This is a genomic window from Streptomyces sp. NPDC005408 (assembly GCF_040606445.1).
Taxonomy (GTDB): domain Bacteria; phylum Actinomycetota; class Actinomycetes; order Streptomycetales; family Streptomycetaceae; genus Streptomyces.
In genome coordinates, this window is the sequence record NZ_JBEXEX010000009.1 from 1 (window position 1) to 114,951 (window position 114,951).

At 69.9% G+C, this 114,951-nt stretch carries 101 protein-coding genes and 4 pseudogenes (1 of these 105 only partly in view); 63 read left to right on the forward strand and 42 right to left on the reverse strand.

What is annotated here, in order from left to right; translation table 11 throughout:
* Window positions 1-98: 98 nt before the first annotated feature.
* A complete protein-coding gene (locus ABZS64_RS11550) occupies window positions 99-380 on the reverse strand; it encodes a hypothetical protein (RefSeq protein WP_355826616.1) in 282 nt (93 codons plus the stop codon).
* A 195-nt stretch (window positions 381-575) separates the two neighbouring features.
* Here ABZS64_RS11550 and ABZS64_RS11555 point away from each other — a divergent pair, with 195 nt between their 5' ends.
* From ABZS64_RS11555 to ABZS64_RS11565, 3 genes are all read left to right on the forward strand, one after another.
* Window positions 576-1,316 (forward strand): carbonic anhydrase, encoded by a 741-nt coding sequence (locus tag ABZS64_RS11555; protein ID WP_355826619.1) that lies wholly within the window; start codon window positions 576-578, stop codon window positions 1,314-1,316.
* Window positions 1,317-1,437: 121 nt separating this feature from the next.
* Window positions 1,438-3,048: a serine/threonine-protein kinase gene (locus ABZS64_RS11560; RefSeq protein WP_355826622.1), complete on the forward strand. Its 1,611-nt coding sequence runs from the start codon at window positions 1,438-1,440 to the stop codon at window positions 3,046-3,048.
* Window positions 3,045-3,842 (forward strand): hypothetical protein, encoded by a 798-nt coding sequence (locus ABZS64_RS11565; protein ID WP_355826624.1) that lies wholly within the window; start codon window positions 3,045-3,047, stop codon window positions 3,840-3,842. Before ABZS64_RS11560 ends, ABZS64_RS11565 begins: the two co-directional genes overlap by 4 nt.
* A 14-nt stretch (window positions 3,843-3,856) precedes the next feature.
* Here ABZS64_RS11565 and ABZS64_RS11570 read toward each other — a convergent pair whose 3' ends face one another.
* Window positions 3,857-5,095: an MFS transporter gene (locus tag ABZS64_RS11570; RefSeq protein ID WP_355826627.1), complete on the reverse strand. Its 1,239-nt coding sequence runs from the start codon at window positions 5,093-5,095 to the stop codon at window positions 3,857-3,859.
* Window positions 5,096-5,267: 172 nt separating this feature from the next.
* Here ABZS64_RS11570 and ABZS64_RS11575 point away from each other — a divergent pair, with 172 nt between their 5' ends.
* From ABZS64_RS11575 to ABZS64_RS11595, 5 genes are all read left to right on the forward strand, one after another.
* Window positions 5,268-5,978, forward strand: coding sequence for a hypothetical protein (locus ABZS64_RS11575; RefSeq protein ID WP_355826630.1), 711 nt, complete (start codon window positions 5,268-5,270; stop codon window positions 5,976-5,978).
* Window positions 5,978-6,712 carry a two-component system response regulator CseB gene (gene cseB, locus ABZS64_RS11580; RefSeq protein WP_355826633.1) on the forward strand — a complete coding sequence of 245 codons (735 nt, stop codon included), beginning with the start codon at window positions 5,978-5,980 and terminating at the stop codon, window positions 6,710-6,712. Before ABZS64_RS11575 ends, cseB begins: the two co-directional genes overlap by 1 nt.
* Window positions 6,713-6,714: 2 nt before the next feature.
* Window positions 6,715-7,950, forward strand: coding sequence for a HAMP domain-containing sensor histidine kinase (locus tag ABZS64_RS11585; RefSeq protein WP_355826636.1), 1,236 nt, complete (start codon window positions 6,715-6,717; stop codon window positions 7,948-7,950).
* A gap of 291 nt (window positions 7,951-8,241) precedes the next feature.
* The gene (locus ABZS64_RS11590; protein WP_355826639.1) at window positions 8,242-9,966 is read left to right on the forward strand and encodes a transglycosylase domain-containing protein; all 1,725 of its coding nucleotides are present in this window, start codon (window positions 8,242-8,244) and stop codon (window positions 9,964-9,966) included.
* A gap of 177 nt (window positions 9,967-10,143) precedes the next feature.
* Window positions 10,144-10,923 (forward strand): hypothetical protein, encoded by a 780-nt coding sequence (locus tag ABZS64_RS11595; protein WP_355826642.1) that lies wholly within the window; start codon window positions 10,144-10,146, stop codon window positions 10,921-10,923.
* Here the strand turns inward: ABZS64_RS11595 and ABZS64_RS11600 are convergent.
* From ABZS64_RS11600 to ABZS64_RS11620, 5 genes are all read right to left on the reverse strand, one after another.
* Window positions 10,899-11,681 carry a TetR/AcrR family transcriptional regulator gene (locus ABZS64_RS11600; RefSeq protein WP_355826645.1) on the reverse strand — a complete coding sequence of 261 codons (783 nt, stop codon included), beginning with the start codon at window positions 11,679-11,681 and terminating at the stop codon, window positions 10,899-10,901. The two genes, ABZS64_RS11595 and ABZS64_RS11600, sit on opposite strands and share 25 nt — an antisense overlap.
* Window positions 11,682-11,711: 30 nt before the next feature.
* Window positions 11,712-12,620 (reverse strand): SDR family NAD(P)-dependent oxidoreductase, encoded by a 909-nt coding sequence (locus ABZS64_RS11605; protein ID WP_355826648.1) that lies wholly within the window; start codon window positions 12,618-12,620, stop codon window positions 11,712-11,714.
* Between the two features lie 76 nt (window positions 12,621-12,696).
* Entirely contained in the window at window positions 12,697-13,443 is a 747-nt protein-coding gene (locus ABZS64_RS11610; RefSeq protein WP_355826651.1) for an SDR family oxidoreductase, read from the reverse strand.
* A 137-nt stretch (window positions 13,444-13,580) separates the two neighbouring features.
* Window positions 13,581-14,009, reverse strand: a complete 429-nt coding sequence (locus tag ABZS64_RS11615; RefSeq protein WP_355826653.1) for a heme-binding protein — start codon at window positions 14,007-14,009, stop codon at window positions 13,581-13,583.
* A gap of 94 nt (window positions 14,010-14,103) precedes the next feature.
* Window positions 14,104-15,318, reverse strand: coding sequence for an MFS transporter (locus ABZS64_RS11620; RefSeq protein ID WP_355826656.1), 1,215 nt, complete (start codon window positions 15,316-15,318; stop codon window positions 14,104-14,106).
* A 247-nt stretch (window positions 15,319-15,565) separates the two neighbouring features.
* Between ABZS64_RS11620 and ABZS64_RS11625 the strand changes: the two genes are divergently transcribed.
* From ABZS64_RS11625 to ABZS64_RS11640, 4 genes are all read left to right on the forward strand, one after another.
* Window positions 15,566-16,825, forward strand: a complete 1,260-nt coding sequence (locus ABZS64_RS11625; RefSeq protein WP_355826659.1) for a family 16 glycosylhydrolase — start codon at window positions 15,566-15,568, stop codon at window positions 16,823-16,825.
* On the forward strand, window positions 16,822-18,210 hold the full coding sequence (locus ABZS64_RS11630) for a ricin-type beta-trefoil lectin domain protein (protein WP_355826661.1): 1,389 nt from the start codon (window positions 16,822-16,824) through the stop codon (window positions 18,208-18,210). Before ABZS64_RS11625 ends, ABZS64_RS11630 begins: the two co-directional genes overlap by 4 nt.
* Before the next feature lie 146 nt (window positions 18,211-18,356).
* On the forward strand, window positions 18,357-20,498 hold the full coding sequence (locus tag ABZS64_RS11635; protein WP_355827073.1) for an RICIN domain-containing protein: 2,142 nt from the start codon (window positions 18,357-18,359) through the stop codon (window positions 20,496-20,498).
* 35 nt (window positions 20,499-20,533) lie between these two features.
* A complete protein-coding gene (locus tag ABZS64_RS11640) occupies window positions 20,534-21,763 on the forward strand; it encodes a ThuA domain-containing protein (RefSeq protein ID WP_355827076.1) in 1,230 nt (409 codons plus the stop codon).
* Window positions 21,764-21,819: 56 nt separating this feature from the next.
* Here ABZS64_RS11640 and ABZS64_RS11645 read toward each other — a convergent pair whose 3' ends face one another.
* Window positions 21,820-21,993: a hypothetical protein gene (locus tag ABZS64_RS11645; RefSeq protein WP_355826663.1), complete on the reverse strand. Its 174-nt coding sequence runs from the start codon at window positions 21,991-21,993 to the stop codon at window positions 21,820-21,822.
* Between the two features lie 96 nt (window positions 21,994-22,089).
* Here ABZS64_RS11645 and ABZS64_RS11650 point away from each other — a divergent pair.
* From ABZS64_RS11650 to ABZS64_RS11665, 4 genes and pseudogenes are all read left to right on the forward strand, one after another.
* A pseudogene (locus tag ABZS64_RS11650) lies at window positions 22,090-22,999 on the forward strand (DMT family transporter).
* 202 nt (window positions 23,000-23,201) lie between these two features.
* The gene (locus ABZS64_RS11655) at window positions 23,202-23,624 is read left to right on the forward strand and encodes a DUF485 domain-containing protein (RefSeq protein ID WP_355826666.1); all 423 of its coding nucleotides are present in this window, start codon (window positions 23,202-23,204) and stop codon (window positions 23,622-23,624) included.
* Window positions 23,621-25,237 carry a cation acetate symporter gene (locus tag ABZS64_RS11660; protein WP_355826669.1) on the forward strand — a complete coding sequence of 539 codons (1,617 nt, stop codon included), beginning with the start codon at window positions 23,621-23,623 and terminating at the stop codon, window positions 25,235-25,237. The genes ABZS64_RS11655 and ABZS64_RS11660 overlap by 4 nt, the downstream gene beginning before the upstream one ends.
* A gap of 46 nt (window positions 25,238-25,283) precedes the next feature.
* The gene (locus tag ABZS64_RS11665) at window positions 25,284-25,793 is read left to right on the forward strand and encodes an SRPBCC family protein (RefSeq protein ID WP_355826672.1); all 510 of its coding nucleotides are present in this window, start codon (window positions 25,284-25,286) and stop codon (window positions 25,791-25,793) included.
* A 15-nt stretch (window positions 25,794-25,808) separates the two neighbouring features.
* Here ABZS64_RS11665 and ABZS64_RS11670 read toward each other — a convergent pair whose 3' ends face one another.
* The 8 genes from ABZS64_RS11670 to ABZS64_RS11705 form a co-directional block, all read right to left on the reverse strand.
* Window positions 25,809-26,723, reverse strand: a complete 915-nt coding sequence (locus tag ABZS64_RS11670) for a LysR substrate-binding domain-containing protein (RefSeq protein WP_355826675.1) — start codon at window positions 26,721-26,723, stop codon at window positions 25,809-25,811.
* A gap of 23 nt (window positions 26,724-26,746) precedes the next feature.
* Window positions 26,747-27,928 carry a glycine C-acetyltransferase gene (locus tag ABZS64_RS11675; RefSeq protein WP_355826678.1) on the reverse strand — a complete coding sequence of 394 codons (1,182 nt, stop codon included), beginning with the start codon at window positions 27,926-27,928 and terminating at the stop codon, window positions 26,747-26,749.
* Window positions 27,929-27,970: 42 nt separating this feature from the next.
* On the reverse strand, window positions 27,971-28,999 hold the full coding sequence (tdh, locus tag ABZS64_RS11680; protein ID WP_355826681.1) for an L-threonine 3-dehydrogenase: 1,029 nt from the start codon (window positions 28,997-28,999) through the stop codon (window positions 27,971-27,973).
* Between the two features lie 286 nt (window positions 29,000-29,285).
* Window positions 29,286-29,807, reverse strand: a complete 522-nt coding sequence (locus ABZS64_RS11685) for a response regulator (RefSeq protein WP_355826684.1) — start codon at window positions 29,805-29,807, stop codon at window positions 29,286-29,288.
* 245 nt (window positions 29,808-30,052) lie between these two features.
* Window positions 30,053-30,547 carry a DinB family protein gene (locus ABZS64_RS11690; RefSeq protein ID WP_355826688.1) on the reverse strand — a complete coding sequence of 165 codons (495 nt, stop codon included), beginning with the start codon at window positions 30,545-30,547 and terminating at the stop codon, window positions 30,053-30,055.
* On the reverse strand, window positions 30,544-31,521 hold the full coding sequence (locus ABZS64_RS11695; RefSeq protein WP_355826691.1) for a DUF6397 family protein: 978 nt from the start codon (window positions 31,519-31,521) through the stop codon (window positions 30,544-30,546). Before ABZS64_RS11695 ends, ABZS64_RS11690 begins: the two co-directional genes overlap by 4 nt.
* Window positions 31,522-31,653: 132 nt before the next feature.
* Entirely contained in the window at window positions 31,654-32,058 is a 405-nt protein-coding gene (locus ABZS64_RS11700) for a roadblock/LC7 domain-containing protein (protein WP_355826694.1), read from the reverse strand.
* Between the two features lie 86 nt (window positions 32,059-32,144).
* Complete coding sequence (locus ABZS64_RS11705) at window positions 32,145-32,750, reverse strand: ATP/GTP-binding protein (RefSeq protein ID WP_355826697.1); 606 nt, start codon at window positions 32,748-32,750, stop codon at window positions 32,145-32,147.
* 64 nt (window positions 32,751-32,814) lie between these two features.
* On the opposite strand from ABZS64_RS11705, the gene ABZS64_RS11710 reads away from it, so the two are divergent.
* Entirely contained in the window at window positions 32,815-33,375 is a 561-nt protein-coding gene (locus tag ABZS64_RS11710) for a GNAT family N-acetyltransferase (protein ID WP_355826700.1), read from the forward strand.
* A 27-nt stretch (window positions 33,376-33,402) separates the two neighbouring features.
* Here ABZS64_RS11710 and ABZS64_RS11715 read toward each other — a convergent pair whose 3' ends face one another.
* The 4 genes from ABZS64_RS11715 to ABZS64_RS11730 all read right to left on the reverse strand — a co-directional run bounded on the left by ABZS64_RS11715 (window position 33,403) and on the right by ABZS64_RS11730 (window position 37,857).
* Entirely contained in the window at window positions 33,403-33,861 is a 459-nt protein-coding gene (locus ABZS64_RS11715) for a DUF742 domain-containing protein (RefSeq protein WP_355827079.1), read from the reverse strand.
* Between the two features lie 5 nt (window positions 33,862-33,866).
* Window positions 33,867-34,289, reverse strand: coding sequence for a roadblock/LC7 domain-containing protein (locus tag ABZS64_RS11720; protein ID WP_355826703.1), 423 nt, complete (start codon window positions 34,287-34,289; stop codon window positions 33,867-33,869).
* Window positions 34,286-36,778 (reverse strand): nitrate- and nitrite sensing domain-containing protein, encoded by a 2,493-nt coding sequence (locus tag ABZS64_RS11725; protein WP_355826706.1) that lies wholly within the window; start codon window positions 36,776-36,778, stop codon window positions 34,286-34,288. Before ABZS64_RS11725 ends, ABZS64_RS11720 begins: the two co-directional genes overlap by 4 nt.
* A 209-nt stretch (window positions 36,779-36,987) precedes the next feature.
* Entirely contained in the window at window positions 36,988-37,857 is an 870-nt protein-coding gene (locus ABZS64_RS11730) for an MHYT domain-containing protein (RefSeq protein ID WP_355826709.1), read from the reverse strand.
* Window positions 37,858-38,007: 150 nt separating this feature from the next.
* Here ABZS64_RS11730 and ABZS64_RS11735 point away from each other — a divergent pair, with 150 nt between their 5' ends.
* Complete coding sequence (locus ABZS64_RS11735) at window positions 38,008-38,619, forward strand: methyltransferase domain-containing protein (protein ID WP_355826713.1); 612 nt, start codon at window positions 38,008-38,010, stop codon at window positions 38,617-38,619.
* Here ABZS64_RS11735 and ABZS64_RS11740 read toward each other — a convergent pair.
* Window positions 38,610-39,395, reverse strand: a complete 786-nt coding sequence (locus ABZS64_RS11740) for an alpha/beta hydrolase (protein ID WP_355826716.1) — start codon at window positions 39,393-39,395, stop codon at window positions 38,610-38,612. The genes ABZS64_RS11735 and ABZS64_RS11740 overlap by 10 nt on opposite strands.
* A gap of 125 nt (window positions 39,396-39,520) precedes the next feature.
* Between ABZS64_RS11740 and ABZS64_RS11745 the strand changes: the two genes are divergently transcribed.
* The 4 genes from ABZS64_RS11745 (at window position 39,521) to ABZS64_RS11760 (ending at window position 41,954) form a co-directional block, all read left to right on the forward strand.
* On the forward strand, window positions 39,521-40,045 hold the full coding sequence (locus tag ABZS64_RS11745; protein ID WP_355826719.1) for a PadR family transcriptional regulator: 525 nt from the start codon (window positions 39,521-39,523) through the stop codon (window positions 40,043-40,045).
* A gap of 154 nt (window positions 40,046-40,199) precedes the next feature.
* A complete protein-coding gene (locus ABZS64_RS11750) occupies window positions 40,200-40,442 on the forward strand; it encodes a hypothetical protein (protein ID WP_355827082.1) in 243 nt (80 codons plus the stop codon).
* A gap of 115 nt (window positions 40,443-40,557) precedes the next feature.
* A complete protein-coding gene (locus ABZS64_RS11755; protein WP_355826722.1) occupies window positions 40,558-41,403 on the forward strand; it encodes a hypothetical protein in 846 nt (281 codons plus the stop codon).
* Between the two features lie 44 nt (window positions 41,404-41,447).
* The gene (locus tag ABZS64_RS11760) at window positions 41,448-41,954 is read left to right on the forward strand and encodes an SAM-dependent methyltransferase (RefSeq protein ID WP_355826725.1); all 507 of its coding nucleotides are present in this window, start codon (window positions 41,448-41,450) and stop codon (window positions 41,952-41,954) included.
* Window positions 41,955-42,208: 254 nt separating this feature from the next.
* Here ABZS64_RS11760 and ABZS64_RS11765 read toward each other — a convergent pair whose 3' ends face one another.
* From ABZS64_RS11765 to ABZS64_RS11775, 3 genes are all read right to left on the reverse strand, one after another.
* Window positions 42,209-42,751: an MOSC domain-containing protein gene (locus ABZS64_RS11765; protein WP_355826728.1), complete on the reverse strand. Its 543-nt coding sequence runs from the start codon at window positions 42,749-42,751 to the stop codon at window positions 42,209-42,211.
* Window positions 42,752-42,823: 72 nt separating this feature from the next.
* The gene (locus ABZS64_RS11770) at window positions 42,824-43,003 is read right to left on the reverse strand and encodes a hypothetical protein (protein WP_355826731.1); all 180 of its coding nucleotides are present in this window, start codon (window positions 43,001-43,003) and stop codon (window positions 42,824-42,826) included.
* Window positions 43,004-43,072: 69 nt separating this feature from the next.
* Window positions 43,073-44,152 (reverse strand): acyl-CoA desaturase, encoded by a 1,080-nt coding sequence (locus ABZS64_RS11775; RefSeq protein WP_355826733.1) that lies wholly within the window; start codon window positions 44,150-44,152, stop codon window positions 43,073-43,075.
* Between the two features lie 293 nt (window positions 44,153-44,445).
* Here ABZS64_RS11775 and ABZS64_RS11780 point away from each other — a divergent pair, with 293 nt between their 5' ends.
* Together ABZS64_RS11780 and ABZS64_RS11785 are read left to right on the forward strand one after the other, a co-directional pair.
* Entirely contained in the window at window positions 44,446-47,352 is a 2,907-nt protein-coding gene (locus ABZS64_RS11780; protein WP_355826736.1) for a DEAD/DEAH box helicase, read from the forward strand.
* Window positions 47,349-48,644 (forward strand): SWF or SNF family helicase, encoded by a 1,296-nt coding sequence (locus tag ABZS64_RS11785; protein ID WP_355826739.1) that lies wholly within the window; start codon window positions 47,349-47,351, stop codon window positions 48,642-48,644. The genes ABZS64_RS11780 and ABZS64_RS11785 overlap by 4 nt, the downstream gene beginning before the upstream one ends.
* Window positions 48,645-48,647: 3 nt before the next feature.
* Here ABZS64_RS11785 and ABZS64_RS11790 read toward each other — a convergent pair whose 3' ends face one another.
* Window positions 48,648-49,280 carry a hypothetical protein gene (locus tag ABZS64_RS11790; RefSeq protein WP_355826742.1) on the reverse strand — a complete coding sequence of 211 codons (633 nt, stop codon included), beginning with the start codon at window positions 49,278-49,280 and terminating at the stop codon, window positions 48,648-48,650.
* Window positions 49,281-49,461: 181 nt separating this feature from the next.
* On the opposite strand from ABZS64_RS11790, the gene ABZS64_RS11795 reads away from it, so the two are divergent.
* From ABZS64_RS11795 to ABZS64_RS11940, 30 genes are all read left to right on the forward strand, one after another.
* The gene (locus tag ABZS64_RS11795; RefSeq protein ID WP_355826745.1) at window positions 49,462-50,838 is read left to right on the forward strand and encodes an esterase-like activity of phytase family protein; all 1,377 of its coding nucleotides are present in this window, start codon (window positions 49,462-49,464) and stop codon (window positions 50,836-50,838) included.
* Window positions 50,839-50,925: 87 nt separating this feature from the next.
* A complete protein-coding gene (locus ABZS64_RS11800) occupies window positions 50,926-52,410 on the forward strand; it encodes an APC family permease (RefSeq protein ID WP_355826748.1) in 1,485 nt (494 codons plus the stop codon).
* Window positions 52,407-53,423, forward strand: a complete 1,017-nt coding sequence (locus ABZS64_RS11805; protein ID WP_355826751.1) for an acetamidase/formamidase family protein — start codon at window positions 52,407-52,409, stop codon at window positions 53,421-53,423. Before ABZS64_RS11800 ends, ABZS64_RS11805 begins: the two co-directional genes overlap by 4 nt.
* A 22-nt stretch (window positions 53,424-53,445) precedes the next feature.
* The gene (locus ABZS64_RS11810; RefSeq protein ID WP_355826754.1) at window positions 53,446-54,027 is read left to right on the forward strand and encodes a peptidoglycan recognition family protein; all 582 of its coding nucleotides are present in this window, start codon (window positions 53,446-53,448) and stop codon (window positions 54,025-54,027) included.
* 57 nt (window positions 54,028-54,084) lie between these two features.
* Entirely contained in the window at window positions 54,085-55,338 is a 1,254-nt protein-coding gene (locus tag ABZS64_RS11815; RefSeq protein ID WP_355826756.1) for a GAF domain-containing protein, read from the forward strand.
* A gap of 194 nt (window positions 55,339-55,532) precedes the next feature.
* Window positions 55,533-57,002: an aldehyde dehydrogenase family protein gene (locus ABZS64_RS11820; protein WP_355826758.1), complete on the forward strand. Its 1,470-nt coding sequence runs from the start codon at window positions 55,533-55,535 to the stop codon at window positions 57,000-57,002.
* On the forward strand, window positions 56,999-58,588 hold the full coding sequence (locus ABZS64_RS11825; protein WP_355826761.1) for an APC family permease: 1,590 nt from the start codon (window positions 56,999-57,001) through the stop codon (window positions 58,586-58,588). Before ABZS64_RS11820 ends, ABZS64_RS11825 begins: the two co-directional genes overlap by 4 nt.
* A gap of 45 nt (window positions 58,589-58,633) precedes the next feature.
* A complete protein-coding gene (locus tag ABZS64_RS11830) occupies window positions 58,634-60,196 on the forward strand; it encodes a GMC family oxidoreductase N-terminal domain-containing protein (protein ID WP_355826764.1) in 1,563 nt (520 codons plus the stop codon).
* Window positions 60,197-60,297: 101 nt separating this feature from the next.
* Window positions 60,298-61,821: an aldehyde dehydrogenase family protein gene (locus ABZS64_RS11835; protein ID WP_355826767.1), complete on the forward strand. Its 1,524-nt coding sequence runs from the start codon at window positions 60,298-60,300 to the stop codon at window positions 61,819-61,821.
* Between the two features lie 713 nt (window positions 61,822-62,534).
* Window positions 62,535-64,013, forward strand: coding sequence for a sugar transferase (locus ABZS64_RS11840; protein WP_355826770.1), 1,479 nt, complete (start codon window positions 62,535-62,537; stop codon window positions 64,011-64,013).
* Window positions 64,014-64,086: 73 nt separating this feature from the next.
* Window positions 64,087-65,403: a nucleotide sugar dehydrogenase gene (locus ABZS64_RS11845; protein WP_355826773.1), complete on the forward strand. Its 1,317-nt coding sequence runs from the start codon at window positions 64,087-64,089 to the stop codon at window positions 65,401-65,403.
* Complete coding sequence (locus ABZS64_RS11850; protein ID WP_355826776.1) at window positions 65,393-66,658, forward strand: glycosyltransferase family 4 protein; 1,266 nt, start codon at window positions 65,393-65,395, stop codon at window positions 66,656-66,658. The genes ABZS64_RS11845 and ABZS64_RS11850 overlap by 11 nt, the downstream gene beginning before the upstream one ends.
* Entirely contained in the window at window positions 66,655-68,025 is a 1,371-nt protein-coding gene (locus ABZS64_RS11855; protein WP_355826779.1) for a Wzz/FepE/Etk N-terminal domain-containing protein, read from the forward strand. The genes ABZS64_RS11850 and ABZS64_RS11855 overlap by 4 nt, the downstream gene beginning before the upstream one ends.
* The gene (locus ABZS64_RS11860; RefSeq protein ID WP_355826782.1) at window positions 68,022-69,542 is read left to right on the forward strand and encodes a Wzz/FepE/Etk N-terminal domain-containing protein; all 1,521 of its coding nucleotides are present in this window, start codon (window positions 68,022-68,024) and stop codon (window positions 69,540-69,542) included. The genes ABZS64_RS11855 and ABZS64_RS11860 overlap by 4 nt, the downstream gene beginning before the upstream one ends.
* Before the next feature lie 2 nt (window positions 69,543-69,544).
* Complete coding sequence (gene asnB / locus ABZS64_RS11865; RefSeq protein WP_355826785.1) at window positions 69,545-71,473, forward strand: asparagine synthase (glutamine-hydrolyzing); 1,929 nt, start codon at window positions 69,545-69,547, stop codon at window positions 71,471-71,473.
* Between the two features lie 25 nt (window positions 71,474-71,498).
* A complete protein-coding gene (locus ABZS64_RS11870; RefSeq protein WP_355826788.1) occupies window positions 71,499-73,688 on the forward strand; it encodes a bi-domain-containing oxidoreductase in 2,190 nt (729 codons plus the stop codon).
* Complete coding sequence (locus ABZS64_RS11875) at window positions 73,685-75,652, forward strand: alginate lyase family protein (RefSeq protein ID WP_355826791.1); 1,968 nt, start codon at window positions 73,685-73,687, stop codon at window positions 75,650-75,652. Before ABZS64_RS11870 ends, ABZS64_RS11875 begins: the two co-directional genes overlap by 4 nt.
* A gap of 13 nt (window positions 75,653-75,665) precedes the next feature.
* The gene (locus tag ABZS64_RS11880; protein WP_355826794.1) at window positions 75,666-77,204 is read left to right on the forward strand and encodes a right-handed parallel beta-helix repeat-containing protein; all 1,539 of its coding nucleotides are present in this window, start codon (window positions 75,666-75,668) and stop codon (window positions 77,202-77,204) included.
* 1 nt (window position 77,205) lies between these two features.
* Window positions 77,206-78,510, forward strand: a complete 1,305-nt coding sequence (locus tag ABZS64_RS11885) for an O-antigen ligase domain-containing protein (RefSeq protein WP_355826797.1) — start codon at window positions 77,206-77,208, stop codon at window positions 78,508-78,510.
* 2 nt (window positions 78,511-78,512) lie between these two features.
* Window positions 78,513-79,784 carry a glycosyltransferase gene (locus tag ABZS64_RS11890; protein ID WP_355826800.1) on the forward strand — a complete coding sequence of 424 codons (1,272 nt, stop codon included), beginning with the start codon at window positions 78,513-78,515 and terminating at the stop codon, window positions 79,782-79,784.
* Window positions 79,785-81,020 carry a class I SAM-dependent methyltransferase gene (locus ABZS64_RS11895; RefSeq protein WP_355826803.1) on the forward strand — a complete coding sequence of 412 codons (1,236 nt, stop codon included), beginning with the start codon at window positions 79,785-79,787 and terminating at the stop codon, window positions 81,018-81,020.
* Entirely contained in the window at window positions 81,017-81,814 is a 798-nt protein-coding gene (locus ABZS64_RS11900; RefSeq protein ID WP_355826805.1) for a glucose-1-phosphate cytidylyltransferase, read from the forward strand. The genes ABZS64_RS11895 and ABZS64_RS11900 overlap by 4 nt, the downstream gene beginning before the upstream one ends.
* Window positions 81,811-82,458 (forward strand): PIG-L deacetylase family protein, encoded by a 648-nt coding sequence (locus ABZS64_RS11905; RefSeq protein ID WP_355826808.1) that lies wholly within the window; start codon window positions 81,811-81,813, stop codon window positions 82,456-82,458. The genes ABZS64_RS11900 and ABZS64_RS11905 overlap by 4 nt, the downstream gene beginning before the upstream one ends.
* A gap of 3 nt (window positions 82,459-82,461) precedes the next feature.
* Complete coding sequence (locus tag ABZS64_RS11910) at window positions 82,462-83,487, forward strand: SDR family oxidoreductase (RefSeq protein WP_355826810.1); 1,026 nt, start codon at window positions 82,462-82,464, stop codon at window positions 83,485-83,487.
* Window positions 83,484-84,758 carry a DUF4910 domain-containing protein gene (locus tag ABZS64_RS11915; protein WP_355826813.1) on the forward strand — a complete coding sequence of 425 codons (1,275 nt, stop codon included), beginning with the start codon at window positions 83,484-83,486 and terminating at the stop codon, window positions 84,756-84,758. The genes ABZS64_RS11910 and ABZS64_RS11915 overlap by 4 nt, the downstream gene beginning before the upstream one ends.
* The gene (locus ABZS64_RS11920; protein ID WP_355826816.1) at window positions 84,755-86,053 is read left to right on the forward strand and encodes a hypothetical protein; all 1,299 of its coding nucleotides are present in this window, start codon (window positions 84,755-84,757) and stop codon (window positions 86,051-86,053) included. Before ABZS64_RS11915 ends, ABZS64_RS11920 begins: the two co-directional genes overlap by 4 nt.
* A complete protein-coding gene (locus ABZS64_RS11925; RefSeq protein ID WP_355826819.1) occupies window positions 86,050-86,997 on the forward strand; it encodes a glycosyltransferase family 2 protein in 948 nt (315 codons plus the stop codon). Before ABZS64_RS11920 ends, ABZS64_RS11925 begins: the two co-directional genes overlap by 4 nt.
* A complete protein-coding gene (locus ABZS64_RS11930) occupies window positions 86,994-88,226 on the forward strand; it encodes a polysaccharide pyruvyl transferase family protein (RefSeq protein ID WP_355826822.1) in 1,233 nt (410 codons plus the stop codon). The genes ABZS64_RS11925 and ABZS64_RS11930 overlap by 4 nt, the downstream gene beginning before the upstream one ends.
* An 11-nt stretch (window positions 88,227-88,237) precedes the next feature.
* Window positions 88,238-88,789, forward strand: a complete 552-nt coding sequence (gene rfbC, locus ABZS64_RS11935; protein WP_355827084.1) for a dTDP-4-dehydrorhamnose 3,5-epimerase — start codon at window positions 88,238-88,240, stop codon at window positions 88,787-88,789.
* A 7-nt stretch (window positions 88,790-88,796) separates the two neighbouring features.
* Window positions 88,797-90,131 (forward strand): glutamate-1-semialdehyde 2,1-aminomutase, encoded by a 1,335-nt coding sequence (locus tag ABZS64_RS11940; RefSeq protein ID WP_355826825.1) that lies wholly within the window; start codon window positions 88,797-88,799, stop codon window positions 90,129-90,131.
* A gap of 12 nt (window positions 90,132-90,143) precedes the next feature.
* Here the strand turns inward: ABZS64_RS11940 and ABZS64_RS11945 are convergent, their stop codons facing one another.
* Entirely contained in the window at window positions 90,144-90,824 is a 681-nt protein-coding gene (locus ABZS64_RS11945; RefSeq protein WP_355826827.1) for a phosphatase PAP2 family protein, read from the reverse strand.
* On the opposite strand from ABZS64_RS11945, the pseudogene ABZS64_RS11950 reads away from it, so the two are divergent.
* A pseudogene (locus ABZS64_RS11950) lies at window positions 90,788-91,369 on the forward strand (transposase); the annotation flags it as partial. The gene ABZS64_RS11945 and the pseudogene ABZS64_RS11950 overlap by 37 nt on opposite strands.
* A 658-nt stretch (window positions 91,370-92,027) precedes the next feature.
* On the opposite strand, the gene xdhC reads toward ABZS64_RS11950, so the two are convergent.
* From xdhC to ABZS64_RS11965, 3 genes are read right to left on the reverse strand one after another with little or no spacing between them, the layout of a single operon-like run.
* Window positions 92,028-92,837, reverse strand: a complete 810-nt coding sequence (gene xdhC, locus ABZS64_RS11955; RefSeq protein WP_355826829.1) for a xanthine dehydrogenase accessory protein XdhC — start codon at window positions 92,835-92,837, stop codon at window positions 92,028-92,030.
* A 1-nt stretch (window position 92,838) separates the two neighbouring features.
* The gene (gene xdhB, locus ABZS64_RS11960; RefSeq protein WP_355826832.1) at window positions 92,839-95,250 is read right to left on the reverse strand and encodes a xanthine dehydrogenase molybdopterin binding subunit; all 2,412 of its coding nucleotides are present in this window, start codon (window positions 95,248-95,250) and stop codon (window positions 92,839-92,841) included.
* Window positions 95,247-96,710, reverse strand: coding sequence for an FAD binding domain-containing protein (locus ABZS64_RS11965; RefSeq protein WP_355827087.1), 1,464 nt, complete (start codon window positions 96,708-96,710; stop codon window positions 95,247-95,249). Before ABZS64_RS11965 ends, xdhB begins: the two co-directional genes overlap by 4 nt.
* Before the next feature lie 1,286 nt (window positions 96,711-97,996).
* On the opposite strand from ABZS64_RS11965, the gene ABZS64_RS11970 reads away from it, so the two are divergent.
* Window positions 97,997-98,932, forward strand: coding sequence for a Ku protein (locus ABZS64_RS11970; RefSeq protein WP_355826835.1), 936 nt, complete (start codon window positions 97,997-97,999; stop codon window positions 98,930-98,932).
* 88 nt (window positions 98,933-99,020) lie between these two features.
* Here the strand turns inward: ABZS64_RS11970 and ABZS64_RS11975 are convergent, their stop codons facing one another.
* Window positions 99,021-100,085, reverse strand: coding sequence for a GlxA family transcriptional regulator (locus ABZS64_RS11975; protein ID WP_355826838.1), 1,065 nt, complete (start codon window positions 100,083-100,085; stop codon window positions 99,021-99,023).
* Between the two features lie 164 nt (window positions 100,086-100,249).
* Here ABZS64_RS11975 and ABZS64_RS11980 point away from each other — a divergent pair, with 164 nt between their 5' ends.
* The 4 genes and pseudogenes from ABZS64_RS11980 (at window position 100,250) to ABZS64_RS11995 (ending at window position 103,764) form a co-directional block, all read left to right on the forward strand.
* Window positions 100,250-100,840 (forward strand): cysteine hydrolase family protein, encoded by a 591-nt coding sequence (locus ABZS64_RS11980; RefSeq protein ID WP_355826841.1) that lies wholly within the window; start codon window positions 100,250-100,252, stop codon window positions 100,838-100,840.
* A gap of 370 nt (window positions 100,841-101,210) precedes the next feature.
* Window positions 101,211-101,743: pseudogene (locus ABZS64_RS11985) on the forward strand (response regulator transcription factor); the annotation flags it as partial.
* A gap of 4 nt (window positions 101,744-101,747) precedes the next feature.
* Entirely contained in the window at window positions 101,748-102,326 is a 579-nt protein-coding gene (locus ABZS64_RS11990) for an ATP-binding protein (RefSeq protein WP_355827090.1), read from the forward strand.
* A 76-nt stretch (window positions 102,327-102,402) separates the two neighbouring features.
* Entirely contained in the window at window positions 102,403-103,764 is a 1,362-nt protein-coding gene (locus ABZS64_RS11995) for a hypothetical protein (RefSeq protein WP_355826844.1), read from the forward strand.
* A gap of 9 nt (window positions 103,765-103,773) precedes the next feature.
* Here the strand turns inward: ABZS64_RS11995 and ABZS64_RS12000 are convergent, their stop codons facing one another.
* On the reverse strand, window positions 103,774-104,220 hold the full coding sequence (locus ABZS64_RS12000; protein WP_355826847.1) for a nitroreductase family deazaflavin-dependent oxidoreductase: 447 nt from the start codon (window positions 104,218-104,220) through the stop codon (window positions 103,774-103,776).
* Between the two features lie 63 nt (window positions 104,221-104,283).
* A complete protein-coding gene (locus ABZS64_RS12005) occupies window positions 104,284-104,850 on the reverse strand; it encodes a dihydrofolate reductase family protein (protein WP_355826850.1) in 567 nt (188 codons plus the stop codon).
* Between the two features lie 149 nt (window positions 104,851-104,999).
* On the opposite strand from ABZS64_RS12005, the gene ABZS64_RS12010 reads away from it, so the two are divergent.
* Window positions 105,000-105,356, forward strand: a complete 357-nt coding sequence (locus ABZS64_RS12010; RefSeq protein WP_355826853.1) for a DUF779 domain-containing protein — start codon at window positions 105,000-105,002, stop codon at window positions 105,354-105,356.
* 4 nt (window positions 105,357-105,360) lie between these two features.
* Here ABZS64_RS12010 and ABZS64_RS12015 read toward each other — a convergent pair.
* A pseudogene (locus tag ABZS64_RS12015) lies at window positions 105,361-105,702 on the reverse strand (hypothetical protein); the annotation flags it as partial.
* Between the two features lie 209 nt (window positions 105,703-105,911).
* Here ABZS64_RS12015 and ABZS64_RS12020 point away from each other — a divergent pair.
* Complete coding sequence (locus ABZS64_RS12020) at window positions 105,912-106,328, forward strand: hypothetical protein (protein WP_355826856.1); 417 nt, start codon at window positions 105,912-105,914, stop codon at window positions 106,326-106,328.
* Here the strand turns inward: ABZS64_RS12020 and ABZS64_RS12025 are convergent.
* From ABZS64_RS12025 to ABZS64_RS12050, 6 genes are all read right to left on the reverse strand, one after another.
* Window positions 106,318-106,512, reverse strand: coding sequence for a hypothetical protein (locus tag ABZS64_RS12025; protein WP_355826859.1), 195 nt, complete (start codon window positions 106,510-106,512; stop codon window positions 106,318-106,320). The genes ABZS64_RS12020 and ABZS64_RS12025 overlap by 11 nt on opposite strands.
* Before the next feature lie 119 nt (window positions 106,513-106,631).
* The gene (locus ABZS64_RS12030) at window positions 106,632-107,498 is read right to left on the reverse strand and encodes a phosphatidylinositol-specific phospholipase C/glycerophosphodiester phosphodiesterase family protein (protein WP_355827093.1); all 867 of its coding nucleotides are present in this window, start codon (window positions 107,496-107,498) and stop codon (window positions 106,632-106,634) included.
* A gap of 210 nt (window positions 107,499-107,708) precedes the next feature.
* Window positions 107,709-108,797, reverse strand: coding sequence for an acyl-CoA dehydrogenase family protein (locus ABZS64_RS12035; RefSeq protein WP_355826862.1), 1,089 nt, complete (start codon window positions 108,795-108,797; stop codon window positions 107,709-107,711).
* Window positions 108,794-109,975 carry an acyl-CoA dehydrogenase family protein gene (locus ABZS64_RS12040; protein WP_355826865.1) on the reverse strand — a complete coding sequence of 394 codons (1,182 nt, stop codon included), beginning with the start codon at window positions 109,973-109,975 and terminating at the stop codon, window positions 108,794-108,796. Before ABZS64_RS12040 ends, ABZS64_RS12035 begins: the two co-directional genes overlap by 4 nt.
* Complete coding sequence (locus tag ABZS64_RS12045) at window positions 109,972-110,940, reverse strand: NADPH:quinone oxidoreductase family protein (RefSeq protein ID WP_355826868.1); 969 nt, start codon at window positions 110,938-110,940, stop codon at window positions 109,972-109,974. Before ABZS64_RS12045 ends, ABZS64_RS12040 begins: the two co-directional genes overlap by 4 nt.
* Window positions 110,941-111,019: 79 nt before the next feature.
* Window positions 111,020-111,604, reverse strand: a complete 585-nt coding sequence (locus tag ABZS64_RS12050; RefSeq protein ID WP_355826871.1) for an XRE family transcriptional regulator — start codon at window positions 111,602-111,604, stop codon at window positions 111,020-111,022.
* Between the two features lie 110 nt (window positions 111,605-111,714).
* On the opposite strand from ABZS64_RS12050, the gene ABZS64_RS12055 reads away from it, so the two are divergent.
* Window positions 111,715-112,614, forward strand: coding sequence for an SDR family oxidoreductase (locus ABZS64_RS12055; RefSeq protein WP_355826874.1), 900 nt, complete (start codon window positions 111,715-111,717; stop codon window positions 112,612-112,614).
* A 16-nt stretch (window positions 112,615-112,630) separates the two neighbouring features.
* On the opposite strand, the gene ABZS64_RS12060 is transcribed toward ABZS64_RS12055, so the two are convergent.
* The 3 genes in view from ABZS64_RS12060 to ABZS64_RS12070 are tightly spaced (at most 52 nt apart) and all read right to left on the reverse strand, a layout consistent with a single transcriptional unit that may run on beyond the window.
* The gene (locus ABZS64_RS12060; protein ID WP_355826877.1) at window positions 112,631-113,464 is read right to left on the reverse strand and encodes an enoyl-CoA hydratase/isomerase family protein; all 834 of its coding nucleotides are present in this window, start codon (window positions 113,462-113,464) and stop codon (window positions 112,631-112,633) included.
* Between the two features lie 52 nt (window positions 113,465-113,516).
* A complete protein-coding gene (locus ABZS64_RS12065; protein ID WP_355826880.1) occupies window positions 113,517-114,263 on the reverse strand; it encodes a PIG-L deacetylase family protein in 747 nt (248 codons plus the stop codon).
* Between the two features lie 28 nt (window positions 114,264-114,291).
* Window positions 114,292-114,951: the 3' portion of an alpha/beta fold hydrolase gene (locus ABZS64_RS12070; RefSeq protein WP_355826883.1), read on the reverse strand. The gene runs 639 nt beyond the window's last position; 660 of the gene's 1,299 nt are visible here — the last part of the coding sequence; the start codon falls outside the window, past its right edge; its stop codon occupies window positions 114,292-114,294.

A 114,951-nucleotide genomic window follows, 5' to 3' on the forward strand; every position in this document is an offset into this window, starting at 1 on the left:
TCGTCAGTCGCCGACGCTCCGCGTCGGCTCCTTCCTCCGCCTTGCGATGCTCCCCCGTAGCCCTTGGCACGGGAGGTGCCCCCATCGCCAGACCCCGCTCACTGATCCGGCCTGATCGACCGGACAGGACCTAGTGACCTGAGGCAGTGCCTGTTCTGAAGTGTCATGCCAGACGGGCGCGGCACACGGGGTGTCCGGGGCGTCGGCGGCCGCGTCGGCGGCTGACCGATGAGCTCGTTTTCCTCTGCGGCCTGCGCTGCCTGGCCGGTCTCACGACGCTCGAGGTCGCGCGGGCCTTTTTGGTTCGGCGAGAACCAGTTCTCCGTCGCCTCGACGACGCCGTCGAGCGTGACGTTCTCCGTGACGATCAGGTCTCTCATCGCGGGTCTCCGGGCTGGGAACTGGTCTCTCAAAGGGGGAGACCGTCCGAGCGCACCGAACTCATCAGCCGCGCCCGCAAAGGGCACCGGCACGGGCCACCGGCCACCGGCCGCCGGCACCGACGGCATCAGTTCAGGCCAAGCGATCCCGAGCCCGATCCGTGGGCCGGGGCCAAGCCGCTACCTTCCCTTCCCGTGATCTTGAATCGATACGCGCATACGCCCACCGACACCGGCCGCCGTACGCTGCTGCGCGCCGCCCTCGGCGGAACCGCAGCCGTCGGTGCAGGCCTCACCATCGGCGCCGCACCTTCCTCGGCCGCACCCCGCACACCCGCCACAGCCACGCGCCCGACCACCCCGGCGGAAGCTCTGCGTGAGTTGTCGGAAGGCAACCGGCGGTGGCGCAGACTCCAGCAGCGGCATCCTCACGAGAGCCTTTCCGTACGCCGGTCGCTCGTCTCGGGCCAGCACCCCTTCGCCGTCATACTCGGCTGCATCGACTCCCGCGTGCCCCCGGAACTGGTCTTCGACCAGGGACTCGGCGATCTGATGACAGTCAGGTCGGCCGGCGAGGTCCTCGACGAAGCCGTCCTGGGCAGCATCGCCTACGGGGTGCTGGAACTGGCCATCCCCCTGATCCTGGTCCTCGGGCACCAGTCTTGCGGCGCTGTCACCGCGGCCGTCCACGCGGACGAGACGGGTGAACAACTTCCCGCGCACATCCAGTACCTGGCCGATCGAATACGCCCCGCCATAGATCACACCCAGCACGGCGCGGCCCGCGTCGACTCGACCATCACCCGCAACATCGACCTGGTCCGCTCGCTCCTCGCTGCCGAGCCCGACCTCGCCGGGAAGGTGGACTCCGGGGATCTCGCCATCGTCGGAGCCCGCTACGAGCTCGACTCACAACGAGTTCACGCCATTCGCTGACCTCCGGCCCGCCGCGCCTCCCGGGAACCAGTCGTGACGAAGATGTGTCTGCCATGGGGAGAGCAGGTGAGCTATTGTGCGGCGGCCGTGCATGAACGGCCGCGGCGCCTAGGGGGACGGTATGAACGCATGGTCGGTCCCCGGGTACACCGAGTCCCGGGAGTTGGGCTCCGGCGGCAGCGGGCGCGTCGTCCTGGCCGTCCATGACGCGACCGGCCTGCCCGTGGCCGTCAAGTACCTCAGCGAGCGGATGCGGGCCGACTCCGCGTTCGTACAGGGTTTCCGGGCGGAGGCACGTCTGCTCGGCGGTCTCGATTCGTCGTACGTCGTGGGGTTGTACGAGTACGTCGAAGCGCCGCAGGGCGCCGCCATCGTGATGGAACTGGTCGACGGCATCGCCCTGCGCGCCCTGCTGCAGCGGGAAGGAGCCACCGGTCCCGAGGCGGCACTGGTGGTGCTGAAGGGCTCACTGCTCGGCCTGGCCGCCGCGCACCGGGCAGGTGTCGTGCACCGCGACTACAAGCCCGAGAACGTCCTGGTCGCGGCCGACGGCTCGTCCAAGCTGGTCGACTTCGGCATCGCGGCGGGGCGCGGCAGCACACCGGGCGTCGCGGGCACGCCCGCGTACATGGCCCCGGAGCAGTGGAACGGGGAGCCCGCCTCACCGGCGGCCGACGTCTACGCGGCGACCGCGACGTTCTACGAGTGCCTGACCGGCCGCAAGCCGTTCTCCGGCGAGAACTTCGCCGAGCTGGCACTGCAGCACATCAGCGCGCCGGTTCCCGATGACGATGCACCGGAGCCGGTACGCCCGCTGATCCGGCGCGGGATGGCGAAGGAGCCGCAGGAGCGTCCCGAGAACGCGGCGGCGTTCGTGACCGAACTCGAAGAGATCGCAGGCGCCGCGTACGGACCGGACTGGGAGGAGCGGGGTCAGCGCAAGCTCGCCGCTCTCGCCGCACTCCTGCCGCTGCTCCTCCCCTCCGCCGCCGGCCAGGCCGCGGGAACCACCGCGTTCGCCACGACTGCTGTGACCAGCGGCTGGGGCCGCATCTGGAGGCCGGGCCTGCGCGGAGTGCTGACGGGTGCGGCCGCGGTACTGCTCGCCATCGCGGTCGCCATTGCCGCGCGGGCCGGCGGAGGCGACCCCGGGCGGACGACCGCTCAGGCCGTGGCCACCACCAGCGCGCTGCCGGACGCGACCACCACGCCGCCCGCCGGCCCGTCCGGCTCCGCGAGTCCGTCGCCGAGCGCGAGCGCCTCCGTCTCCGACTCGCCCTCCCCCAGCACGAGTACGACGCCCAGCACGCCTTCACCCGGGACGTCCACACCTCCCACGGACACGCCGTCTCCGTCGTCCTCCACTCCGTCCACCGAGCCCAGCCCCTCCACTCCCAGCACGCCGCCCGTGGCCGTGAAGTCCGTCTCGGTCACGAGCCTGCGGCAGCTGAGTCCCACAGGTGGCACCGCGTCGATCGACGTCTCCACGGACGGCACCGGCCCGGTGACCGTCGTCATCACGTGGTTCACCGGCGACGTGCAGGACCAGCTGGGCACGCCGGACGGAACGCAGACCTTCGAGCGGAGCGGAGCGACGCAGTACACGATCGCCCTTGACCACACCTTCCAGGGGAAGGGCTGCTACTGGGGTGTACGGGCGACGACGAAACCGGCTGCCGCGAGCGGCAGTTCCTCGAAGCAGACGTTCATCCGGCGGTGCACGATCTCATGAACGATCCACGCGTTCCTTACGAGCCGCAGGACCGAGCACCCGAAGTGGACGATGGGGTCGAGACGGTCCGGGCGTGCCACGCCGTCGAAGCGGTCGAGGTAGTCGAGGCGGTCGAGGCGGTCGAGGCGGTCGAGAGCGACGGGTACAGCGCGACCGCGCTGGGCAGCCACTGGTTCGAACGGCCGGACGCGCAGCCCGAACCGGACACTGCCACCGTGGTCCAGGACGAGGCGCCGACGAGCGTGGCACCCGACCGCGTGGAGGGCGAGGTACTCCGCTTCGGCCCGGGAGTCACCGCCGCCGCCCTCCACCGCAACCGCGGCAACAACACCACCGCCGCGATCTGGCACGGCACGCTGCCCGGCCAGCCCGTCGGCCCGCAACCGCCCCCTGAGCGCCGCCGCTCAGGACTGCGCCGCTACGCCCTGGCGGGCACGGTGCTGCTGGCCGTACTCGCCTTTCTGGCCTGGCAGCGCTATGGGCCCGCCCTGGCCGTGAAGAGCGCGACCGTCCAGGCCACGGCGCAGGCGCTCGGGTGCGGCAGCACGGCCGACATCGTGGGCGTGCTGGCGACCAATGGACGGCCCGGCACGGTGACGTATCGCTGGGAGCGCAGCGACGGCACCACATCCGGCCTGCTCCGGGAGAAGCTGACGCGCGGCCAGAAGCAGGCGCGTCTGCATCTGCTGTGGACCTTCCAAGGGCGGGGCGACTACCTGGCGAGCGCGGAACTGCGGATCGTCTCGCCCACCCGGCACACGGCCACCGAGCGTTTCACCTACCACTGCGCCTGAGCGCCTGGCACTGATCAGGTGCCGGACGGAACCACCACGCTCACGTCGGTCCTGGACTTCTCCGCCCACCGCACCGCCGGTCCCATCGCCAGTCCAGCGGCCAGGAACAGTGCGCCGAGCAGCAGCCAGCCCGGGACGCCCCAGCCGACGATCAGGGTGGTCAGCAGCAGTGGGCCGAGCATTCTGGCCACCGAGACTCCGGTGCCGAAGAAGCCCTGGTACTGACCCTGCCGGCCGGCCGGGGCGAGGTCGAAGCTGATCTGCCACGCGCCGGCGGACTGCATCATCTCTCCGGCGACCTGGAGCACCGCCCCGGCGATCAGCACGGCCACGGCGCTCCAGGCGGGGCTGTCCGTCACCGCGGTGAGGGCGAAGACCGCGCAGGAGGCGAGCATCACGGCTCCGCCGCGCCAGACCGTGCGCGTCGCGCTCGGCAGGTCGGTCACCGCGGCGGCCGTGCGGACCTGGAAGAGCATGACGGCGCCGGTGTTGAGCACGAGCAGGGCGGAGACGGTCCAGCCGGGTGCCGAGGTACGTTCCACGATCCACAGCGGGATGGCCAGGCTGATCAGCGGCATCCGCAGCAGCATGACCATGTTGAGGAACGAGACCAGCGCGTACGGGCGGTCACGGAGCACCGCGAGCTTCGGGCTGTTGGCGGCCTTGGGAGCCGCGGATGTGACGGCGGGCAACCGCAGCAGGATCAGCGCGCACAGAATGAAGGCCGCCGCGTCCATCGCGAAGACGGACAGGTATGCCTCGCGGGTGCCGAAGTGGAGAGCGACACCGCCCGTCGCGGCGCCTACGGCCAGGCCCGCGTTGAGCGTCGACTGCAGATACGCCAGGGTCTCGGTCCGCTCCTCCTTGGCCACCAGACCGGCGAGCAGTGCCTGCCGGGCGGCGGCCAGGCCGCACTGGGCGGTGGCGTAGCAGCAGGCGGACAGCAGGAACGGCACGAAGGAGCGTGCGAAGAGGAAGGACGCGACTGCGGACGCCGTCGCGAGCGCCAGCAATACGGCGGTGGAGCGCGGGCCCCGCCGGTCGGCCAGATGCCCCAGCGGGACACCGGCTATGGAGCCGATCGCCCAGGCGATGGTGAGTCCCAGGCCGATCTGGCCGGGCGAGAGGCCGACGATGCGGGCGAAGTAGAGCGCGGAGCAGACGTAGTACGCGCCGTCGCCGAGGGAGTTGACCAGCTGGGCGACGGCGAGTGTCCGCGGGGACCCGCTCGGCGGCACAATCCGGAGGGACATGAGGCTCCTAGGTGCGGGCGGGCGGCCGCCCACCGGGCCGCTGTGACTTTCACCCTAGGGGCCCAAGTGGCCCAGCATGCAGGACACTTGAGCTCGAATCGACTGGGCCATTCACAGCTCTTGGCAAGACGCCGATCAAGGGTGCCGCGGACGCCGGTAGGCTGATACGCCTATGCCCCACTCCCCCCGCACAGGCCCCCACGACCGCGGGCGGCTCCGCACAGCCGCCGTCGCCGCATGCGCCGCCGCCATGGGCCTGGCCGGCTGTGCCGCGGAGACCGGAGCGCGGGACGCGGGCGTCGCGCCCCGCCTGTCGCCACCGACCAGCGCCTCGCCGCTGTGGCCCAAGTACTCCCCTCCCGTCACGCCGACCAGCGAGCCCACCAGTCCCGACCGCCGTTATCTGAGCATCGACGGCGTCGAGGTGCCCGCGGCCGGGCTGAAGCAGCTCCCGGTCCAGGAACTGCTGGAGAAGGACCCCAACGTGCCCAAGCTCGTACGGGACGCGCTGGAGGCCTGCCCCGGTACGGAGTGCGGTCTGCGCAAACCGGTCTACCGGGATCTGACCGGCGACGAGCAGGACGAACTGGTGGTGGCACTCGACGCGCCCGCGGCCGGGCTGACGCTGGTCCAGGTCTACCGGGCTTTCGGGACAGCGGTGCGCCCCGTGCTGATCAGCTGGGGTCCCCTCGGACTCACCGGTGAGACCTTCGGCCACGATCTCGTTCTCGTCGCGACCGGGACCGACGGCCGCTTCACCACCCGCTACCGCTGGGACGGCAGCGTCCTTTCGGCCGCCGCCCCGCAGGACCAGACCGGCGACTCGGCACAGAAGAACTCCGCGCCGAGTCCGCCACCGACCACCCCGAGCAGGACACAGTGATGACCAGTCCCCCCACCACGCCCGGCAGCGCCACCGAGGCACATCTGCTGCTCGTCGAGGACGACGAGGTCATCCGCAACACGGTCCGCATGCTCCTCGAACGCTATGGCTTCACCGTCTCCACCGCCGCCGACGGACTGTCCGGTCTTGAGATGTTCCGCGAGCGTCGCCCCGACCTGCTGCTGCTCGATGTCATGCTCCCCGAGCTCGACGGCATCGGACTGTGCCGCAGGATCCGCGAACTGAGCCTCGCCCCCATCCTGATGATGTCCGCACGCGGCGATGCGCTCGACGTGGTGTCCGGTCTTGAGGCCGGTGCCGACGACTATGTCGTCAAGCCCTGCGAGAGCGCCGTGCTCGTCGCGCGTATCCGCTCCCTCCTGCGCCGCGCCTCCTTCACCCCCGCCCACTCCCCCGCGGATGCGAACGGCGCCGACGACTCCGGCACGGCCACCATGACGTTCGGCGACCTGACCATCGACACCCGCGGCATGGAAGTGCACCGCGCCGGGGAGCCGCTCGCCCTGACCCCGACCGAACTGCGGATGCTCCTCGAATTCGCCGCGTCCCCGGGTGTCGTACTGGAGCGCCGTACTCTGCTCCGCCGGGTGTGGGACCACGCCTGGCACGGCGACACGCGCGTTGTCGATCTGCATGTGCAGCGGCTGCGGGCGAAGATCGGCCCCGAACGGATCGAAACGGTCCGCGGTTTCGGCTACAAGCTGCGGCGCTGACCGTGCCACTGAGATGGCGCATCGCCGCCCTCGTCGCCGTGGCCATCTGTGCCGTCGCGGCCGCCGTCGGCGTGCTCGTCCACCACGCCTCGCGCGACCGGGAAATGAGCCAGGCCCGTGAGACGGCACGGACCACCCTCGACCGGGCCGCCCTCACGTACACCCTCAGCGGCACCGTCCAGGGCACCGGCGCCGTCCTCGACGCGCGCGGCCTGCCCGCCGGGCTGCGCAGCCTCGCCTCCGAGGGCCACCAGGGGACGGAGTACGACGCCGGACCGGACGGGCCCGCGATGTGGGCGGCGCGCCCGGCGGGCGAGCAAGTGCTCTCCGTACGCGTCGACATGACCACGACCCTCCGTGACATCGGCGCTCTGGACGCGAGCATCGCCTGGGCCGGAGCGCTCACCACCGCGGTCGTGCTGCCGCTCGGTGTGCTCAGCGCCGGGCGAATGAGCCGCCGGCTGCGCAGTGCCGCGGGCACCGCACGACGTATCGCCGAAGGTGACCTCGATGCCCGCATCGAGGCTGGGCCCCGGCCGCGCGACGAGATCGCCGAGATCTCCACGGCCGTCGACACGATGGCCGCGGCCCTGCAGCAACGCCTGCGCGGCGAACAGCGGTTCACCGCCGATGTGGCGCATGAGCTGCGCACTCCGCTCATGGGTCTGGTGACCGCCGCCGAACTTCTCCCCGAGGGGGAGGCAGCGGGATACGTCCGCGACCGGGTGCGTGTCCTGGCCGCGCTCGTCGAGGACCTGCTGGAGATCTCCCGGCTGGACGCGGGCGGGGAACAGGCCGACGTCTCGCCCTGCCCCCTGGGCATTCTGGTCGAGGACATCACGATGCGTACGGGCCTGTCCGTGCGGTTCGTGGTCGAGGACGGAGCGGACGAGGCGACGGTGTGGACCGATCCCCGGCGCCTTGAACGCATACTGACCAACCTCATCGTCAACGCTCACCGGCACGGCAGCACGCCGGTCACCGTCACCGTGGCCGCCGACGGCAGGACCGTGACCGTACGCGACCACGGCGGCGGCTACCCGGACTGCCTGCTCGAGGACGGACCGCAGCGCTTCCGCACGGGTGCCCGCGAGCGCGGCACCGGTACAGGTCTCGGGCTGACCATTGCCCTCGGACAGGCTGACGTCATCGGCGCGGCGCTGGAGTTCACCAACGCGCCCGACGGCGGCGCCCGGGCGGCCCTCCGTCTCCAGCAGCCGGGGCCGATACACGACTGATACACCTCCGAGGCACAGCCGATGTCTCGCTTTGGGTTTACGAAGATCTTCAGCGCTGAAGATGGCGCCATGCGTACCAGGTGGAGTCCGGACCAGAAGGTGAGTTGGCTGACGCCGAGCGGCATCAGCGGCGAGGTCGGTGAGGCTGGTACCCCCAGAGAGCACAGAGGTCCGGGGCGCGGGGGCCGGTTCCGGCGGCGTGGACCGCGCAAGGCCCCCAGGGGCACGCGGAAGGCGAGGAAGACGACCGGTCAGAGGACCGGGGTCCGGCGGTTCGTCACCTGGCGGAAGGTGCTCGCCTTTTTCATCTCTCTCGTCGCCCTGCTGATCGGCGGCTTCACCGCTCTCTACGTCGCCATCGACATCCCCCAGGCCAATGAACTGGCCCAGGCGCAGAGCAACGTCTACCTCTTCAGCGACGGCACACGCCTCGCCCGCACCGGGGAGATCAACCGGGAGACCGTGCCGCTCAGTAAGGTGCCCGAGGACGTGCAGCGCGCGTTCGTCGCTGCGGAGAACAAGGACTTCTACAGCGACTCCGGCGTCTCCCTGTCCGGCACCGCGCGCGGCATCCTCAGCACCCTGACGGGCAAGGGCAAACAGGGCGGCTCGACCATCACCCAGCAGTACGTCAAGAACTACTACCTCAGCCAGGAACAGACCGTCACACGCAAGGTCAAGGAGCTGGTCATCTCCCTCAAGGTCGACCGGCAGAACTCCAAGGACGACATCCTCGCGGGGTATTTGAACAGCAGTTACTACGGACGCCTGGCCTACGGAGTCCAGGCCGCGTCCCGTGCGTACTACCGCACGGAGGTCCAGAACCTCAGTGTCGAACAGGGCGCCTATCTCGCGGCGTTGCTACAGGCGCCAAGCCAGTACGACTGGGCCATCGCCAGCCCCGAGGGCAAGCAACTGGTCACCCAGCGCTGGAATTACGTACTCGACAACATGGTCGATCAGGGCTGGCTGGACAGGGCCAAACGGCAGCAGATGAAGTTCCCCGTGCCCGTCGCTCCCAAGCAGGTTTCCGGTCTCTCGGGCCAGACCGGCTATCTCGTGGACGCCGCGAGGCGTGAGCTGATGGCTTCCGGAGTGAGCGAGCAGGAACTGGCGGGCGGCGGCTGGCGCATCACCCTCAACATCGACCCCGCCAAACAGCGGGCCCTGGAACAGGCGGTCACCACGGGACTCGGGTCCGGGGTGGGAGGGGCAAGCGGCGAGGCGGCCGCGGACGCCGACCGGCAGGCGGGGGCGGTCTCCGTGGACCCGAAGTCCGGCCGCATCGTGGCCCTCTACGGCGGCCGCGACTCCACCCGCCACTACGTCAGCAATGCCACCCGCTCCGACTACCAGGCAGGCCCCACCTTCGAGCCCGTCTCCATGGCGGCCTCCATGGAGGCCAAGACCGACGTCAACGATGTGTCCGGCACCGAGCACATCAAGAAGACTGCCACCGCTTTGGGAATGGCTGTGGAAACACGTGACTTCGCCTCGCCACAGGCGACATCGCTCGGCCTGATGGGAGCAAGTCCGCTCGAACTGGCCGGTGTCTACTCCTCCTTCCGCCACGACGGCAGGAAGGTCACGCCCTCTCTCGTGAAGTCCGCGGAGCGGGACGGCGAACAGTCCGGTCTGCGCGGGGCGATCGGCGGTCAGGCGATCGACCCCCGGACGGCCGACGTGGTCACCTCTTATCTCAAGGGCGACCTGGGTCGCCGCGAGGTCGGCGGCCCCCGCCAGTACGCGGACGACAGCGAGGGGAACGTGACCACGACCGAGGGCCGCACCGACGACAGGAAAGCCGAATGGTTCATCGGCTCCTCCAACGAGCTCGTCACCGCGATCGGCCTCTTCGGCGAGGACGCCAGGACCCAGAAACAGGTCACCCTCAAGAACATCGGCGACGGCGACCCAGCGAACATCTGGTACGGCTACATCAAGCGGGCCCAGTCCGACGCGCTGCCGCTGCCGACTCCCCAGCCCGCGGTCCAGGGCTCCGGCAGCGGACCCTGACGGTCCATAACACGAATGCAGCAGATGCCCACCATGTGGGATGCCGAGCAGAAAGTACAGGTCAGACAGGTTTCGAGTGCGAGGGTGGCCTCAGGGTGGCACTGTCACGCGGTTGCGTTTGGTGACAGGTGTTTCCACGGTGGGTGAAAGATCATCCCATTTTGGAAGGAACCCTCGATGCGCCTCCCGCTGGTGTCCCGCGCCATAGTGCCGCCTGCCCTGTGCGCCGCCATAGTCTTCGCGGCAGCCGGCCCGGCAGCAGCGACGACTTCCGTCCCCGAACCCGCCGCTGCCGCCGAGGCACCGATTCCCGGCGCTTCGGCGCTGACCCGGAAGGTGGATGCCCTGCGGCGTATGGACGGAGTCCCGACCGCCGTCACTGACCTCCTCGACGACGTCCTCAAGGCGGACGGCGGTCAACTGAGCCCCGCAAAGGCGGCCGAGCACGCCGCCGCGGTCAAGACGGCACTCGCGTCCGCGAAGAAGGCCCCCTCATCCCGGGCCGTCCGCGCCGACGTCGTGGACGACACGCTTGCCGCCCTGCAGAAGGCGATCGACGAGCTCATCAAGGCCGCCACCTCCGGCGCCCCGCTCAACGTGGTCACCTCGGTGCTGGACGTTGTGACCGGGCTGATCGGCTCGGTGGTCTCGGGCATCCTCGGCGCGCTTCCCGTCGACCTGCCTTCGCTTCCCGTGACGCTACCCACCCTGCCGGTCGAGCTTCCCGTGACCCTGCCCGGGCTGCCGCCCGTGTCGGACACCTCGGGCACGACCGAAACGCCGACCGTCCCGGCCACACCGGTGGAACCAGGAGATCAGACGGTCACAGACCTGTTCGACTTCCCCGACATCAACATCCCGGATGTCTATGGCATCCCGGACATCAACATCCCCGACATCTACGGCGTCCCAGACAACAACATCCCCGACATCTACGGCGTCCCGGAAGTGCCTTGACCGACGGGTGGCTGGCCCGCACTCGGGCCCGCCGCCGTCGGGGCATTCGCGAGCCGGTCCAGCCATTCGGTCATCAAGGCCGACTCGGCTGTGCTCAGCCCCTCGCCGTGCGCCTGGCGCAGCAGGGTACTCAGCCGGGCTGCCGCGGACGGGACGTGAATCTCGTCGGCGGCCTTCCCGGCTTCCGGCGCGCCGGCGGTGTCGAACACGTCCGGCGTGAAGATGGCGGCGTGCACCGCGTCCCGTACACGCCGTGAGGTGCTCGGGTCCGTGAAGGTCGAGGGGCGGGAGACGAGCATCAGAGCCACGCCGACGTTGGCCGACATGACCATCTGGGCGGCCAGTTCGGGGGCGAGCCGTAGCCTGCCCTGGGCGGCGACCCGTTCCAGGTCCCTGGTGAGGATCTGGTGGGACTCCAGCGCCGCGGCCGGGGGTGTGCGCATCGCGGGGGAATTCATCAGCCGGTACAGATTCCGGTTCCGCAGCGCGAACTCGACGTGGGTGTCCCAGCCGTTGCGCAGGTCCTCGACGGGGTCCGTGCCGGGGGTGCGCAGGCGCTTGGTCGCCAGGTACTTGTCGAAGCCGTAGTCGACGACCGCCGCCAGCAGGCCTTCCTTGTCCCCGAAGTGCCGGTAGAGGGCTGGGGCTCCCACCTGGGCCGCTTCGCACACCGCCCGGGTGGAGACGTCGCCGTTCTCGGACTGTGCGACCAGGTCGGCCGCCACTTCCAGGATGCGTGCTCGGGTGCTGCTCATCATGGGGACGCTATCAAGGCCGACGTAGCGCTGCTACGGGCGGGGAATCGCGGGGCGCGTCGGGGTGAGGAGGTCCTCGAGTCCGATACGGGTGAGGAACTGCGTGCGGATGCGGTCCGCTATCAGGCTGACCTCCTCCGCCCCGTCGTCGGCCGGGTCTATGTGGACGCGGAATGGGCGCTTGCCGTGCGGGGTGCCGACGACCTCGACGATGGCTTTGGCGACCTGGGCGACGTCCGCATCGGCGGGGGCGAGGGCAGCCAGTCGCTGGGAGACCTGGTCCATCAGCCCGGCGTAGCGGGTCTCGTAGTCGGGGATGACGGTCTGTTCGGCGGGGTGCCCGCCGGTGGCGAAGTGGTTGGTGCCGGAGGTGAAGGCGCCGGGCACGACGATGGTCGTCTCGATGTTGAAGCGGGCCAGCTCGGCGGCGTACGACACGGCGAGGGCGTCCATCGCAGCCTTGGCGGCGAAGTAGGGGGCGAGGTAGGGGGGCGTGCCGCCGCGGGTGGAGGTGGATCCGACCCACAGGACGAGACCGTGCTCCTGGGCGCGCAGGTGGGGCAGGGCGGCGCGGTTGACGCGCTGGGTGCCGAGCACGTTCGTGTCGTAGACGGCGGCGAGCTCGGCGGGGGTGAAGGCCTCGGTGGGGCCGGTGACCATGTGCCCGGCGTTGTGGACAACCACGTCGAGCGAACCGGCCTCGGCGAGAATGCTGTTGATCGCGGCGTCGGCCGACTCCTGGGAGAGCACGTCCAGTTCCACGGTGCGCAGGTCCACCTGATGCTCGGCGGCGTAGGCCCGGGCGTCGGTGACACGGTCGGCGTTGCGGCCTTCGGTGTCGCGCATCGCGGCGTAGACGGTGTGGCCTGCCCGGGCCAGGGCCCGGGCGGCGAGCGCTCCGAAGCCGGAACCGGCACCCGTGATGACGATGGTCTTGCCCATGACGGAACTCCTCAGGCTGTTGTGCGGGAAGGCGGGAAAGGCGGACGGGAGGCTCTCGGGAGGGGGAGGAATGGGATCAGACGATGCCGCCGTTGGCGCGCAGGACCTGGCCGTTGACCCAGCGGGCGGGACCGGCGAGGAAGGCGACGACCTCGGCTATGTCCTCCGGCCTGCCGAGGCGCTCCAGCGGCGCCTGGCCGGCCATCTTGGAGATGGTCTGCTCGTCCTTGCCGTCCAGGAACAGGGCGGTGGCGGTAGGGCCGGGGGCGACGGCGTTGACCGTGATGTCCCGTCCGCGCAGCTCCCGGGCCATGATCAGGGTCATGGCCTCGACCGCGCCCTTGGTCGCGGCGTACGCGCTGTAGCCGGGCAGGGCAAGCACCACCACGGAGCTGGAGAAGTTGATGATCGCTCCGCCGGAGCGGAGTCTCCGCGCCGCCTGCTGGTCGACGACGAACGTCCCGCGGATGTTGGTCCGGTGCATACGGTCCAGCGCGTCCAGGTCGGTGTCTACCAGCGGCGCCAGCGTCATGACACCGGCGGCGTGGACGACCACGTCGACTCCGCCGTACGTGTCCTCGGCGACGTCGAAGAGTGCCGCCGTCGCCGCCTCGTCGGCCACGTCCGCGCGGAACGCGATCGCCTGCCCGCCGGCCGCGGTGATGGCCGCCACCGTCGACTCGGCCTCGGTCTGGTTGCCCGCGTAGTTGATGACGACGGCGAATCCGTCGGAGGCCAGCCGCTCGGCACTCTGCCGGCCGATGCCGCGGGACCCGCCGGTGACGATCGCGACCCGGCGTGCGGGGGTGGGCTGCTCGCTCATGACATTGCTCCCTGTCTGGCTGGGGTGGTTCTCCACCCCGACGGGAGCAACGCTAACACTATCTCGTTAGCATCGCTACCCTCATGGCGTAGCGATGCTCTCAAGCTTGACGAGATCAGCGTTTCAGCGAGGCCGGGCTACCCGCGAGCGAGGGCTTCGACGGCCACGGTCGCGAATCCGTGATCCTGGTCAGGGGCCCCGCCGCCGATACCGATGGCGCCGATGAGACGGCCGTCGCGGCGGACCGGAACGCCTCCCGCAATGAAGAGCAGCGGCCTGTCGAGGGCCGTCGGCAGGGTGTGGAAGAGGCCGCCAGGCTGGACCGCGTCGACGAGTTCGGCGGTCGGGGCGTCGAGCTGGAGGGCGGTGTACGCCTTGCGGGTGCTGGTCTCGCCCGCGATCAGTACGGCCCGGTCGTCACGACGGAAGGCGAGCAGGTGGCCGCCGGCGTCCAGGACGGTGACGGCGGCACGGACCCCGGCCGCCTCGGCGGCACGGCGGGCGGCATCCACCAAGCTTTCGGCGTCCTGGATGGTCAGCGGGGCGACAGCGGTTGCGGTGGTCATGACGATGCTCCTTGGCACGAATTGATGCGGGTCAGTACGAGTCAGCACGACGTGTGACGCGTAGGTACGAGTCGGTGCGAGTTGGTTCGGTGGATCAGTGGCGCGCTGCGGGGACAGCGGCCGCCTCAGGAGTGACGGTGGCAACGACCCGGCTGTGGCCGCTCGTTGAACGGCGCTCCAGCAGTTGGGACAGGACGGCGAGGGCGAGCGCGGATGCGGCCAGGACGGCGCCGACCCAGTTGGGGGCCGTGTAGCCGAAGCCCGCAGCGATGACCATGCCGCCGAGCCACGCCGCGAGGGCGTTGCCCAGGTTGAACGCGCCGATGTTGACGGCAGAGGCCAGGGTCGGGGCACCCGCGGCCTGGTCCAGGACCCGCTTCTGGAGCGGCGGTACGGTCGCGAAGCCCAGCGCGCCGATCAGGACGATGGTGATCGCCGCCGTCACCGTGTTGTGTGCGGTGAGCGTGAACAGCGCCAGCACCAGGGACAGGGCGCCCAGCGACACGTACAGCAGCGGCATCAGCGCGCGGTCGGCGAACCTGCCGCCGATCAGGTTCCCGCCGACCATGCCGAGGCCGAACAGGACCAGCAGCCAGGTGACGGACGAGTCGGCGAAGCCCGTGACTTCGGTCATCATCGGCGTGATGTAGGTGATCGCGGCGAAAACTCCGCCGAAGCCGAGGACCGTCATCGCCATGGCGAGGAGCACCTGCACATTGCGGAACGCCGCCAGTTCGTGGCGCAGCCGTACCCCTTCGGGCTTCGGCTGTTCGGGCACCAGCTTCGCCACACCGATGAGCCCGAACACGCCGAGTGCGGCGACGATGAAGAAGGTGGCGCGCCATCCGGCGCTCTGGCCGACGTACGTGCCGAGCGGGACGCCGACGACATTGGCGACGGTCAGCCCGGTGAACATCATGGCGATCGCGCCCGCCTTCTTCTCCGGGGCGACCAGACCGGCCGCGACGACGGAGCCGATACCGAAGAAAGCGCCATGGGCGAGCGAGGCGACCACTCGGCCGGCCAGCATCACGCCGAAGGCGGGTGCGACGGCGGAGAGGACGTTTCCGGCGATGAACAGGCCCATCAGCACCATCAGCATCCGCTTCCGGGACACCTTGGTACCGAGGATGGTCATCAGCGGGGCGCCGAGCACCACGCCGAGCGCGTAGCCGGTGACCAGGAATCCGGCCGTCGGGATCGATACGCCGAAGTCCGAGGCGACCTCGGGGAGCAGCCCCATGATCACGAACTCTGTGGTGCCGATGCCGAAGGCCCCGATGGCGAGGGCGAGGAGCGCGAGTGGCATGGGGAGGACCTTCCAGGACGATTGCGTCTGCACCTTACGAGCGTCCACAATAATTGCAAGCGACATTACTTGCAAGCGCGGCCTATCTGTCCGACTTCGGGGATAGTGGTCCACACCAAGACCTTGACAGCCACTTAGTTCACTTCTTAAATCACGTAGTGAACTAAGCGCCCTCCCCGCACAATCCACCCCCACGTTGTTCGGCCACTGGCCTGTCATATGCATGCCAGACCGGGAAGGGAGAGTCATGGACTCCCCGCGCTTCTCACGGCGTTTACTGCTGTCTGTTCTGTCGGTCCTGAGCCTTGCCACGGTCACCACCGGGCTGGCGCAGGGCACCACCGCCCCGGCCAGGGCGGCCGCACCGGCCGCCGTGACGTTCGCCGATGACTTCGACGGTCCCGCGGGCTCCGCCGTCGACGGCGGCAAGTGGCAGATCGAGACGGGCGACAACGTCAACAACCACGAGCGGCAGTACTACACGGCGGGCAACAGCAACGCCGCTCTCGACGGCCAGGGTCATCTGGTCATCACCGCCCGCCGCGAGAACCCGGCCAACTACCAGTGCTGGTACGGGAGATGTGAGTACACCTCCGCCCGGCTGAACACCGCGGGCAAGTTCACCCAGACATACGGGCATGTCGAGGCCAGACTGAAGGTGCCGCGCGGGCAGGGCATGTGGCCCGCCTTCTGGATGCTGGGCAACGACATCGGCCAGGTCGGCTGGCCCAACTCGGGCGAGATCGACGTCATGGAGAACGTCGGCTTCGAGCCCTCCACCATTCATGGCACGCTGCACGGTCCGGGCTACTCCGGCTCCGGCGGCATCGGCGCCGCGTACACGCTGCCGGGCGGTCAGGCATTCCCCGACGCCTTCCACACCTTCGCCATCGACTGGGCACCCGACTCGGTCAGCTGGTCCGTGGACGGCAACGTGTACCAGCGCCGCACCCCCGCCGATCTCGGCGGCAGGCAATGGGTGTTCAACAAGCCGTTCTTCCTGATCCTCAACCTCGCGGTCGGCGGATACTGGCCCGGCGACCCCGACGGCAGCACCGCCTTCCCCCAGCAGCTCGTCGTCGACCATGTGCGCGTCAGCACCAGCGACAGCCAGCCGGGGACGGGCGGTTCCATCACCGGCCTGGGCGGCAAGTGCGTGGACGTCGCCGGGGCCAACAGCGCCAACGGCACAGCCGTACAGCTCTACGACTGCAACGGCACCGGCGCCCAGCAGTGGAACGCCGGCACCGACGGCACGATCCGCGCCCTCGGCAAATGCCTCGACGTCACCTCCGCAGGCACCGCCGACGGCACCACCGTCCAACTCTGGGACTGCAACGGATCCGCCGCCCAGCAATGGACCGTCACCACCGCCCACGACATCGTCAACCCGCAGGCCAACAAGTGCCTCGACGCCAGAGGCAACAGCTCAGCCAACGGCACCCGCCTGCAGATCTGGACCTGCACCGGAGCCGCCAACCAGAAATGGACGGTGACAGGCGGATGACCGGGCAACTCCTTCGCGCACCCGCGCTGCGCGGTGTCCTCGGCACGGCAGCCGCCGCGGCCCTCATATCCACCCTGACGGGCACTCCCGCATCAGGTGCGGCCGCGGCCACCGGCCAGATCACCGGCCTGGGCGGCAAGTGCGTGGACGTTCCCGGGGCCAACAGCGCCAACGGCACAGCCGTACAGCTCTACGACTGCAACGGCACCGGCGCCCAGCAGTGGAACGCCGGCACCGACGGCACGATCCGCGCCCTCGGCAAATGCCTCGACGTCACCTCCGCAGGCACCGCCGACGGCACCACCGTCCAACTCTGGGACTGCAACGGATCCGCCGCCCAGCAATGGACCGTCACCACCGCCCACAACATCGTCAACCCGCAGGCCAACAAATGCCTCGACGCCACAGGCAACAGCTCAGCCAACGGCACCCGCCTGCAGATCTGGACCTGCACCGGAGCCGCCAACCAGAAATGGACGGCGCCGAGTGGCGGCGGGACCGACCCGGCGCCCACCGGGCCGATGGCCGTCGCGCCGTACATCTACAACGGCTGGGGCAGCCCGCCCAGTCCGACGACCGTCATGAACGCCACCGGCGTCAAGTGGTTCACGCTCGCCTTCGTCCTCAGTAACGGCTACTGCAACCCGCAGTGGGACGGCGGCAGGCCGCTGACCGGCGGGGTCGACCAGCAGACGGTCAACACCGTCCGCGCGGCCGGCGGCGATGTGATCCCCTCCTTCGGAGGGTGGAGCGGCAATAAGCTCGAGAGCTCATGCGGCAGCGCGGGCGAACTGGCCGCCGCTTATCAGAAGGTCATCAACGCCTACGGGCTCAAGGCGATCGACATCGACATCGAGGCCGCCGCGTACGACAGCCCGACCGTCCAGCAGCGCACGGTCGACGCGCTGAAGACCGTCAAGGCCAACAACCCCGGGATCAAGGTGTACGTCACCTTCGGCACCGGACAGAACGGTCCCGACGACAGCCTCATCCGCAAGGCATCGGCCTCCGGTCTGACCGTGGACAGCTGGACGATCATGCCGTTCAACTTCGGCGGGGCGGGCCAGAACATGGGCACGCTCACGCTGCGTGCCGCGGAGGGGCTGAAGAACACGGTCAAGAGCGCCTACGGCTACACCGACGACCAGGCCTACCGGCACACCGGTATCTCGTCGATGAACGGCATCACCGACAACAACGAGACCGTCACGGTCGCCGACTTCCGCACCATCCTCGGCTATGCGCAGCAGCGGCATCTCGCCCGGCTGACTTTCTGGTCGGTCAACCGCGACCGGCCCTGCACCGGCGCAGGCCCCGACACCTGCTCGGGCGTCTCACAGCAGCCCTGGGACTTCACCCGCGTCTTCGCCCAGTACAACGGCTGACCCCCCACCAGCTCACCCCCAGCACAGGAGAAAACGTGCTTCGATCGCAGCGCACGCGCAGAGCGGGCCGCCACACCTTCCAACGCAGCCGCCACACCAAACCACTCGTGGCCGCCTTCGCCGTGCTGGCCTCGGCCGCTTCGGTCCTGGTCGCCGTCTCCTCCTCCGAGGCGGCCACGCCCGATGCGGCCGCAGGGGCGGCCGCGTTGCCGACGAGCTGGGCCACTGTCGTGAACAGCGCCAGCGGCAAGTGTCTGGACGCGCGCTCGGCCGCGACCGCGAACGGCACCGCTGTCCAGCAGTACGCCTGCAACAACTCCACGGCCCAGCAGTGGAGTTTCACCGCCACCAGCGGCGGCTTTGTGCGGATCAACAACCGCAATGACGCGAACCAGGTCGTGGACGTGAGCGATGTGTCCACCGCCGACAACGCCGCCGTGCATCTGTGGACGTACGGCGACGGCAACAACCAGCAGTGGCAGGCGGTGGACGAGGGCGGCGGGGCGTATCACTTCGTCAACCGCAACAGCGGCAAGTGCCTGGACGTCCCCTCGGCGTCGGCCGCGGACAGCGTTCAACTGGTGCAGTACACCTGCAACGGGACGGCGGCCCAGCGGTTCCAGGTCGCGCCCGTGAGCACCGCACCCAGCGATGTCGACCTCGGTCCGAACGTGGTCGTCTTCGACCCGTCGATGTCGTCGTCGACCATCCAGAGCCGGCTCAACTCGATCTTCCAGCAGCAGGAGACCAACCAGTTCGGCTCCCAGCGCTACGCCGTCATGTTCAAGCCGGGCACTTACAGCAATGACGTCAACGTCGGCTTCTACACCCAGGTTCTCGGCCTGGGCCAGTCCCCCGACTCGGTGACGATCAACGGCGCCGTACATGTCGAGGCCGACTGGTTCCCGCCGCAGAACGCCACCCAGAACTTCTGGCGGGGCGCCGAGAACCTCTCGGTGAACCCGACCGGCGGCACGGACCGCTGGGCTGTGTCGCAGGCGGCCCCGTACCGGCGTATGCACGTGCGCGGGAACCTGGCGCTCGACGACGGCGGTTGGGCCAGCGGCGGTTTCATGGCCGACAGCAAGATCGACGGACAGGTCCGCTCCGGTACGCAGCAGCAGTGGATCACCCGTAACTCCCAGCTCGGCAGCTGGACCGGCTCCAACTGGAACATGGTCTTCGTCGGCAGCCAGGGCGTTCCGGCCACCAGCTTCCCCAGCCCGCCCTACACGACCGTGAACCAGACGCCCACAGTCCGCGAGAAGCCCTTCCTGTACGTGGACAGCGCAGGCGCGTACAAGGTGTTCGTGCCGTCCCTGCGGGCCAACTCCTCGGCCACCACCTGGGCGGGCGGCAGCGCCGCCGGCACCTCACTCGGCCTGGACCAGTTCTATGTCGTGAAGGCCGGAGCGACCGCCGCGCAGATCAACGCCGCGCTCGCCGAGGGCAAGAACCTGCTGGTCACCCCTGGTGTCTACCACCTGAACCAGACCCTGAAGGTGACGCGGCCCGACACCGTGGTCCTCGGGCTCGGACTCGCCACCTTCGTCCCGGACAACGGCGTCACCGCGATGACGGTCGCGGACGTCGACGGAGTCAAGGTCGCGGGCATTCTCTTCGACGCCGGTACGACCAACTCGCAGACCCTGATGGAGGTCGGCCCGTCCGGCTCCTCCGCGGGCCACGCGGCCAACCCCACGTCCCTGCACGATGTGTTCTTCCGGGTCGGCGGCGCCGCGGTGGGCAAGGCGACGACCAGTCTCGTGGTCAACAGCGACAACGTCATCGGCGACCACATGTGGGTCTGGCGCGGTGACCATGGCACCGGCATCGGCTGGAACAGCAACACGGCGGACACCGGACTCGTCGTCAACGGTGACGACGTGACGATGTACGGGCTGTTCGTGGAGCACTACCAGAAGCACCAGACGATCTGGAACGGCAATGGCGGGCGCACGTACTTCTACCAGAACGAGATGCCGTACGACCCGCCCAACCAGGCCGCGTGGATGAACGGTTCGACGCAGGGCTATGCCGCGTACAAGGTAGGCAGCCAGGTGACGAGTCATGAGGCGTTCGGGCTCGGCAGCTACTGCTTCTTCAACGCCAATCCGAGCGTGACCGCCGAGCACGCCATCGAGGCTCCGAACAACCCGAACGTGCGGTTCCGGAGCATGGTGACCGTATCGCTCGGTGGCACCGGGACCATCCGGCATGTCATCAACGACCGGGGCGGTCCGTCGAACTCGTCCACCAACGTGGCCAACCTGGTGAGCCACCCGTGAGGCGGCTCGGAGTACGGCTGCTGGTCCTGCTGGCGATGCTGCTGGGAGTGACGGCCGCCCCTGCCCATGCCGGGATCGAGGCACCGGCCTTCAAGGTGATCGCCTTCTACAACGGGACCTGGGACGCGGCGCACATCAGCTTCGTCAAGGAAGCCAACGAGTGGTTCCCGCGCACCGCCGCGCAGAACAACTTCAGCTACACAGCGACCAACAACTGGGAGCTGCTGGCGAACGGCGGCGTGAACGACTACCAGGTGGTGCTGTTCCTGGACGACGCACCGCAGACGGCGGCCCAGCGGGCAGGCTTCGAACGGTACATGCAGGCGGGCGGAGCCTGGATGGGCTTCCATGTCGCGGCGTTCACCACGGACGCGGCGGCCTGGCCCTGGTACTACAACCAGTTCCTCGGGAGCGGAAACTTCAAGTCGAACACCTGGGGCCCGACGACCGCGGTGCTGCGTACCGAGGACCGGACACACCCTTCGACCGTCGGACTGCCCGCGACGTTCACCTCGTCGGTCAGTGAGTGGTACAGCTGGTCGAACGATCTGCGCACCAACCAGAACATCAAGATCCTGGCATCGGTCGACCCGGTGAGCTTCCCGCTGGGTACGGACCCCAACCAGTCCTGGTACAGCGGCTACTACCCGATCCTGTGGACCAACACCCAGTACAAGATGCTGTACGCGAACTTCGGGCACAACGCCATGGACTACGGCTCCAACACACCGCTGTCCTCCACGTTCGCGAGCGAGACGCAGAACCGCTTCCTCATCGACGGGCTCAAGTGGCTCGGCGGCGTGGGCGGCGGTCCGGCGCCGGCGGATCCGATCTCCGAGACCGCGTGGTACTCGCTGAAGAACAACGCGAACGGCGCCTGCGCCGACGCGCGGGCGGCGGCCACGGCCAACGGGACGGCGATCCAGCAGTACACCTGCAACGGCACCGCGGCCCAGCAGTTCCAGTTCCGGTCCGCGGACAGCGGCTACACAAGGATCGGGGCGCGAGGCAATCCTCAGCAGGTCGTGGACGTCACCAATGTGTCGACCGCGGACAGTGCCCCGTTGCAACTGTGGTCGTACAGCGGCGGTGGCAACCAGCAGTGGCTGCCGGTGCGGGAGACCTCCGGGCGGTATCACTTCGCCGCCCGGCACAGCGGCAAATGCCTGAGCACGACGGGCAGTTCGGCGAACAGCGTGCAACTGGTGCAGCGCGCCTGCAACAACTCGACGGCGCAGAGCTTCCAGTTGACTGCGCAGCCCTGAGGCAGGGAGCTTCCTCACCGGCCTGGCCCGGGCATCCGATCGGCGGATGCCCGGGCCTACTGCTGTGCTGCCTCCCGCAGCGCGTCGAGCAGTCCGCGCAACGCGGGCTGGGGCAGCGAGGTTTCCCGCACCGCCGCGTAGATCCCACGGACCGGCTCGGGCCTGCGGATCTTGCGCGCGGTACGGGTCGTCGAGCAGGTGTACGAGGCGGAAAGAGTTGCCCGAGGCACGCTGGTCTCCTGACGGCGGACGCCGGGCGACGAGCGACGAGCGACAGGCGAAGGAGGCGGAAGGTGTTCAGTGGCGGACGTGGAACCTTGATACGCATGGGCGTGCTCGCCCTGCTGTGGGGATCGGGATTCGCCTGGATCAAAGTGGCCCTGAACAACGGCCTGTCGCCCGTCCAGATCACCTTCGCCGCTGCGCGCTCGGCGCGCTGGTCCTGCTCGCCCTGGCCTGGTCCGCCCGCAAGCGCCTGCCGCGCGACCGGGCGACCTGGGGCCATCTCGTCGTCGCCGCCTTCTTCTGCAACGCGCTGCCCTTCGCCCTGTTCAGCATCGGCCAGCAGACAGTCGACTCGGGAGTGGCGGGCGTACTCAACGCGACAACTCCCCTGTGGTCCCTGCTGATCGGCATTGCCATCGGTACGGAACGCGGCATCCACCCGGTCCGCCTGGGCGGACTTCTGCTGGGATTCACGGGCACGATGCTGATCTTCGCCCCCTGGCAGCAGAGCGGACTCACCAGCTGGGGCGCGCTCGCCATCCTCGGCGCGGCGCTGAGCTACGCCGTCGCGTTCGCCATATGGGCCGCAAGCTCACCGGGAAGGGCACCGCCCCCATCGCCCTGTCCGCGGCCCAACTGCTCACCGCGACAGGGCTGAGCACGCTCGCCCTGCCGGCCGGCGGCATCGGATCGGTGCATTTCAGCGCGGTCGGTCTGGTCGCGGTTGTCGTCCTCGGCATATTCGGCACGGGGTTCACCTTCGCCCTCAACTACCGGCTCATTGCGGACGAGGGCGCGACCAGCGCAGCCACCGTGGGCTATCTGCTGCCTGTGGTCTCCATCGCACTCGGGGCGATCGTGCTCGACGAGGCGCTCACCGTCCGGATCGTCGCGGGCATGATCGTCGTACTCACCGGAGTCGGTCTGACGCGGTGGGCAAAGCGGACGCCTTCCCCGTCGCCGCAGGTGGCAGAGGACCGGGCGGTCGGCTCGCCGACCGCGGCCGGGTGATCATCGCCGCCGGGCGGCCGACCGCGGTCAGGGGGCCAGGACCGGGGCCGAAAGGGCCCTTTTCTCGGGTCACGAACAGGCAACTGACCGACTGGACAGTTCATGCAACAATGCACCGGCTGCCGCTACCCATGGGTAACGTGGCGCTCCCCCAGCATGCCCTGCCCCTGCCCTCCGCACAGGCATACGAGGAACCAAAGCGATGTCGCACTACCCCCCGCCGCGCTCCTATCCCGAGTTTCCCGATTACCCCAAGCAGCCGGGAAACCCGCTCCACTACTGGCAGGAGACCGCTCCCCCGGCCCCGCCCCAGCAGCCGCCGTCCGACCCCCACCGCGACGTGCGCGCCCTGAGCGCCGCATACCGCCGGCTGCGCCGGGTGGCGACCCTGACGGCCCTGGGCTACTTCGTGCTGTTCCTCATCCTTTCCGCGTATGCACCGGACCTGATGACGAGCAAGATCACCGGCGGTCTCAACATCGCCCTCCTGCTCGGCCTGATCCAGCTCCCGGTGAGCCTCATAGCCGTGGCCGCGTACGAACAGTCCGCGCGCCGCCGTGTCGATCCGCTGGCCGAAGCCGTACGTCTGAAGGCCGCACCGACCACCCAGGGAGCACGCCGATGAGCGGATTCGGCTCCGAAGCCCAGACCATGTCCTTCGTCGCCTTCATCGCGGTGACCACGGTGACCCTGCTGCTGTGCGTGATGACCGGGCCCGACCGCGACGACCTCGACGAGTTCTACACCGGCTTCCGCTCCCTGTCCCCCGTGCAGAGCGGACTTGCCATCGCGGGCGACTACATCTCCGCCGCGAGTGTGCTCGGCACCATCGGCGTCATCTCGCTGCTCGGCCAGGACGGTCTCGTACTCGCCCTGAGCACCGTGCTCTCGCTGGTACTGCTGATGTTCCTGCTGGCCGAACCACTGCGTAACGCGGGCCGGTTCACCATGGGTGACGTCCTCACGCGCCGCGAGCCCAGTTCCGCCGTACGCATCACCGCGTGCATCGTCTCGCTCATCGCCCTGTTCCCGCTGCTGATCTTCCAATTGGCCGGCGCGGGCGACCTGCTGGCCTTCGTCCTCGGCATCGACGCCGCGGGCTTCAAGACCGGCTCCATCGTGCTGCTCGGCCTGCTGATGATCATCTACGCGGCCATCGGCGGCATGAAGGGCACCGCCTTCATCCAGATCGTGAAGACCGTGGTGCTGCTCGCCGCGGCCCTCGCCATCGCCTCGCTCATCCTCAACCGCTTCGACTTCAGCATCCCCGCGCTGCTGGACGCGGCGGCACGCGGGAGCGGTGCGGGCGACGCGTATCTCGCGCCCGGGCTCCAGTTCGGCGGCGACGGCCTGGACATGATCAGCGCCCAGCTGACCGTCGTCCTGGGTGCGGCCTGCCTTCCGCACATCACGATGCGTATGTTCAGCTCCCGCAGCACGTCCGCAGTTCGGCGCTCCATGTCCTGGGCCGTGTCGACCGTTGTGGTCATGTGTGTGCTGAGCGCCATCATCGGCTTCGGCGCCGCGGCGATCGTGGGCCGTCAGCAGATCACCCTCGGTGATCCGCAGGGCAAGACCTCGATCCTGCTGGTCAGCCAGGCGATCATGGGCACCGAGGTGTCCACCTTCGAGACGCTTGTGTTCACGGCCATGGCCACGGCGATCTTCCTGACGCTGCTGGCCTCCGTCGCCGGCATCACCCTCGCCTGCGCCAACACCCTCGCCCACGACCTCATCACGCACGGACTGGGCCGCAAGCGGGCCCAGCGCGACAGGACCGAGATGATGGTGGCCCGGGGCACGGCAGCCGCCGTCGGCCTCTCCGCGATCTTCCTCGCGGCGGCCTCCCGGCATGTGAACCTGCAGGCGATGATCACCCTGTCCTTCTGCCTGGGTGCCTCGGCGGTCGCGCCCGCACTGATCTACAGCCTCTTCTGGCGCCAGTACAGCCGAACCGGGCTCCTGAGCACGCTCATCGGCGGCACGCTGAGCGTCCTGATCCTCATCACCGGGACCAACCTCGTCTCCGGTTCCCCCAGGGCGATCTTCCCCGACGCAGACTTCACCTGGTTCCCGTACACCACCACCGGCCTGGTCTCCGTCCCCGTCGGATTCCTCGCCGGCTGGCTCGGCACCGTCCTCAGCCGCCGCAACGCCGGAGCTCCCCTCCGGCACAGCGACGAGTACGACGATGTCGACGCCTCCATCCTGGCCGACGCGGTACAGACGCGGGGATGATCGCCGACGACGCTGTCCGCCCCAATCACGCATTGGAGTCGTACCCATGGCACGAACCTTCTCGGTGTCGGACAGCGTCGTCATCGACGCCGATCCCTCGACGATCTTCGCGCAGGTCAGCAATCCGGCCCTGATGGGCCGCTGGAGTCCGGAGAACCGGGGCGCGACGGTGCGCGACGGCGCCCAAGAGGCGTACGTCGGCATGGTCTTCGACGGCCACAACAAGCGCGGGCCGCTGCGCTGGACCACGCGGTGCACGGTGACGGCGGCGGATCCCGGTGAGCGCTTCGCCTTCCGGGTCCGGGCCATAGGCAGGCGCCGGCCCGTACTGCCCGGCCGGATCGCCACCTGGGAGTACCGCTTCGAGGCGGTCGACGGCGGGACGCGGGTGACCGAGACCTGGACCGACGACCGGCGTGGCTGGCCCGATGCCGTGGCCCATGCCTTCGACAGGATGGCGACCCGGGGGCATACGTTCGCCGACTTCCAGCGCCGCAACATCCGCACCACACTGGACAACTTGAAGACGGCGATGGAGGCGGCACCGACCGGCTGACCCACCGGAGCACGCTCAGTCGGTGGAGAGCCCCGCCGCGGACTTGGCCAGCGCGTCGAGCACCGGCCGGATCAGCGGGTGGGCCTCCGCGCCCCGGCGTACGGCCGCGAACACCCGACGGGTCGCGGCCGGACCCGCCACAGGCCGTACGACGGTGTCCTTCAGCTCCATCCCACGCAGGGCCGAGCGCGGCACCAGGGCCACTCCTGCGCCCGATCCCGCGAGGGCGACGACCGCGCGGAAGTCGTCGGAGGAGTGCACGAGGCGGGGCTGGAATCCGGCGAGTTCGCAGGCGAGCAGCACCATGTCGTGGCACGGGTTACCCGGATAGGGCCCGATCCAGTCGCTGTCGGAGAGCTCGGAAAGCTCGACGCGTTCGCCCGCGCCGAGGGGGTGTCCCGCGTGCAGTACGGCATCGAAGGGCTCGGCATACAGCGGCACCCGGGACAGCCGGCGGTCGTCCTCGCGGGGCGCGCCCCGGTATTCGACCGCCACGGCCAGATCCGCCTCGCCGTCGAGCACCAGCGGCAGGCTCTCGTCGCCCTCGGCGTCCCGCACGCGCACCCGGATGTCCGGGTGCCCAGCGGCGAGCTGGGCGATCGCGGGGGCGACGACCTCGGCGATGCCGGTGGCGAAGGCGGCCACGGTGACCTCGCCGGCCGCGCCGCCCGCGTAGGCCGCGAGCTCGGCCTCGGCGCGCTCGAGCTGGGCGAGCACCGTGTGGGTGTGGGCCAGCAGGATCTCCCCCGCAGCCGTCAGCCGCACCCCCTTGCCACTGCGGATCAGCAGAGCGTGGCCGGTCTCCTGCTCCAGCGCGTTGAGCTGCTGGGAGACGGCCGAGGGGGTGAGGTACAGCGCGGCGGCCGCGGCGGTCACCGTACGGTGGTCCGCCACGGCCCGCAGGATGCGCAGCCGCCGGGGATCGATCACACCGCCCATTTTGCCAGGCGAAGTCAGCCCTTCAGCGCGTCGCGTGCGTCGATGAACGCGGCGACGGCCCGCTCGACGTCCTCGGTGGAGTGCGCGGCGGAGAGCTGGACCCGGATCCTCGCCTTGCCCATGGGGACCACGGGGTACGAGAAGCCGATGACGTAGACGCCGCGCTCCAGCAGAAGTTCGGCCATCCGTCCGGCCTCGGCGGCGTCGCCGATCATGACAGGGGCGATGGCGTGGTTGCCGGGCAGGATTTCGAAGCCCGCCTCGGTCATCTTCGTACGGAACAGGGCGGTGTTCGCGTTCAGCCGCTCGCGCAGGTCCCCGGCGGACTCCAGCAGATCCAGGACCGTGAGGGATGCCGCGGCGATCACCGGGGCGAGGGAGTTGGAGAAGAGATACGGGCGGGAGCGCTGGCGCAGCAGGGCGACGATCTCGGCGCGGGCCGCGACATAGCCGCCGGAGGCGCCGCCGAGCGCCTTGCCGAGGGTGCCGGTGATGATGTCGACGCGGTCCATCACGCCGTGCAGCTCCGGGGTGCCGCGGCCGCCGGGGCCGACGAAGCCGACGGCGTGCGAGTCGTCGACCATGACCATCGCGTCGTAGCGGTCGGCGAGGTCGCAGATCTCGGCGAGGGGGGCGACATAGCCGTCCATGGAGAAGACGCCGTCGGTAACGATGAGGCGGCGACGGGCGTCCTGGGTCTCCTTGAGCTGCTGCTCCAGGTCGGCGAGGTCGCGGTTGGCGTAGCGGTGGCGGCGGGCCTTGGAAAGACGGATGCCGTCGATGATGCTGGCGTGGTTCAGGGCGTCGGAGATGACCGCGTCCTCGGGGCCGAGGAGGGTCTCGAAGACGCCGCCGTTGGCGTCGAAGCAGGAGGAGTAGAGGATCGTGTCCTCCTGGCCGAGGAACGCGGAAAGGCGCGCCTCGAGCTCCTTGTGAACGTCCTGGGTGCCGCAGATGAAGCGGACGGAGGCCATTCCGTAGCCCCAGCGGTCCAGCGCTTCCTTGGCGGCGGCGACGACCTCGGGGTGGTCGGCGAGGCCGAGGTAGTTGTTGGCGCAGAAGTTGAGGACCTCGCCCGAGGCGACCGAGACGGAGGCGCTCTGCGGGGTGCCGATGACCCGCTCGGGCTTGAAGAGACCGGCGGCGCGGATCTCGTCGAGGGTGGTACGGAGGTCGTCGCGGACGGACGCGTACATGGTGGGACTCCTTGGGAATGCTGCGGAGGCTCGGACGAGGGCTCAGACGGTCCAGTCGAGGATGATCTTGCCGCTGCGGGCAGTGGCGGCCTCGTCAAAGGCGGCGTCGAAGTCCTGGTACCCGTAGCTGCCGGTGATCACGGGGCTGAGGTCGAGCCCGCCTTCGAGCAGAACGGTCATCGCATACCAGGTCTCGAACATCTCGCGGCCGTAGATGCCCTTGATGGTGATCATCGAGGTGACGATCTTCGACCAGTCGACGGCGAACTCCTGCGCGGGCAGTCCCAGCATGGCGATGCGGCCGCCGTGGGTCATGTTGTCGACCATGTCACGCACGGCCTCGGGACGGCCGGACATCTCCAGGCCGATGTCGAAGCCCTCCTTCAGGCCGAGCTGCCGCTGGGCCTCGGCGATGTCGTGCTGGGCGACGTTCAGCGCGAGGGTGGCGCCGGCCTTGCGGGCGATCGCGAGGCGGGACTCGCTGACATCGGTGATCACGACATTGCGTGCGCCCGCGTGCCGGGCGACGGCCGCTGCCATGATGCCGATCGGGCCGGCGCCGGTGATCAGGACGTCCTCGCCGACCAGCGGGAAGGAGAGCGCGGTGTGCACGGCGTTCCCGAACGGGTCGAAGATCGCGGCGATGTCCAGGTCCACCTTCGTACGGTGCACCCACACGTTCGACGCGGGCAGCGCGACATACTCGGCGAACGCGCCGTCCCGGCCGACGCCGAGACCGATGGTGCTGCGGCACAGGTGACGGCGGCCGGCCAGACAGTTGCGGCACTTGCCGCAGACCAGATGCCCCTCGCCGCTCACCACGTCGCCCACCGCGATGTCCTGGACGTCCGAGCCGACGGCCGCGACCTCGCCGACGAACTCGTGGCCGAGGACGCGAGGCGTGCTGACGGCCTGCTGGGCCCAGCCGTCCCAGGATCTGATGTGCAGGTCGGTGCCGCAGATGCCGGTGCGCAGCACCTTGATCAGCACATCGCCCGGGCCGGTCTCCGGCTCCGGCACGTCCATGAGCCACAGGCCGGGCTCGGCATGCTGCTTGACAAGTGCCTTCATCGGGGCGGCTCCAGGCATCGTGACGGGGGACTGACCGAAGTCGGCTCGACAGCGCCGGTCGGCAGAGGTCAGTAGAGGTCGTTAGACCTGGACCAATCTGCCCATCCGTGACTTCGTAGTCCATCGAGGATTTCTTAAGCGGGCCAACAGCCCAGCTTCATGCCGGTCCGGCCATTCCGAGAGAGAACAGCCAGGACACTCAAGAACAGCACCGAAACAACACGAGCAACAACACGTTGTACGGCGAACGGGGACCGCTCAGGCCGGACGGCCCCCGCCCCGCCGGTCAGTCCATGCCGCGGATGCTGCGGGCGCGTCCCTTCGCGCCGCCGCTCTGGCGCGGTACACGCGATTCCAGGCGGTCCGGCAGATCGCCGGCGGAGGCGGCGGCCCGTCGGTCGGTGAGGGCGCTGAGCTGTGCGCGCAGGCTCTGGTTCTCCATGTACAGGTCGGCGAGCGCCCTGACCTTCGTACGCACCACCCATGGGTCCACGGGCTTGACCAGGAAGTCGGAGACCCCGAGGTCGTACGCACGGGCTGCCAGGTCGTCGTCCCTGCCCAGGCCGGTCATCAGCACGACCGGAAGATTGCGGGTGTGGTCGAGTCGCTTGAGATAGGCGAGCACCTCCAGGCCGTCCATCTGCGGCATCACCACATCGAGGATCACCACGGCGATGCCGCCGCGCAGAACCGTCTTCAGTGCTTCGTCCCCGCTGTGTGCACGTACCACCGGACGCCCCACGGGGCGTAACAGGCTCTCTATCGCGAAGAGGTTGTCCTCGCGGTCGTCCACAACCAGGATCTTCAAGGCACAACCCGCGTCCCCATTTGTGCCTCCCTCGACAGTCGGCCACATCAGCGTACGCCGCGCGAAACGGCTGGAGCAGCCCCGTCCTTGTCCTCCGGCTCCCGCGGGGCTTCGGGCGTAGGGGCAGTATGAAGCCTCGGGCGGCCTCAGGCACCAGGCGGGAACACGCCCCCTTCGTCCGGAATCGCGAACTGACCGGTCCGTAACCACAGCTGTTGCACCATCAGCCGCACTGGGCGGCGGGTTCAGGTCCCGGGATGGTCCCCTGTCGCCCCGTCCAGGAGCTCGCGCAGGATGTCCATATGGCCCGCGTGCCGTGCCGTCTCCTCCAGCATGTGGATGAGCACCCACCGCATCGAGACGGCGTCGCCGAACCACGCGGTGCCGAGGTCGTCCAGCGCCAGTTCGTCGATCGCTCTGTCCGCGGCTTCCCTGGCCCGGCCGTAGAAGGCGACGATGTCCGCCGCACTCTCGCCCGGCTCCACCCGCATATCGGCGTCGTCCTCGAGGTCCGGAAGCGGTTCCATCTCGCGTCCGAAGGTCTCGCAGAACCAGCCGTACTCCACGGCTGCGAGATGCTTCACCAGGCCCAACAGGCTCGTCCCCGACGGCGTCATGGGACGCCGCAACTGCTCCTCGTCGAGGCCATCCAGCTTCCACAGCACCACATCACGGTGCCGGTCGAGGCTGATGTGCAGGCTTTCCTTCTCGCCGCCGGTGAGGGGCACTCTTCTCGTCATGACCGAACCGTATGCGCCGGGTCCGACATCGCCTGGGCGTGTGCGTCGCCGCCACCCACAGGTCGCTCCCTCCTCAGACGCAGCCGCGCGAGCAGTCCCCGCCCGTAGGGACTGCGGCCGCTCCGGTGCACCGGCATCGGACGCGGACGCACAGGGATTTCGCGGTGCACCCGCCCGGATTCGTCCTTCGCGCCGGGCCGTGGCGCCGGACGCAGCTCGCGCGCCTCCCGCAGAGCGTGGGCCAGGCTCACCCGGTGCCAGAGGATCTCGTCGGGGTGGTCCGCCAGGAGCAGTCGCTCCACCACTTCCCTCGCGGCCGCTGACTCCGGTCGGCCCGGGACGAGTTCGGGCCGGAGCACGCGCAGGTGCGAGCGTTCGTAGGGATCGGGCACCACCTCGGCCAGTGTCGCCGAATCGAGTACCGAGGCGATCGCCGCCGCCTGCTGCCACGGGTCGTCGGTCCCGCGCAGCAGGAGTCCCAACCCCCGCCCCCGCCAGTTGCGTGCGCGCCGGTCCTCGCCGGCGTCGAGCATGGTCCGCAGCGCAGGTGGTGTTCTGCCGCTGAGGAGAGCGGGATTGGCGCGGGCGAACTCGCGCAGTTCTTCGGCCAGATAGAGCCAGACGACGGCACGGTAGCGGTTCAGATAGAACCGGATTGGCGTGAAATGGCCCGTGCGGGCGAGCCGGGTGAACCGCGCCGGGCTGATCGAGACCAGCCCCGAGCCCTCCATCGTGCCCACGGTCCGCACCCGCTCCCGCAGGGCGTCCGGGAACCCTTCGGCCTCTCGCAGCCGGTCGACCTCCTGCCGGTCGATCCTGGGCGGGCCGCCGCTCGCGCCGGGTGCGGTACGGACAAGGCCCAGCTGGACCGCGAGATCCAGCTCTCCCCGCTTGAGATCCAGCTCCTGGGCCGCCCGGCCCAGCGCCAGACTGCGCACGGCCGCGCCGGGCTTCGCTGCTTCCTTCACCGTCATGTCGGTCTCCCCCGTGAGGTGTGAATACTCTCGGTGACGACCGTAGCCGGATTCAGGCACATCACGCCCGGCCTGTGGATAACTTGGCGGCCACCCCACGGATCGAGCGCTGACAGGCCGAATTCCCCCAGCTCAGAGGGATGTTCCGCCCGGCTGCCTGACCGCGACGCCCAGATGCTCGCCGACCCGGTTCACCATCAGCGTCATCTCGTACGCGACCTGACCGACGTCGGCCTCGGCCGCGCTCAGTACGCAGAGGCAGCTTCCCTCACCGGCCGCCGTGACGAAGAGCAGCGCTTCGTCGAACTCGACCATGGTCTGCCGCGCCTTGCCCGCGCGGAAATGACGTCCGGACCCGCGCGCGAGGGAGTGCAGACCGGAGGAGACCGCGGCGAGATGTTCCGCGTCCTCCCGGGCGAGTCCCGTGCTCGCGCCCGTGACCAGACCGTCGTTGGACAGCACCAATGCGTGCCGTATGTGCTCGATCCTCTTCGTCAGGTCGTCCAGCAGCCAGTCAAGTCCCTTGTCCAGCGCCATGGTCGGTCCTCCCCGCTCGTACGTTCCCCGTTGCCCTGCGTTTGCCCGTAAGCCTTTCGTACGCACGACGACTCGGCAAGGTGCGCCTAGCCGACCGAATCGAGCAGCCGGGCAGTGTGCATTCGACCGGCATATTCGACCAGGCGTACGAGCACCTCTTTCCCGGAGTCGCGGTCTCGCACGTCGCACAGCACCACTGGTGTCCCACGGTCGAGATCGAGGGCGCGCGAGACTTCGTGCGCCCCGTAGGTGCGGGCGCCGGCGAAACAGTTGACCGCGACGACGAAGGGGATCCTGCGGTGCTCGAAGTAGTCGACAGCGGGAAAGCAGTCCACGAGGCGGCGGGTGTCGGCGAGGACCACCGCTCCCAGGGCACCCTGCGAAAGCTCGTCCCACAGGAACCAGAAGCGGTCCTGTCCGGGGGTCCCGAAGAGATAGAGGGACAGGCCGGAGCGGATGGTGATGCGCCCGAAATCCATGGCGACGGTCGTCGTGGACTTCTGGTCGACTCCCCCGGTGTCGTCGACCGTACTGCCCGCCTGACTGAGCTGTTCCTCGGTACGCAGGGGACGGATTTCACTGACCGCGCCGACCAGCGTGGTCTTGCCGACGCCGAATCCGCCGGCGACGAGTATTTTCAGCGCGAGGGCGGTGGTATCCCCGTCGGTGCTGTGAGAGCTCTCGGAAGCCATCGGTAACTTCTCTCGGGAGTGATATTCGCTGGCGGGTGGTGCGGGGTGCGTCGAGGATCGGGGCATGCCCTTCTTCCTGGAGACCGGCCGTATGGCCCTTCGCCCTCTCGGCGAGGCCGACGTGGACCATCTGCTCGGCCTCGACAACGACCCCGAGGTCATGCGTTTCATCAACGGAGGCAGGCCGACCACCCGGGAGGCGGTCCTGACCGAGTCGCTGCCGCGATTCCTCCACCACTATCCGTGCATCGGAAATCGGGGATTCTGGGCGGCCCAGGAGCGGTCCACCCATGAATTTCTGGGCTGGTTCGAACTCAAGCCGCTTGACGACCACAGCGCGGCGGAGGTCGAACTCGGATACCGCCTCGGCCGGGCCGCGTGGGGCCACGGTTATGCGACGGAGGGTGCGATCGCCCTGGTCCGCAAGGCATTCACGGAGTTCGGCGTCGAGCGGGTGACCGCGAACACGATGGCGGTCAACGCCCGTTCGCGGCGTGTGATGGAAAAGGCGGGTCTGAGCTATGTCCGGACCTTCTTCGAAGAGTGGCCGGAGTCCATCGAAGGCTCCGGGCTCGGCGATGTCGAATACGCCCTGACCAGGGCCGACTGGGAACGGGGTGCTTGAGGCCAGAGGGAGTACGCCGGACAGGACCTAGAGGGCCCTCAGTCCCTCGATCACCTCCCTGAGGATCTTCTCGTCGGGCAGTTGAGCCGGTGGTACGGGGCGGCTGACCCGGACGAATCCCGCTTCGAGCAGATCTCCGAGAAGGACCCGGACGACGCCGACCGGCAGATCGGCGTCGGCGGCTAGTTCCGCGACGGACTGGGTCTCGCAGAGGCAGAGCGTGAGCAGCGCCCGGTGTTCGGGGCCGAGCAGGGACTCCTCGGCGGGGCCGGGCGCATCCGCCGCGATGTCGACGAGCGCGATGAGGTCGAACCGCACATTGCTGGGGCCCGGCTTGGTCCGCCCGCCCGTCATCGCGTACGGACGCACCAGCGGCCCGGCATCGGCGTCGTACCACTGGCTGTCGGCGATGTCGGCCGTCTCCCGCCCGTCGGCCGCACCCAGGACATCGCCCGGCGCGTCGTTTCTGCCTCTCGCCTCGGTCATGGCAGTCACGTCGCGATGATGCGCGGCGGGGTCCGCAGGTGCTCGCCGACACGTTTGACCAGGCGGGCCATCTCATAGGCGATCAGGCCGATGTCGGCGACGACGGACGTGAGGACGGCCAGGCAGGAACCGTCACCCGCGGCCGCCACGAAGAGGAAGCCGTCGTCCATCTCGACCATCGTCTGGCGCACGCCTCCGGCGTGGAAGTGACGTCCCGCTCCCTTGGCAAGGCTGTGGAATCCGGAGGCGACGGCCGCCAGATGCTCGGCGTCCTCACGCGTCAGCGCAGTCGAAGCGCCCACCGGCAGGCCGTCGTTGGACAGCACGACCGCGTGGCGGACGTCGCGGACGCGCAGGACAAGGTCGTCCAGCAGCCAGTCGAGGTCGCCGGTGGTGGGGCGGGCTACGGCTGACTCGTACTCGGTCATGTTCTGTCTCCTTCGCTGCCGGGGGCGGCCGTTCCGGGCGCGGCTCCGCCGCCCCGGGTCCAGCCGTTGCGGTACGCCGTCATGCGGTCCCGTACCTGTTCGGGGGTGCGCTCCGGGGTGTCCTCGGTGCCTGCCGCGGCGTCCTCCGGCTCCTCGGCCGGGGGCTCTTCACGCAGCTGCGGGACGAGGTGTGCCTGCCGGACCCGGCGCGGGAGTTCGCCGTTCTCGGGCTGCGGCGGGGCCCCGCGCAGGCGCAGGGCGGTGACGCCGGGCGGCCGGGTGGGGATCTCGGGCTGGGCCGCGAGGGCGGGACGGGGGGCCGGTGCCGCTACGGGTGCGCTCTTCGTACGAGGGGCCCGCTCGGGCCGCCCGGCCGGAGCCTCGTCCGATGCCACGGCACGGCGGGAGCCGGGCGGGGCGGTCAGCGCGCTCTGCAGCAGCGAGGTGGGCAGCAGCACAACCGCGGTGGTGCCGCCGTACGGCGAGGTGCGCAGATGGACCTTGATCTCGCGGCGAGAGGCGAGCCGGCTGACGACGAAGAGGCCGAGCCGGTCGCTGTCGAAGAGGTCGAGGGCTTCGGACTCCTCCAGTCTGCGGTTGGCCTCGGCCAGGGTGTCCTTGCCCATGCCGAGGCCGCGGTCCTCGATCTCCAGGGCGTAGCCGTTGCCCACGGGCTCTCCGCTGACGCGCACCTTGGTGTGCGGCGGGGAGAACTGGGCTGCGTTCTCGACCAGTTCGGCCAGCAGATGCGTGACGTCCGCGACGGCGGCGCCGACGACCGCGCTCTCCGGGAGCTGCCGCACCTCCACGCGCGCGTAGTCCTCGATTTCGGAGACGGCGGCCCGTACGACGCTGGTCAGCGGGACGGGCATGCGCCAGGCGCGTCCGGGCGCGGCGCCGGACAGAATGATCAGGCTCTCCGCGTGCCGCCGCATACGGGTGGTCAGGTGGTCGAGACGGAAGAGGTCTCCGAGCTCGTTCGGGTCGTCGGCGCGGCGCTCCATGGTGTCCAGCAGGGTGAGCTGGCGATGGACCAGGATCTGGCTGCGACGGGCGAGATTGACGAAGACTCCGGAGATGCTTCCGGCGAGTTCGGCGCGTTCGACGGCGGCGCTCAACGCGGCGCGGTGGACGGTTCCGAGCGCCTCGCCGACCTGACCGATCTCGTCCTCTGCGGCGAGTCCCGGCGGGGCCTCGGCGTGGATGTCGATCTCTTCGCCGGTACGCAGCCTGCGCATGGCCTGCGGAAGCCTGTACCGGGCGATCCTGAGTGCGCTGTTGCGCAGGCTGATCAGTTCGACGACGAGGCCGCGGCCGATGCGTACGGAGATGACCAGCGAGGCTGCGACCGCGGCGAGTCCGAGGAGCACGCCCGCGCCCGCCGGAGTCAGGAGCCCACCCGCGACGGGATCGGCCCGGTCGGCGGCGCTGATGCGGGCGTCGTCCTCGATGGCACGCATCCCGTCGCCGACGGAAGCGTGGGCCTTGTCCCAGGCGTCGGCCGGAACGATCTGTGCCGCCTTGCGGCCCACGGGAGCTTCGAGGACCTTGTCCTCGGCCGTTTCCAGTTGCCGGTAGTCGCTCTGTGCGGCGAGTTCACGCCAGGCCGTGCGCTCGGGGCCGCGCAGATCGGTGACGGTCGATTCGGTGAGGCTTCTACGGGTCGAGACAGCCCCGGTGAACAGCCGAAGGCGCTCCGCGGCAAGGGACTTGCTGAGCTGTGCCGAGCCCAGGAGCGCGTCCTCACGGGCGAGCATTTCGCCGGCCCGGGCGAACTCCAGCAGGACGCGGGCGTCGGATCCTGGTCCTGCGTCCTGGATGCCCGTGAGCGCTCCGGAGACGCCGAAGGCGGAGGTCACGGTTGCGGTGTACTGCTCGTAGGTGGCGTCCCACGTGGCCTTGTGGTCGAGGACGGCGCTGCGCAGGGTACGCAGTTTCTCGGCGCGCGTGACGAACTGGTCGAGCCGTACCGCCACTCCGGCCGGGATTCCGCCGCCCGCCGCGACGGTCGTCGCGTCGTCGATGTGCAGCCTGCGCACCGCGTCATCGGTGTGCCGTGCTTCCTGCTGGAGTGCGGCGGCACGCTCGTCGGACGGGGCTGCGACCTGCCGTACCGCCGCACGCCGTTCGGCCTGCAGGGCGGCGACGGCGGCTGCGACCGGTTCGCGGACCTGGGCGTCGACGCGCTGCAACTGGCGTAGCCGCGACACCTCCTGGGCGGTGCTGACCGTGGCGAATCCCCAGAGGGCGAGCAGCGAGACGACGGGCACCATCAGCAGGGAGATGATCTTCGCCCGCACGGTTCGGGGGCGCGGCAGCCATCGTCCGCGGGCGCGGGTGGGGGGCACCGGTATGTCCTGCGGTTCCTGTCCGGTGTGTTCGACTGCGGGCGGCCCTGCGTGGGCCCGTCGTCCGCGGGCGGCCGGCGCTGGTGGCAGCGTGGGCGGCGGCGTCGGGTCGGCGCCCGGGATCCTGGGGGGTGTGCGCATGGCCTCCTCGTTCCGGTTACGGGGCTGGGGGTGCAGCAGCGGGCCGGCTAGGGCCTGTCGTTCGGATCTTGCCGGGCTCGCGTGCCCTGGCACGCACATCTGCTGCGTTGTCGTCAGTCGCCGACGCTCCGCGTCGGCTCCTTCCTCCGCCTTGCATCTGCACGCACCAGACCCCGCTCACTGATCCGGCCTGATCCAAAAGACAGGCCCTAGGCCGTGACGGTGGTGGTGGCGTTCGGGGCCTCGGCAGATCCGGAACCAGGCCCGGACCCGGACTCGTCATCGGCCCCGGATCCGGCTTCCAATCCGGCTTCAGATCCGGCTTCGGGCCGGGCGGCCGACGTGTAGGCGGCGCGCTCGCGTGCCGTCGGCGAGAGCGCGACGAACGCCGAGGTGACAAAGAGGTACGACCCGAGGCCGACGGCGAGGGGGAAGATGAACTGCATCGCCGTGGCCCCGGGCAGCTCGTCACCGGAAGGGACGACCTGCACGCTGACCGCGAGCATTCCGGTGTAATGCATGCTGCTGACCGCCGCTCCCATGACGAGCGACGCGACAGCGACCGCGACCGGCGACTTGATGTTCAGCGCGGCCCACAGGGCAGCGGTCGCGGCGACCACGGCGATGACGACGGAGAGCACGACGAGCAGCGGGTCGTAGTGCACCGAGCCGTGCAGCCGAAGGGCCACCATGCCCAGATAGTGCATGCTGGCCACGCCGAGCCCGGTCGTGAGCCCGCCGACCAGCAGCGCGCGGACGCGGTCACCGCCGAAGCCGACGCAGAACACTCCGGCGCCGACGACGAGCATCGCGACGAGCAGGCTGAGGATGGTCAACGGCACGTTGTAGCGGATGTCGGTGCCGCGCACGGCGAAGCCGAGCATCGCGACGAAGTGCATCGTCCAGATGCCGGTGCCGATCGCCGACGCTGCGGTGATCAGCCAGTTGCGGCGGGAGCGGCCGCTCGCGCCGAGCGCGCGCACGGTGCAGCGCAGTCCGAGGGCGGCGCCGATGACGGCCATCGCGTACGACAGCACGGGGGTCAGCAGGCCGAAGGCGGCGTGGTCCAGGTGTCCCATGGCTCAGGGACGCTAGACCCGTAGGGGGCGTGCACTGGGGGCGCATTTCGAAAGCTGATGGAATATGACAGAGAGACGTTCCAGAACGATCGTGCCGCGCTCGAACGTGTGCACCGAACGCTCGAGCGAGGCATGGGGGATCATGTCCTCATGGCCGACGACCACGTAGACGACCACACGCATGTGCAGGAGTTCTTCAGCGCCCGCGCCGCGGACTGGGACGCCCGATTCCCCGACGACGGTCCGGCCTACGCCGCCGCGGTCGCCGAGCTCGGTCTGCGCCCCGGCGACGCCGTCCTCGACGCGGGTTGCGGCACCGGGCGCGCCCTGCCGCCCCTGCGCTCCGCCGTCGGACCGCGGGGGACGGTGATCGGTGCGGATCTGACGCCCGCGATGCTGGACGCGGCGGCGCAGGCCGGGCGCGGGAGCAGCGGGCAGCTGCTGCTCGCGGATGTCGCCCGGCTGCCGCTGCGTACAGAGTCGCTGGACGCCGTGTTCGCCGCGGGCCTGATCGCCCACCTGCCCCAACCTGCCGTGAATCTGGGCGAGTTGGCACGGGTGGTGCGGCCGGGCGGAAAGCTGGCACTGTTCCACCCCATCGGCCGCGCGGCCCTCGCCGCCCGCCACGGCAGACAGATCACCGATGACGATCTGCGCGCGGAGCCCAATCTCCGCCCCCTGCTGGCCGGTTCGGGCTGGCAGATGGTCTCCTACACCGACGAGGACGCCCGCTTCCTCGCACTGGCGGTCCGTCAGGACTGAAGCGTCGGGACCCGCGAGGACTCAGCCGTCGCGACGGCCCGTACGAAAGCGGTCGGGTTGTCGAACATGACGTTGTGACCGGCGTCCGGGGCCGTCACCACCCGTACGCCGGAGGTCACCAGCTCTTCGTGCCCGGCGAGTTCACCACTCTTCTCTCCCTGTACGTAGGTGCGCTCGGCGGGCAGGTCCATCAGCATCCGGCGCATCGTGGGCCGCGTGCCGCGGATCAGACCGGTCGCGCTGCGGTGCAGGCCGAGCGGGTCCGCCAGGCGCATGGTCGCCGCCCAGGCCGGGCCCACCCGCTTCAGCACGCGCGAGAAGCCGCCGCCGTTGACGAATTCGTCCTCGCTGTACGTGGAGATCCCACTGCTGCCCGCCGTCTGAGGCGGGTCGGGATCGAGGTTGGCCTCCGTGACGACCAGCCGCGCCACCAGCTCGGGGCGGCGGTACGCCAGCACGATGGCCACCGATCCGCCCATGCTGTGCCCGACGATCTCGGCGCCGCGGACCTCCGCCTCCTCGAGCACGGCAGCGAGCGCAGCCGCATGGTCCTCCAGCGAGTAGCCGAAGTCGGCCGGCCGGTCACTGAGTCCGTGACCGGGCAGGTCCACGAAGAGCGAGCGGCGTCCGGCCAGTTCGCGGCTTGCCGCGATATGCGCGTGGTACGCCGCCGAGGCCGCGCCGAGCCCGTGTACGTACACCGTCGCCGGGCCGTCCCCCGCCGCTTCCGTCCAGCGAATGAGGCTGCCCCGCGCATCGAATCGGGCGTGTCGCACCGTCACTCCCCCCTGTTCGTCGACGTTCTCGTTGTCCGTCGAAGCTCTCGTTCTCGCTCGCAGCATACATCGGTGGCGATGTATGGCGATACCGATGTACACCGCCGATGCGGCACAATGCGAGCATGCTCGAGCTCGCGATCCTCGGATTCCTCCATGACGCCCCGCTGCACGGCTACGAACTGCGTAAACGCATCACCGCTCTGACCGGGCACGTGCGGCCGGTCGCCGAGAGCACGCTGTATCCCGCGATCAAGAGGCTCGAAAAGGCGGGCCTGCTGGCGCGCGAAACGCAGCCAGGGTCGGTCGCCGCGCCCCGACATGTCCTCAGCCTCACCGACGAGGGCCGGCGCGAACTGCTGCGCCGTCTCGCGGAGCCCGCACAGCTCGACATCACCGACGAGAACCGGTGGTTCACCCTCCTTGCCTTCCTGCGGCACCTTGAGGACACGGAGGCTCAGTCGGTCGTACTGCGCCGGCGGCTGGCATTCCTCGAGGAGCCCGCCAGCTTCTTCTACGAGGGCGATCGGCCGCTGCGGGCCGAGGAGTTGGACGATCCCTTCCGCCGCGGCATCCTCACGATCGCGCGAGCCACCAGCGAGGCGGAGCTGACGTGGCTGCGCACCACGATCCGCGCCCTCGGCAGGTAGCGCGCCGTTCTCCTTTCGGTCGCCCCAGTTCCAACTCCGCGCAGGGATGCCAGACTTGGAAGATCGGCGGCGACCCTCGCCCTGGGGAAAGGTGGTCCGGGTGTTCAACCGACTCCGCAGGCTCCGCAAGTTCCTCGCATACCGCCCCGAGGAGATGCCGGCAGCCCGGCCTCCAACGCGGCAGCACAACATCTTCGAGGCCGCGGCCGTCTATGTGTCGGGATGCGCCGAGGACGATCAGGACCAGATCGACGAGGCGGTGACCTGGGTGTCCCCCGAGGCGCTGTCCTTCGGGATCAACGAGCTTGCCTGCCGGGCGGTCATCGCCCTCGCCCGCGAGCGGGACGAGTCGCCGCAGACGGTGGCCCGTAGTCTGCTCGGCCTGCCCGCCGCGTGACCTGTGCAGGGGCCCGTGCGGAACGAGCCGAATCACTTTCCGTCCGCAGCCCCTCGACGGCCGGGTTACCCACTGGTTAAGGTGCGCCGACGAACGATCGGATGGGGAGGGTGACGTGGCCGGGACGGACGACGCCGTCGACGAGGACGCGCTGTATGTGCTGACCGCGCTGCTGCTGACGCCTGCGCAGTACCCGAGCGTGCTCGGCGACGACTACCCCGCCGCATGCGCGGCCCTGGGCCTTACGCCGTACGCCGAGGGGTACGGCCTGGTGCTCGGTCAGGACTCCGGCGGGGCCCGCTGGACGGTCGTGGTCGACGACGTGTCCCTCGTCGCCGTCGCGATCGCGTCCTGGGACTGCGGCATGGACTACGACCTGTCCCCCGGCGAGAGTTCGGTGGTCTCCGCGCTGCCCGGCTGGCCGTTGGCCGTCGCGGTCGCGGCGCCCGGCGTGCCCGAGCCGCACGACCCGGAGCCCGAAGAGGGCGACCGGGCACCGCTGACGCCGCCCGACACCACGGTGTGGGGACCCGCCCAGCGCCGGCTGGGGGCTGACGAGATCGCGCTCCAGTGGGCGGAGTGGCGACAGCAGATCGACGACGCGGACCTGGCGTCTGCGGACACTCCCGAGGGCGGAGAGCCCGAGGGCGACAAGCCTGAGGGGGGACGGCGCGAGGGCGGCAAGCACGAGGGGCACGAGGGCGTACAGCGGGCGCTCAAGGAGGCCCGCGGCTATGTGGACTCGGCCCCGCCGGTCGGGCGGGTCCGCTCCAGTTTCGCGCCCGGCGGAGCGCGCACCCTGCGCGCCGACGGCCCCGGCTGGTCCATGGTCGCCAGGACCGACGACATCGCTTTCGTCCTGCTGGACGAGGAGCCGTGCGAGGTGATTCCGGTGGGTCGTGGGGCCAGACTGCCCACGCTGCTGGAAGCGCTCGACAAGATGGCCGTACGCCCGTCCTGAGGACCGGCGACGCGCACGCATAGCAGTTACGGGGAGGAACCGGCATGCCGGACAGTGCAGTTGAGGGACAGACCTCCGACGGGCAGGACGGGCTGGTCGTGTGCCGCCCGGTCGGCCGGGTCGTCGGCGGCCGCAGCGCGGTCGAGGACGACGACTGGGGTCTGGAGAGCGCGGTGATCCGGCTCGACGGCACGCAGTTCGGGCCCGATGCACTGGCCGGGCTCGAGGACTTCTCGCATCTGGAGATCGTGTACCACTTCGACCGGGTGGTGCCGGACAAGATCCAGACGGGCGCTCGTCACCCGCGCGGCAACAAGGACTGGCCGCTGGTGGGGATCTTCGCCCAGCGGGGCAAGAACCGCCCGAACCGGCTGGGTGTTTCCCGCTGCCGGCTGGTGAAGGTCGACGGACTCGACATCCATGTGACCGGGCTGGACGCGGTGGACGGCACGCCGGTCCTCGACATCAAGCCGTATATGGCGGAGTTCGGTCCGATCGGCGAAACGGTGCAGCCGCACTGGTCGGTCGAGCTGATGCGTGACTACTACTGACGGCGTCGGGTGAGGCGGCGCACCGTCCGCGGACAGTGCGCCCGAAACCCCACCGTGGCCCCTAGGGGTGTCTTTTGGATCAGGCTGGATCAGTGAGCGGGGTCTGGCGTGGTGCATCGCAAGGCGGAGGAAGGAGCCGACGCGGAGCGTCGGCGACTGACGACAACGCAGCGTGGGGCACCTCCCGTGCCCGAAGGGCTACGGGGGAGTGCGTGCCAGGGCACGCGAGCCCGGCAAGATCCGAAAGACACCCCCTAGACCCGGTCGAGCGGCACGTGGAGCCCGTCCGGCAGCTCGACGGCTATCGCGTCCCCTGGCCTGACGACTCCGCCGGTCCTGACGATGCTCATGATCCCCGCCTTGCGCACGATGTTGCCGTCGTCGTCCCTGCCGACGACCTGCTTGAGCAGGCCGCCCTGGAAGGCGTCGATCTGCAGGCAGGGGTTGCGCAGCCCGGTGATCTCCACTTGCGCCTCGTCGCCCAGCCGCAGCACGGTGCCGGTGGGCAGTGCGAGCAGGTCGATACCGCTCGTGGTGATGTTCTCGCCGAGGTCGCCCGGGGCAACATCGAAACCGGCCTCGCCCACCTCCTTGAACAGCTCCTCGTGGATGAGGTGGACCTGGCGGAGATTGGGCTGGGTCGGATCCTGCGCGACGCGGGAGCGGTGCTTGACGGTCACCCCCGCGTGCACATCGCCCTCCACCCCGAGCCCGGCGAGCAGCGTGATGCTGTCCCGGTTCGGCTTGGTGAACGTGTACTCGCCGTTGCTGCTGACCGTCCTGACAGTTCCGCCCATCGCTGCGGAGCCCCCTCTTCCGTGCCGGTGATCGTCTTCGACTCTACCCGGCACGGATCGAGAGTTACCAGGTCAGCGGCCGATCTCCTTGCGGGAGACCCGGCGCAGCCTGCGGCGCTGGCTGGGGTCGAGCATGAAATACGCCACCGCGGGGACTCCGAGCACCACGAGCAGCGACAGCCATCCGATCAATGGCATCAGGAGCAGGCCTACGGCCACTCCCCCTATGACGAGCTTTGTACGTGTCGACATCTCGACGCCTCCATTCGCGGCCTTGGCCGCTCCTGCTGTCAGAACGTGCACGCACGTCCCACGGTTCCACTATGCGTCGGCGCGCAGCGGTTCGCCGACCTCGTGCATATGGGTCAGTGCCTGCCGGTACGACTCCACGAGCCCTGTCTCGGTGTAAGCGACACCGAGCGACCGGCAGTGGGCGCGTACGAGCGGCTGCGCGAGCCTCAGATGAGGGCGGGGCATGCTCGGGAAGAGATGGTGCTCGATCTGGTAGTTGAGCCCGCCCAGGAACCAGTCGGTGACCGGGTTGCCGCGGACATTGCGGGAGGTCAGGACCTGTCGGCGCAGATGACCCCAGCGCTCGGCGCTCTTCTCGTCGGGCATCTCCATGCCCTTGTGGTTGGGCGCGAAGGCCATGCCCAGGTGGAGGCCGAGCAGCATCTGGTGAATGAGCGCGAAGACCACGGCGTGGCCGAGCGGCATGGTGGTGAGCAGCAGGGTGGCGTACGCGACGACATGAGCGAGGAGCAGCAGGCCCTCCGTGGCGCGTGCACGCCTGGACTGGCGGGCGCCGGCCTCCTTGGAGAAGACGGCCTGGAATCCGTAGATCTTGAGGGCGATGCCTTCGAGGGTGGTCAGCGGGAAGAAGAGCCAGGCCTGGTGGCGGGTGAGCAGGCCGCGGAACCCGGTGCGGCCCTTGGCCTGCCTCTGTGTGAAGACCAGGATGTCGGCGGCGACGTCCGGGTCCTTGTCCGTGTGATTCGGGTTGGCATGGTGTCGGTTGTGCTTGTCGTTCCACCATTCCTGGCTCATGCCCAGGAGCAGATTGGCGTGGATGAGCTGGATGATCCGGCTCTTGCGACGGTCGCCGGTTATTTGTGAGTGCCCGGCGTCGTGGCCGAAGAAGGCTGACCGGGTGGAAAGCACCGCGAGCAGCGGCGCGAGCAGCAGGACCCACCAGGATCCGCCGATGAGAGCCATGCCGGTGATCACTGCGGCGAGGCCGAGCAGATTCACCGTGATGCCGCGGGCGTACCAGCCGGTGCGGCGTTCCAGCAGGCCCTGCTCCTTGACGGTCCGCAGGAGTGGCGCGAATTCACTTCCCGCGCTCCGCCCGCGCCCGGCGTCGGGCGTCGGTGGCGCGAGGGTGGCAGTGGCCTGAGGCATGGCGATCTCCGGTCTGTGGGCCGTGCGCTGGTATGTGTGCGCTGCTGTGAGCACTGCGCTGACCTGAGCAAACGTATGGATCGGTGCCCCTTCGCGACCATGGCGCCACCACCCGGACAGGTCTGGGGCCAGCCCGGGGCCGGAGGTGGTGCTGGCTACACCCCTACGGGTCGAAGTGAGCTACGTCACGGCCTCGTCGCCTCCGTCCGGGCCACGGCGCGGAGTACCCTCGGCGGCTCCGGCCCGCAGTAGTCAAATTTGAGGAATGCGTCATCGCTGTGCACAAGCCCCTTGTGGCAACGCCCTCCCCGGTCACCGAACCTCGACTCGTTCCCTCCGATCTCCCCCAACTCGTCCGCTGCTCCGTGGTCTTCGTGCCCGGGGACCCGGCCCGCACCGGACGCGTGGCTTTCTTCCGTCCCGACGGCGGCGAGGTCCTCCGTCCCGATCGCGGCGAGCCCCCGGTCGCGTCCGGCGCCGTCGAGCCGCTGACCGTGGTCGGGGACGACGTACGCCCGCAGGCCGTACGGGCGTTGCTGCTGCCCGTACGAGAGGCACTGCCGGTCCTCACCAGGGCGCGGGCCGACGCGGAAGCCTCCCCGGCGGCCGCCTTCTGGGGTGCGGCGACGATCCTCGCCCTTCAACTGGTCGCGCGCGGGCTGCTGTTGCCAGGGCTGACCTCCACCGATCACGATGCCTGGCGCGCAGGCCCGCTGACCCCGCAGGACCTTGAGCGGGTGCGCACGCTCGCGGCCTCGATGCCGCCCACCGCCCACGCCGTGCCGCTGGATGCGGCGGCCGACCCCCTGCTCCTGCCCGAACCCGAGCGGCTGCTGCGCGCCTTCCTCGACGCGGTCGCGGACGGGCTGCCGCGGACACCCGCGGCCCCGATCGCCGTGGGCGGCCCGGCGTTCGCCGCGCACGAGCCGCAGCTGCTGCCCGGCCAGCGGGCCTGGGCAGCAGCTGTCGCCGCCGGCCATGACGCCGGCGTACGGCTCTCCCTGCGTATCGAACTGCCGGGCCTGGAACAGTCCGAGGGCGAAGGACCGGCCTTCAGTGCCGTCCTGCAGATGCACAGCGTCAGCGATCCGACGCTCGTCTCGGACGCCTCCGAGGTCTGGGCCGGTCGGTCCGCCGGGGGATTCGGGCCGCGCGCGCGGATGGACGCCCTGCTGGCGCTGCGCCGTGCCGCCCGCGCCTGGGCGCCGCTCACGCCGCTGCTCCATGCCGCAGTGCCCGACGCTATCGAGCTCGCCGACGACGAGATCACCGAGCTGCTGGGCGAGGCGGCCAGGACACTGGCGACTACCGGTGTCCAGGTCCACTGGCCCAAGGAGATGGCGCGCAAGCTCACCGCTCGCGCCGTGATCGGCCCGCCCGACGAGGAGAACGCCGCAGGCCCGCAGAAGGAGGAGTCCGGGCTGCCCTCCTTCCTGTCCGCCGACGCGCTGCTGGCCTTCAACTGGTGGTTCGCACTGGGCGATCAGCAGCTCACACGCGCCGAGCTCGACCAACTCGCCGAAGCAAACCGCCCCGTCGTACGACTGCGTGACCAGTGGGTGCTCATCGACCCGGAGGAGGCCAGGCGCGCCCGCGAGAGCCAGGATCGCAAGGTGACTCCCGTCGATGCGCTCGGCGCCGTACTGACCGGATCCACCGAGGTCGACGGCCGCCGTATCGACGTACAGGCGTCGGGGTGGCTGGCGCGGCTGCGCGACCGGCTCGCCGACCCCGAGGGCGGACAGCAGGAGATCGGCCAGCCGGACGCGCTCGCCGCGACGCTGCGCGACTACCAGCTGCGCGGCCTCAACTGGCTGAACCGGATGACCTCGCTCGGACTCGGCGGCTGTCTCGCCGACGACATGGGCCTGGGCAAGACCATCACGCTCATCGCGCTCCATCTGCACCGGCAGACCGACGATTCGGCCGCGGGCCCCACCCTCGTCGTCTGCCCGACGTCCCTGATGGGCAACTGGCAGCGCGAGATCGAGAAGTTCGCGCCCGGCACCCCCGTACGCCGCTTCCACGGCCCATCGCGCAGCCTCGACTCCCTCGCCGACGGGGAGTTCGTCCTCACGACATACGGCACGATGCGGCTCGACGCCGGGAGGCTCGGCCAGGCGGCCTGGGGCATGGTCGTCGCCGACGAGGCGCAGCATGTCAAGAACCCGTACTCCGCCACCGCCAAGCAGCTGCGCACCATCGGCGGGAAGGCGCGGGTCGCACTCAGCGGCACGCCCGTCGAGAACAATCTCTCGGAGCTGTGGGCGATTCTCGACTGGACCACACCCGGACTGCTCGGCAGGCTCGGCACCTTCCGTACGCGCTATGCCCAGACCGTGGAGGGCGGCAACGATCCGGCCGCGGCCCGCCGACTGGCCGCGCTGGTCGGGCCGTTCCTGCTGCGCAGGCGCAAGTCCGACCCGGGCATCGCGCCCGAACTGCCGCCCAAGACCGAGACCGACCGGGCCGTGTCGCTCACCAAGGAGCAGACCGGCCTGTACGAGGCGGTGGTACGGGAGACCCTCGCCGCGATCTCGGAGGCGGGCGGTATGGAGCGGCGCGGTCTGGTGGTCAAGCTGCTCACCGCGCTCAAGCAGATCTGCAACCACCCGGCGCAGTACTTGAAGGAAGGCAGCCTGAAGGAGGAGCGGCCCCGGATCGCCGGCCGCTCGGGGAAGCTGGAGCTGCTGGACGAGCTGCTCGACACGATCCTTGCGGAGGACGCGAGCGTGCTGGTCTTCACGCAGTACGTGCAGATGGCGCGGCTGCTCGAACAGCATCTGGCGGCGCGCGGTGTACGGACCCAGTTCCTGCACGGCGGCACGCCGATCGCCGATCGCGAGGCGATGGTGAACCGCTTCCAGGACGGTGAAGTCCCGGTCTTTCTGCTGTCGTTGAAGGCGGCAGGCACCGGGCTGAACCTCACCCGGGCCGAGCATGTCGTGCACTACGACCGCTGGTGGAACCCGGCCGTGGAGGCTCAGGCCACCGACCGCGCGTATCGCATCGGCCAGGACCGGCCGGTCCAGGTCCACCGGCTGATCGCCGAGGGAACCATCGAGGACCGGATCGCGGAGATGCTGGCACGCAAACGGGAGCTGGCGGACTCGGTACTCGGCTCGGGCGAGACCGCGCTGACGGAACTGACCGACGCAGAGCTGGCGGATCTGGTCGAGCTGCGAGGGAGCGGACGATGAGCGAGGAGACCGAGAGGGAGCGGACGTTCGCCGCGCTGCCGCCCGCGCACGGCCGGGGCTTCGCCCAGAGCTGGTGGGGCCAGTCCTGGCTCAAAGCGCTGGAAGACACGGCGCTCGACGGCCAGCAGCTCAAGAAGGGCCGCAGGCATGCCCGCGAGGGCGCGGTGGGTGCGGTGTCCGTGCGTCCCGGGCGCATCACCGCTGTCGTACGGGACCGCGACGGCACCGCACAGCGCAGCGATGTGCTGCTCCAGGAGCTGACCGCGGCCGAGTGGGATCGCTTCCTGGACATGGCCGTCGACCGTGCGGGGCATATCGCGGCGCTCCTGGACCGCGAGATGCCACCGCATCTGGTGGAGGACGCTGCGGCGGCCGGGGTCGAACTCCTGCCGGGGATCGGCGATCTGGAGCCCGAGTGCACCTGCGGGGCCTGGGACCACTGCCCGCACACGGCGGCCCTGTGCTACCAGGTGGCGCGGCTGCTCGACCAGGATCCGTTCGTGCTGTTGCTGATGCGGGGGCGCGGGGAGCGCAGTCTCCTGGACGAGTTGCAGATACGGAGTGCGGCGCGGGCGGCCGCAACCTCACCGGAGCCGGAGGATGAGCAACCGGCCGGCGTGCGGGCCGACGAGGCGTTCGCGGCGCGGGGCATCCTGCCTCCGCTGCCCACTCCCCCGCCGGTACCGGAGGAGCCGGGACTGCCGCCGGCCCTGGACACCGAGACCCCTCCGGGACCGGGCCTCGACGCCGAGGCGCTGGAGTTCCTGGCAGCGGACGCGGCGGCGCGGGCGCACCGGATGCTCATCGACGCACTGTCGGCCGGGCATCAACAGCAGCCTGTCGAGCCGGAGTTGACTCAGGACCAGGATGCGGTGCGGCTGGCGGCCGCAGCGCCCGGACCGGCGATCGCGGGACGTCTCGCCGCGGGAACGGACCGGCAGCGCACCGAGCTGGAACTGGCCGTCCGTGCCTGGCACTTCGGCGGTGCGGCCGCGCTCCCGGTGCTGGACGAGGGGTGGACGCCGGAGCCCGACGTGCTCGCCCGGGCGCGCACAGCGCTCGACGAGGCGTGGGAGGAGGCCGACCGGCCGCAGTTGCGGGGAACGGGCCCGGGCCGCTGGACGGTGGTTGGCGCGGATGCGCAGCTGCGCCTTTCGCGTGACGGCCGTTGGTGGCCGTACCGCAAGGAGCGGGGCCGCTGGGCTCCGGCCGGCCCGGCGGACCACGACCCGGCGGCGGCGCTGGCGGTGCTCAGCAACGAGAGCGGACGAACCGAGGACAGCGCGGCCTGAGTGTCAACGGCGCGCCTGGCCTGCGAGTGCCTTCGCGACCTTTCCGGCCCGGTCCGCACCCATGTTGGTCTTGCCCTCGCCGTAGCTGACGATCAGTGCGATGTCGCCGCCGCCCGCCACCGGGAGCTGGACGGTGGCGACATTGCCGCCGGGTGTCACGACCGGCTCACCCTCCGCGGCCTTGTCCGCCTTCTCCACGAAGTCGGACAGGGCTTTCACGTCCATGCCCGCGTCGGCCTGGATCTTCGGGGCCATCACGCTGACGGCGGAGCCCTTCACGACACCGCTGGTGAACACGTGCACGTCCTCGGAGTTGATGCCGTACGCGCAGTCGATCACCGCGCCGTCCGTCTTCCCCAGGACCGACTCGGGGCCGTCCGCGATCTCGCCCCAGGCGTACGGCCCGTCTCCGGGCACGCCCGCCCGGCCCGTGAGGCCCGCCTCCCTGGCCGCGGCGACGATGTCGTACGACAGCGTGCAGGCGTGGACGCCTGTGCCCGCCTCGGCGGCCTTCTCCTTGACAAGGTGGACGCTCAGGTTCTTGGTGAATTCGCCGCCGAGCGCCTGCGAGCAGCCTGCCAGCAGCAGTACGGTCGCGACAGCCACCGCCGTTGCGGCACGGTTCCGGATCTTCATCTCCGCCCCCTGGTTCATGGTTCAACTGCGTGATCCTATGCGTGCCTGCGCAGACAGGGCCGCGCCGCCCGCCATTCACCCCATGGATCCCGGGAGTTCGCGGGGATCTCGCAGTCTTGCCCACGGTTGTCCGGCCGTCTGCCCCGGATCCCGTGCGAACGCTCGCGTCCTTGGAGGACCCATGTCCCGTCGTGCCGTCAGGCGCACTGCCGTCGTGGCCGCCGTGCCGCTCACCGCCCTGACCGCGTTCGCGGTGGCCGGCACCGCCATCGGTGCACCGGACGCGACCGGGCCGACGACGGCCCGGGTCACAGCGAGGGCGGTCCTCGGCAACATCCCGCTGGGCCGGTTCAGCAATACGCTGCTGCCCGGCTCGGTCGCCGACGACCGCGGCGTCGACCTCGGCGGGATAGGCAGTGACATCTTCCCGGCCGGCCGCAAGGGTGAGTTCTGGACGGTGACCGACCGCGGGCCCAACGGGCAGATCAAGGTGGACGGCAAGAAGCGCCGCACCTTCCCCGTCCCGGGCTTCGACCCGGCGATCGTCAGGATCCGCGTGTCCGGCGACCGCGTGCAGGTGCTCAAGGCGATCGCGATCACCACGCAGTCCGGCAAGCCGGTCACGGGTCTGCCGAACCAGGCGTCACGTGACGAGGCGCCCTACTCGTACGACGCGAAGACCCCGCTCACGTACGACCCGAACGGCCTGGACACCGAGGGCATCGTGCGCGCCGCCGACGGCTCCTTCTGGCTCGCCGACGAGTACGGCCCCTCGCTCGTCCATGTCTCCGCCCGTGGAACGGTCCTCGCGCGCCATGTGCCCAAGGGGCTGAACCTCACCGGCGCCGACTACCCGGTCGTGGAGTCGCTGCCCGCCATTCTGCTGGAGCGCAAGACCAACCGCGGCTTCGAAGGTCTGACCCAACTCCCCGGCGGCGACCTGGTCCTCGCGGTGCAGAGCCCGCTGTCCGTGCCGGACACGGCCGCGGGCGAGAAGTCCCGCAACGCGCGGCTGCTGCGCTTCTCGCCCAAGAAGCGTGCCGTGACGGCGGAGTACGCCTACCGCTTCGACGCTGTGGACGTCGTCGACCCGGGCGAGGACGACCCCTCGGAGCTCAAGATCTCCTCGCTCGTGGCGATCGGCCGCGACACCCTGCTGGTTCAGGAGCGCACCGACAAGACCGCCCGGCTGCACCGGGTCACACTGCCGCACGGCGCGGGCATCCTGGGCGGCGCCTGGGACGACCCGGCGACCTCACCGTCGTACGAGCAGACCGAGGACCCGTCGGCGGCGGGAATCCCCGTCCTCCGCAAGAGCCTCCTGGTCGACTTCACCAAGGTCACGGGCGTGCCCGGCAAGGTCGAGGGCGTCGCCCTAATGGGCCGGGACACCCTCGCGCTCATCAACGACAACGACTTCGGCATGACGGACGGGCCGGACGCCTTCGACGCACAGGGCCGCCTCGTGGACAGCGGCATCGAGACGAGGGTGACCTACGTACGACTGCCGAGGCCGCTGCACCCCCGAATCAACTTCCCTCGTGGCGACGGAAGTTGATACGGCCATCTTCCGGCACTCGCGCCGCGGCCCGTACCGTGAGGCACGCGAAACTCCTTCCGTTTGCCGGACACGAGGAGTCGTCGAGTGTCGGGGGATCCACACACCGGACTGCTGCGCGATGCCGTAGGGCTGCGCGAGGTTCTCTTCCAGAGCATCACGGCGATGGCGCCCGCCGCTGCCGTCGCCGCTTCCATCCCGGCGGGCGCCGCATTCGCGGGCGGCAGTCTGCCGCTGTCGGTGCTGGTGGCGCTGATCGCCTGTCTGTTCACCGCGTCGTGCGTCGCCGAGCTGGCCCGGCAGCTGCCTTCCGCCGGTTCGGTCGCCACGTACTCCGCGCAGGGGCTGCATCCCTGGATCGGCTTTCTCGTCGGCTGGGGCTATGTCTTCGTCGAGGCGCTCGTCCCCGCGCTTCTGCTGCTCCAGCTCGGCTTCACGACTGCCGGCACCCTGCACCAGGAGTGGTCGTCCTATCCGGTCGATCTGTGGTGGCCGTGGTCGCTGGCGGGCGCGGTCGTCATCGCGGCGGCCGGTTTCTTCGGTGTACGGGCATCCGCCCGCTTCGGCACGGTCCTCGGTGTCTTCGAGGTGCTGGTGTTCCTGGTCTTCGCGGTGATGCTGATCTCGCAGGCGGGCGACGCCAACACCCTTTCGGTGTTCGGCACGTCGCACACCGCCGAGGGGTACGAGGGATTCAGCGGGATCTTCGCGGGCTCCGTCTACACCGTGCTGGCCTTCGCCGGGTTCGAGGCCGCGGCGCCACTGGCCGAGGAGGCCAGGGATCCGCGGCGCACCCTTCGGCGGGCGGTCCTCGGCGCGGCACTGAGTATCGGGCTGGTCTACGTCCTGACCACATACGCCATGTCGGTGTACTTCGGACCCGGCGAATTCGCCTCGTTCGCCGCGTCGGGTCCCGCGTCGTGGGAGGGCGTGGCCCGCGCCTCGTTCGGCCTGTTCTGGGTGCTCGTCTTCCTCGCCGTCGTCAATTCGACCCTCGCCAATGCCAACGCCTGTGCGAATGTGTCGACCCGGACCGCCTTCGCGCTGGGGCGGATCGGCGTCTTCCCGCGCGCCTTCTCACGCGTGCACCCGCGCCACCGCTCCCCCGTCGCGGGCGTCGCGGTCCAGTTCGTGGTCGCGGTCGCCGCGATGCTCGGGCTCGGTTTCGCCTATGACCCGGTGACCGCGTTCGTGCTGCTGGCCACGGTCATCGTCACGGTGGTCATCGGCGTGTACATCGTCGCCAATCTGGCCTGCGCGGGGTACTTCCTGCGCCGTCGGCGGGACGCCTTCAACCTCGTGCTGCATCTGCTCTTCCCGCTGCTCGGCATCGCCGCGTTCGTACCGGCGCTGCTGACGGCCGCCGGCATACCCGCCTTCGACTTCGTGACCGAGCTGAGCGCGCCCGTCTCGTACGCCGGACCGGTCGTCGGCGTCTGGATGCTCATCGGGCTCGCCGTGCCGGCGGTGCTGGCGCGCAGACATCCGGACCGGCTGGCACAGACGGGCCGGATCCATCTCGAGGAACCCGGCCAGGCTCAGGACAACGAAAGGGGAGCAGTGCCCCGATGAGCGACCCGCGGATCGTGACCGTACGCCCGAAGCAGGACGAGTACGCCTGGACGTTCGGCGGTGCGGCGCCCGTCGCGCGGATCGCGCCGGGCACCGTCCTCGATCTGTACACCGAGGACTGCTTCGCGGGCCGGGTGCGGTCCGAGAAGGACCTGGTGTCGGAGGTCTGCGAGTTCCCGTTCCTCAATCCGCAGACCGGGCCCTTCCATGTCGAGGGCGCCGAGCCGGGCGACACCGTGGCCGTGCACTTCGTCTCCGTGGAACCTGCCCGGGACTGGGCGGCTTCCACGACCGTGCCGCTGTTCGGCGCGCTGACCTCCACCCATACCACGGCGACCCTTCAGGAGCCGCTGCCCGAGGTCGTGTGGATGTGGCAGCTGGACCGGCGGCGCCGTACCGCGCTGTTCAGCGCGCGCGACAGCGACATCGAGATCGAGCTGCCCATGGATCCGATGCACGGAACGGTCGGGGTCGCTCCCGCCAATCTGGAGGTACGGTCCGCGCTCGTCCCCGACGCCCACGGCGGAAACATGGACACGCCCGAGATGCGTGCCGGGGTCACCTGCTATCTCGGCGTCAACGTGGAGGGCGCGCTGCTGAGTCTGGGTGACGGTCATGCACGCCAGGGCGAGGGCGAGACCTGCGGGGTCGCGGTCGAGTGCGCCATGAACACCGTCGTCGTGGTGGAGCTGCTGAAGGGGGTGGCGACGCCCTGGCCGCGTATCGAGTCCGACACCCACATCATGTCGACCGGGTCGGCGCGCCCGCTCGAAGATGCCTTCCGGATCTCACAATTGGACCTGGTGCAGTGGCTGGCCCGTGACTACGGGCTGTCGCAGCTGGACGCGTACCAGCTTCTCACCCAGGCGGGCGAGGCCCCGCTGGCCAATGTCTGCGACACCAACTACACCTGCGTCGCCAAGATCCGCAAGGAATGGCTTCCGGCAGGGGATCCTCATGGCGGCCTCCACCGTCATCTGCGGGAGGTCGCAGCCGTACTGCCCCGCCCCTGACCCCCCACCAGGAGAGGCCCCCATGGACCGACGACGACTGCTCCGGGGTGCCGCCGCCGCGGCCTCCGCCGGTGTGCTCCTGCCGGCCGCCCGCGCGCAGGCCGCCGCCCTCGCGGACCCGGACTATCCGAACGCCCAATGGACACCGGCCACCACAGCCAACTACACGGCGTCCAGCCGCCCTTCGGAATATCCGATCGACTATGTGGTCATCCATGTCACGCAGGAGACCTTCACGGACACGATCGGGATCTTCCAGAACCCGGCCAAGCAGGTCTCCGCCCACTATGTGGTGCGCTCGGCGGACGGCTATGTCACCCAGTGCGTACGGGAGCGCAACGTCGCCTGGCACGCGGGCAATTGGGACTACAACACGCGCAGCGTCGGCATCGAGCACGAGGGCTGGGTGGACCGTCCCGAGTACTTCACGCATGCGCTCTACGAGCAGTCGGCGGCGCTCACCGCATCGGTCTGCGACCGGTACGGCATCCCCAAGGACCGGGCGCACATCATCGGCCACAGCGAGGTGCCCGACGCCACCCACTCCGACCCGGGCCCTCTGTGGGACTGGTCGCGCTACATCCGCCTCGTCAACTTCGCCTGACGCGGGCACGCTTGTCGGCTCACGGTGCCTGGGCCACGATGGGCGAAGGAGGCCGAGTTGAGCGACGCATGGGTGGCCCTTGAGTCCGGCGCGGATCCGGCTGAGCGGATCGGGGTGCTGCGCCGGGCGTACGACGCGTATGTGACGGCGGGGCGGGTCGAGCGCCTGGTGCGTTCCGTGGTGGCCGAGTCCTGGCGTCGTTCGGCGCGCGCCCACGTCAGCCCGGACGGAACGGCGGGCGTCGAGATGGACGCCGACGCGCTGACCGCGTACCGCGAAAGCCATCCGCTGGCACGGGTGATGCCGCTGGTCAGGGAACTGATGGGCGCCTACGCCCAGGACGGCGAGCATCTGGTCGCCGTGTGCGACGCACATGGGCGGCTGCTGTGGGTCGAGGGGCCGTCCGCCACCCGCAGCAAGGCGGGCAGGATGAATTTCGTGCCGGGTGCCCGCTGGGCCGAGGCGGTCGCCGGGACGAACGCCCCGGGCACGGCGATCACCGTCGACCGGCCTGTGCAGGTCTTCGCCGCCGAGCACTTCCGGCGGCCCGTTCAGGCCTGGACGTGCGCGGCCGCTCCGATCCACGATCCGGCCACCGGCCGATTGCTCGGCGCCGTGGACATCACCGGCGGGGACCGGCTGGCGCATCCGCACAGCCTCGCCTTCGTCGGCGCGGTGGCGCGGGCCGCCGAGTCGCAGCTCGCGCTGCTCGCTCCGCCGCCGACCGCCGAAAGTGTCCGGCTGTCGGCCCTGGGCCGGGACGAGGCGCTGCTCGTCGCCGGCGGGCGCAAGCTCCGCCTGAGCCGCCGGCACAGCGAGATCCTTGTGCTGCTGGCCCACCGGCCCGAGGGCATCGGCGGCGACGAGCTGCTGGTGGAACTGTACGAGGACGAGTCGGTCACCCCGGTCACGCTGCGGGCCGAGCTGTCCCGGCTGCGCGGTCTGCTCGGACCCGAGCTGCTGCGTTCCCGCCCCTACCGGCTCGCTGTCCGCGTCGACGCGGACTTCGGCACGGTGACGCGGCGCCTCGCGTCGGGGGCGGTGACCGGAGCGCTGAGCGCGTACGCCGGTCCGCTGCTGCCCGCCTCGCAGGCGCCCGCGGTGGCACGGCTGCGCCGGCGTCTGGAGGACCAGCTGCGGGCGGCGGTCGTCGGGCGCGGCGATCCGGGGCTGCTCGCCGACTGGGCGTACAGCCCCTGGGGCGAGGACGATCTCGTGGTGTGGCGGGCACTCGCCGACGCTCTCCCCGTACCGCAGCGCCCCTCCGCGCTTGCCCGCGTGCGCGAACTGGACGCCTGGCAGGGGGCCTGACGTCAGAGGTCGGGCCGGCACCGGGACGCCATTCGAACACCTGGACAGCGGCCTTTCCCGTCCTTGCCCACCGGATGACGGCTCCCACGCTGCGAACACGGGCCGTTCTCCTTACTGTCATTGGGTGGAGCACCACAGGCATGACCCGGCCGGGCCCGTGCCGGGTGCCCCCATCCGAATCCGGAGGAGCCCCCATGCCGGAGCTGTTCATCGGCGGCAAGTGGACCGCCGCGGTCGACGGGGACGTACGCGAGATCCGCTGCCCGGCGGACGGCACCTTTGTCGCGACAGTGGACGAGGCCGGGCCGAAGGACGCCGCGGCGGCGATCGCCGCTGCCCGTGACGCCTTCGACCGCGGACCGTGGCCCGCCACCCCGGCCGCCGAACGCGGCCGGCTCCTGCTGCGCGTCGCCGACCTGCTGGAACGCGACAAGGACGCACTCGCCCGCGCCGAATCCCTGGACACCGGGAAGCGGCTGGTGGAGAGCGAGTACGACATGGACGACATCGCCAACTGCTTCCGCTACTTCGGCAACCTCACGGCCTCCGGCGGCAGCGACCGGATCGTCGACACGGGCAATCCCGACGCGGACAGCAGAGTGGTGCACGAGCCGGTCGGCGTGTGCGCACTGATCACTCCATGGAACTATCCGCTGCTGCAGACAGCCTGGAAGGTCGCCCCGGCGCTCGCCGCGGGCAACACCTTCGTACTCAAGCCCAGCGAGCTGACTCCGCACACCGCCATCATCCTGATGCGCCTGCTCGCCGAGGCGGGGCTGCCGGACGGGGTGGCCAATCTGGTGCTGGGCGCGGGTCCCACCGCGGGCGCGCCGCTGAGCGAGGATCCGCGGGTCGATCTGGTGTCGTTCACCGGCGGTCTGGTGACCGGGCGGCGCATCATGGCGGCCGCCGCGCCCACCGTGAAGAAGGTCGCACTGGAGCTGGGCGGGAAGAACCCCAACATCGTCTTCGCGGACGCCGACTTCGACGCGGCCGTCGACTACGCGCTGATGGCGGTTTTCCTGCACTCCGGCCAGGTCTGCTCGGCCGGTGCGCGGCTGCTCCTCCAGGACGAGCTGCACGACAGGTTTGTCGACGCCGTCGTGGAGCAGGCGAAGGAGATCAGGCTCGGCGGCCCGTTCGACGAGAACGCCCGCACCGGACCGCTGATCTCGGCAGCTCACCGCGACAAGGTCGAGGCGTATGTCGCGGCCGGGCTCGCCGAGGGGGCGGTGCTGCGCTGCGGCGGCGCACGGCCCGACGACCCGGCGCTGCGCGACGGCTTCTACTACCCACCGACCGTGCTCGACGAGTGCACGCCGGGCATGTCGGTGGTGCGGGACGAGTCGTTTGGTCCGGTGCTCACCGTCGAGACGTTCCGCGACGAGGAGGAGGCGGTCGCGCTCGCCAACGACACGGTCTACGGGCTGGCCGGCGCCGTCTGGTCGCAGGATGTCGGCCGGGCGCACCGCGTGGCGTCCCGGATCCGCGCCGGAACCGTATGGATCAACGACTTCCATCCCTACGTCCCGCAGGCCGAGTGGGGCGGTATGAAGCAATCCGGATTCGGCCGTGAACTGGGCCCCGCGGGACTCGCGGAGTACCAGGAAGCCAAGCACGTCTGGCGCAATCTCGCACCGAGCCCCCAGAGGTGGTTCGCATGAGCGACGGCACCGGCAGCGGTCCCGACCAGTCAAGTCCGCACGATGTACGTCTTGCCCAGGGCAAGCACGACGACGACGCGCTCGGTGAGCTCGGCTACAAGCCCGAACTCAGGCGCACCCTAGGCAACTTCCACACCTTCGCCGCCGGGATCAGCTACATCTCGATCCTGACCGGCACTTTCCAGCTCTTCTACTTCGGTGTCGCGTTCGGCGGCCCCGCCTACTGGTGGTCCTGGCCGATGGTCTTCGTCGGCCAGTTGATGGTGGCGCTGTGCTTCTGCGAGCTCGCCGCCCGCTATCCGGTGGCGGGGTCCGTCTACAACTGGTCCAAGACCATGGGCGGCCCGCACGTCGGCTGGCTCGGCGGCTGGATGATGATGACGGCCACCATGGTGACGCTCTCGGCCGTGGCTCTCGCCTACCAGATCACGCTGCCGCAGATCGACGAGTGGTTCCAGTTCGTCGGCGACGGCTCCGGGAAGACCGACGCGGCCGCCAACGCCGTCCTGCTCGGCACGGTGCTCATCCTGTTCTCCACCGTCGTGAACGCCTTCGGCGTCAAGCTCATGGCCACCATCAACTCCGCCGGCGTGTTCATCGAGCTGATCGCCGCGGTGGCCCTGGTCATCTTCCTCGCGGCGCACATCACCCGCGGCCCCAGCACCGTCCTGACCGACACCTACGGGCTCGGGAGCGGCGAGAGCCTCGGCTACTTCGGTGCGTTCCTCACCGCGTCACTGGCATCGGCGTATGTGATGTACGGCTTCGACACGGCGTCGTCGCTCGGCGAGGAGTCGCACGATCCGAGCCGCAACGCGCCGCGCGCCATCCTGCGGGCCCTGATCGCGTCCTTCATCATCGGCGGGCTGATTCTGCTCTTCGCGCTGATGGCCGTGCCGAACCTCGCCGCGAAGGAGCTGGGTACGGAAGGACTGCAGTACGTGGTCCTCAAGACCCTTGGCTCGACCGTCGGCGAGATCTTCCTATGGTGCGTCGTCATCGCAATCACCGTCTGCGTGCTCGCCGTGCAAGCCGCCGGCATCCGGCTGATGTTCGCGATGGCACGCGACAACAACCTGCCTGCGGGCTCTCTTCTCGCGCGGGTCAGCCCGCGCTTCAAGACGCCTGTCGTGCCCGCCGTGGTGATCGGCGTGGTGGGCGTGATCATCCTGGTCATCAACATCAACCAGCCGCAGATCTTCTCGGTGATCACCAGCATCGCGATCATCATGATCTATATCGCCTATCTGCTGGTCACTCTCCCCATGCTCCTGCGGCGGCTGCGCGGCAAGTGGCAGCCGGCCGAGGGGAAGTTCTCGCTCGGCAAGTTCGGACTGCCCATCAACATCCTCGCCGTGGTGTGGGGCGTGGCCATGTCCATCAACCTCGCCTGGCCGCGTGCCGAGGTCTACAACGCGACCGGTGCCCAGCACTGGTATCTGCGCTGGGGCGCGTTCCTGTTCATCGGCGTGGTCGCAGGTGGCGGCTTTGCCTACTACTGGTTCGTGCAGCGGCACCGTACGGGCGTACTCGCCGAGCACCGCGCCGTCGTCGCCGACGAGCCGCCGACCACCGCAACCCCCTGACCCCCCGATGTCCCTCCCTATGGACCTCCCGATCCTGGAGATGTGATGTCCGCACAAAGCCCCGTCGACGAGTTCGACTATGTGGTGGTCGGCGGCGGCACGGCCGGCGCCGTCATCGCCGCGCGACTGACCGAGGACCCGGATGTCAGCGTCTGCGTGCTGGAGGCCGGACCTTCCGACGTCGGCGACGACAGCATCCTCAGGCTCGACCGGTGGATGGCCCTGCTGGAGTCGGGCTACGACTGGGACTACCCGGTGGAGCCGCAGGAGAACGGCAACAGCTTTATGCGGCACGCCCGCGCCAAGGTGCTCGGCGGCTGCTCCTCGCACAACTCCTGCATCGCCTTCTGGGCCCCGGCCGAGGACCTGGACGAGTGGGGCGCGATGGGGTGTACGGGGTGGAGCGCGAAGGACTGCTTCCCGCTCTACCAGCGTCTGGAGACCAATGACGCGCCCGGCGAGCACCACGGCCGTTCGGGACCGGTCACCCTCCGCACCGTACCGCCGAACGACCCGTGCGGGACCGCGCTGCTCGAGGCCTGCGCGGCGGCGGGCATCCCGACCACTCCGTTCAATACCGGCAACACGGTGGTACGCGGCGCGAACTGGTTCCAGATCAACTGCCGCCCCGACGGGACCCGTTCGTCCGCTTCGGTGTCCTATCTGCACCCCGTCATGGGCAAGCGGCCCAACCTCGACGTACGCACGGAGCTGCAGGCCAAGCGGCTGCTCTTCGGTGACGGAGGACGCTGCACCGGCGTCGAGTACCTGGAGCCCGACACCATCCACAGCGGATCGGTCACGGCCCGCCGCGAGGTGATCGTCTCCTGCGGGGCCATCGACACGCCCAAGCTGCTGATGCTGTCGGGCATCGGACCCGCCGAGCATCTGCGCGACTGCGGCGTGGACGTACGGGTCGACTCCCCCGGTGTCGGCTCCCATCTCCAGGACCACCCCGAGGGCGTGATCATGTGGGAGGCGAAGCAGCCCATGGTCACCTCGTCCACGCAGTGGTGGGAGATCGGCATCTTCGCCGACACCGAGCCCGGTCTGGACCGGCCGGACCTGATGTTCCACTACGGCTCGGTGCCGTTCGACCTGAACACCTACCGGCGCGGCTATCCGACCTCGGACAACGCCTTCTGCCTCACCCCGAACGTCACCCGGGCCCGGTCCATGGGCACGGTCCGGCTGCGCACCCGCGACTTCCGGGACAAGCCGAAGGTCGACCCGCGCTACTTCACGCACGAGCACGACATCCGCGTGATGACCTACGGTCTGCGGCTCGCCCGCGAGATCGCAGCCCAGGCCCCGCTGGCCGGGTGGGCCGGCACGGAGCTCGCACCGGGCCCGTCGAGCCAGTCCGACGAGGAGCTGTTCTCGTACATCCGCGAGACACACAACACCGTCTACCACCCGGCAGGCACCGTGCGGATGGGCGCGACGGACGACGCGGACTCGCCCTTGGATCCGCAGCTGCGGGTCAAGGGAGTCACCGGTCTGCGGGTGGCCGACGCGTCGGTCATGCCGTTCCTGCCCGCGGTCAACCCGTGCATCACGACCATGATGATCGGCGAGAAGTGCAGTGATCTGATCAAAACGAGCTGAGCGACGAATCGTCGTGCAACGTCGTCGCAACCTCCCGGTCCCTAGCCTCGCGGCGAGCGCCGTCCAAAGGCGGGCGGCACCCTCACCGGGAGGCCTTGGAGATGACCCGATACGCAGCGCCGGGCAGCGACGGCGCGATCGTCTCGTACCAGTCCCGCTACGACCACTGGATCGGCGGCGAGTACGTCCCGCCCGCCCGCGGCCAGTACTTCGAGAACCCGAGCCCGGTCAACGGCCGCCCCTTCACCGAGATCGCGCGCGGCACCGCCGAGGACGTCGAACGCGCCCTGGACGCGGCTCACGCGGCCGCGCCCGCCTGGGCCCGCACGTCGGCGGGCGACCGCGCATCGCTCCTGCTGAAGATCGCCGACCGCATGGAGTCACATCTCGAGGAACTGGCCGTCGCTGAAAGCTGGGAGAACGGCAAGCCGGTCCGCGAGACCCTGGCAGCCGACATCCCGCTCGCCATCGACCACTTCCGATATTTCGCTGGTGCGCTGCGCGCCCAGGAAGGCTCACTGAGCGAGGTCGACGACGACACGATCGCGTACCACTTCCATGAGCCGCTCGGCGTGGTCGGCCAGATCATCCCCTGGAACTTCCCGATCCTGATGGCCACATGGAAGCTGGCACCCGCACTGGCGGCGGGCAACGCGGTGGTCCTCAAGCCCGCCGAACAGACCCCGGCCTCGATCCACTTCTGGCTGAGCCTGGTCGCGGATCTGCTCCCGCCGGGCGTGGTCAACATCGTGAACGGCTTCGGCGTCGAGGCCGGCAAGCCGCTCGCCTCCAGCCCCCGCGTCGCGAAGATCGCGTTCACCGGCGAGACCACGACGGGGCGGCTGATCATGCAGTACGCCTCTGAGAACATCAAGCCGGTCACCCTGGAGCTCGGCGGCAAGTCGCCGAACATCTTCTTCGACGACGTCTCGGCGGCCGACGACGAACTGCGCGACAAGGCCCTCGAGGGCTTCACGATGTTCGCCCTCAACCAGGGCGAGGTGTGCACCTGTCCGTCGCGCGCACTGATCCAGCGCGGCCACTACAGCGAATTCCTGGAGGCGGGCATCGCCCGCACCGAGAAGATCCTGCCGGGCCACCCCCTGGACACCGACACAATGATCGGCGCGCAGGCATCCAACGACCAGCTTCAGAAGATCCTTTCGTATCTGGACATCGGCCAGCAGGAGGGCGCGAAGATCCTGACGGGAGGTCAGCGAATCGAGTACGACGGCGAGTTGGCCGGTGGCTACTACGTCCAGCCCACGGTGTTCGAGGGCGACAACCGGATGCGCGTCTTCCAGGAGGAGATCTTCGGCCCGGTCGTCGCCGTCACGTCCTTCGCAGACTTCGACGACGCGATCAAAACGGCGAACGACACCCTGTACGGCCTCGGCGCGGGCGTCTGGACCCGGGACATCAACACCGCGTACCGAGCGGGCCGCGCCATCCAGGCGGGCCGGGTCTGGACGAACTGCTACCACGCGTATCCGGCGCACGCGGCGTTCGGCGGGTACAAGCAGTCGGGGATAGGCCGCGAGAACCACAAGATGATGCTGGAGCACTACCAGCAGACGAAGAACCTTCTGGTGAGCTACTCCCCCAAGAAACTTGGATACTTCTAGGGGAATGAATGAGGTGTCTGGCCAGGACTTTCCCTGCCAGACACCTCACGCTGCGTGCGAGCTGCCGCAGCGCTTTGCCAGCTAGGGCCTCTCCGGCGGATCTTGCCGGGTCCCGCGCCGCCCGGCACGCACCCTCGCCGCACGGAGCCACCGGACAGGTGGCTCCGCCACATGCCCTGAGCGCGGCCCAGCCGGCAGTGCCGGGACGCCTCGGGGTTGCCGGCGCCGGCAGCCCGGAGAACTCCCGTCATCACAGGTCACAAGGCACGTCTCCGTCGTCAAGGCACGCAGGCGGTCACCCATCGGTGAATCCACCTTCAAAGCTTGCGCACAAATTGCACACACACCCCTCTTCAGACGGGCCCCGATGGTCTAGATTGACCGTGCTTCACATGCTCGGACACGAGGCGACAAATGATGATCTATAGGTCCGGCGCTACGGACAGCCAGTAGTCGCGTCCCCGGCGCCAGACCTCGAGACTCTGGCAGGACATGCGAGTCCGCTGCCGCCTGGGTGGGGTGTTCGAGTAGCGCTGCAATAGCCGGTATGTCATTCGCGGGGGGGGGCCGGTGCCTCCCGGAGGGAGGAACAGCGCGGCGCGGGGGGCGGGGGGCCTCCCAAGGGGAGGAACAGTGCGGGGGGCGGGGGCCTCCCGGGGGGAGGAACCGTGTGGAGTGAACACGTCGAGCCCACTGGCGCCCTGGGGGGGGCTGTGCAGCAGGGAGAATTAGTCAGCCCGCTTCTATCGGTGCGCGAGCGTCCGGTGAACGGGGCAATCAGACAGCCCGCGATCGACTGGGAGCAGCGGTACCACCGTGCCGTGATCACCAGCGATACCGTGGCCACCGCCTTCGTGGTGGCGGCGATCGGCGGCTTCTTCGGGGTCCGGGACGCGGCCAACTGGCACGAGAATTGGGGATTTCTCGCATTCGGCACCGAGCTGCTGGTGCTGGGAGCGCTTGCGGTGAGCCGGTCGTGGGCTCCGGCCATACTCGGCCAGGGCGCCGAGGAATTCCGCCGGCTCGGACGCTCACTTTTCACGGCGGCCGTCGTACTGGCGCTCGGCGGGATCGCCCTCACCTCGCGCAACATCAAGCTCTGGATATTCGTCGCGATCCCGGCGATCGCGCTCATCACCATGACCGCGCGGTATCTGCTGCGCCTCTGGCTGCACAAACAGCGGAAGGAAGGACGGTGCCTGCGACCGGTGCTCGCTGCCGGGAGCCCGGCCACCGTGCGCGACCTGATCACCCGAGTCCGTAAGTTCCCGCACCTCGGCTGGCGGGTGGAGGCGGTGTGCACGCCGGACGGTCTCGGGCTCGACGGTGACCAACTGGACGGAGTGCCGGTCGTCGGCCGACTGGCGGACGTCGCCAACCACGTCCGCCGCGACGGCTACCGTGTCGTCGCGGTCACACCGGACCCGCACTGGTCACCGGACCGGCTGCAGCGGCTGGCTTGGAACCTCGAAGGCAGCGATGCCGAGATGGTCGTGGCCCCCGTGCTGATGGAGGTGGCCGGCCCGCGGCTGCACGTCGACGCGGTGCTCGGGATCCCACTGCTGCGGGTCAGCATGCCGATCTTCACCGGAGGTCGCCGGGCGGTCAAAGAGGTCGTCGACCGGATGGGCGCGGCGGTCCTGCTGATGCTGTTCGCGCCGCTGATGGTGCTCGTCGGGCTGCTCGTGCTGGTGGACAGCCGGGGTGGGGTGTTCTACCGCCAGCGCAGGGTCGGCAAGGACGGCCGCGAGTTCACCATAGTCAAGTTCCGCACCATGGTCGCCGGGGCCGACGGGGCACGTGCCGGGCTGACCGAGCGCAACGAGGGCGCCGGCCTGCTGTTCAAGCTCCGCCGGGATCCGCGGGTGACCCGGCTGGGAGCGGTGCTGCGCCGGTACTCGATCGACGAGCTCCCGCAGCTTTTCAACGTGCTCACCGGCTCGATGTCGCTCGTCGGTCCGCGGCCTCCGTTACCGGAGGAGTCCGCTGCGTACGGCCCGGACATCCGGCGGCGGCTGCTGGTCAAGCCCGGGCTCACCGGCCTGTGGCAGATCAGCGGACGCAGCGACCTGCCGTGGGAGGAGGCGGTCCGGCTGGACCTGCGGTACGTGGAGGACTGGTCGCTCGCCCTGGACACAGTGATCTTGTGGAAGACGCTGCGTGCGGTGCTCCAAGGGCAGGGGGCCTACTGATGCGCGGGGGTCGTCGTCCGGTCGTTGCACCGACCGCAGGCCGGAAGGGCCTGCCTGGGGGGAGGAACGGATCATGAGGGTAAGCGTCTTTGGGCTCGGCTACGTGGGCTGCGTGTCGGCCGCATGCCTGGCCAGCCTGGGTCACCAGGTCATCGGGGTGGACGTGAGCCAGGCGAAGGTCGACCTGGTCAACGACGGCATGGCCCCGGTGGTCGAGGAGCGGATCGGCGAGCTCATCGCCGAGGTCGTGCGGGCCGGGGCGTTGCGCGCCACCGGCGACGTCCGCGAGGCGATCATGGGCAGCGACGTGTCGCTGGTCTGCGTGGGCACGCCGTCGGAGCCCAACGGCAGCCTGTGCACCACGTACTTGGAGCGGGTCACCGAGCAGATCGGTGCCGCGGTAGCCGAGCGGGGTGGGCGGCACACCGTCGTGTTCCGCAGCACCATGCTCCCCGGCACCTGCCTGAACCTGCTGGTACCGATCCTGGAGAAGTACGTCGGCGGCACGGCCGGGGTGGACGTCGGGGTCGCGGTCAACCCGGAGTTCCTGCGCGAGGGCACGAGCGTGCGGGACTTCTTCGATCCGCCCAAGACCGTCATCGGCGAGCTCGACCCGGCAAGCGGCGACACGGTGATGGCGCTGTACGACGGCTTGCCCGGCGAGGTGTTCCGGGTGCCGGTCCCGACGGCCGAGGCGATCAAATATGCGGACAACGCGTTCCACGGCCTCAAGATCGGCTTCGCGAACGAGCTGGGCGCGGTGTGCCAGGCGCTCGGGGTGGACTCGCACCAGGTGATGGACGTGTTCATGGCCGATCGCAAGCTGAACATCAGCCCCGCCTACCTGCGGCCCGGCTTCGCCTTCGGTGGCTCCTGCCTGCCCAAGGACATACGCAGCCTGGTCCACGCGGCGCAGCGGGCCGACGTCTCGGTGCCCATCCTCGCCCACGTTCTGCCCTCCAACTCCGACCATCTGCAGCGCGCGGTGGAGCTGGTCGAGCGCACCGGCAAGCGCCGGGTGGGCCTGTTCGGGTTGTCCTTCAAACCCGGCACCGACGACCTCCGCGAGAGCCCGCTCGTCGAGCTGGCGGAAAGACTCTTCGGCAAGGGTTACGACCTGAGGATCTACGACGCCAACGTGAGCCTCTCCCGGCTGATCGGCGCGAACCGCGAGTACATCGAGACCCGGCTGCCGCACCTCGCGCAACTGCTTGCGGAGTCCGTCGGCGAGGTGCTCGAGCATGCCGAGGTGTGCCTGGTCGGGACCAGGGATCCGGCTGTGCTGTCGGCGCTGCCCCATGGCGACGGCCCGGTGCTCATCGACCTCATCCGCCTTCCCGACGCCGAGGCGCGCCGGGCCGAACCGGGGTACGTGGGCCTTGTCTGGTGACATAACCAGCGGCGCCGGGCCGGCCCGACGCGCGCTGATCCTGGTGGAGAACCTGTCGGTGCCGTTCGACCGGCGGGTGTGGCAGGAGTGCACGACGCTGCGCGACGCGGGGTGGAAGGTGCACGTCATCTGTCCCCAGGGGAGTACGCGGGACACGGAGCCTGAGGCAGAGATCGACGGGGTGCGGATCCACCGCTACCCGTTGCGCGCGGCCACCGGAGGGCCGGCCGGCTACCTGCGGGAGTACGGATCGGCGTTGTGGCACACGGTCCGGCTGGCCCGCAAGGTCGGCCCGGTCGACGTGGTCCACGCCTGCAACCCGCCGGACCTGCTGTTCCTGCCGGCGCTGTGGCTGAAGCGGCGCGGCGCGCGGTTCGTCTTCGACCAGCACGACCTGGTACCCGAGCTGTACCTCTCCCGGTTCGGCCGCGGTGAAGACCGGCTCTACCGCGCCGTGTGCGCGCTGGAACGGCTGACCTACCGGGCCGCGGACGTCGTGCTCGCCACGAACGAGAGCTACCGGGACGTCGCGATGCGCCGTGGCGGTCGACGGCCGGAGGACGTTTTCGTGGTGCGCAGTGCGCCCCAGATCGATCGGTTCCAACCGGTGCCGCCCGAGCCGGAGTTGAAGCGCGGCAAGCCTCATCTGCTGTGCTATCTGGGCGTCATGGGCCCTCAGGACGGCGTCGACTATGCCTTGCGGGCCCTTGCGAAGCTGCGCGACGAGCTCGGGCGGACCGACTGGCATGCGGTGTTCGTCGGCGCGGGCGACGCCTTCGACGCGATGGTGGAGCTGTCCCGGCGGCTCGGGCTCACGGAGCAGGTGCAGTTCACCGGGCGCATTCCGGACGCCGACCTGGTGCGCTACCTGTCCACCGCGGACGTGTGCCTTTCCCCCGACCCGCGCAATCCGCTCAACAACGTGTCGACCATGAACAAGGTCCTGGAGTACATGGCGATGGGCCGGCCGATCGTCTCGTTCGACCTGAAGGAGGCGCGCGTCTCCGCCGGTGACGCCGCCGTTTACGCGCCCGCCAACGACGAGGCCCAATTCGCCAAGCTCATCGCGGTGTTGTTGGACGATCCGGAGAAGCGGGCCCGGATGGGCAAGATCGGCCAGGAGCGGATCAGCGGGCAGCTTTCATGGCGGAACTCGCAGGCATCGCTGCTCGCCGCCTACGCCGCCGCGTGCCGTGACCGCACTCCGGTGTCGGCGGGCGACCCGGTCCGCACAGGGAAGAGGCAGCGGCGTTGAGCGATGACACGATCCGCCTCGTCACGATCGGGCGGATACTCCGTCGGCGGTGGCGACTTCTCGCCGTCCTCGCCGTGGTGGGCACACTCGTCGGCTACGGCACCTCGGTGGTGGTGTTCCCGCCGCGTTACACCGCGTCGGCACCGGTACTGCTGCCGGGGCAGTGGGAGGAGCGCGAGCTGCTCACCCAGGTGGACATCGCGACCAGTTCGGCGGTGGTCGACCGCGCGGCCGCCGCTCTCCACTGGTCCGGCGTCAGCGGCACCGAGCTGCGGGACCACGTGAGCGCCAAGGCTGCCGACGGGAACATCATCACGATCTCGGGTACGGCCGACACCCCGGAGCGCGCGCAGCAGCTCTCCGACCGGGTGGCCCAGCAATTCGTGCAATTCGCCGCGCAGATCGCGGGCAGCGGCACCGACGCCGGAGCGGCTACGGGAGCCGAGGCGCTGCGGAAGAAGGTGGCGGAGACCAACCGCCGCATCACCGACCTGGCCAAGGCGGCCGATCCGGGGCAGACCGTGGAGAGCGTGCAGGCCCGCACCGCGCTCGAGAACCTGCGCACCTCGCTGGAGGAGGCCATGAAGAAGCTGGACGAGGCCGACCCGGCGACCAACAAGGCAGGCATGGTCGTCATGGGCCCGGCCGCCCGGCCGACCGGCGAGGCGCCGCCGACGAGGATGCAGCTCATCGTCGCCGGGGCGCTGCTGTTCTTCCTGCTCGCCGTCATCGGCCATCTCGTCGCCGCACGGATGAATCGCCGACTGCGCACCGAACCGGAGATCGCCGCGGCGCTGGGCTCGACGCTCCTCGGCACCGTCGACGTGCCCGGTGAACGGCGCGCGCGCCGGCCAGAAGGCGGGGGCCCACGAGCCCGGATCCGCCGACTCCTCGGCGTCGACACCCGGTGGGACATACCGGCCCCGCAGAAGTCCGGCGACGAGGCCGGCAGACGGCTCCGCTACCGGCGGGTGTGCGCTCGCCTCCGGGACCGACTGCCGGGCGCCCAGCGGCTGCTGGTTGTCGTACCGGACGGCGACGAGATCGCCCGCCGGGCCGCCGGGCAGCTCGTCGACGAGGCCAAGAGCGATCCGCTGCTGCGGGTGGTGGAGGTGTCGGTGGACCGGCCGATGGTGCCGGACCGCGACACCGAGTCCGGCGCCCTGGTGGTCCTCAGCGCGGGCAGCTGGACCGCGGAGGAGCTCACCGGCATCGCCGAGGCGTGCGCGGATGGCAGGCACGAGGTCGTCGGCGTCGTCGTCGCCGGCATGGTCAAGGCCCGCCCCACGCGGTCTGCCGGCCAACTTCCGGACGACGCCACTCTGGCGCTCGCGGTGCCCGGCCACGCGACGGGAGGTTCAGCGTGACGACGAGCACGACTTCGGAGTCGTCGGCCGCCGCTCCGCTCCTCGACCTGCAGGCGCTGGTGGTGGCGGTGCGCAGGCGCCGCCGCCTGTGGTGCGCCATGGCGCTCCTTGGCCTGCTGGTCGGCGCAGCGGTGGCGGTCCTGATGCCGCCGCCGCCGAGCGCGGTTACCAAGGTGCTGGTCGCGCACGAGGAGGACCAGCCGAACGACACCGGAACGCTGATCCGCACCGACGTCGCGCTGCTGCAGACCACGCGGGTCGCCGGCATGGCCCTGAAGTCCCTCAAGTCCCCGGAAAAACCTGAGGACTTCATGCGGGACTACCGGGGTACCGGCCTGACCAACAACCTGCTGCAGATCGATGTGACCGGCGACAGCGACGCGGAAGCGGTGGCCCGGGCCAAGGCGCTGGCCGATGCGTTCGTCGCGGACCACGTGAGGCGGATGCAGGAAGCCGCGAAGGCCGAGGCCAAGGCCCTGCTCGACCAGCGTGACCGCATGCGGGACGAGCTCGCCCAGGTCAACAAGGAGATCGGAGACCGATCGCCGGACAGCGACCCGAAAGCGTCGGCGAGCGTCGAGTCGCTCTTCGCCCGCCGGGCCGAACTCAACTCGCGGATCGCCGATTTCGGCCAGCGCGCCGCGGAGGCGCGCACCGGCACGCCCAAGGTCATCGCCGGCACGCAGATCGTGGACGCCCCGCGCGCGGTGCGACACTCCCTGCCCAAGGCAGCTGTCACCGACGCCGCGATCGGGCTCGTCCTCGGACTCGTCCTCGGACTCGCGCTGGCCGCGATCGGCACGGTGGTGGCGGACCGCCCCGTGCTGCGCCGGGACATCGCGGCGAACCTGGGTGCCTCGGTCATCGCGGAGCTGCCCCGCCGGTCGGGCAGGCTGTGGCAGCGCCGACGGACCCGGGCGGCACGCGAACGGCTCACTGCGTCCCTGGCCCGCACCGTGCGCGGCTCCGCGGAACCGTTGTCGCTGCTGGAACTGGGCTGTGCGCGCAGCACGAGCGTGATCGCCCTGAACATCGCGAGGGCACTGGCGGCGGAGGGGCCAGTGGTCATCATCGATGGTCTGCCCGGCCCGCAGCTCGCAGGCCGCCGCCCCAAGCCAGGAGACCCGACCGTGGTCAGCGGCGAGCGTGCCGCGGCCGTGCCGGACCAGGGGCGCCTCCTCGGCGTCGGCTCGGTGGCGCCCGGCACTGCGTGGACCGACCTCCAGTACCTCGGCACTCAGACCGTGCTCGTCGTGCGTGCCGGGCACGGCAGCGCCGCATGGCTGCACACCGTGGCGCGGCAGCTCGCGGACCAGCGCATTCCGGTGATCGGTGTGGTGCTGATCGACCCCGATCCTCGTGACCGGACCGACGGCACGCTGTGGGACGGGCTGCACACCGCGCTGCGCGGCCAGAACGAGCGGCTGGCCCGACAGAACGGGACGGGCCGGCGGCGGGCTGAGCGGCTGCCGATGCGGGCGGCACGCGTCCCGGACAGCGACCAGGAGGCGCGGTAGACATGTGTGGCATCGCAGGCACTTACCGATGGCCGGACGGGAAGGCCGTGACCGACCGGCTCACCGATACCCTCGCCCACCGCGGTCCGGACGGGGCGGGCCGGTACAGCCACCCCGCCGGTGACGGCGAAGTGCACCTCGGGCACCGTCGGCTGGCCATCATCGACCTGTCCGAGACCGGCGCCCAGCCGATGGTCTCGGGCGGCCTCTCCCTCACGTACAACGGCGAGCTGTACAACGCGCCCGAGCTGCGTGCCGAGCTGGCAGCCGCTGGGGTGCGCTTCCGCGGTACCTCCGACAGTGAGGTGCTCCTTGAGGCCTGGCGGCGCTGGGGCACCGACTGCCTGCCCCGGCTGCGCGGCATGTTCGCGTTCGGGATCTTCGACGAGCGAACCGGTGAACTGGTGCTCGCCCGCGACCAGCTCGGCATCAAGCCGCTGTTCCTGCTCCGGCGCGGCGAGGGTCTGGTGTTCGCCTCCGAGCTCAAGGCGCTCGCCGCCGTGACCGGTGGGTCGCTGCAGGTGGACCATGCGGCGCTGGTGGCCTCACTGCTGTACTACTGGGTGCCGGACTCACGATGCGCGTTCCGCGAAGCGGAGAAGCTGCCGCCGGGGAGCTGGCTGCGGTGCCGGCCCGACGGCCGGGTGGAGCGCGGCCGGTACTGGAACCTCCGGGACGTCGCCGCCGAGGGCCGGGAGCGGGCCCGGAGCGGCGAGCAGCCGGACCTGGCCGCCATCGTCGAGGAGTCGACTCGGCGCCACCTGCTCTCCGACGTACCCGTGGCGACCTTCCTCTCCGGCGGCCTTGACTCCAGCTACCTGACCGCGCTGGCGGCCCGCGACCGACCCGGGATCTCCGCTTACACGATCGGGTTCCGCGCCGAGGACGCCAGGTTCGAGGCGATGCCGGACGACTTGCGCTATGCCCGGCAGGTGGCCGAGCGATTCGGCGTCGACCTGCACGAGATCGAGATCGCTCCGAACGTGCTCGACCTGCTGCCGCAGATGACGTACCACCTGGACGAGCCGATCGGCGACCCCGCCGCGATCAACACCTATCTGATCTGCTCGGCCGCCCGGGAGGCCGGGGTCAAGGTGATGCTCTCGGGGATGGGTGCCGACGAGCTGTTCGCCGGTTACCGCAAGCACCTGGCCAACCTGATCGCGCTGCGCTACCAGCGCATCCCGCGGCCCCTGCGGCGCGGCCTGTCCAGGGCCGTGGACCTGCTGCCGGTCGCCACGGCCCGCCGGGGGTACCGGTCGGTGCGCTTCGCGAAGCGGTTCCTCTCCTTCGCCGATCTGCCGGAGGAGACCGCGTTCCGGCGCAGCTACACCATGTACGACCAGGACGAGCTGCTCGCCCTGGTCAATCCGGACTTGGCCGGGACGGTCGAGGACGTGCTGACCGAGCATGCGGACATCTACCAGGACAACGACCTCGACGACTTCGTCAACCGCATGTGCCTGGGCGACGCCCGGATGTTCCTGCCGGGCCTGAACCTCGCCTACACGGACCGGTCGAGCATGGCCGCGTCGACCGAGGTGCGGGTGCCGTATGTGGACGTCGAGGTGGTCAAGGCGGCGTTCGCCGTGCCCGGTGATCGCAAGATCGTCGGACGGCAGGGTAAGGCCGTCCTCAAGGAGGCGGCCGGCTCGATCCTGCCCCGGGAGATCGTGTACCGGCCCAAGGGCCTGTTCAGCGCTCCGCTGCGCGCCTGGATGAGCCGGGATCTGGCACCGCTGGTGCGCGAGGTGGTGAACGACGGCGTGCTCGTCAACTCCGGGCTCCTGCGCCGCGACGCGCTGGCGCGCATGGTCGCCGAGGACGCCGCCGGGCAGCGGGACTTCTCCAAGCATCTGTGGCATGTGCTGACCCTCGAGTACTGGTATCGCGGCGCGACCTCTGGCTCCGGCCAGAGCCGGGCGGCTTGACGGCGTGGAAATAAGAGGAGCTCGGGTGAAACAGGTCGTGCAGAACTACAAGAGCGGCGAGCTGGCGGTGCTCGACGTGCCGGTGCCGGGGTGCAAGCCGGGCGGTGTGCTGGTCCGGAGCGCCTACTCGCTGATATCCACCGGGACCGAGCTCATGAAGGTGTCCGAGGCCGGCATGTCGATGCTGGGCAAGGCCCGCTCCCGGCCGGACCAGGTGGCCAAGGTCATGCAGAGCGTGGCCACCAACGGGGTGCCCGCCACCTACCGCAAGGTGATGGGCAAGCTGGACTCCTACACGCCGCTGGGCTACTCGCTGTGCGGGGTGGTCGAGCAGGTCGGCACCGGGATCGACGACGTGAAGGTCGGCGACCTCGTGGCCTGCGCCGGTAATGAGCACGCGTTGCACGCCGAGCTGAACTGGGTGCCGAAGAACCTCTACGCCCCGGTGCCGGACGGCCTCGCACCGCGGCACGCGGCCTTCGGCACCGTCGGGTCGATCGCGATGCAGGGCGTCCGCCGCGGCGAGCCACAACTCGGCGAAGTGGCCCTGGTCATCGGCCTCGGTCTGATCGGGCAGCTGGTGGTGCAGCTCCTCGCCGCCTCGGGGGTCCGCGTCGTCGGGGTCGACCCCGACCCGGAGCGCTGCGAGCTCGCCGAACGCCTGGGCGCCACGGCCTGCGGCGATCCCGCCTCCGCGGCCGTGGAGAACTCCGTCGCCGAACTCACCGGGGGTCATGGCGTGGACCAGGTGTACCTGGCCGCCGGCGGCGGCAGCAACCAGCCCGTCGAGCTGGCCGCGCGGTTGAGCCGGGACCGCGGCCGGGTCGTCGACATCGGCAAGTGCCGCCTGGACCTGCCGTGGAACGCGTACTACGAGAAAGAGCTCGACGTCCGGTTCTCGCGCTCGTACGGCCCCGGGCGCTACGACCCGGAGTACGAGCTCGAAGGGCGGGACTACCCGATCGGCTACGTGCGCTGGACCGAGCGCCGCAACCTGGCGTGCTTCCTCGATCTCCTCGCCCGCGGCCGCGTCGACGTGGAGCCCTTGGTCTCCCACATCTCCGACTTCGATGACGCCGTCGAGACGTACCAGCGCCTGAAGGACGGTGATCTGAAGGCCGTGGCCGTGCTGTTCCGGTACCCCGAGCAGAAAGAGGAAGCGGGGGAAGCGGAGGCCCCGGCGGTGGCCGTGCCCGCGGTGCGACGCAGCGGCGGAGCGTCCACCCCGGCCCGGTCCGCCAAGGCGCCGGTGCGGCTGGCGTTCGTCGGCGCGGGAAACTACGCGACGTCGATGCTGCTGCCGCACCTGGCACAGCGCGACGGCGTCGAGTTGTCCACGGTCGTCACCACGACGGCGCTGTCCGCGGCCAACGCGAAGCGGAAGTTCGGCTTCGCCGAGGCGACCACCGATCTCGACGCCGTGCTCGGCGACAAGTCCATCGACGCGGTGTTCGTCGTCACCCGGCACAGCTCGCACGCCGAACTGACCCGAAGGGCGCTGCTGGCCGGCAAGACGGTGTTCGTGGAGAAGCCGTTGGCACTCACCGAGGACGAGCTGGCCGGCGTGCTCGCGGCGGTCGAGGAGTCCGGCAACGACCGGCTGCAGGTGGGCTTCAACCGTCGGTTCGCGCCGCTGTTGCAGGAGGCCAGGAAGCGGTTCGGCGCCCGGACCGGTCCGGCGAGCCTCCGCTACCTGGTCAACGCGGGCCGGCTGCAGCACGGCAGCTGGTACCTCCAACAGGGCACCGAGGGCTCGCGCTTCGCCGGCGAGGGCGGACACTTCATCGACACGGCGAGCTGGCTGCTCGAGGCCGACCCGGTATCGGTGTACGCGGTCGCCGCGTCCGGCAACGAGGACCTGCAGGTCGTGCTGCACTACCCGGACGGGTCCACCGCCACCATCAGCTACGTCACCACCGGCGCGCCCAGCTTCCCCAAGGAGACGCTGGACCTTGTCGCGGACGGCAAGGTGCTGCGGCTCGACGACTTCGTCCGTGCCTCGGTGTACGGCCGCAAGCGGTGGGTCAGTTCGCGGCTGCCCAAGGCTCGGGACAAGGGCCAGTCCGCCGAGCTGGCGGCGTTCATCAAGGCCGTGCGGACCGGCGGGCCGATGCCGGTGCCGCTGGAGTCACTGGTCGCCACCACGTCGGCCACCCTCGCCGTGCAGGCCGGCCTGGTCGGCGGCGTGCCGGTGACGTTGGCGAGGGCTCGATGACCATGAGCGCGGGCTGGTACCTGCGGCGGCTGTCCCGGATGGGACCGCGGGAGGTCGGCGGCCGGGTGGGCGACGCGGTGCGCAGGCGGCGGTGGCGGTCGGCGCGGCCGGACTGCCCGAGCGTGACCGGCGCCCGGTTCACCGCGGTACTGCCCGCAGGGACGATCGCCGCGGTGCCACCGGACGCCGCGAAACGTCTCGTCGCCGAGGCGGACCGGCTGATGGCCGGGCACGCCGAGTATTTCGGGGTGGACCGCGACGACCTGGCCGACCCGGACTGGTGGTACGACCCGAAGACCGGGCGCCGGGCTCCGTGGGGCTACGCCTTCGACGTGCCGTACCGGGACGAGGACGCGGTCGGGGACATCAAGCAGATCTGGGAGCTGTCCCGGCATCAGTACCTCACCGTGCTCGCCGTCGCCTACGCGATCACCGGGGACGAGCGGTACGCCGAGCGAGTGGCCGAGCACCTGCGGTCGTGGTGGGCGGCCAACGCGCCGCTGCGCGGAGTGCACTGGACCAGCGGCATCGAGCTGGGGATCCGGCTGCTGTCCTGGGTGTGGATCCGCCGGCTGCTCGACGACTGGCCGGGCGTGGCCGGGCTGTTCGAGGGCAACCCGGTGGCGCTCCACCAGATCTGGCACCACCAGCGCTGGCTGGCCGCCTTCCCCAGCCGGGGGTCTTCGGCGAACAACCACGTCATAGCCGAGGCCGCCGGGCAGTTCGCCGCAGCCTGTGCGTTCGGGTGGTTCCCCTCCTCGGCGCGTTGGCGAGCCGGCGCGCTGCGGTCGCTGGAGCGGCATCTGCGAAGCAACACCTTCGGCTCCGGCCTCAACCGCGAGTTGGCCACCGAGTACCACGGACTTGTGCTGGAGCTCGGCCTGGCCGCGGTGGCCGAGGCGGATGCCGCCGACGTGCCGGTGCCCGCGTCGATCCGGCTGGTGCTGCTGCGGATGACCGACGCGCTCGCGGCCGTCGTGGACAACCGGCTGAGGCCGCCGCGCCAGGGGGACGCGGACGATGGGCACGGTCTGGTCGTGGACGGCGCGGGCACCGACCGCTGGGCCTCGCTGCTGGCTACCGGAGACGCCGTGTTCGGCCGGCTCGCCTGGTGGCCGGCGGTGACCGGCACCGATGTGCGCACCCCGCTGCTGGCCGCGCTCATCCGGCCGTACCCGAAAAAAGGAACTGCACCGGCCGTGACCCGCCCGGCAAGCCGACCGGCCCACTTCGCCGACGCGGGGCTCACCATCCTGCGCGGTCCGGCGGAGATCTGGTGCCGCTGCGACGGTGGTCCGCACGGGTTCCTGTCCATCGCCGCGCATGCCCACGCGGACGCACTGTCCGTGGAGGTCCGGCACGACGGGGTCGACGTGCTCGCCGACCCGGGGACGTACTGCTACCACGGACAGCCCCAGTGGCGGCAGTACTTCCGGTCGACCCTCGGCCACAACACCCTGCAATTGGACGGCGGTGACCAGTCCGTCTCCGGCGGCCCGTTCCTGTGGACCCGGCATGCCCGCAGCCGCGTCCTGGTGGCGGACACATCCGGCGCCTCCGACGGGGGGACGGCCCGCTGGTGCGCCGAGCACGACGGCTACCAGCGCTCCGTGCACCGCCGCCGGGTGGAGCTGACCGCAGCGAGCCAGGAGCTGCGGGTGGTCGACGAGGTCCGTGGCGATCGCCGGCCTTTGCGCCTGGCGTTCCACCTCGGGCCGGCGATCACCGCGGACCTGGTGGGGAACCGGGCAGTGCTCACCTGGACCCGGGACGGCGAGGACCGCTCCGCGGAACTCGACCTGCCCGGGCAACTGTCCTGGCGGGCGCATCGCGGCGAGAGTGACCCGCCGCTGGGCTGGTACTCCGCCGGCTTCGGGCGCAAGGAACCCACCACCACGCTGGTCGGCACCGGCTTCGCCGACGGCGCGGAGGGGTTCACCACCGTACTCAGGTTCCGTGGCTAGGGGGCGAGGACGCGTGGTGATCAAGAGGCGGCACTGGGCGTTGCCGACGGCACCGCTGGTGCTGGTCCTGCTGGCGGCGACCGGCTGTACGAGCACGTCGGACGCCTCGGCTAAGCCGACCGGTACGCCCTCCACGTCCGGGGCGCCCTCCACGTCCGTGGCCCGGGTGTGTGCCAAGCCCGCGGCCGGGCCGGCGAAGGCGCCGCCGGGCGCGGTGACGGTCGACCCCGCGGTGGTCGGTGACCTGGCTGCGAAGACCAAGAGCAGCCCCCCGAGCACCACGTTCTGGCTTCGACCGGGCAAGCACACGCTCGAGCCGGACCGCTACGCCCAGGTCATGACCAAGAAGGGGAACCGCTACCTCGGCGCGCCGGGCGCGGTGCTCGACGGCCGGAAGATCAACCAGTACGCGTTCAGCGGTACCGCCCGCGACGTCACCATCCGCTACCTGACCGTGCAGGGTTTCGTCGCGCCGCACGACGAGGGCGTGGTCAACCATGACATGGCCGACGGGTGGGTGATCGAGGACGCGACGATCCAGTACAACTCCGGCGGCGGGCTGATGGCCGGTGCTCGCCAGCAGGTCCGCGCCAGCTGCCTGCGCAACAACGGACAGTACGGAATGAACGCGTACAAGACCGGCGACTCCATCCGCGGCCTGGTGGTCGAGGGCAACGAGATCGTGGGCAACAACACCGACGACTGGGAACGGCGGCAGCCGGGCTGCGGCTGCACCGGAGGCATCAAGTTCTGGGCCGTCAACGGCGCCGACATCCGCGGCAACTGGGTGCACGACAACCACGGAGCCGGATTATGGGCGGACAACAACAACAACGACTTCCGCATCGAGAACAACGTGCTGGAGGCCAACGACGGTGCCGCGCTGATGTACGAGACCAGCTACAACGCGGTCATCCGGAACAACACGATCCGGCGGAACAACTGGGTCGAGGGCCGCAAGTACGGCGACCGCGGCGACACCTTCCCGTACGCGACCATCTACGTGTCCGAGGCCGGCGGCGAACCACGGGTCCCAGCCCGCACGGACAAGATCGAGATCTATCGGAACGTGCTGGAGAACAACTGGAGCGGGATCACCCTGTGGGAGAACGCCGACCGGTTCTGCAACAGCCCGGCCAACACCTCGACCGGTTACTGCACATTGCTGGTGAAGGACACCGCCCGCTGCGCGCGGCCGGCGATCGCCACCGCACCGCTCTACGCCGACTGCCGGTGGAAGACCCAGTGGGTGGACATCCACGACAACCGCTTCGTGCTGGACACGTCCGTCGTCAAGTGCACGGTGGAGTGCGGCCGCATGGCGGTGCTGTCCAACTACGGCACTTATCCGGACTGGTCGCCGTACAAGGGCAAGCGGGTGTCTGAGGCGATCATCCACAAGCAGCACAACCGCTGGCACGACAACGTCTACCGCGGACCGTGGAGCTTTGTCGCCGACGACCCGAGCCGGAAGCTCGACTCCGGGCAGTGGCAGGGCACGCCGTACCGGCAAGACGCGGGCAGCACCTTCGCCCCACAGGCCGGTGGTTGAGATGGGCGGGGACCTGCTGCGCGGTGGGCTGCCGGGCGGACCGGATACGGCGGGCACACAGCCCGGTGCCGGACCACGCCCTGCCGGCACACCGAAGGCCGTCGGGATCGTCTGGGCGTTGCTGGTCCTCAACACGCTCGGCTCCGCCGGGGCGAAGACCATCATCCCGCTGCCCCGCTCCCTCATCCAGATGGTCACCATGGGCGCGCTGGTCGCCGCGTTCGCGCTGGCGCTCGCGCTCAATCTCCGGCTGCGCATCCGAGCCAGCGCCTTCGTGTTGCTGCTCACCCTGCTGCTGGTGCCGAGCGTGATCTCCAGCGCGTACCTGGAGTCCGGGCTCGGCGCGCTGTTCCGCTGCGCCCGGCTGGCTCTCTTCGTCGGCACGCTGTGGCTGCTCAGCCGCTGGTGGGACGGCGGCCTGACGTTCGTCCGGCACCACATCCGGATGTACTTCGCGGTGCTCGTGTCGGTGGCCGCCGGCGCGATCATCTCACCGGGCGCGGCCCTGCCCGAGCTCTACGGCGGGCGGCTGGTCGGCGCGTTGTGGCCGCTCACCCCGCCGCAGATCGGACAGTACGCCGCGGTGATCATCGGGCTCACCGTGCTGCCCGTACTGGGCCGCCGGACCGACAGGGCCAGCGCGGTGGTAGTCATCGTGCCGTCACTCATCCTGCTCGCGTTGACCCATACCCGGACGGCCACGCTCGGCCTGTTCATCGGGCTGGCGTTGGCGATCGGCTCGCTCGTCCTGACCAGCGCAGCCGCCCGCCGGTTCTTCACCTGGGCGGTGCTGTGCGCCGCGGTGGCCGCGGTGGGGTTCGCCTCCGCGCTACAGGCGTGGTTCCTGCGCGGACAGAGCCAGGAGAACTTCTCCGGCCTCACCGGGCGGGCCAAGGTTTGGGACGCCCTGCTGGCAGCGCCCCGGACGACCGCGGAGAAGTTGTTCGGCATGGGCCTGGGCGACAAATCGTTCGGCGGGCTGCCGATCGACAACAGCTGGCTGGCCGTTTACAACGAACAGGGTCTGATCGGCGTCGCCTTGGTGGCGGCGATCATCATCGTGCTGGGCGGCGTCGCGTTGCTGCGGCCACCGTCGCTGTCGAGGGCCTGCGCGATCTTCCTGATCATCTACTGCGCGATCGCGTCGTACACCGAGGCCGGGCTGGGCGATGCCTCGCCGTATCTGCTGCATCTGGCCGTCGCCGCCTCGCTGTTGGTGGCACCTGCCGCGGCCACGCACCTGCCGACGCCCGAAGTCCCTCGACGACGCATCCCGCGATGGGCCCAGAGATCGGAGGTGAGCTGAGCATGCATGTCCTCGTGGTGCACAACCGCTACTCCTCGGCGCAGCCGAGCGGGGAGAACAAGGTCGTCGACCAGGAGGTGGCGCTGCTGCGCGGGGCCGGCCACCGGGTCGAGGTGTTCGAGCGGTGCAGCGACGACATCGCCGCCCGGTCCCTCCTTGCCAAGGCCGCGGTACCGCTCCTTGTGCCGTGGAACCCGGCGGTCCGCGCGGAGCTCGCCGCCCGGCTTCGCGCCGAGCGACCGGACGTGGTGCACGTCCACAACGTCTTCCCGCTCCTGTCGCCCGCGGTGCTGGCCGCCTGCGCCGACGCCGGCGTGCCCGCCGTCGCCACGCTGCACAACTACACCCAGGTCTGCCCACCCGGCACGCTGCAACGGGACGGCCGGCCGTGCACCGAGTGCGTCGGGTCGATGCCGCTGCCTGCCGTCCGGCACGGCTGCTACCGGAGCTCCCGGCTGGCGACGGTGCCGCTCGCGGTCAGCCTGTCGGTCAACCGGCGGCGGTGGTGGTCCGGCGTGGAGCGGTTCTTCTGCATCTCCGCGGCGCAGCGCGACGTCCTGGTGCGGTCCGGCATGCCCGCCGAGCGGCTGGCGGTGAAGCACAACTTCGTGCCCGACCCGGGCACTTGCCGAGCGGGTGACGGCGAGCATGTGCTCTATCTCGGCCGGCTCGCGGAGGCCAAGGGCGTGCGGCTGCTCATGACCGCGTGGGACGAGATCGCAGCGAGCGGCGGTGTGGGCGTACCGCTCGTGATCGCCGGCGCGGGGCCACTGGAGCGAGAGGTGACCGCCTGGGCGGCGGGCCGGGACGACGTGCGGTACGTGGGCCTGTACGACACGGCCCAGTGCCGGGAGGCCGTCGCGCGGTCGGTCGCCGTTGTGGCTCCCTCGACATGGCTGGAGGCGTTCGGCCTGGTGGTCGTGGAGGCGATGGCGGCGGGGGTCCCGGCCGTCGCCGCCGGTCACGGCGCCTTCGTCGAACTCGTCAAGGACGGGGTGACCGGGCTGTTGCACCGGCCGGGCGAGCCCGCCTCGCTCGCGTCCTGCATACGCCGGATCACGGCCGAGCCGGCCCGCAACCGGGAGATGGGTCAGGCGGCCCGGCGCCGTTACGAGCAGGGGTTCAGCCCGGCCGTCGGGCTGGAGCGCCTGGTGAATGGGTACCGCACCGCGATCGCGGGTCGGTCCGGCGGCGGGGACAGCCCGCCGCCGGTAGGGGACAAAAGCACTGGCTCGCGGTGGGGGCACCAGCGCGAGCGGGGATGGGGGCAGTAGATGACACGATGCCGACTCTGCGGCTCGGCGGCGATGGGGAGCGTCGTCGATCTGGGGGCGACCCCGCCGTGTGAGAGCTTTCTCGCCGCGGACCAACTGGACCAACCGGAGCCCGCGTACCCGCTGCACCTGCGGGTCTGCACCGACTGCTGGCTCGCGCAGATCCCTCCGCTGATCACGCCGGAGGAGACGTTCACGCAGTACGCGTACTTCTCCTCCTACTCGACCTCCTGGGTGGAGCACGCGCGCACGTTCGTCGCCGACGCCGCACAGCGGCTGGGTCTCGGCACCGACGCCTTCGTGGTCGAGGTCGCGAGCAACGACGGGTACCTGCTGAGGCACATGGTGGACCGGGGGATCCGCTGCCTCGGCATCGAGCCGTCGGTGAACGTCGGCGCAGCGGCGCGGGACGCGGGTGTGCCCACGCTCACGGAGTTCCTGGACCCGGCCACCGGCTCGGCCGTCCGCGCCGAGCACGGCCCGGCGGACCTCGTCGTAGCCAACAACGTGTACGCGCACATCCCCGACGTGGTCGGGTTCACCCAGGGGCTGCGCGCCCTGGTCGCCGACGACGGCTGGGTCTCCATCGAGGTGCAGCACCTGCTGACCCTGATCGAGGAGAACCAGTACGACACGATCTACCACGAGCACTTCCAGTACTACACGGTCGCGTCCGCGATCCGGGCCCTGGCGAGCGGCGGACTCACGCTCGTGGACGTCGAGTTGCTGCCCACGCACGGCGGTTCCATCCGGCTGTGGGCCCGGCCGGCCGAGGTCGCCGGCGAGCCGACCGAGCGAGTGACCGACGTCCTTGACCGGGAGAAGGCCGCCGGACTGCAGGAGCTGTCCGGGTACACCGAGTTCTCCTCCCGGGTGGCCAAGGTGCGCCGGGACCTCCTGAAGTTCCTCATCGAGGCGGCCGAGCGCGGCGAGACGGTCGTCGGCTACGGCGCCCCGGGCAAGGGCAACACCCTGCTCAACCACTGCGGCATCCGGCCCGATCTGCTCCCGTACACGGTCGACCGCAACCCCTACAAACACGGCAGGTTCACCCCGGGCACCCGCATCCCGATCCTGCCGCCCGAGCAGATAGCCGCCGACCGACCGGAGTACGTCCTCGTCCTCCCGTGGAACCTGCGGGCCGAGCTGGTCGAGCAGCTGTCCTTCGTGCACGCCTGGGGCGGCCGCCTTGTCTTTCCCATCCCGGAACTGAGCATTGTCGAGGTCAAGCCATGAAGGTCGTTCTGTTCTGCGGCGGTTATGGGCTGCGTATGCGCGACGGAGCCTCCGACGACATGCCCAAGCCGATGGCGATGGTCGGCCCGCGGCCGCTGATCTGGCACGTCATGCGCTACTACGCGTACTTCGGGCACACGGAGTTCATCCTGTGCCTCGGGTACGGGGCTCACCACATCAAGAACTTCTTCCTCAACTACGAAGAGACGGCGTCCAACGACTTCGTGCTGCGGGGCGGGCAGACCGAGCTGCTGTCCACCGACATCGCCGACTGGACGATCACCTTCGCGCAGACCGGCATCGAGTCACCGATCGGGGAGCGGCTGCGCCGGGTGCGGCACCACCTGGACGGCGACGAGATGTTCCTCGCCAACTACGCCGACGTTCTCACCGACGCCCCGCTGCCGGAGATGATCGACTCCTTCGCCCGGCGTGACGCCGGTGCGTCGATGATGGTGGTGCCGCCGCAGTCGTCGTTCCACTGCGTGGACCTGGGCGAGGACGGCCTGGTGGGGGGCATCACCGCGGTGAGCGAACTGCCGCTGTGGGAGAACGGCGGCTACTTCGTGCTCCGCCAGGAGGTCTTCGACCACGTACCGGAGAACGGGGACCTGGTCGCTGACGGATGCGCCCAACTGGCCAAGCGCGGCCGGGCGGTGGCGTACCAGCACCGCGGCTTCTGGAAGCCGACCGACACCGTGAAGGAGCGGGCCGCGCTCGACGACGCCTACGCCCGGGGCGACCGCCCCTGGGCCGTGTGGGAACGGGACAGGGCCGCGGTGAGGACCGCGTGATCCGGCTCGGGACCGGGCCCCTGGACCGGATCGTCGCGGTGGGCGCGCACTGCGACGACATCGCCATCGGCGCGGGCGGCACGCTGCTGACGATGTGCCGCGCGCGGCCGGGTATCCGTATCGACGCTCTGGTGCTCTCCGGCGGTGGCAGCGAGCGGGAGCAGGAGGAGCAGGCCGCGCTCGCCGCCTTCTGCCCGGGTGCCGAACTGCGGCTGACCGTGCTCAAGCTGCCGGACGGCCGGCTGCCCACGCACTGGGACGAGGCCAAGGCCGCGGTCGAGGAGCTGCGCGAGCGGACCGAGCCGGATGTCGTCCTTGCCCCGCGCACCGATGACGCGCACCAGGATCACCGCGGCCTGGCGAAGCTGGTGCCCACCGCATTCCGCGACCACCTGGTGCTCGGCTACGAGATCGTCAAGTGGGACGGCGACCTCGGCCGTCCGTCGGCGTACCAGCCGCTGTCGCCGGAGATCGCCGAACAGAAGGTGCGGCTGCTGCAGGAGCACTATCCCTCGCAGCGGCACCGGCCCTGGTACGACCGGGAGGCCTTCCTCGGTCTCGCACGAATCCGCGGCATCGAATGCCACGCGCGCTACGCCGAGGCGTTCGCCGTCACCAAAATCACTCTCGACCTGGGGGAATGAACCTTGCGCGTACTGCTCACCGGACACCAGGGATACCTGGGCACCGTCATGGCCCCGGTACTCACGGCCGCCGGGCACGAGGTCGTCGGCCTTGACGCCGGCCTGTTCGCCGACTGCGTCCTCGGCCCGCCGCCCGCGGACCCGCCGGGAACGCAGGTGGACCTGCGCGACGTCACGGCCGAGCACGTGGCCGGGGTGGACGCCGTGATCCACCTGGCCGCGCTGTCCAACGACCCGTTGGGATCGCTGGCGCCGGAGCTCACCTACGACATCAACCACCACGCGTCAGTCCGGCTGGCCCGGCTCGCCCGCGACGCCGGAGTGCGGCGCTTCCTGTACGCGTCGACCTGCTCGGTCTACGGTGCCGCCGGCGGCGACGACTTGGTGGCCGAGGACGCCCCGCTGCGCCCGGTGACGCCGTACGCGGAGTCCAAGGTGCGGGTGGAGGACGACCTGCACGCGCTGGCCGACGGCGACTTCAGCCCGGTGTTCATGCGCAACGCCACCGCCTTCGGCTTCTCTCCCCGGCTGCGCGCCGACATCGTGCTGAACAACCTGGTGGGCCACGCGCTCCTGTCCGGCGAGGTGCTTGTGCTCTCCGACGGCACCCCCTGGCGCCCGCTGGTGCACGCCGCCGACATCGCACGGGCCTTCACGGCCGCGCTGATCGCGCCGCGCGAAGCGGTGCACGACCGGGCGTTCAACATCGGCAGCGAGATCAACAACGTCACGGTCGCCGAGATCGCCGAGCAGGTCGCCGAGGCGGTGTCCGGCTCGCGGGTGGTGATCACCGGGGAGAACGGTGCCGATCCGCGGTCGTACCGGGTGGACTTCTCCCGGTTCCGCGCGGCGTTGCCCGGCTTCGACTGCGAGTGGACGGTCAAGCAGGGCGCGCTCGAACTCGCCGACGCCTACCGGAAACACGGGCTGACCCGGGAGGACTTCGAGCGACGCTTCACCCGGCTTGCCGTGCTGCGCGCGGCGTCCGACGCCGGCGCCGTCGACGACACCCTGCGGCGGCGCCGATGACCGCGGCCGGCGAACAGATGCACAAGCTGGTGGAGCGGTTGTACCCGCTGTGCCGGAGCATCACAGGGGACGGTGTGCGCGCCACCCTGGAGATCGTCGGCGAGTACGTCCCGCTGCAGGTGCACGAGGTGCCGACCGGGACGCAAGTGCTCGACTGGACGGTGCCGCAGGAGTGGAACATCCGGGACGCGTACATCGCCGACACCGCCGGCAACCGGGTCGTCGACTTCGCCGCGTCCAGCCTGCACGTGCTCGGCTACAGCGTGCCGGTGTCGGCGACCATGCCGCTGGCCGAGCTTCGCGCGCACCTGCACACCCTGCCGGACCACCCGGCCTGGGTGCCGTACCGCACCAGTTACTACACGCCGGAATGGGGGTTCTGCCTGGCCCAGGAGACCTTGGACGCGCTGCCGGACGGCGAGTACGAGGTGCGTATCGACTCCACACTCGCCGATGGCCACCTCACCTACGCCGAGCACGTGGTTCCCGGGCAGGTCCCCGACGAGGTGATCGTCTCCTGCCACGTCTGCCACCCGTCGCTGGCCAACGACAACCTGGCGGGCATCGCGGTGGCGACGTTCCTGGCGCGGGCGCTGGCGGAGCAGACGCCGTACTACACCTACCGGTTCATCTTCGCGCCCGGCACCATCGGGGCGATCACCTGGCTGGCCCGCAACGCGGAGCGGATCGAGCGGGTCAAGCACGGGCTCGTGCTGGCCTGCGCCGGCGACTCGGGCCAACTGACGTACAAACAGAGCAGGCGCGGCGACGCGGAGATCGACCGGGTGATGCGGCACGTGCTGGGCGCCTCCGAACGCCCGTACCACGTCGCCGAGTTCACTCCGTACGGATACGACGAGCGGCAGTTCTGCTCGCCCGGGTTCGATCTCGGCGTGGGCTCGCTCAGCCGGACCCCGTACGCCGGCTACCCCGAGTACCACACCTCGGCGGACAACCCGGACTTCGTCTCACCGGAGGCGATGGCGGACACCCTCTCCGTCTGCCGCGAGGCGTTCGCCGTACTCGACCGCAACCGGCGGTACGTCAACCTCAGCCCCTACGGCGAGCCACAGCTGGGCCGGCGCGGGTTGTACGACTCGCTCGGCGGCCGCAGCGACGCGAAGCAGGCCCAGATGGCCATGCTCTGGGTGCTCAGCCTCTCCGACGGCGAGCACAGTCTGCTGGACGTCGCCGAGCGGTCCGCTCTGCCGTTCGACACCGTCGCCGTCGCGGCCGGCGCCCTGCACGGCGCCGGGCTGATCAAGGCATGACGCCCGTGACCACCGAGGGGGAGAAGGCGAGACCAACGGCGGCAACCGCCAGGCGGGCCCTGGCCGGCCGGTTGTCCTGGGGCCTTGCCGACCAGGCCGCCTCCAGCATGAGCAACTTCGCGGTGGGGATCTACGTGGCCCGCTCGCTCGGGGTGACCGCGTTCGGCGTGTTCAGCCTCGCCTGGGTGACCTACGGCGTGGTGCTCAACGTCTCCCGCGGCCTTGCCACCGATCCGCTCGTGGTGCGCTTCAGCGGCGTGTCGGACGCGTCCTGGCGCGGGGCGGTGGCCCGGTCGTCGGGTACCGCGCTCGGCGTCGGTGTATCCATCGGCGCGGCGTGTCTGGTGGTCGGCCTTGCTCTCGGCGGCCGCTTGGGGCCCGCGTTCGCCTGCCTCGGCGTCATGCTGCCGGGGCTGCTACTTCAGGACGCCTGGCGGTTCTCGTTCTTCGCCGCCGGCATCGGGCGGAAGGCGTTCGTCAACGACCTCGTGTGGGGTGTCGCGCTCGTCCCCGCCCTGGTCGTGGCGGCCCACGTGGGCAGCGTGGCCGCTTTCGTGCTCGCCTGGGGCGCGTCCGCCACGGTGGCCGCGGGGTACGGCTGCATCCAGTCAGGCATCCGGCCCCGCATGTCCGGGGCGCGCGGGTGGCTTCGCGAACAGCGTGATCTCGGCTACCGGTATCTGGTCGAGAACGTCAGCCTCAGCGGCGCGAGCCAGTTGCGGGCGTACGGGCTCGGCGCGATCGTCGGGGTCGGCGCGGTGGGTGCGGTCCGGGGCGGCGAGCTCCTGCTCGGCCCGTTCCTCGCCGTGCTGATGGGGCTTTCGCTGGTCACCGTCCCGGAGGCGGCACGGGTGCTCCGGCGGGCCCCGCACCGGCTCGGCACGTTCTGCCTCCTGTTGGGTGGCGGGCAGGCCGCCGGCGCGCTGTCCTGGGGCGGGGCGCTGCTGCTGATGCCGGACCGGCTCGGCGAGCTTGTGCTCGGCGACGTCTGGCACTCCGCCGCGGACCTCATCGTGCCGATCACCTTCAGCGTCGCGGGCGCCGGCCTCGGCACCGGTGCGGCGGCCGGGCTGCGCGCGCTCGGTGCGGCCCGGCGCAGCCTGCGCTGCCAACTGTTCGCCTCCGCCTGCTATGTCGGCGGCGGGCTCGGCGGGGCGGCCGTGGCCGGCACGGTCGGCTCGGCCTGGGGCGTCGCCGCCGCGACCGTCAGCGGCTCGGCCGTGTGGTGGCTGCAGCTGCGGTCCGCCCTGCGCGAGCGCCACCACACCCCCATCCGCGAAGTGAGGACGCCATGACCGCCCAACCCAGGCTGAGCATCGGCCTGCCCGTCTACAACGGCGAGGAGTACCTCGCCGAGTCGCTCGACGCCCTGCTCGGCCAGACCTACGAGGACTTCGAGCTGGTCATCTCCGACAACGCCTCGACCGACGGGACCGAGGGCATCTGCCGCAAATACGCCGCGCAGGATGCGCGCATCCGGTACATCAGGCTGCCCCGGAACATCGGCGCCACGCCGAACCACAACCATGTGTTCGCCGAGTGCCGCGGCGAGCTGTTCAAGTGGGCCTCGCACGACGACCTGTACGCCCGGGACCTGTTGCGGCGCTGCGTGGAAGCCCTTGACGAGCGGCCGGACGTGATCCTCGCGCACACCGACCAGGCGATCATCGACGGCGAAGGCCAGGTGAAGGTCCCGTACGAGTACGGGCTCGCCACCGACTCGCGGCACCCGCCGGAGCGCTTCCGCAGTCTGCTGTTCGAGCCCGGTGGCGACGACTTCTACGGGGTGATGCGGGCCGACGTGCTGCGCCGGGTGAAGCCGATGGACAGCTACCACCACGCGGACCGCACGTTCGTCGCCGAGATCGCCCTGCACGGGCCGTTCCACCAGGTGCCGGAGCTGCTGTACTTCCGCCGCGACCACCCCACCCGCGCCGAGCGGGCGAACCCCAGCAAGCGCTCCCGGTGCGTCAACCTGGACCCGCGCCGGGCAGGCCCGCTGCACCCGACGCCCCGGCTGCTCGCCGAGTACGTCTGGGGCTTCGCCTCGGCGATCCGGCGGGCGCCGTTGTCCCCGGCCGACCGGCGCGCGTGCTACCGCCACGTGGCCGCATGGATGGCCAGCCGGGTCCGGCCGGGCGCCGGCGAGCGGGTCGAGGACCGCGCCCCGGTCGACCCGGCCCTGCTCACCGTCTCCGTCGACGCCCTCGTCGCCGGCCGTGAGGGGAGGCAGGCATGACGTCCGCGGACGAAACTCCGGTGCGCGTCGGGGTGTTCGGCCTGCTCGGCTCCGGCAACCTCGGCAACGACGGGTCGCTCGAGGCCGTGCTCGGGTACCTCCGCGCCGAGCACCCGGAGGCGGTCGTGGACGCGCTGTGCGGGGGACCCGAGGTCGTCGCGACCCGGTACCGGATCCCCGCGACGCGGCTGCACTGGTACCGCGGGGAGTACCGGACCGCATCGCGGGCGGGCGCGATCGCGGCGAAGGGTCTGGGCAAACTCGTCGACGCCGTCCGCACCGCTGCCTGGGTGCGCCGGCACGACGTGGTGATCGTGCCGGGCATGGGCGTCCTGGAGGCCACGCTGCCGCTGAGGCCGTGGGGCTTCCCGTACTCGCTGTTCCTGCTCTGCGCGACCGGCCGGCTGTTCGGCACCCGGGTCGCGCTGGTCGGCGTCGGCGCCGCCGCGATCGGCAACCGGCCGACCCGGGCCCTGGTGCGCTGGTCGGCACGCCTTGCCACGTACCGGTCGTACCGGGACGCCCAATCCCGGGACGCAATGCGGGCGATGGGCGTGGACACCGCGCGCGACGAGGTCTACCCGGACCTCGTCTTCGCCCTGCCGACGCTGCCGGCGAGCGCGCCCTCGGGGCCGCCGGGCCCGGTCTGCGTCGGCGTCATGGCCTTCCACGGCGGCAACGACGACCGCGCCCGGGCCGAGGAGATCCACCGGCGCTACCTCGACGGGACGATCCGGTTCGTCCGCGCGCTGGTCGAGGACGGCAGGCCGGTCCGCCTGCTCACCGGCGACGAGTGCGATGCGCCGGTGGTCGCCGCGATCCTCGACGCGGTGGACTCGCCGCTGGTCACCGCTGCCGAGGCGGCCTCGCTGGCCGACCTGATGAAGGAGATGGCGGCTGCCGACACCGTGGTGGCGACCCGGTACCACAACCTGATCTGCGCGCTGAAGGTCGGCACGCCGACGCTCGCACTCAGTTATGCGGCGAAGAGCGACGCGCTCATGTCTCAGATGGGGCTGGACGCGTACTGCCACCCGGCTCGCGAGGTCGACGCCGACCGGCTGCTCGAGCAGTTCCGGGCGCTGGAGCAGAGATCGGCGGAGCTACGGCGGACCCTCACCGAGCGGAACCTGGTCGCCGCCCAGCGCCTCGAGCACCAGTTCACCGCCTTGACAGCGGCCCTGTTCCCGGCCACCGACCACGCCCACGCCTTGCGGGAGGCTCCATGAATGCGCCCGGAATGAAAGCGACCGAAGTCCCGGCGATCGCCGGCGCGTACCTGTTCGAGCCGACGCCGTACGCCGACGAGCGCGGCTTCTTCTGCCGCACCTTCGACGCCGACGTGGTCCGCTCGGTGGGCCTCGACCCGGACGCCTTCGTCCAGGACAGCCTGTCCCGCTCGGTCCGGGGCGTGCTGCGCGGCCTGCACCTGCGCTCCGGCGCCGGCGAGGCCAAGCTGGTGCGGTGCTCGTACGGGAGGATCTTCGACGTCGTCGTGGACCTGCGGACGGACTCGCCGACATACCGCGGCCGGGCCTTCTTCGAGCTGTCCGACGAGACGCAGGTGACCCTGTACATCCCGGCGGGGTGCGCGCACGGCTTCCAGGCTCTGACCGGAACCGCCGACGTCTCGTACCGGATCGACCGCCCGCACGATCCGACCGAGGACGTGACGATCGCCTTCGACGACCCGGAACTCGCCATTCCCTGGCCGCTGCCGGTCACATCGATGTCCCAGCGGGACCTGGAGGCGCCGAGCCTCGCCGAGGTCCTGCAGCCAAAAGAGAGTTGAGGTTGTCGTGGACACCGAAGACACCGAAGAGCTCCTCCTGCCCCGGTCGCGGATGGCGAACGAGCGGCTGCACGCCATGATCCCCGGAGGCGCGCACACGTACGCCAAGGGCGACGACCAGTACCCCGAGAACCTGGCCCCGGTCATCAGCCACGGCCGCGGTGCCCATGTGTGGGACATCGACGGCAACCGCTACATCGAGTACGGCTCCGGGCTGCGATCGGTCAGCCTCGGCCACGCCCACCCACGCGTGCTCGAGGCGGTGCGGCGGGAACTCGACCGCGGCAGCAACTTCGTCAGGCCGTCCATCGTGGAGGTCGAGGCCGCGGAACGCTTCCTGGCCACGGTGCCGACCGCGGAAATGGTGAAGTTCGCGAAGAACGGCTCCGACGCCACCACCGCCGCGGTGCGCCTCGCCCGCGCCGTCACCGGGCGCCCGCGGGTGGCCATCTGCGGCGACCATCCGTTCTTCTCCGTCGACGACTGGTTCATCGGAACCACGCCGATGTCCGCCGGTGTTCCGGCGGCGACCACCGAGCTCACCGTGGCGTTTCCGTACGGGGATCTGGCCGCCACACAGGAGCTGCTCACCCGGTACCAGGACGAGGTCGCCTGCCTGATCCTCGAACCTGCCGGCCACACCGAGCCGCCGCCCGGGTACCTCGCCGGCCTGCGCGAGCTGGCCGACCGGCACGGCTGCGTACTGATCTTCGATGAGATGATCACCGGCTTCCGCTGGTCCGAGGCGGGCGCCCAGGGCCTGTACGGCGTCGTCCCCGACCTCTCCACGTTCGGCAAGGCGCTGGGCAACGGGTTCGCCGTCTCCGCGCTGGCCGGGCGCCGCGACCTGATGGAGTGGGGCGGGCTGCGTCACTCCGGCGACCGGGTGTTCCTGCTGTCCACCACGCACGGTGCGGAAACGCACTCCCTGGCAGCCGCGATGGCCGTGCTCACCACCTACGTCGAAGAGGGCGTCACCGCGCGGCTGCACACCCTCGGCGAGCGGTTGGCCGCCGGTGTCCGCGACGCCGCGGCCGGCATGGGCGTCGGCGACCACATCGTCGTCCGGGGCCGGGCCAGCAACCTGGTCTTCGCCACCCTCGACGAGAACCGGCAGCCGTCGCAGCAGTACCGCACCCTGTTCCTGCGCCGGCTCCTCGCGGGCGGGGTGCTGGCCCCGTCGTTCGTGGTGAGCAGCGCGCTCGGAGACGCCGACATCGATCACACCGTCGACGTGGTGGCCCAGGCATGTGCGGTGTACCGGAAGGCACTGGACGCCGCTGACCCCACCCCCTGGCTGGCCGGACGACCGGTGAAGCCCGTATTCCGCCGATTGGTGTGACGTGACGTGACGTCAGCGACGCTCCCGCCGATCGGCGTCGGCCGTCCGATCGACCAGCCAGTCAGCCATCCGGTCGACCAGCCACGCGGTCGCCGGTACCACCACCAGCGCGGTGCACCAGCCGCCGAGGACGTCGGTCGGGTAGTGCGCGCCCAGGGCGACCTGCGCCCAGCCCATGGCCGCGCCGGCAACCAGCGCCGCGGCGAGCACGAGTGACGTGCCGGCCGTCCTGCCGAGGCCGAGCCGGCCGGTCGCGAGCAGCGCCACCACGAGGGCGAGCGCGGTGAAGAAGGCGGTGTGCCCGCTCGGGTAGGACAGGTGTGCGTCGTGGATGGTGCGTCCCACCAGGGACTTGAGCAGCGTCGCCGTCCCCACGGCCATGCCGACGCCGGCAACGGTGAGCACCGCTGCGCGAGGACGCCGAAGCAGCAGGCAGCCCGTCACGGTGGCCACGACCAGCGTCGCCGCTCCGGCTGGCTCCCCCAAGAAGTCCGTGGCCAGAGCGACTTGCCGCCACGGCGGCCGCACACCGTCCACCGCCGCCCAGATCCGCGCGTCCACCATGCCTGGCTTGCTGTCGTCGGCATACAGGACCCCGAGCACGACGACCACCAGCGCGGCGAGGGCCGCAATCAGCCCGAGCCACACGCGCAGCGATGGGGGCAGCACCGCGGGCGCCGGCCGGCCGGTCACACGCCCACCGCATCCGGTCGACCTGCGGTAGTGACCTTCCTGTCTGCCGTGCGCAGCGTCGGGCGTTGCGGGATTACGTCGCCGCCCTGCTGGCGCCGCGGGACCGCAACAAGACGCTGACCGCGTTGGCGGAGCCGGCGACCGCGCCCCACGACGGCGGGGCGTTGTTTCCGGACGACTGCGGTGACCGTAGGTCCGGGCACGCCACGGCCTATGTGTCCCGTCAGTACCTCGGCTCCCGCGGGCAGGTCGGAAACGGCATTGTCGCGGCCACCACCGCCCGGGCCGATGAACGCGTGCACTACCCGCCGCACACCGTGCCCTACCAGCCGGCTCCCACCCTGCCCCAAGGGCCCACCGATCCGGCGTTTCGCACCAAGGGCCAACTGGCCGCCCACCTGGTGGTGGTCCGGGCCCGCGCCGCGCGCATCGCGTTTCGGGCTCTGGTCGCCGGCTGCCGCTACAACCCCAGCGGAAGCCCGCACTTCATCGCCGAACTCGACCGCGCCGCGACCCCCTACTTGGTGGCGGTCGAGCCGAACACCTCGCTCATGACCGAGACGGGGAAAAGCCCGCTCACCGTCGCAGACCATCCGACAGATGCGATGCACCTTCCCCTCCCGTCGGGGCCGACGCCATGTCACCCGCCGCTACCGCGATGCCGCGCCCCCGAGAACTGCCCGCTGCCGCCGGCCGACATGGCCGGGATCGTCAGATGTACGGGCTGCGCACGGCTGGACCGAGCAAGATTGCAAACACGTCAAGCGCGAACTGGGCTGGGCCGACTTCCAGGCCCGCTCCGGCCAAGCGATCCAACGCCACTGACGCTGGTCGACGTGGCCTTCGGCTTCTGCTGGCGCCAACTCCCCACCAACGAGCCCCCGTCGTGTCTGACTTGGCTCGCACGGGAGCCATCAGCCTGTGCAGCCCCGAACTCGCCAGCCTGTCCATCACCCTCGCCAAGGGCAGCGGAATCAGTCTCTACTTGCCACCCTAACCAACAATGCGGTCGCGGCAATCCGGCTTCGGAAAGTCCGCGTGTCAACACTCCGCGATTTTTGGTTCTGGATCGCTTTTCCGTGCCGGAGCCACGGAGTGTCACCGAAACCGCGATCGAAGTGACGGGCATAGTCGCGCCGAAAGGGTGCCCCGTATATGTGCGTTCGCGCGAGCGCGGGGCACCCCGTCGATCCGGTTGGAGAGTCAGTTCCCCTCGGTTTCGAAGGTGCGCAGCAAATCGGCAGCGACGCTCACGGCAATTGTCGCGGGTTCCTTGCCGGTGACGTCGGCCAATCCGATCGGGGTCTTGATCCGATCGATGGTGGCCTCGTCGTGACCGCCCTCGGTGGCGAGGCGTTTGCGGAACCGCACCCACTTGGCCGCCGACCCGATCAGCCCGATGGAGCCGAGATGGGTTGTGCGCAAGGCGGCGTCGCACAGCGCGGCGTCCTCGGCGTGATCATGGGTCATGATCACGATGTGGGTGCCGCGCGGCAACTCCTCCAGCACCTCCTCGGGCAGCAGCGGCGTGTGATGCACGTGCACCTGCGCCACCGCGTCTGCCAGCACGTCGAGCCGCTCCTTGGTGAGGATGTCGGAGCGGCTGTCGATCAGATGGAGGTCGAGGTCCTGACGAGCCAGGATGCGCGCCAGTTCCAGCCCGACGTGCCCGACGCCGAAGATCGCCACCGCCCGTACCACCGGCAGCGGTTCGAGCAGCACCGAGACCGTGCCGCCGCAGCACTGCACGCCATGCTGGTTGGTCACCTTGTCGTTCAGAGCGAAATCAATCAGCTCCGGCTCCGGCTTGGACTCGACGACCATCTCCCGGGCCCGATCGATCGCGACGGCCTCGACATTGCCGCCACCGATCGAGCCCCACGTTTCGGTCTGCCCCACGACTAGTTTCGCACCGGCGTCGCGCGGTGCATGGCCGCGCACGGTCGCGACGGTCACCAGCACGCCGGACTCCCGGCGTGCCCGCAACCGTGCGACCGCGGCGATCCACGTCATGTCAGGCACCGCTCAACGCTTCTGCGTCGGTTCGGATCTTGCCGTCGGCGGCGTGCCCGTTACCGGCGTGACCGTTCGGGGAGGCATCGCCCTGGCGAACCGCCTGGATCGCCCAGTACACCGCCTCCGGCGTTGCCGGCGAGGCCAACTCGACGCTGCCCCCGCTCGGCCCGAACGCCGCGGCGGCCTGCCGCAACGCTTCTCGCACCGAGAACGCCAGCATCAGCGGAGGCTCACCCACCGCCTTGGACCCGTAGACCGAGCCCTCTTCGGTGGCGTTCTCCAGAAGCGTGACGTTGAACTCCTCGGGCATCTCCGAGAAGCTCGGCAGCTTGTAGGTGCTCGCGGCCTGGGTCAACAGCCGGCCGCGGTTCGGCCCATCAGTGGCGTCCCAGCGCATGTCCTCGAGCGTCAGCCAGCCCGCTCCCTGCACGAAACCGCCCTCGACCTGACCGATGTCAATCATCGGGGACAGGCTGTCGCCGACATCGTGCACGATGTCTACCCGCCGGATGCGGTACGCGCCGGTGAAGCCGTCCACCTCCACCTCGGCTGCGGCGGCGCCATGGGAGAAGTACTTGAACGGCGAGCCCCTGAACGTCTTGGCGTCCCAGTGCAGTCCCTCGGTCCGGTAGAAACCGGCAGCCGACAGCTGAACTCGCTGGAAGTACGCGGTGCGCACCAGGTCGTCCCAGGCCAGCTCCTTGTCGCTGCCCAGGGTGCGCGCGACGCCCTCGACGATGCGCACATCCGAGGCGTTCGAACCCAGCTGTGAGGCGGCCACCTGCAGCAGCCGCTCGCGCAACTGCTCGCAGGCGTTCTTCACCGCCGCACCGTTGAGATCCGCCCCGGAACTGGCGGCGGTGGCAGAGGTGTTGGGCACCTTGTCGGTTCGCGTCGGGGCCAGCCGCACCTTGTGCAGCGGGATACCCAGCGTGGTCGCGGCCACCTGCAGCATCTTGGTGTGCAGACCCTGGCCCATCTCGGTGCCGCCGTGGTTGATCAGGACGGAGCCGTCCTTGTAGATCAGCACCAGCGCGCCGCCCTGGTTGAAGGCGGTGAGGTTGAACGAGATTCCGAACTTGATGCCGGTGACCGCAAGTGCCCGCTTGGTGTTCGGGTGCGCGGCATTGAAGGCAGCGATCTCGCGCTTGCGATCGGCGATGCCGCCGTTGTCCAGGGTCTTCTGCCAGACGGCGGAGATCCGTTCGGGCTGGACGACCGGCTGTCCGTACGGCGTCGCCTGACCCTGCCGGTAGAAGTTGCGCTCCCGCAACTCCATCGGATCCAGGCCGAGCAGCGGCGCGCACCGGCCCATGATGTCCTCGATCACCAGCATCCCCTGCGGTCCGCCGAAGCCGCGGAAGGCGGTGTTGGAGACCTTGTTGGTCTTGGCGATGCGACCGGCGATGCGCGCGTTGGGAAGCCAGTAGGTGTTGTCGATGTGGCACAGCGCACGGGCCACCACCGGCTCGGAGAGGTCCAGGCTCCAGCCGCCGTCCGCGGTCAAGGTGGCGTCCAGTGCCCGGATACGGCCGTCGGCGTCGAAGCCGATCTTCCACTGGGCGTGGAACCCGTGCCGCTTGCCGGACATGGTCAGGTCCTGAGTCCGGTTGAGCCGCAGCCGAACCGGCCGACCGGTCAGCTTGGCGCCGAGCGCGGCGACGGCCGCGAACCCGTGCGGCTGCATCTCCTTGCCGCCGAAGCCGCCGCCCATCCGCAGACACTGCACGGTCACCTCGTGACTGTGCAGACCGAGCACGTGCGCGACGATTTCCTGGGTCTCCGAAGGATGCTGGGTGCTGCTCTGGACGAACACCTGCTCGGCCTCGTCGACATAGGCCAGCGCCGCGTGCGTCTCGAGGTAGAAGTGTTCCTGATCGGAGAACTGGAACTCGCCGGTGAACACGTGCGCGGAGTCGGCGAAGCCTGCGTCGAGGTCGCCGGTCAGCATCACGGGCTGAGCGCCGTGAAAACTGTTGGCCGCGATCGCGTCCTGCAGCGTGATCAGGGAGGGCTGTTCGTCGAGTTCCACCTCGACGGCCGCCGCACCGAGCCGGGCCGCCTCCAGGGTCTCGCCGAGCACCCAGGCGACCGCGTGGCCGTTGAACATGACCTCGTCGGGGAACAGCGGTTCGTCATGCTTCATCCCGGCATCGTTGACGCCGGGCACGTCGGCACCGGTCAGCACGCGGACCACACCGGGCACGGCGAGCGCGGGCTCGGTGCGCAGCGCGGTGATCCTGCCGTGGGCCTTCATGACCTGGACCGGGTAGGCGTGCAGCACGTCCTTGGTGCGGTAGACCAGGTCGTCGGTGTAGAGCGCGGTGCCGGTGACGTGCAGGACGGCACTCTCATGCGGCATCGAGACGCCGACGACAGGCTTTTCGGGGCGTTCGGACAAATGACTCATGACGACACCGCCTCAGTGGTTTGCGCGTACAGCTTCAGCAGGCTCTGGCCCAGCATCGCGGAACGGTAGAGGGCGCTGGCGCGATGATCGCTCATCGGGGTGCCCTCGCCCCGCAGCGCCCGGGCCGCGGCCTCGACGGTCTCCGCCACCCACGGCTTGCCCTCCAGGGCCGCCTCGGTGGCTGTGGAGCGGATCGGGGTGGCGGCCACGCCGCCCAGGCCGATGCGTGCCTTGCGGACGATCCCGTCCTCGATGTCGAGCGCGAAAGCGACTGCCACGCTGGAGATGTCGTCGAAGCGCCGCTTGGCAATCTTGTGGAAGGCCACGACCGGCGACAGCGGCAGCGGAATGCGCACCGCGCGGACCAGCTCGCCGGGACGGCGCACGCTCTGTCGGTAGCCGGTGAAGTAGTCCGCCAGCGGGACCTCGCGCTCACCGTCGGCGTCGGCGAGCACCACCGATGCCTCCAGCGCGAGCAGCACCGGCGGGCTGTCACCGATGGGCGAGCCGGTACCCAGGTTGCCGCCGACGGTCGCACCGTTGCGGATGAGCCGGGATGCGAACTGCGGGAACAGCTCTGCCAGCAGCGGGACGCCGCCGTCGAGGCGGCGTTCGATCTCGGTGAGCGTCAGCGCCGCCCCGATCTCGATGTAGTCGGATTCGACGCGCAGCTCCCGCATTTCGGACAGCCGGTCGACGGCTACCACGCAATCCGCCCGGCGGGAGCGGATGTTCACCTCCACGCCCCAGTCGGTGGAGCCGGCGACCACCACCGCGTCGGGCCGCTCGCGCAGCAACTGCAGCGTTTCGGCCAGGGTGCTCTTCCGCAGGAACGCGCTGTCGTCCTGTGCGTATTCGGTGGCAACCGGTGCGGGCGGGGACTGCTCGCGACGCTGCGCCAGCGGGTCATCATCGGTGGGCGTACCGACCGCGAACGCGGCATCGCGAATCGGGCGATAGCCGGTGCAGCGGCACAGGTTTCCGCTCAGCGCGTGCAGATCGAAACCGTTCGGACCGTGCTCGGCGTCGGTGTCGTCGGCCGAGTCCGCGTGCGCGCAGCGGTCGGGTCGGTAGTACTCGGCGGCCATGCTGCAGATGAATCCCGGCGTGCAGTAACCGCATTGGGAGCCGCCGCGGACCGCCATCTCCTCCTGCACCGGGTGCAGGGCGGGCGGCGTGCCGGGGTCGCCGGCGGTGGCGAGGCCTTCGGAGGTAATGATCTCCTGGCCGTCGAGCGTCGCGACCGGGACCAGGCAGGCGTTGACCGCCACCCAGTCGGTGGGCTTGTTCACCCCGGGACGGGCCACCAGGACCGAACAGGCGCCGCATTCACCCTCGGCGCAGCCCTCCTTGGTGCCGGTGAGGCCACGCTCGCGCAGAAAATCCAGCACTGTGGTGTGGGGCGCAGCCGGTGAAATCGGTGCTTCTTTCCCGTTGACCGTGATCCGCGCCGCTACCATGACGGGCCTTCGTTTCGGTGCGCGATCGGACGATTCATCATGTTCGCCAATTTCAGGCAGCTTTCTGTGTTCAGACGCGCCACGTGAGAGGAGCGGGCGCAAAAGGGCACGCAACAGCAACGTGCCGGAAGGTGGTGACGGGAAACCCGGGATGTGCCACAGACGGGCACATCAGAACGGCGTGCTCAGCAGCCGTGTGCGATCCGACCCGGAACCCAGACCGTGCGCTGGGCGAGGCGACCAAGATCAGAGCTGGTGTACATCCGCTGGTCGCCTCCTTTTGGTAGTTATGGGTCAGCAACTACCGCAAGCTAGTGGCTGGGGCCGCAGAGGTCAAGAGGCTGACTTCGATCTCTCAAGAGCCGATCGGATTCGAGGCTGGGGCGCCACCGCTGGGTGGTCGAGTGCACAGTGTCCTCGTCTCACCGCCACCGTCTCCAATCCCCACCGAGCCGCAGATCGAACAGCGCCTCTGCACTGAGAGCATCGCTGGGGAGACGAAATAGCGGAGAGGTGAACTCTGACGGCAGGCTTTGACGCCGGTGAGGACCCGGATCGCCAGGCATGGACGCATACGCCGGTACTGCGGTGATCAGGCGCACCACCACCTGAGAAATCGAGGAGAGTGCACAGTGAGCGGGAGTACTGATGAGGCGGCGCGTGTCACCTTCGCGTGGGGGCGGATCGAAGCGTGGCTGAGTGAGTATGCGCCTGGTTCGTACCGGTCGTTGCGTGCGCCTGCCGGCGAGGGGGAGGTGGCGGCCTTCAAATGCGGACCAACAGTTCGTCGAGTAGCGCCTGTACGCACATTGCTGCCGCAGCTGACCGGGCAGCAGGTCCGGCGGCTGTCGCCGGGATTCACCTGAACCGGCGATATCGCCACACCTGTTGCGCCCGCCAGCGTCAACGAAACCGACGCTGAGCTGCATGAAGCCCCATCGGCCGGCTTCGCGCCACAGCCGTTCCCCCAGAGAACTGCCGGCCCTCCCGGGAGCAGCACTCGGATCGGCGGTGGGCGAGGGGAAGGGCACGTCTCCACAGTACGAGAGATTCGAACAGGTGTACCTTTCTGGTCGTGAGCACCCCCTCCCGCTTCCCTCCCAGGCTTCAGGCCGTACAGCCCGCCCGTACGGCCCTGAAGCACCTCGATCCCCGGCCCGAGACGGACGGCAGCGGGAAGCCCCGAAAGGCGCCGCAGCGGCCGACAGCTCCGCCCAGCCCTTCTGAGCATGCTGATCCCTTAGTGGCGTTTTAGGCTGAGATCCCGGCGGTGGAGGAGGCGGCTCATGCCGAGGCCCGTATGGAGCGGCGCCATCTCGTTTGGCCTGGTCACGATCCCTATCAAGGTGCTGCCCGCGACCGAGAACCGCTCGATCAGCTTCCACCAGTTCCACCTGGAGGACGGCGGCCGGATCCGTACCCGCAAGGTCTGCGAGATCGACGGCGAGCAGCTGCGCGCCGACGAGATCGGCCGGGGTTACGAGGTCTCCAAGGACACCATCGTCGAGGTCACCGATGAGGACCTGGACAGCATGCCGCTGCCGACCGCGAAGGCCATCGAAATCGTCGCGTTCGTGCCCGCCGACAGCATCGACCCGGTGCGCATCGGCGACTCGTACTACCTGGCCGCCGACGGGGCCGTCGCCGCCAAGCCCTACGTGCTGCTGCGCCAGGCCCTGGAACGCAGCGCGAAGGTCGCCGTCGCCAAGTTCGCCTGGCACAACCGAGAACGCCTCGGTCTCCTGCGGATCAAGGAGGACGCGATCGTCCTGCACGCGATGCGGTGGCCCGACGAGATCCGCGACCCCGCCGAACTCACGCCGAAACCAGTCGACTTGGACGACTCCGAGATCGACGCCGCGATCCAGCTCATGGAAACGATGGCGGCCGACGACATCTCCGGATACACCGACCACTATCGCGAGGCCCTCGAAGAGGTCATCGCCGCCAAGGCCGCCGGGAAGCAGCCGCCCAAGGTGGAGGGCGAGGAGGAACCGGCCGGTCAGGTCGTCGACCTGATGTCCGCCCTCAACGCCTCCGTGAAGGCGGCGAAGGAATCCCGCGGCGAGAGCGGCGAGCACGCCACCGTCCACGACATGCCGAAGAAACGCACCGCGAAGAAGACGACGGCCGCCAAGAAGAGCGCGGCGGCCACCAAGAAGACCGCGACCAAGAAGACGGCCGCCAAGAAGACCGCCGGTCGAAAACCGAAGAGCGCCTAGGGCCTGTCGTTTGGATCAGGCCGGATCAGTGAGCGGGGTCTGGTGCGTGCCAGGGCACGGGAGCCCGGCAAGATCCGAACGACAGGCCCTAGCCCCCATCTCCGCTGCACAGGGGACTGTCGGACGGCGGAACGTTCGTCACTTCTACACCTGTGGCACCTTCACAAATGGAATGCCGGAATCGGTTTCGGTACTCCGTCGGTGTCGTGTTGAGTTTCCGGCGGAACGCACGGATGAGGGTGTCGGTCGTGTTGAAGCCGCAGGTGGATGCGATACGTTCCAGCGTTACATCCGTGGATTCAAGTTGATTGCGCGCCACTTCGACGCGGGCTGATTCGATGTAAGTGGCCGGGGTCATTCCAAGTTCAGTCTTGAAGATTCGGGTGAGCTGCCGTTCGCTCACGTGGGCGTGACTGGCGAGGTCGGCGACCGTGAGCTGCTCGGCGATGTTTCGCATGATGTAGTGGCGGAGATCCTCGATGCGTCGCGTTGTCGAGACGGGTTCGAGCGGGACGCTGAATTGGCTTTGCCCGCTTGGCCGTTTCAGATACATCACGAGCTGCCGAGCGACGCGAAGCGCGGTGGCTTCGCCGAAGTCGTCGGCAACGAGGGCAAGCGACAGGTCAAGGCAGGCGCTGATTCCCGCGCCGGTCCACACATCGTGATCGCGAATGAAGATCGGATCGGCGTCGACCTCGATCGAGGGGTGATCGGCGGCGAGTTGCTGCGCGGTGGACCAGTGGGTCGTGGCGCGCTTGCCGTCCAGCAGCCCGGCTTCCGCGAGGATATGTGCTCCGACACAGACGGATGCGACGCGCCGTGTCTTGCCGGTGAGTGCCTTCACCCAGGCGACCACTGTGGGGTCGGTCACGGCGTGAACGCGGCGTTGGCTGTCGACTTCGACCGAGCCGGGCACCAGAAGGGTGTCGATACTCCTTCCCGACACCTCCTGGAAGGTGGCGTCGGGAAGGACACGAACCCCGGCGGAAGTGACGACGGGATCCATGGTTTCGGCAGCCAGTACGACGTGGTAACCCGTCGCGTCGTCCACCTCGCGTTGCAGCAGGGAGAACACTTCCGGGGGTCCGGTGACGTCCAGCAGGTCGACACCGTCGAAGAGGACAACGACAACGAGTCGTTTGACGGTGCTCACTTGGTCTCCGTTCGGTCGGCATCGGCGGTTTACCACCGCACGTGATGTCTGTATTTGCATGTTAGATGTCATTGCCGACACATCTGGTGGGTCGTAGCGTTCAACTCACAGACACCGCGTGGTGGTCCTGACCTTTCAACACGACGCCCGAGGAGGGCACTTCAATGGCTACGACGACCCTGCGTGAGCTCAACGGCTTCGACCAGACCCCTGCATCGCTGGCCGACGCGACACTGATCCTGATCGACTACCAGAACACCTACACCACGGGCGTGATGGAGCTGACGGGCTGGGAGCCCGCCCTCGACGCCGCCGCCGACCTGCTGGCCAGAGCCCGCAAGGCCGGCGCGAAGGTCATCCACATCATCAACGACGGCGGCGAGGGCACCCCTTACGACATTCGGACCGACATCGGCGAGATCCACCCCAGTGTGGCTCCCGTCGACGGTGAACCCGTCGTGGTCAAGCAGGTCCCCAACGCCTTCCACACCACCGACCTGGCCGAACACGTCGAAGCCGCCGGCAACAAGAACGTCATCATCGCCGGATTCATGACCAACATGTGCGTGACCTTCACCGCAGAAGGCGCGTTCCTGCGCGGCTACCAGCCCACAGTGGTTGCCGACGCCTGCGCGACGCGGCCTCTGCAGACGGTGGTTTCCGAGCTGACTGCGGAACAGATCCACCACAGTGCGCTCGCAACGATCGCTGATCTCTACGGAATCGTCGTCCCGTCCAGCTCGTCTTTGAGTTGAGCATCGTACGACCGCGCTCACGCATCACAACGGGGTGGCATGCCTTGCCTGGTCCGTGGCGGACCGCGCGCCTGTCGGGCATGGCGCAGACCGGTGGCTGTCTGCTGGCCGGCTGGGGGCCGCCGGCGGTCGGGGTGCTTCACAACGTCACCGGCGGCCGGCAGGTCTCGCCTCTCCTCCCGCTCGACCATCAGGAGCCCGAGAAGGGCCAGGGTCAGGCACGGGTGAGGCGGGCGGCGACGTGCAGCAGCCGGTAGGGAGTTTCTTGGGTCGGCAGCGGCGAGTTCGCGATCCAGGGTGAGGACGCGGGTCCAGGCGACACTCGTGCGCGTTCAGCTCCGCTTCAGGTGCCGGGGGCCACAATCAGGACATGCGCGTACTGGTCATCGAGGACGAGGAGCGCTTCGCCGAAGGGCTGCGCATCGGGCTGGAGGCGGAGGGCTTCGCCGTCGATGTCGCGTTCGACGGGACCGACGGCCTGTGGCGGGGCGTGAGAACCCCTATGACGCCATCGTCCTCGACATCATGCTGCCGGGTCTGAACGGCTACCGCGTCTGCGCGGCCCTGCGCGCCGAAGGCAACTGGACGCCGATCCTGATGCTCACCGCCAAGGAAGGCGAGTGATACGAGGTCGAGGGTCTGGACACCGGTGCCGACGACTATCTGACCAAGCCCTTCTCGTACGCCGTGCTCCTGGCCCGGCTACGTGCGCTGCTGCGGCGCGACCCGCGCGAGCGGCCCGCCACACTCACCGCTGGTGATCTGCGGCTCGATCCGGCGGCCAAGGAGGTCTCGCGCGGCGGGGAACGGGTCGAACTGACCGCCCGCGAGCTGGCGTTGCTGGAGTTCCTGCTGCGCAGACGCGGCGAGACCGTGTCCAAGCGGGAGATCCTCGCGCATGTCTGAGCTGGCGGCGACCGTACTGGCGGAGGATCTGCGCATCCAGCGGCTGGTCGACGATCTGCTGCTGCTGCTGGCCCGGGCCGACGAGGACGGGCTGCGACCGAACCTCCAGCCGGTCGACGTCGACGACCTGGTGCTCGACGAGGCACGGCGGCTGCGCTCGACAGCGGCGGAGGTTCGGGTCAGCACGGCCGGTGTGTCGCCGGCGCGGCTGGAGGCGGATCCGCAGGGCCTGCGGCGGGTACTGCGCAACCTCGGTGACAATGCGGCCCGGCACGCCCGAACCCGGGTGGCCTTCGACCTCGCGGCGACGGGGGACGGCCGGATCGTGCTGGGTGTCGAGGACGACGGGCCCGGAGTCCCGGACGGCGACCGTGAGCGGATCTTCGAGCGGTTCGTACGGCTCGACGACGCGCGTTCCCGTTCCGTCGAGGACGGCGGCGGCAGCGGGCTCGGGCTGGCGATCGTCGCGGAGCTGGTGGCGGCGCACGGCGGTTCGGTGACGGTGTCGCAAGGCGCACTGGGCGGTGCCCGCTTCGAGGTGTCGCTCCCCTCCGGCGAGGGCGGTCCGGGCCGTCCCTGAAGGCCGGTTCAGTTTCGTTCAGGGTCCTTTCAGCGCCCTGCTGCCACGGTCTGCTTACGAGACGAGGAGGCCCGTCATGAACAGCAGGAAACTCGCGGCAGCGGTGGCGGTGGTGCTGGGCGCGACGCTCGCGACCGGCGGATGCACCAGCGGTGCGGGGAGCGCCCAGACGCGCTCGGGCTGCGTGCAGATCATCGACGAGGCCACCGGCAAGAAGACCGGCAAGTGCATGCCGCTCGCGCCCGAGAAGGACCGGGTGGACCTGGCCAAGCCGGTCTTCTCCCGCTCGGCGTCCATCACCAACCCGCTCCACCCCAGCTCACAGGTCCAGCAGGTGATCTACGGAGGCCAGGTCGGCGGCAAGCCGTTCCGGACCGAGTTCACGCTGCTGCCGGGCACGTCGTCCATCGCCATCAAGGGCGAGCAGGTGAAGGTGCGCACCCTGCAGTACATGGCTCTGTCCGACGGTCGGATCGAGGAGGTCGCGCTCGACTGGTTCGCACAGGCCGACGACGGTTCTGTCTGGTACCTCGGTGAGAGCGTCTTCAACTGCCAGGACGGCGTGGTCGCCGACACCGCCGGCACCTGGAAGGCCGGAAAGACCGGACCGGCTGCGATGATCATGCCTGCGCATCCGAAGGCCGGGAACGTGTACCGGCCGGAGAATGTGCCGGAGATCGTCTTCGAGGAAGTCAGGGTCAAGGCCGTGGGGCAGACGGTCGAAGGCCCGTACGGGCCGGTCAAGGGCGCGATCACCGTGAGCGAGCTGCACATGGACGGCAGCCACGAGGACAAGGTCTTCGCCCCCGGATACGGGGAGTTCTCCACGGGGAACCCGGGCGGCGACCTCGAAGCGGTCTCCCTGGCCGTGCCCACCGACGTCAAGCCGGGTCCCGTGCCCGGCGGGCTGACCGCCTTGTCGAACGCCGTCCGTACGGCACAGAGCGGCACGGTGGACCCGGCGGCTGTGCAGAAGGTACGGGCCGCATGGGACGCCTACCGGAGCGCGGACCGCGTGCCCCAGCTGCTCACCCAGCAGATGGACCGCGACCTCGACACACTCACCACGGCGGTCAAGGCGCGCGATGCGAAGGGGGTCCACGGCGCGGTGCTGCGGGTCGCGCAGAACGACCTCGATCTGCATCTGCGGTATGAACCGCTCGCGACGGAAGAGGCGGCCCGGATGTCCTTGTGGGCACGGCAGTTGACGACCGATGCCGCCTCCGGCGACACGGGCGCGGTCGCCGGGGACGTCACCAGTCTCGAACTCACCTGGGCACGTGCCAAGCACAGTACGGAGGCCGCCAAAGCCGCGCAGATCGACGCCCAACTGCGTGAACTGCGAGACGCTGCCGACCGCAAGGACACGGCCGCGGCAGCGAAGGCGGCACCCGCGCTTCAGACGGCTCTCGCGACCGCTGCGCCCCCTCAGCCCTGACCTGCCCGGTCAGTGCTCCTTGTCCGCCGCCTCCAGGACGAAGACCGGGATCTCACGTTCCGTCTTCTTCTGGTAGGCGGCGTAATCCGGGTACGCCGCGACCGCGCGCTCCCACCACAGCGCCTTCTCGTCGCCGGTCACCTCACGCGCCGTCATGTCCTGGCGCACCGACCCGTCCTGCAGCTCGACCCGCGGGTCGGCGACGACGTTGTGGTACCAGACCGGATGCTTGGGGGCGCCGCCCAGCGATGCCACCGCGGCGTACGCGCCCTCGTGCTCCACCCGCATGAGCGGGGATTTGCGGATCTTGCCGCTCTTGGCGCCCCTGGTGGTCAGGACTATGACGGGCAAGCCCCGCAACGTCGTCCCCTTGGTCCCGCCGGAGCTTTCGTACAGGTCGACCTGGTCGCTTACCCACTTCGCCGGGCTCGGCTCGTACTCACCCTCAAGAGGCATGGCATCCGTCCCATCGTCTCGTCGGAGATCGTGTCATCCGTTCAACACTCCGGGGCCGGGCAATCATCCCGCCGGACGCTCGTAACGGAGCAGCACCGTGCGCGCGTCGAAGGACCGCGACTCGACGAACGTGAGGTTGAGCCGCTCCTTCCCCTGCAGGAACAGCGGCCTTCCGCCGCCGAGGACCACCGGGTGCACGACGATGTGGTACTCGTCGATCAGGCCCAGCTCCGTGAGGGCGGCAGGAAGTGTCGAACCGCCCATCAGCAGCAGATCCTTTCCAGGGCTCTGCTTCAGGGCCGGGACCTCCTCGGCGAGATCTCCGCCGATCACGCGGACGTTCCCCTCCGGCTGTTGCAGGGTCCTGGAGAAGACGATCTTCGGAGTACGGCGCCAGACGGGCGCGAAGGCGAGGTCGTGCGGGTCGTCGGAGATCGACTCGGCGTTGGGCCAGTAGCCGGCCATCATCTCCCAGACAATGCGGCCGTAGAGAAAGGTGTCGGCGCGCTCTTGCAGGCTGTCGCTGTACGCGCCGAGCTCCGGTCCGAGTACCGGCCAGTCGAAGGCTCCGCCCGGCCCGTCGATGTGTCCGTCGAGCGACGAGTGGACGTAGTAGATGATCTTCCTCATGGCTGTTCCTCCTGATCGGTGGTGCGCCCCTTTCGACGCCCTTCACAGGTCTGTCGAACGGGATCGCGCTCGATCGACACCCCAGGGGAAAGATCTTCCGCGAAGGCGCTGCAACGGCATTGCAACCTCGCCGGTGCTCTGCTGGTGGGATGACCGATGCCCCGCGCGTGGAGCTGACACCCGCAGCCGCCGATCTGTTGCGGCGGCTGCGGGCCGCCCACGGTCCGTTGATGTTCCACCAGTCCGGCGGCTGCTGCGACGGCAGCGCGCCCATGTGCTACCTGGACGGGGAGTTCCGTACGGGCGCGTCCGACGTCCTCCTAGAGGATCTCCGGGTGGAGGGCGTCGAGGAGTCGGTCTCGTTCTGGATCTCGAAGAGCCAGTACGAGCTGTGGAGCCACACCCGGCTCGTCGTCGACGTCGTCGAGGGCCGGGGCAGCGGCTTCTCACTTGAGGCGCCCGAGGGCGTGCGGTTCCTGATCCGCTCGCACGTGGTGGACGGCTGAGTGCTCAGGCCCGGTCGCGTACCGCCACGATGCCGTTGAAGACCCCCGCATACGCGGTGCCGTCGGGGCCGATGGTGATCGGCGCCCAGTTGTTGTCGTACGAAGGCCCTGTGCCGGTCAGCCGCTTCCAGCGGCGCTCGCCGGTGCGGTAGTCGACCGCGGTCAGGTACCAGGCGTCGATGCCGAGCTTGCTGGGCTCCTTCTCGTAGAAATAGAGGAGGCCGTTGGCGGTGGAGAGTTTGGGCACGGTGGAGGGTGAGCGGACGTCGCTGTGCCAGACGGTGTCGCAGCCGCTGCCGTCCTCACGTACGTCGATCCGGCTGACGCCGCCGACGACGCTGCGGCCGAACGTCAGAGTGCGCGGGCGAGCGCTCTTCGGGACATGCGGCTCCTCGGTTGTGGACGACGTACGATCGCGCCGCCGCCCGACGGTAGGGCCGGCGCCTTGAGGTGTCCATGTAAGGGCTATGGGCTTTATCGACACTTCATGATCACGCAATGAGCGGCCCTCGCCCGCTCCCCGCCCGCTCTTCACCTGCTGACATGCTGGTACGCGTGAACGCCCCCACTCGCGGCGCGTGGCTGCGCGCCGGAATCAGCCGTAACGGCGGACCGCTGCAGGAGAACGAGCATGTGGTCTGGCTCCAGATCGACGCCTATTACGCGGACAGCCGCGGCTTCGCCGGCGTCACCACCTACGAAGGCGGGCAGGTCCGTTTCCACCATGACGTCGGGGAGCCCGGCGAGGATGTGGGCACACTTCAGCGGTCGGGCGAGGACATGACCGAGACGGGTGTGAACGCGGACGGCAGTACGTTCCGCGAGGTCTGGACGCCGCTGCCGGACAGCGAAGGGGCCTGCGGCTCCTGGCGGGTGGGGACCGCTCAGATCGTCCGCGTCGGCCGGTATGTGGTGCATGTGGACGAGGGCCGCGGCAGCTACTTCGAGCTGACCGACGACGTCACGGCCTGAGACTGCCGACCACGTTGGCGGTTGCCGCGATGCCCTCCTGGATGGTCGGCGCCATGCTGGTGCTCGCGAGGTAGAACCCGAGCAGGGCGCAGACGAACGCGTGGGACATCTTCAGTCCGCCGTTGCGCAGAAAGATCACTGCGAGAACGAGCAGAAGCAGCACGATCGAGATCGAAATGGCCATGGCCAACCTCCTCCGCCGCGCGGGGATCGCGGCGTTCGGCGGTCAGTCTGGCGCAGGGAGGGGCCCGTACGGCCGACTGGCGTGTCCGCCGTACGGGTGTTGTCTGCCAGTGAGTTCGATTACTCGCCGTGGGCGCGCAGGAAGCTCTCCAGGCCTGCCAGATCGTCCGTGTTGATGTGGTCGACGCGGGCGGCGAGCAGCTCGGTCCACATCGCGTCGCGGTCCGGCCCTGCCACGTCGGGGGTGGCCCAGAAGCGGACGCGCTGATTGTGGGAGTGGGCCTCGGCGACAATCGCGTGCAGCTTCTGCCGCTCGGCGCCCGGGAAGGGACCCGTACCCAACCAGGTGAAGCTCTGCGTCCAGTTGCTGGAGATCAGCGGGACGAAGGAGGCGGGGGCGGTGGTGCCGAGGTCTTCGAGGCGGCCGTCGTAGAAGGCGTACCGCTGGTGCTGTGCCTCCATGGGTACGCGGGCAGCCCGGTCGCCGGAGATGACTGGGGTGACGGCGCCGAGGCGGACGTGGCCGTGGGAGTAGCTGCTCAGCATCCGACGGTAGTGCCGCAGCTGGCGGTCGAGTTCGAGATAGGCGTTGACGCCGTCCGTCTTGATGTCGATCAGGAGTTGTACGGGCCGCCGGTAACCGCGGTAGACCGAGCCGTGGTTGGCCTTCGCGCGGGCGAGCAGGGGGTCGAGGTAGAGCGAGCGCAGGGTGCGGGTCGGGTCGAGGTCCGTCGGCTCGTGGGCGACGAGCAGCTCGCCGTCCACGAGGAAGATGTCCGCTTCCACGCTGGTGAAGCCGTGCGACAGGGCGTCGTGCAGGGGCCGTTGGTGCAGATAGTCGTTGTGGGCGTGGGCCCGGCGCAGGGGCTGCGGGCGGGTCTGGCCGCCGTGCCGCTCCGCGGCCTGGGCGTAGGCGGGTGCTGCGACGGCGCCGGCCAGCGCGGCGGCGATGGTGGTGACGGCTCTGCGACGGGTGGTCAGCACGATGGTGCCTCCGGGCTCTACGGGTCGGGAGGGACATCGGTGAGTATGCGTCGCGGGCAGCCCAATGGGCAGGGCAGCGCGAAGAGTTCGGCCATCCGTCACTTGATGCTCAGCCGTGACGGGCCGTCAGTGTGCGTGATACGCAACGGCCGCCGCACCGATGGTCGGTGCGGCGGCCGTGGAGCCGGGCGAGTTGGGACTTTTAGACACGACCTAGGGAGCCTGGAGGGCGACCAGGTCGGCCAGAGTCTCCTTGTGGCGGCCGGGCGTGCCGAGCGCGATCTCGTCGGACTTGGCGCGCTTGAGGTACAGATGCGCCGGGTGCTCCCAGGTCATGCCGATGCCGGCGTGCAGCTGGACGCACTCCTCGGCGGCGTGCACGGCGACCTTGGAGGTGTACGCCTGGGCGACGGCGACCGCCAGAGCGGCCTCCGGGCTGCCCGTGGCCAGCGCGTCGGCGGCGTTCCGTGCCGCGGCACGGGCCGAGACGACCTCCAGCCACAGCTGCGCCATACGGTGCTTGAGGGCCTGGAACGAGCCGATGGGGCGGTTGAACTGGTGGCGTTCGCGCGTGTGGCGGACGGTCTCTTCCAGGCACCACTCGGCGAGCCCCAGCTGCTCGGAGGCGAGCAGCCCGGCCCCGGCGAGCAGTCCGCGCCGTACCGCCTGTTCGGCGGTTGCCGCGTCGGCGAGGCGGGTGGCGGCCGCCGTGTCGCCAATGGTGACGGCGGAGAGCGGGCGGGTGAGATCGAGCGGGGTCAGTGCCTCGACGGTGACGCTCGCCGCCTCGACCGCGTACAGCCCGTCGGGCTTGAGGACGAGGAGCACATCGGCGACGGCGGCGTCCGCGACCCCGGTGATCCTGGAGGCGCCGACCGGCAGCGGCCCGTGCGGCGAGGCCGACAGCGGCACGGCGAGCACGGCGGTCTTGCGTCCGGTCGCCAACTCTTCGATCAGACCGGCCACTTCGGGGGCCTGAACGTCAAGCCCGAGCAGTACCTCGGTCGCGATGACCGAGCTGCTGAGATACGGCGCGGGGGCGACGCTGCGCCCCAGCTCCTCCAGGACCACGGCCGCCTCACGGTGGCTCGCGCCCTGACCGCCGAGCTTCTCGGGCACGAGCAGACCTGCCGCGCCCATGTCCCCTGCGAGCGCCTTCCACAGTTCAGGGTCGTACGGCGTACCGGCCTCGGCGCGGACCAGGACCGACGCGGTGTCATTGCGGTCGGTGAGCAGGGAACGTACGGCGGCGCGCAGGTCGTCCTCGGCCTCGGAGTACAGCAGATCGGGCTGCGGGTTCATCGGGTCAGGTCCTTCCAGGCGACGTCCTTGTCGTTGCGCGGCTCGGAGGGCAGTCCGAGTACACGTTCCGCGACGATGTTCAGCAGCACTTCGCTGGTGCCGCCCTCGATGGAGTTGCCCTTGGAGCGCAGATAGCGGTAGCCGGCGTCGCGTCCGGTGAAGTCGACGAGTTCGGGGCGGCGCATGGTCCAGTCCTCGTACAGCAGGCCCTCCTCGCCGAGCAGTTCCACCTCCAGGCCGCTGATCTCCTGGTTGAGGCGGGCGAAGGCGAGCTTCATTCCACTGCCCTCGGGGCCCGGCTGGCCCGCGGCGAGCTGCTGGCGCAGCCGTTCCCCGGCCAGCCGAGCGACCTCGGCCTCCACCCACAGGGTCAGCAGCCGCTGGTGCAGATCGTGTGTGCGCAGCTCGTGGCGCTCGCGCCAGGTCTGCGCGATCGGGCCGATCATGCCGCCCTCGCGCGGGATGCGGCTGCCGCCGATCGAGACGCGCTCGTTCATCAGGGTGGTCTGGGCGACCTTCCAGCCCTCGCCGATCTCGCCGAGGCGGTGCGCGTCGGGGATGCGCACATCGGTGAGGAAGACCTCGTTGAACTCCGCCTCGCCGGTGATCTGGCGCAGCGGGCGCACCTCGACACCGGGGTCGCTCATGTCGCAGATGAAGTAGGTGATGCCGCGGTGCTTGGGCAGATCGGGGTCGGTGCGGGCGATGAGGATCGCCCACCGGGCCACATGGGCGCTGGAGGTCCACACCTTCTGCCCGTTGACGATCCAGTCGTCACCGTCCTTGACGGCGCGGGTGCCGAGCGCGGCGAGGTCCGAGCCCGCGCCGGGCTCACTGAAGAGCTGGCACCACACCTCTTCGCCGACCCACAGCGGCCGCAGGAACCGCTGCTTCACCTCTTCGGAGCCGTACTTGAGGATCGTCGGGGCGGCCATGCCGAGGCCGATGCCGATCCGGCGCGGGTCGTTGTCGGGCGCGCCCGCGGCGGTCAGCTCGGCGTCCACCACGGCCTGCAGTGTGCGCGGCGCGCCGAGTCCGCCGAGGCCCTTGGGGTAGTGCACCCAGGCGAGACCCGCGTCGAAGCGCGCCTTCAGGAAGTCCGTGCGGTCCGTGGTGGCCGGGGGGTGCGCGGCCAGCAACTCCTTGGTACGGGTGAGCAGTTCGGCGGCGTCCGTCATCGGGCATCTCCTTCCGGGATGACGACCAGGCGGCCGGTGGTCGTGCCGTCGGCTACGCGCTGGACGGCGTCCGCCGCGTCCTTCATGGCGACGCGTCCGCTGATCAGCGGCTTGATCACGCCCTGCGCGGCGAGCTTGGTCAGTTCCTCGTGGCAGCCGCGGATCGCGGCGGGATCCATCTGGTTGTACAGGCCCCAGTGGAGGCCGACGATCGAGTAGTTCTTGACCAGGGCGTGGTTGAGGGCGGGGCTGGGGATCGAGCCGCTCGCGAAGCCGACGATCACGATCCGGCCCTCGAAGGCGACACACTTGGCCGACTTGGCGTAGGCGTCGCCGCCGACCGGGTCGTAGACGACGTTCGCTCCGCGGCCGCCGGTGGCCTCCTTGACCGCGGCGACGATGTCGTCCTCGCGGCGGTCGATGACGACGTCGCAGCCCAGCTCCCGTGCGATGCGCGCCTTGTCCGCGCCGCCGACGACGCCGATGACGCGCGCACCTGCCGCCTTGCCGAGCTGGACGGCCGCGCTGCCGACACCGCCCGCCGCCGCGTGCACGAGCAGCGTCTCGCCCGCCTGGAGGTGTGCCCGGCGGTGCAGTCCGAACCAGCCGGTCTGGTAGCCGATGTGCAGGGCGGCCGCCTCGGCGTCGTCGAGCGCTTCGGGTGCGGGCAGCACGGCCGCGGCGTCGGCGACGACATAGTCGGCGAGTCCGCCGTTCGGCAGTGCCGGGTTGGCGATCACGCGGCGGCCGTCCTCGGTCTCGCCGCAGATCTCCACGCCCGGTGTGAACGGCAGAGGCGGCCGCACCTGGTACTGGCCGCGACAGAGCAGGGCGTCGGGGAAGTTGATGTTCGCCGCGCGGACCTTCAGCAGCAGCTGCCCCTCACCGGGCGTCGGCCGGTCCACCTCTTCGAGCCGCATCACCTCGCTCGGCTCGCCGTTCCGGTGCACTCGCCATGCCTGCATTTCGGGGCCTCCACAAACCGTAGGCAGTACCATGCTCGTCGCATACTAAGCGGTCGCTTGCTTCGCGGGAAGCCCCCTATCAGCCGCGCTTGGGCCTGGCCCGTACATGCATCCGCTCGCCCTGCGGCCCGAACAGACTCAGGAACTCCACGGGCGAGTCCCCCGCCGGGCCGAACCCGTGCGGCACGCGCGTGTCGAACTCCGCAGCCTCCCCCGCGGTCAGCACCACATCGTGGTCACCGAGCAGCAGTCGCAGCCGGCCGGACAGGACATACAGCCATTCGTATCCCTCGTGCGTCCGCAGCTCGAGATCGGCACCGCCCGGCTCCTGGACCACCTTGTACGCCTGGAGTCCGCCCGGCTGCCGGGTCAGCGGCAGCATCGTCCGGCCGTGACGGACGATCGGCTTCTCCCGCACCCGCGGATCACCGACCGGCGGCGCGCCGACGAGCTCGTCGAGCGGTACCTGGTGCGCCCGGGCGATGGGCAGCAGCAGCTCGAGGCTGGGCTTGCGGCGCCCGGACTCGAGCCGGGACAGGGTGCTCACGGAAATCCCGGTCACCTCCGAGAGCGCACCGAGCGTGGCCCCGCGCTCCCGTCTGATCCTGCGGAGCCGGGGGCCCACCTCGCCCAGTACGGCATCGAGCCGTTTTTCGTCGTCCATGTGTCCATTGCAGAAACAGCAAGGCCATTTGTCAATTACGCGAGGCCGGGACGATCGTCCCGGCAGCACGGGTATGGCGGATTCAGGCCGCAGCGGCTATCGATGCGGCCATGACACACGAGAGCGCCTCCCCGCAGCAGCCCGGGCTCCCCGCCGCTCCCCCGCTCGGTGCGAGTGCGCTGCCGGCGAGGACGTACGAGGGACATGTGGTTCTCGTGACCGGCGGCGGGTCGGGTCTCGGCAAGGCGATCGCGGGCGAATTCGCGCGCCTCGGGGCCGATCTGGTGCTGGTGGGACGGGACGAGAAGCGGTTGAAGGCTGCCCGGGAGGGGCTGTACATGTTCGGGGGCAGGGTGGGCGTCGAGGTCTGCGACATCCGGGAGCCCGACCGTATCGCCGAGGTCTTCGACGCCGCCGATGCCGCGCTCGGGCTGCCCGATGTACTGGTGAACAACGCCGCCGCCAACTTCCCCGTACCCGCAGAGGAGTTGTCCCCCAACGGCTGGCGCGCCGTCGTCGACATCACGCTGAGCGGGACCTGGTTCATGGCTCGGGAGTTCGCCCGGCGTCATCTCGCCGCGGGCACGCCCGGGTCGGTCATCAACATCGGGGCCTCGTACGCCTGGACCGGCGGTCCTGGTTTTGTACACTCGGCCGCGGCCAAGGCGGGCGTACAGAATCTGGTGGAGACACTCGCCGTGGAGTGGGGACCGTACGGAATCCAGATCAACGGTCTGGTCCCCGGGCTCGTACCGCACGAGGACATGACCGCCGACATCCGCGGCGGTCTGGAGCGGGCCGACGACAAGGACGGGCGCCAGCCCGCACTGCGCGTCGGACAGCCGCGCGAGATCGGCTGGGCGGCGACCTTTCTGGCCTCGCCCTATGCGCGGTTCATCAGCGGGCACACGCTGGTGGTGGACGGGGCGAACTGGCAGCGGCGCACCGGGGTCGGCGCGCCCGTCGTGACGGTACGGGAGCAGCTGGGGCGGGGCCCCTTCGAGGGCTGACTCGTCTGCCCCGAAGTCACCTGCCCTCGAAGTGCGGTGGCCTGCGGGCCGCCTTCGCCGCGTACCCTTCCCTGGAGTCCTCCGAGGTGAGGGTGAGGGCCGCGCTCAGTGCCGTACGGTCGAGAGCGGATGCCATCCCGGCGTCGGCATAGGCGTCGATGTCGCGTTTGACCGCGCGGACGGCGAGCGGCGCGTTGCCCGCGATCTCGGCGGCGACCTCGTACGCGACATCCGCCAACTGGGCTGCGGGCACGACTAGTTGGAGGAGGCCCAGTCGTTCGGCCGTCGGCGCGTCGATACGGCGGCCGGTGAGCGCCAGGTACTTCGCCCATCCCGCGCCCGCCTCTCGCGCGATCCGCAGATCGCCGCCCGCGTCGACGGCGACCCCGATCTGCGCCTCCGGCAGCGCGAAGACGGCGTCGTCGGCCGCGATACGCACGTCCGCCATCAGCGCGAGCTCGAAGCCGAAGCCCAGGCAGTAGCCCTGGACGGCGGCGACGACGGGCTGCGGCAGGTGGGCGAAGGCCGCGAAGCGCTCGTGCACCCAGCGGATGCCCTCGTAGTAGCGCTGGGTGCGTTCGGCGGGCGAGCGGCCGGTGATCGCGCCGCCGGGCGCGGTGACATCGATGCCCGCGCAGAAGGCGCGGCCGTCGGCACGCAGCAGTACGGCTCTGATGGTGTCGTCGAAGCGGATCCTCTCGGCCATCAGCCCCAGCTGGCGGCTGGATTCCCAGCTCCAGCCGTTCAGCTTCCCGGGGCGGCAGAGGGTGAGGATGCCGATGCCGTCTTCGACGTCGAGCCGTATCCGCTCCTCACCCTCGGCGATCTCCCGGTCCAGCGTGTCGATCACGGCCACCCCTTTCTGACGCTCCATCAGAATGCGGGGCAGCGTACCGCCGCTGTCAGCGGCCGAACAGCTCGAAGGTCACGGCGGGCCGGCCGCCGAAGCGCTCCGCCGCCCGCTGGGCATTGCCGGTGAGGAACGTGCGGCAGTACTCCTCCGGGTCCTGGTCGGTGAGCACCTCGATATACGTGCGGTGCTCCAGCAGGGAGCGGACCGAGCGCTCCAGGCCCGCGGTGGCGTCGACCGCATGGGTGGGCGTCGTGGTGCCCGCGACCGCCACCCAGCGCACCCCGTTCCACGGCTCAAGGCCCTGCTCGGCGATGAGTTCGGGGAAGATCCAGCGGTTCCCGGCGTCGGCGGCCGCGTCGAGCGTCGCCCGGCCCACCGCCCGGTGGTCGGGGGTGTTCCAGGCGGTGCCGCCCCAGGTGTCGCGGTGGTTGAGGGTGATCACCAGCTCGGGGCGGTGGCGGCGGATGGCCGCCGCGATGTCACGGCGCAGCGCGGTCCCGTACTCGATCACACCGTCCTTGTGGTCCAGGAACTCCACCGAGGAGACACCGACGACCGCCGCGCTCGCCCGCTGCTCCTGCTCGCGCAGCGGGGCGCACTTGGCCGGTTCCACGGTGTCCATCCCCGCCTCGCCGCGGGTGGCAAGGAGATACGAGACCTCCCTTCCGCCGTCGGTCCAGGCGGCGACGGCCGCGGCGCACCCGTACTCCAGGTCGTCGGGGTGGGCGACGACGGCCAGCGCACGCTGCCAGTCGTCGGGCATGGGTTCCAGTTGCTCGATCACAGGCTCGGTCATGGGCGCAGGATACGGCGCCGCTCGTGCGTCAGACCTCGCCGCGGGCCAGCGAGAGCAGCCGGTCGAGCACCCGCTGCCCGCTCGCCCGCACCCCGTCGTGCTCGTACTCGTCGGTGACCCAGGTACGCAGTCCGCGGATGGTGCGGGCGGTGCGCAGCGAGTGCTCGGTGTCGACGTACATGTCGTCGTGGTAGACGGCAGCGGCTACGGGCACCTCGTTGGCGGCGAGCCGTGCGGGGTCGTAGAGCGCGGTCCAGTCGGTGCGGGCGGCCAGCAGCTCGGCGCTCTCGCGCAGCGGTCGCAGGGCGGGGTCCACCTCGAAGTGCCAGGGGTGGATGGTCTCCCCCGTGAACAGAAGAGGACCGTCCCCGTCGAGGGCCGTCTCGGCGTCGAACTGCGGGAATTCGGCCCGAACCCGCTCGGCGGCCCAGCCGGTGGGCCCGGCGCCCTGGGCGTAGATCGCCTCGTGCAGCACGGCGTACAGCGGATGTCCTGCGTACGAGAGGGTCCCGAGCACCGCTTCCTGGAAGGCGTCGGAGAGTTCGTGCCCCGCTCCCGTGCGGACGAAGGCGTCCTCCAGCAGATAGTGCAGCTGATGGCTGCCGTCCCCGCCGCCGAGCAGAATCCCCAGCGACTGGAAGGCCTCGGGCGTCAGCCGATAGCCGCCGGGCAGCACGGTCTTGTGCTG

Bases quoted from the DNA above. Each gene is read 5' to 3' on its own strand.
- ABZS64_RS12010 (WP_355826853.1), top strand. From the start codon at position 105,000: ATGACCGATGCCCCGCGCGTGGAGCTGACACCCGCAGCCGCCGATCTG.
- ABZS64_RS11785 (WP_355826739.1), top strand. From the start codon at position 47,349: ATGAGCGAGGAGACCGAGAGGGAGCGGACGTTCGCCGCGCTGCCGCCC.
- ABZS64_RS11620 (WP_355826656.1), bottom strand. From the start codon at position 15,318: ATGCCACTCGCGCTCCTCGCCCTCGCCATCGGGGCCTTCGGCATCGGC.
- ABZS64_RS11795 (WP_355826745.1), top strand. From the start codon at position 49,462: ATGTCCCGTCGTGCCGTCAGGCGCACTGCCGTCGTGGCCGCCGTGCCG.
- ABZS64_RS11730 (WP_355826709.1), bottom strand. From the start codon at position 37,857: ATGGGACACCTGGACCACGCCGCCTTCGGCCTGCTGACCCCCGTGCTG.
- ABZS64_RS12045 (WP_355826868.1), bottom strand. From the start codon at position 110,940: ATGCAGGCATGGCGAGTGCACCGGAACGGCGAGCCGAGCGAGGTGATG.
- ABZS64_RS11625 (WP_355826659.1), top strand. From the start codon at position 15,566: ATGGACTCCCCGCGCTTCTCACGGCGTTTACTGCTGTCTGTTCTGTCG.
- ABZS64_RS11655 (WP_355826666.1), top strand. From the start codon at position 23,202: ATGTCGCACTACCCCCCGCCGCGCTCCTATCCCGAGTTTCCCGATTAC.
- ABZS64_RS11575 (WP_355826630.1), top strand. From the start codon at position 5,268: ATGCCCCACTCCCCCCGCACAGGCCCCCACGACCGCGGGCGGCTCCGC.
- ABZS64_RS12055 (WP_355826874.1), top strand. From the start codon at position 111,715: ATGACACACGAGAGCGCCTCCCCGCAGCAGCCCGGGCTCCCCGCCGCT.
- ABZS64_RS11900 (WP_355826805.1), top strand. From the start codon at position 81,017: ATGAAGGTCGTTCTGTTCTGCGGCGGTTATGGGCTGCGTATGCGCGAC.
- ABZS64_RS11820 (WP_355826758.1), top strand. From the start codon at position 55,533: ATGCCGGAGCTGTTCATCGGCGGCAAGTGGACCGCCGCGGTCGACGGG.
- ABZS64_RS11700 (WP_355826694.1), bottom strand. From the start codon at position 32,058: ATGGCGCTGGACAAGGGACTTGACTGGCTGCTGGACGACCTGACGAAG.
- ABZS64_RS11965 (WP_355827087.1), bottom strand. From the start codon at position 96,710: ATGGTAGCGGCGCGGATCACGGTCAACGGGAAAGAAGCACCGATTTCA.
- ABZS64_RS11925 (WP_355826819.1), top strand. From the start codon at position 86,050: ATGACCGCCCAACCCAGGCTGAGCATCGGCCTGCCCGTCTACAACGGC.
- ABZS64_RS11715 (WP_355827079.1), bottom strand. From the start codon at position 33,861: ATGACCGAGGCGAGAGGCAGAAACGACGCGCCGGGCGATGTCCTGGGT.
- ABZS64_RS11560 (WP_355826622.1), top strand. From the start codon at position 1,438: ATGAACGCATGGTCGGTCCCCGGGTACACCGAGTCCCGGGAGTTGGGC.
- ABZS64_RS11930 (WP_355826822.1), top strand. From the start codon at position 86,994: ATGACGTCCGCGGACGAAACTCCGGTGCGCGTCGGGGTGTTCGGCCTG.
- ABZS64_RS11550 (WP_355826616.1), bottom strand. From the start codon at position 380: ATGAGAGACCTGATCGTCACGGAGAACGTCACGCTCGACGGCGTCGTC.
- ABZS64_RS12035 (WP_355826862.1), bottom strand. From the start codon at position 108,797: ATGAACCCGCAGCCCGATCTGCTGTACTCCGAGGCCGAGGACGACCTG.
- ABZS64_RS11665 (WP_355826672.1), top strand. From the start codon at position 25,284: ATGGCACGAACCTTCTCGGTGTCGGACAGCGTCGTCATCGACGCCGAT.
- ABZS64_RS12050 (WP_355826871.1), bottom strand. From the start codon at position 111,604: ATGGACGACGAAAAACGGCTCGATGCCGTACTGGGCGAGGTGGGCCCC.
- ABZS64_RS11605 (WP_355826648.1), bottom strand. From the start codon at position 12,620: ATGGGCAAGACCATCGTCATCACGGGTGCCGGTTCCGGCTTCGGAGCG.
- ABZS64_RS11830 (WP_355826764.1), top strand. From the start codon at position 58,634: ATGTCCGCACAAAGCCCCGTCGACGAGTTCGACTATGTGGTGGTCGGC.
- ABZS64_RS11825 (WP_355826761.1), top strand. From the start codon at position 56,999: ATGAGCGACGGCACCGGCAGCGGTCCCGACCAGTCAAGTCCGCACGAT.
- ABZS64_RS11705 (WP_355826697.1), bottom strand. From the start codon at position 32,750: ATGGCTTCCGAGAGCTCTCACAGCACCGACGGGGATACCACCGCCCTC.
- ABZS64_RS12040 (WP_355826865.1), bottom strand. From the start codon at position 109,975: ATGACGGACGCCGCCGAACTGCTCACCCGTACCAAGGAGTTGCTGGCC.
- ABZS64_RS11675 (WP_355826678.1), bottom strand. From the start codon at position 27,928: ATGTACGCGTCCGTCCGCGACGACCTCCGTACCACCCTCGACGAGATC.
- ABZS64_RS11770 (WP_355826731.1), bottom strand. From the start codon at position 43,003: ATGTCGACACGTACAAAGCTCGTCATAGGGGGAGTGGCCGTAGGCCTG.
- ABZS64_RS11615 (WP_355826653.1), bottom strand. From the start codon at position 14,009: ATGACCACCGCAACCGCTGTCGCCCCGCTGACCATCCAGGACGCCGAA.
- ABZS64_RS11810 (WP_355826754.1), top strand. From the start codon at position 53,446: ATGGACCGACGACGACTGCTCCGGGGTGCCGCCGCCGCGGCCTCCGCC.
- ABZS64_RS11995 (WP_355826844.1), top strand. From the start codon at position 102,403: ATGAACAGCAGGAAACTCGCGGCAGCGGTGGCGGTGGTGCTGGGCGCG.
- ABZS64_RS11970 (WP_355826835.1), top strand. From the start codon at position 97,997: ATGCCGAGGCCCGTATGGAGCGGCGCCATCTCGTTTGGCCTGGTCACG.
- ABZS64_RS11790 (WP_355826742.1), bottom strand. From the start codon at position 49,280: ATGAAGATCCGGAACCGTGCCGCAACGGCGGTGGCTGTCGCGACCGTA.
- ABZS64_RS11720 (WP_355826703.1), bottom strand. From the start codon at position 34,289: ATGACCGAGTACGAGTCAGCCGTAGCCCGCCCCACCACCGGCGACCTC.
- ABZS64_RS11760 (WP_355826725.1), top strand. From the start codon at position 41,448: ATGCCGGACAGTGCAGTTGAGGGACAGACCTCCGACGGGCAGGACGGG.
- ABZS64_RS11915 (WP_355826813.1), top strand. From the start codon at position 83,484: ATGACCGCGGCCGGCGAACAGATGCACAAGCTGGTGGAGCGGTTGTAC.
- ABZS64_RS11835 (WP_355826767.1), top strand. From the start codon at position 60,298: ATGACCCGATACGCAGCGCCGGGCAGCGACGGCGCGATCGTCTCGTAC.
- ABZS64_RS11710 (WP_355826700.1), top strand. From the start codon at position 32,815: ATGCCCTTCTTCCTGGAGACCGGCCGTATGGCCCTTCGCCCTCTCGGC.
- ABZS64_RS12025 (WP_355826859.1), bottom strand. From the start codon at position 106,512: ATGGCCATTTCGATCTCGATCGTGCTGCTTCTGCTCGTTCTCGCAGTG.
- ABZS64_RS12000 (WP_355826847.1), bottom strand. From the start codon at position 104,220: ATGCCTCTTGAGGGTGAGTACGAGCCGAGCCCGGCGAAGTGGGTAAGC.
- ABZS64_RS11980 (WP_355826841.1), top strand. From the start codon at position 100,250: ATGGCTACGACGACCCTGCGTGAGCTCAACGGCTTCGACCAGACCCCT.
- rfbC (WP_355827084.1), top strand. From the start codon at position 88,238: ATGAAAGCGACCGAAGTCCCGGCGATCGCCGGCGCGTACCTGTTCGAG.
- ABZS64_RS11805 (WP_355826751.1), top strand. From the start codon at position 52,407: ATGAGCGACCCGCGGATCGTGACCGTACGCCCGAAGCAGGACGAGTAC.
- ABZS64_RS11920 (WP_355826816.1), top strand. From the start codon at position 84,755: ATGACGCCCGTGACCACCGAGGGGGAGAAGGCGAGACCAACGGCGGCA.
- ABZS64_RS12065 (WP_355826880.1), bottom strand. From the start codon at position 114,263: ATGACCGAGCCTGTGATCGAGCAACTGGAACCCATGCCCGACGACTGG.
- ABZS64_RS11610 (WP_355826651.1), bottom strand. From the start codon at position 13,443: ATGAGCGAGCAGCCCACCCCCGCACGCCGGGTCGCGATCGTCACCGGC.
- ABZS64_RS11630 (WP_355826661.1), top strand. From the start codon at position 16,822: ATGACCGGGCAACTCCTTCGCGCACCCGCGCTGCGCGGTGTCCTCGGC.
- xdhC (WP_355826829.1), bottom strand. From the start codon at position 92,837: ATGACGTGGATCGCCGCGGTCGCACGGTTGCGGGCACGCCGGGAGTCC.
- asnB (WP_355826785.1), top strand. From the start codon at position 69,545: ATGTGTGGCATCGCAGGCACTTACCGATGGCCGGACGGGAAGGCCGTG.
- ABZS64_RS11565 (WP_355826624.1), top strand. From the start codon at position 3,045: ATGAACGATCCACGCGTTCCTTACGAGCCGCAGGACCGAGCACCCGAA.
- tdh (WP_355826681.1), bottom strand. From the start codon at position 28,999: ATGAAGGCACTTGTCAAGCAGCATGCCGAGCCCGGCCTGTGGCTCATG.
- ABZS64_RS11570 (WP_355826627.1), bottom strand. From the start codon at position 5,095: ATGTCCCTCCGGATTGTGCCGCCGAGCGGGTCCCCGCGGACACTCGCC.
- ABZS64_RS11690 (WP_355826688.1), bottom strand. From the start codon at position 30,547: ATGACGAGAAGAGTGCCCCTCACCGGCGGCGAGAAGGAAAGCCTGCAC.
- ABZS64_RS12005 (WP_355826850.1), bottom strand. From the start codon at position 104,850: ATGAGGAAGATCATCTACTACGTCCACTCGTCGCTCGACGGACACATC.
- ABZS64_RS11875 (WP_355826791.1), top strand. From the start codon at position 73,685: ATGACCATGAGCGCGGGCTGGTACCTGCGGCGGCTGTCCCGGATGGGA.
- ABZS64_RS11895 (WP_355826803.1), top strand. From the start codon at position 79,785: ATGACACGATGCCGACTCTGCGGCTCGGCGGCGATGGGGAGCGTCGTC.
- ABZS64_RS11735 (WP_355826713.1), top strand. From the start codon at position 38,008: ATGGCCGACGACCACGTAGACGACCACACGCATGTGCAGGAGTTCTTC.
- ABZS64_RS11600 (WP_355826645.1), bottom strand. From the start codon at position 11,681: ATGATGAGCAGCACCCGAGCACGCATCCTGGAAGTGGCGGCCGACCTG.
- cseB (WP_355826633.1), top strand. From the start codon at position 5,978: ATGACCAGTCCCCCCACCACGCCCGGCAGCGCCACCGAGGCACATCTG.
- xdhB (WP_355826832.1), bottom strand. From the start codon at position 95,250: ATGAGTCATTTGTCCGAACGCCCCGAAAAGCCTGTCGTCGGCGTCTCG.
- ABZS64_RS11765 (WP_355826728.1), bottom strand. From the start codon at position 42,751: ATGGGCGGAACTGTCAGGACGGTCAGCAGCAACGGCGAGTACACGTTC.
- ABZS64_RS11845 (WP_355826773.1), top strand. From the start codon at position 64,087: ATGAGGGTAAGCGTCTTTGGGCTCGGCTACGTGGGCTGCGTGTCGGCC.
- ABZS64_RS11750 (WP_355827082.1), top strand. From the start codon at position 40,200: ATGCCGGCAGCCCGGCCTCCAACGCGGCAGCACAACATCTTCGAGGCC.
- ABZS64_RS11745 (WP_355826719.1), top strand. From the start codon at position 39,521: ATGCTCGAGCTCGCGATCCTCGGATTCCTCCATGACGCCCCGCTGCAC.
- ABZS64_RS11695 (WP_355826691.1), bottom strand. From the start codon at position 31,521: ATGACGGTGAAGGAAGCAGCGAAGCCCGGCGCGGCCGTGCGCAGTCTG.
- ABZS64_RS11660 (WP_355826669.1), top strand. From the start codon at position 23,621: ATGAGCGGATTCGGCTCCGAAGCCCAGACCATGTCCTTCGTCGCCTTC.
- ABZS64_RS11595 (WP_355826642.1), top strand. From the start codon at position 10,144: ATGCGCCTCCCGCTGGTGTCCCGCGCCATAGTGCCGCCTGCCCTGTGC.
- ABZS64_RS11885 (WP_355826797.1), top strand. From the start codon at position 77,206: ATGGGCGGGGACCTGCTGCGCGGTGGGCTGCCGGGCGGACCGGATACG.
- ABZS64_RS11775 (WP_355826733.1), bottom strand. From the start codon at position 44,152: ATGCCTCAGGCCACTGCCACCCTCGCGCCACCGACGCCCGACGCCGGG.
- ABZS64_RS11725 (WP_355826706.1), bottom strand. From the start codon at position 36,778: ATGCGCACACCCCCCAGGATCCCGGGCGCCGACCCGACGCCGCCGCCC.
- ABZS64_RS11890 (WP_355826800.1), top strand. From the start codon at position 78,513: ATGCATGTCCTCGTGGTGCACAACCGCTACTCCTCGGCGCAGCCGAGC.
- ABZS64_RS11640 (WP_355827076.1), top strand. From the start codon at position 20,534: ATGCTGCTGGGAGTGACGGCCGCCCCTGCCCATGCCGGGATCGAGGCA.